The organism is Paenibacillus sp. fava2 (assembly GCF_058313675.1).
The window spans coordinates 3,627,654-3,742,996 of sequence record NZ_CM177755.1 but is presented as its reverse complement, the minus strand read 5'-3'; the positions used below and the strand labels follow the sequence as shown (position 1 = coordinate 3,742,996).

Sequence of the window (115,343 nt, the reverse complement as noted above, 5' to 3'; positions counted from 1 at the left end):
AGGCTGACATTGAGTCTGCGCAGCCCGGCAGCATATAAAGGCACCGCCTGGTGTCCGAGCAGCACTCCATTTGTCGTCAGCCCCATGTCCTCTACCCCGGCCATAGCACCTATACCTTCAATGAGTACGGGAAGCTCACGCCTCAGAAGCGGTTCTCCGCCGGTAAGACGAATTTTGCTTACTCCTAAGGAGACGAACAGCCGGGTAAGCCGGCGGATTTCATCAAAGGTCAGCAGCTCACTGCCGGGAAGAAACGCATAATCATCCCCGAACAGCTCTTTGGGCATGCAGTAGGAGCACCTGAAATTGCACCGGTCGGTTACGGATATCCGCAAATCGCGCATCGGACGATGCAATTGATCTTGTATAGGTAATGTTGTCATCTGTCTGGTCCTCCCTTTCTGCAGGCTTACAGCAGCCATTCATCCGTTCCTTCCTCGACGCCCAGAAGCAGTACATCTACAGCAGTACCTGCCGAATATCCCCTTGTTCCTCCCGGCAGCACAATCAGGGAATTCCCCCGTGCGATCGAGGATACGGCGTTGGATTTGTTAAATCCGGCCGGCCGCACCGAGAAACCGTCGTACACCGCCCGGATAAACCGGGTGAACGGATTGGCTTTGGAGAAATCCTCAGCAAGTACTGCCTTGGTGTAAGGCAGATACACCTTATCCGCTCCGGTCATTTGCAGGAGTGCCGGCCGGACAAACAGCTCGAAGCCGGTAAAGCAGGCTGATGGATTGCCGGAGAGTCCGAACAGGTATTTGTTACCCGAGACGGCAACCGTAGTTACGCTGCCAGGACGCATCGCGACCTTATTGAACAGCACCTCAGCCCCGATCCGGGCATAGATTTCAGGCAGATAATCATAATCACCGACGGATACCCCGCCGGTGGTAATCAGACAATCCGTTTCCGATAGTGCCTGCTGTGCAGTCAGAAGGCTTTCCTCCAGCTGATCTGCGGCTGTTTCGTACATTTTGAAAGCAATGCCCATCCGGGCTAACTGGGCAGCGATCATTGGACCGTTACTGTTGCGGATCTTGCCGGGTTCCAGCGGAGAAGCAACGTCAAGCAGCTCGGTTCCGGTAGACAGAATACCGACAACCGGCCGCCTTGCCACTTTGACCTGCGCATAACCAAACGTGGCCAACAGCGCTATCGTACCAGGCTGGATGAAGCTGCCTGCCGGGATAATCTGCTCCCCGGCCTGCATATCCTCCCCCTGCAGGGACAGATTCTCTCCGGACGCAAAGGCTTTACGGATCGTGAATCCCAGCGGACCGGCTTCAGCCGTTTGCTCGAACATCACCACCGCATCCGCACCTCCGGGAAGTGCTGCTCCCGTCATCAGCCGGACTGCTTCATATGCGCCGACCGTCACACCTGAGACCTGGCCTGCACCGATATGATCCACGACAGTAAATGTTACACGGTTGCCGCCGGATGCTTCAGCAGAATCAGCCGAACGGATTGCATAGCCGTCATAGGGTGAACGGGTGAAATGCGGGACATCATGAGTCGCAGTCAGCGGCTCCGCCAGAATGCGGCCATAGCTTTCGGCAAGCGGTACAGTTTCCGTGCCTGTGCGGACGGCTTTTGCAACAACTCTGGCCACTGCTTCTGCCACACTGACCGGATTTCTCGTCTTCTCCACCTTCATCTGCTCCTAACTTCACTATAATGGAACCCGGCACTTCCGCCGGCTAACTATTTATTCGTAATATCGCTGAATGTGCCTACATATCGTACATCCTCGCCGGTCTCATCCTTCACAGCGCTGATATTGAGCCATTGCAGATACTCCTGACCGTTTTTGCGCTTATTCCAGATTTCGCCCTGCCACATGCCTTTAGCTTTGATTTCACTCCACATGGAACCATAGAAGTCCTTGGATTGTCTACCAGATTTCAGGATGCTCGGCTGCTTGCCGAGGACTTCCTCCTCTGTATAGCCTGTAAGCTTGGAGAAGGCCGGATTCACCGACTTGATCAGTCCGGTTACATCTGTGACCATAATCCCTTGCCCGGTTGAATTGAATACTTCTGAAGTAAGAGCCAGCTTATCATTAAAGTACAGCCACACCACCAGCACCAGACTGGCCAGCGCAACCTGGGAGAGCAGCATGAAGCCGATCGAATACTGGCCGGTTGCCGCATGGATGATAGACAGCATAATTGGGGGAAAGAATCCGCCCAGGCCGCCCATCATCGACACGATCCCGTTGGCAATCCCCGCCTGCTTGTTGAAATACAGCGGAACTAATTTGAAAATGACCCCGTTGCCGATCCCCGCACTTACAGCAATAGCCAGGCAGCCGACGGTATAAAGCCCCATGGAAGGCATGAATGCAAGTATGATAGCTGCCACTGTATAAATGCTGAACGTGCCGATCAGCAGAAACAGCGGCTGGAATTTGTCGGCAAGCCATCCGCCTACCGGACGGAAAAAGGTTGCTACCGCGATGAAACCGGCGGTACGCATCCCTGCATCCACTTTTTCCAGTCCAAAGCTGGAAACCAGAAAGCCCGGCAAGTAGATCGTAAACGCCACAAAGGAACCGAAGGTAATGAAGTAGAACAGTGAAAACAGCCAGAGCTTCTCATTTTTTGCTACCCCTTTAATTTGTTCAATGATTGGCGTCTTCAGCTTAGGCTCATGCCGATCCCCGAAGAAGAAATTCAGGGCAATGAAGATAAGCAGCAGAATCAGATACAGCTTCACCGCAGGTCCCCAGCCGATCTGTGCTGCGATCATCGGAGCCGAAAAAGTGGTGACCGCTGTTCCGAGATTACCGATCCCGTATATCCCGTTCACCAGCCCGTGCTTATCCTTGGTGTAATATTTGGGCAGCGAAGTTACCCCTACCGAGAATACCGCTCCCCCTATTCCAAGGAACGTTCCGCCGATAATCAGGTGCGCCATTGTGGTTGCTTCACTGATGAAGTAGACCGGGAACAGGAGCAGAATGAAGCTGCACATAAAAATGATGCGTGCCCCTAAAATGTTGGCATAATAGCCAAGCGGTATCCGCAGGATCGAGCCGAGTACAACCGGTATGGCAGTGACCATAGCCAGTTTGCCTGACGGGATACTGATATCCTCGGAAATAAAAGGCATCAGTGAAGAGATAATCACCCATACCATAAATCCGGTAACCAGGTTTAGTGTTTGAAGCGGTAACTGCATTTTTTTGATCATTCAAATCTCACCTTTTTCGCCAATTATTCTCCTGATTGTCTATGTGAATATTTCCTGTTCTCATTGTATCTGCCGATCCCCCGGATCAGATATAGGGGAGTACCCTGTCCCTTACAGGGTAAACCCTGAAAATAAAGTAAGGCGGCATTTCTGTTGCCTTCTGACAGGAAAACAGCCCTGCTAGTTAAGGGATTCCACTATTTAGTACATTCTGAGCAAAAGCAAAGCAGCTGCTCCTAATGGAGCAGCTGCTCAGGCTGTCGAGAAAGTCTCGACAGCCTTCTTCATGTGATTTAGATTTCATACGACACCGCGTTAATGTTGTATAATATAGGTAACTAATTATAAAACGGATGGTGTGTCAAAGATGCTGCGTTCCAATCGAGAAAAACAACAAGCTTTCGAATTTGTTTCCATTGAAGATTTGGTTCCCCAAGACCACTTGCTTCGCAAGGTGGATAAATATATAGATTTTTCGTTTATTGATGAGAAGGTTAGACCCCTGTACTGCTCGGATAACGGGCGCCCTGCGATTGATCCAGTCGTGCTGTTCAAGATGATTTTCCTAGGGTACTTCTACGGCATTCGTTCCGAACGTCAGTTAGAACGTGAGGTCCAAACAAACTTAGCTTACCGTTGGTTTCTTGGACTGGGGTTAAGCGACAAGGTTCCAGACCACTCCACGATTAGTTGGAATCGGCGAACCCGATTTAAAGATACGAACATTTTTCAGGATATTTTCGATGAGATTGTGCTTCAGGCCATTTCGCACAGGATGGTGGGGGGACGGGTTCTTGTCTCAGATTCTACTCACGTTAAAGCGAATGCGAATAAACACCAGTACACGAAACAACAGGTACTGCAAAACACCAAGGATTATGTGGATGAGCTCAACGCTGCCGTAGAGGCAGACCGGAAGAACCATGGAAAAAAGCCTTAAAACCTAGAGAGGAAGTGAAAGAAGAAAAAGAAATTAAAGTGAGCAAGACCGACCCCGACAGCGGATACATGATCCGCGACGGTAAACCGGAAGGCTTTTTTTATCTGGACCACCGGACGGTAGATCTGAAATACAATCTCATTACGGATGTCCATGTCACGCCCGGAAATGTCCATGATTCCGTGCCGTATTTGTCGCGTCTGGACCGCCAGCAGGAACGTTTTGGATTTGAAGTGGAGGCCATTGCACTAGATTCAGGTTATTTAACAACGCCGATTTGCCGCGGTCTGCAAGACCGAAAGATCTTTGCCGTTATTGCTCACCGGAGATTTCATTCCAAGCAAGGGCTGTTTCCCAAATGGAAGTTTACTTTTGACGCTGAGCAAGAGATGTACATCTGTCCAACCGGCCAAGGACTGAAGTACCGCACAACGGACCGCAAAGGCTACCAGCAGTATGCGTCCGATCCGGAACAATGCAAAAGTTGTCCGTTTTTAAACCAGTGTACGCAGTCCAAAAACCACCGAAAAGTGGTAACCCGGCATGTCTGGGAGGACAGCAAGGATTGGGTCCGGAACAACCGGCTCAGCAAGTCAGGCAAGCAGTTGTATCGCAAACGAAAAGAAACCATTGAGCGAAGCTTCGCGGATGCTAAAGAGCTCCATGGGTTTCGCTATTGCCGGTTGCGCGGACTACCAAATGTCAGGGAACAAGCGCTGATGACGGCAGCTGTGCAGAACATGAAGAAGATGGCGATCCACCTGGATCGCCGGGAAAAACGGGGTTAATCCCCTCATTTTCCCGTTTGCAGGTCGTTATTGAAATACAAAAGAAACCCATGTCATTTAAAGACCTGGGTTTCTCGACAATCTGAGCAGCTGCTCCTAATGGAGCAGCTGCTTCAGGTGATCAGTGTATTCAGTTTACCGGACAGCCGCTCCCGGTCACGGGGGCTGAGCAGGGTCTCTGCCATCGGGAACACTACCGTCTCCTCTTTGACAAAATGCACAGTCAGTACCTCGAACGCCTCTCCGGCATCCCTCGCAGCGGCACGGAGATCGCCGACTGAGTTCAGCTGAGCACCCTCGGCGGTGTGATGAAGGAAGTGCCCGATATACCCGTCGATCTCGCGGTGCTCCTCCTGAATGCCGACGAGCGGCCCCTGCTCAAAGCCGATGTACTGGCCCAGCAGCGGGAAGAAATGCTCCTCTTCCTTCGCGGTATGCTTATTAAGCGGTATGATAAAATCCATGATTGCCCCGCGCAGCTCTTGAAGCCTGGCCCTGCCTTCATCCAGGCTGATGTTGTCCTGCTCGAACCAGAGCACAGCAGCATGCCATTGCCCCATCAGATAGGATAAATAGCGGTGCTCATTCTCAAGAATACGCATGGCAGGTGTTGAAAACTGCAGGCCTGTATCATTAGACACGGGCTCCCCCTCCATTCGCCGTTCAGAAATCCAGCATTTTTTTACGCAACGCATATTCAACCAGCTCGGGCCGGCTCTTCAGGTTCAGCTTCTCCATGATCTTGGCCTTATGCGCTTCGACAGTCTTTACGGAAATAAACAGCTTTTCGGCAATTTCCTTGTTTCCGTAGCCCTTCGCAATCAGCGGCAGAATCTCCAGCTCCCGCTTGGATAACAGCTCGAACAGATCCTCGGTTGTGACAGTCTTATCCTTCTTAATGAATTCACGGACAAGTGAGGTCGCCATCTTGGGATGAATATAGGTCCCGCCTTCATAGATCGTCCGGATCGCCAGCAGCAGCTCCTCATCCGGAGCGCTTTTGAGCACATAGCCGGATGCCCCGTTCTTCAGCACATGAAACAGGTATTCCTCGTCATCATGCATGGTCAGGATCAGGATTCTCGTATCGGGATAATCCTCCTTGATCTTCCCGGTCGCGATCAGCCCACTTTCCCCAGGAGGCATGCTCAGATCCATAATCAGAATATCCGGCCGGTGCTTGGCGACCAGGGCATACGCTTCCCTGCCGTCTGCCGCCGTTCCAATTACTTCAATGTCATCCTGAAAATTAAGGATCATCGCAAACCCGCTGCGTACGATGGCATGATCGTCTGCAATAACAATCTTCATTCAGCCGCTCATTCCTTCCCTTGTAACTTTTCTGCAGGAACCAGCAGCAGAATTCTTGTCCCTCTGCCCCGCTGTGATTCCACGCTGAACGTGCCGCCGACCAGCTCTGCGCGTTCCTGCATGCCAAAGAGGCCCAGCCCGGTTCCGCCGGGCTCGTCTCCGGGATGGAAGCCTACGCCTTCATCTTCGACCTGCAGGCGCAGGATACCGTCCTTTTCGGTCAGCGAAACTTTGACCGTATCTACATGGGCATATTTGAGCGCATTCAGCACAGCCTCCTGGCATACCCGGTAAACGACGGTTTCAATCTCGCTGCCATATCGCTTCTCGGACAAGCGGGAATCGAAATCAATCACAAGGCCATAGCTCTGCTCCATCCGCTTGAAGTGGGAACGAAAGGCTGCCTCCAGCCCGAAATCATCCAGCGCAGCCGGCCGCAGCTCCACCGAGAGATTGCGGATATCGCTGAGCAGCCGGGTCATGGATACCTCGGTCTGCTTCACCTTCCTCAGCAGCTTCTCGTCATCGGTCATATATTTGAGCACGCGCAGGTCAATGACCGCACTCATCAATTCCTGGGCTACGCTGTCATGCAGCTCACGGGATATCCGTTTGCGTTCCTTCTCCTGGGCTTCAATAACATGCTTCATCATTTTATTCTGATAGAATTTCTCCTGGGTCTTAAACTGTCTGGTCAAATCCCTCAGCATGAAAACACGGATTCCCTGCTCGGCATCAATCGTATGAAAGGTGGCTGCATAAGGGACGATTCCTTTATCCCTCGTCTCCAGATAAACCTGATAGGAGGTGAAGTCCTCCGTACCCGGTGTATTAAAATAGCAGTTCAGACAGGTCCGCAGCTCCGTCTCACTGGTATATCCCCGGCAGGTTCCGCATAGTGCCAGGGGATTCCCCTGATAGAGCTGCTTCAGAATATTCTGGTCAACAATATTTTCAGCAGCCGGATTCATCGCGAGTGCCTTGCCTTCCCGGTCAAAAAAGAACATGGCCTCGGTGCTGTTCTCGAACAGCCTGCTCATCAGAAGATTTGTCAGATCTTTTCCGGGTGTAATCAACTCAGCAACAATTCCTTCCCGTTCAAGTCTCCAATCCCGTTTCGCGCCGTGGCTTCCAGAGCCTGCACCATCTCAAGGGTAACCTGCCGTTCACCTCTGAATCCGCCCAGCAGCACACCGGCTACCCGGGCATCACTCCAGATAGGGACAGCGGCGATGCTGCGCAGATTCTCCATTTTGGTTATAGGATAAGTAAATAAGGAATCAGGCTGTACGTCTTTCTCTACAGAAGGCAGAAGTAACGGTTTTCCGGTCTTGAACACGATCCCGGCTATCCCTCTGCCTGATTGCAGAACGATCCGTTTGTAACGTTCATTCGTGTTCCCGGAGGCGTATTTCCAGCGGATCACATAATCATATTCCGCCGGCTCGGCAAGCGCCAGTGAAATAAAGTCATAACCCAGCGCCATGCGGATCGTATCGAGCTCCCCCTGGTAATTCACCTTCTTTTTCATCGTTCCCACTCCTAATTGAACAGGGAAAGAACCAGCGGCTTCTTTCCGTTAATTCGTTTTATTTCTTCTGTATAGAATATAACTTCTGCCTATATAATTCAACGGAACACTCCAGACATGAACAAGGCGCGTAAACGGCCAGAAGGCAAAGATCGCAAAGCCCGACAGGATATGCAGCTTGAACGAAAACGGCACATCCGCCATCAGCGCGGGATCGGGACGGAACATGAACAGTCCGCGGAACCAGACGGAAATCGTATCCCGGTAGTCGAACTCCGGCTGTACAGCATTCGTTACGATAGTGGAGTACATCCCCATGAACACTATAAATAGAAGCAAAGAATTGACAATCAGGTCAGATGCACTGCTGAGCCTGCGGACATTCTTGATCGTAAAGCGCCGCGAAGTGAGAATCAGCATACCGGCCAGTGTAGCAAAGCCGAAGATTCCGCCAATATACACGGCCCCGATATGGTACATGTGATCGCTCACACCAACGGCCTCCAGCCACGATTTGGGAACGGCAAGACCGCCGATATGGCCAAGAATAACCGGCATAATCCCGAGGTGGAACAGGATGCTGCCGAATTTCAGCTGCTTTTTCTCAATAAACTCACTGGATTTGGCCGTCCAGTTGAACTGGTCCTTGCGGTAACGGAAGATATGACCGAATATAAAGACCACCAGGCACATATAAGGGAAAATGACCCATAAAAACTGACCGTACATATTCATTGACTCAGGGCCTCCTGTTCAGCACAAGCTTTTAATGTTTCACGCAGCCCCTTCACCAGATGGAAATAGGGACTGTTGTTTTTCTCAAGCGCCTTGAGCAGATGGTACGTGCCATCCTCCAGGATCGCGATCAGCATCCGGAAATTCTCCGGCGCATCCGGATTATCCAGCCACTCTGCAGCATACAGAAATTCACACATCAGCGGCAAAAAATCAGGCAGCTCCCCTTCCGGCATTTCCAGCCCGAACATTTCATAGAGCAGCTTCAGCTTCGCCAGCATCTGTCCCCGTTCCTTGGCATCTTCAAACTTGAAGTAAGTCATATATAAGGCACAATCCTTCTGAAAATCAAAGGTGGCCGCATAGCTCTCCTGAATTTCCTCCAGACTGTAGTTCTGCATCTGTGTCCAGTAGGTGTGCACATGGCCGTAACCGGGATGATCCTTGCTGAACGCCTCCTCCAGAAAAGCCGGATGAAAATCCAGCTTCTCGGGATACATGAGCTGCAGGGCGAAATAACCGAAGGATTCCTTGTAGCTGTACAATCGGGTCAGATCAATCACGCCAAATCCCCCCGTAGAAATTCTCCTCGTACATGTCTTTACCGGTCTTGAGACTTTCGGCGATCGAGCTGGCGGCACCGCAGCCGTCACAGCCGGAGCCGGTACCCATATCGCCCATTCCATTGCCGTAGCCGGCCGAGCCTTGGGCGCGGTAAGGATTCATGTGCTGCTCTTTGTGTGAGGTCGGGATGACGAACCGGTCCTCGTATTTGGCGATCGCCAGCAGCCGGTACATCTGTTCCATCTGCTGGGCAGTCATTCCGACACGGTCCAGACGGCTCTGATCAAATTCCTGGCCTGAGGATTGGGCACGCATGTAAGAGCGCATCATCGCCATCCGCTGCAGGGCTTCTTTGACGGTCTGTGTATCACCGGCGGTCAGCATATTAGCCAGATATTGAATCGGAGTACGCATTTCTTCAATCGCCGGGAAAATCATATCCGGATTCTTCAGTGAATCCTTGCCCTCGAAATAGTTCATGATCGGGCTGAGCGGCGGTACATACCAGACCATCGGCAGCGTCCGGTATTCCGGATGCAGCGGGAACGCCAGCTTGTGCTCGATCGCGAGCTTGTATACCGGTGAGTTCTGGGCTGCTTCCAGCCAGTCTTCGGAAATACCGTCTTTTCTGGCCTGGGCAATGACGGCCGGATCATGCGGATTCATAAACAAATCGCATTGCGCCTTGTACAGATCCTGCACATCAGGTGTGGAAGCTGCTTCAAGCACCTTGTCGGCGTCGTACAGCAGAACCCCCAGATAGCGGATACGTCCGGTACAGGTCTCCGAGCAGACTGTCGGCAGTCCTGCCTCCACACGCGGGAAGCAGAAGGTGCATTTCTCTGCCTTGTTGGTCTGCCAGTTGAAGTAGACCTTCTTGTACGGACAGCCGGTCATGCAGTATCTCCAGCCGCGGCAGGCTTCCTGGTCAACCAGGACGATGCCGTCCTCTTCCCGTTTGTACATTGCTCCTGAAGGACAGGAAGCGACGCAGCTCGGGTTCAGACAGTGCTCACAGAGACGGGGCAGATAGACCATAAACGATTTCTCGAAGTTGAATTTAATTTCTTCCTCGATTTTCTGGATGTTCGGATCAAGCGGACCGGTGACATGCGCACCGGCCAGATCGTCTTCCCAGTTCGGACCCCATTCCAGATCCATCTTTTCACCGGTCACGGCCGAATGGGCCCGTGCTACCGGTGAATGCTTCTGTTCCCCTGCATTGGTCAGATGCTCGTAGTTGTACGTCCACGGCTCATAGTAATCTTTCATTTCCGGCATATCCGGGTTATAGAAGATTTTACCGAGCGCGATCTTGGACAGCTTGTTACCGGACTTCAGCTCAAGCTTGCCTTTGCGCAGCTGCCAGCCGCCTTTATAAAGCTCCTGGTCCTCCCAGCGCTTCGGATAGCCGATCCCCGGCTTCGTTTCAACATTGTTGAACCACATGTATTCCGCACCCTTGCGGTTCGTCCAGGTCGTCTTGCAGGTGACGCTGCAGGTATGACAGCCGATGCATTTATCCAGATTCATTACCATTGCAACTTGCGCTTTAATTTTCAAGCCAGTTAACCTCCTTCATTTTGCGTACGGCTACGTAGACATCACGCTGGTTGCCGATCGGGCCATAGTAGTTGAAACCGTAGCTGAGCTGTGCGTATCCGCCGACCATCTGGGTAGGCTTCAGATGAATCCGTGTAGGCGCATTATGGCTTCCGCCGCGGGTATCGGTAATCTCCGACCCCGGAACCTGAATATGTTTGTCCTGGGCATGGTACATGAACATTGTGCCTCTCGGCATCCGGTGGCTGACCACCGCCCGTGCGGTTACAACGCCGTTGCGGTTATATACTTCCAGCCAGGCGTTATCCTCAATGTCGTGGGCTGCCGCATCCTCGTTATTAATCCATACGGTCGGACCTCCGCGGAACAGGGTCAGCATGTGCTGGTTATCCTGATAGGTGGAGTGAATATTCCATTTACCGTGCGGTGTCAAATATCTCAGTACCAGTGAATCCTGGCCGCCCTTCACTGCCTTGTCGCGCTGTCCGAAAACCATCGGCGGCAAGGTCGGCTTAAATACCGGCAGGGATTCCCCGTACTGCAGGAAGATCTCATGGTCAATATAGAAATGCTGTCTTCCGGTCAGCGTGCGGAACGGCACAAGACGTTCGATATTCGTAGTGAACGGCGAATAGCGGCGGCCCTGCTTGTTCGAGCCGCTGAACACCGGTGTCGGAATGACCTCCCGCGGCTGTGCAGTGATGCTCTGGAACGTAATTTTCTCTGCTGCACGGTCTGCCGAAATGTCCTTCAGCGGAACCCCGTGATCCTTCTCGGCCGATTCATAGGCCTTCTGGGATACACGTCCGTTGGTCGCGGAGGACAGATGCAGAATCGTATCTGCCGCCTGGCGGGCGGTTTGCAGCTTTGGCAGGCCGTTCTTGATCGATTCGTCAAAGTAGACGCCGCTAAGCTTCTTTAATTCCTCGTATTCCTCGGCAACCGAGAAGCTGACGCCGTGTGCACCGGCTTTGCCGACTGCCAGATTTGGTCCAAGGGAAATGTATTTATCATGAATTTTGGTGTAGTCACGTTCCACAATGCTTAGGTTCGGCATCGTCTTACCCGGAATGGCCTCCACTTCACCCTTGGCCCAGTCTTTGACCAGACCCATCGGCTGGGAGATTTCGCTGATCGAGTCGTGACCGAGCGGTGAAGCAACGATGTCCTTGTATACGCCCGGCAGATGGGTTTTAGCCATCTCGGAGAATACCTCCGACAGCTGGCGGTAAATATCCCAGTCCGAACGCGATTCCCACAGCGGATTGACCGCCGGGTTGAACGGGTGAACGAACGGATGCATGTCGGTCGATGAAAGATCTGTTTTCTCGTACCATGTTGCCGCCGGCAGTACAATATCTGCATAGAGCGGAGTTGTGGTCATCCGGAAATCCATCGCAACCATCAGATCCAGCTTGCCTTCCACATCCTCGCGCCAGATGATTTCCTCCGGCTTCTGCTCCTCATTCGGCTCTGCAAGCAGGCCGTCCGAAGCGCCGAGCAGATGCTTCATGAAGTATTCCTGGCCTTTAGCCGAGCTTGAGATCAGATTGGAACGCCAGATAAAGAGCGAACGCGGGAAGTTCTCCGGTGCGCCCGGATCTTCCACCGCAAAGCGGGTTTTGCGCGATTTGATCTCCTCCAGCGCATGGCCGATGATCTCGCTGTTGGATTTCTTGCCTTCCCGGGCCGCTTCTTCCGCGAACAGCAGGCTGTTCTTGTTGAACTGCGGGAAGGACGGCAGCCAGCCGAGGCGTGCGGCCAGCACGTTGTAATCGGCCGGATGCTGGTAAGCGAGCTCGCCGCCGGTCGGAGATTTAAGCGAATCAGTGCCGCTCTCTTCATACCGCCACTGCTCGGTGGCGAAATAGAAGAACGAGGTCGCATTCTGCTGCCGCGCCGGACCCTGCCAGTCCTTGGCGAATGCCACGGTGGACCAGCCTTCGATCGGACGGCATTTCTCCTGGCCGACATAATGCGCCCAGCCGCCGCCGTTAACGCCTTGCGAAGCAGTCAGGACCACCAGATTCAGGATGGAACGGTAGATGGTATCGCTGTTGAACCAGTGGTTAATCCCGGCGCCCATAATAATCATCGAGCGGCCGCCCGTATCAATGGCATTCTGCGCGAACTCACGGGCGATCTGTACCACGACGCTGGCTTTCACTGTCGTAATCTTCTCCTGCCATGCCGGAGTGTAATGAGAAGCTTCGTCATAGTAGTCTTTGGCGTTAAGGGGGCTATTGGTACGGGCAATCCCGTACTGGCTAAGCATCAGATCGTAGACAGTAGCTACGTAGCGCTCCGTTCCGTCAGCCAGCTGCATTTTGCGGGCCGGAATCATCCGCCGGAATGTGCCGTTGCCGGAGTTGTCAAAGAACGGGAATACGATTTCCGTCCACTCTTCGCCATGGCCTTCAATGCTCAGTGCAGGCTCAACCCTGCTGCCGTCTTCATTATCAAGAATCAGGTTCCACTTCTTGCCTTCTTCCCAGCGCTGGCCCATCGTTCCGTTCGGGACAATCACTTTACCGGCTGCCTCATCATAGATAACCGGCTTCCAGTCGGAATGCGGCGTGCTGTCCCCGAGGTCGCTTGCCCGCAGGAAACGTCCGCCCTTCCAGGCATCCTCATGCGGATCAAGCAAAATCAGGAACGGCAGATCTGTATATTGCTTGGCATAGTTCAGGAACATCGGCTCCTGCCGCTCCTGGTAGAATTCATTCAGGATGACATGGGTCATGGCCTGGGCCACCGCAGCATCCGTTCCGGGATTCGGCGCCAGCCAGTTGTCGGCGAATTTCACATTCTCCGCAAGGTCAGGCGCAACAGAAACGACCTTGGTTCCTTTATAGCGGACTTCTGTCATAAAGTGTGCATCCGGTGTCCGTGTCAGAGGGACATTCGAGCCCCACATGATCAGGTAGCCGGAATTGTACCAGTCCGAGGACTCCGGTACATCCGTCTGCTCACCCCAGATCTGCGGGGAAGCAGGCGGCAGATCGGCATACCAGTCATAGAAGCTCAGCATCTGGCCGCCGAGCAGTGAGATGAAGCGGGCGCCGGAAGCATAGCTGACCATCGACATGGCCGGAATCGGCGTAAAGCCTGCAATCCGGTCCGGTCCGTACTTGCGGATCGTATAGATCAGCTGTGCCGAGATCAGATGCAGCGCATCATCCCAGTTAACGCGGATATGGCCGCCTTTGCCGCGCGCTTTTTTATACTGGCTGGCTTTCTCGGGATCTTCCACAATGCTGGCCCAGGCATCGACATAATTGCCGTGCTCCTGCAGGGCCGCCTGCCACAGCCGCCACAGCTTGCCGCGCACATATGGATATTTCACACGCAGAGGGCTGTACTCATACCACGAAAAGGTCGCTCCGCGCGGACAGCCGCGCGGTTCAAACTCGGGCATGTCCGGTCCGCAGGAAGGGTAGTCAATCTGCTGGTTTTCCCAGGTGATAATGCCGTTCTTCACGAATACCTTCCAGCTGCAGGAGCCGGTACAGTTAACGCCGTGAGTAGTGCGGACGACTTTATCGTGGGACCAGCGCTGGCGGTACATATTTTCCCAATCTCTATTTTTCTCTTCAAGAATGGACCATTTTCCGGAATAGCTCTCAATCGGTTTAAAAAAGTTAAGGCCGAATTTCTTCTTCATCGGTTACGAACACTCCTTTTCAGAATGAAGGACATGGTAGCGCAAATCTATTCAATCATTCAATTAATACCATTATGGATCTGGAGGCCGGCAGTTCCCATTAGGGAAACACCTATTGCGCCGCGGGAAATCCCTTGATCTGTGAAAACGGCAAATACGCCTTTCCCAAAACCGGGAAAAGCGCTGCTATAGCCCTCTTTCTCCACTGCAGGAAGCCCGCATAGGGAGTTCCCTCTTTGTTGTACGGGGAATACCTTACCGGGGATTTCACTACCAGCGGATATGCTATACTGATCAAAAATACGGAGAGGATGAACGACATGGGAGGACCTTCATTACGCCAGCTGCATGCCCATCATGCCATTCATGAGGGCGGTCTGTCCGGTGCAATCGGCAAAACCGAAGAAGTAGAGGAGCTGCTTGAGGCAAAGGAATTCGAGGTGGCCCGCCAGGCGGCCGAGCATCTGCTTGAATACTGGGAGACACGGATTCTAAGTCACGCCGATGCGGAGGAAGACGGCTTCTATCAGGAAATGGAAGAGAAGCAGCCGGACCTGCATAACGCAGTAATCCGGCTGACCCGTGATCATGAAATATTGAGGATTATTGTCAGGGACACCAAAGCCCGGCTGGCCCGGGAAGGGCTCACACCGGAAGTGCTTCATCAGTTTCACGCCCTGCTGGTTGTTAATGCGGTTCATAGCCGGGATGAGGAGCGTCTGCTGTTCGGGGAGGCATAGCCTGCTCCGGCTGCACCAGAAGAGCCCGCAAATCATCTTTGTTGATAAGCAAATCCTGTAGCGTATATTCATCCAGTACCTGCAAGTAAGCTTTGAGCGCCTTGCCCAGCACGCCTTTCAGCCCGCACACCGGAGAGATCGGACAATGGCCGCCTGAAGGATGGAAGCATTCGACGAGATACAGATCGTCTTCCATCCGCCGGACGACCTCCCCGATGTTAATGTCTCCGGGTGCCAGTGCGAGGCGGATCCCGCCTCCCCTTCCCCTAACCGTTTCGATGTAACCCGCCTTGCCCAGTTCATGGGAAACCTTCATCAGATGATTTTTGGAGATTTGATAAGCGTCCGAAATCCCTTGAATCGTTGACAGCTCAACCCGCTCCTTCGCTCCAAGATACAAAAGAATCCGCAAAGAGTAATCTGTATATAAAGTCAGCCTCATAACCAACCTCCAAACCACATGCGTAGTAAGTGATATTTATTACAAATAATATTAATAAAAATGTCTATTTTGTTAAAGTGGTATTTTAAATATATCTTTTAATTAAAATTAGGTATATATTAATTTTGGATTAATTGAGAGGGGATGAACATTATTTTATCACAACACACACGTGACATTGTTAAGTCGACAGCGCCGGTATTGGCAGAGCACGGAACAACCATAACAACCGCTTTTTACCGGAATTTGTTCGAAGCCCACCCGGAACTCTTGAATGTGTTTAACCATGCCAACCAGGCACAAGGCCGTCAGCAGGCCGCACTCGCGAACGCAGTGTATGCCGCAGCCGTACACATCGATAACCTGGAGAACATTCTGCCGGCGGTAGTTCAGATTGCCCACAAGCATGTCAGTCTTGGCATTAAGCCGGAGCATTATCCGATCGTCGGTGAATTTTTGCTAAAAGCAATCAAGGAAGTGCTTGGCGATGCCGCTACACCTGAGATTCTGCAGGCCTGGGAAGAAGCTTACGGCGTTATCGCTGATGCTTTCATCGGTGTTGAGGACAGCATGTATAAAGAAGCCCGCGAGCAGGAGAACGGCTGGAATTTCTTCAAACCGTTCACCGTTGCCCGTAAAGTACAGGAGAGCGGCAATATTACCTCCTTCTATCTGAAGCCTGCAGACGGCTCGAATGTTCCCGACTACAAGCCGGGCCAGTATATTTCGGTGCGCGTGTTAATTCCAGGCGAGCAATACACCATGATCCGTCAGTACAGTCTCTCCCAGGCTCCAAAAGCGGACGAATTCCGCATCTCCGTAAAACGCGAGGAAGCGAACGATCCGAATGGGGTTGTGTCCGTATATCTGCACAATCAGGTGAACGAAGGCGATACTGTTGAAGTCAGTGCTCCTGCTGGAGAATTCATGCTTGATGTCTCCAAAACCACACCTGTCGCGTTCATCTCCGGTGGTGTAGGCATTACCCCTATGATGAGCATGTTCGAAACGGTTGCTAATGAAACACCGGACCGGCCGGTAGTCTTCCTGCATTCTGCGCGCAATGAAGCCCTCGCCGCTTTCCGCCAGGATGTTGAGAAATACGCAGCCGCTATGAGCAATGCCAAGACCAAAACCTTCCTGTCCGGCGGACCTGACGGTGTGATTACAGGCGAAATTCTGAAAAGCTATGTGGATGTGGCCGGTGATGCCTATGTGTGCGGCCCCGTTCCTTTCATGGAAGCCATGATCCGCGAGCTGATTAAGCTTGGAATGAAGGAAGAGCAGATTCATTACGAGTTCTTTGGTCCGGCTCTGCAATTACAGAACAGCTAGACCTAGACCTGTGCGTCTGGTCACCCTTACTCTTTTCCGGCTTGCGCTATCCTTTGGTATAGAAGCCGCTTTGAGCGGTATACATATTCAGGAGGATTACTCAAATGGAAAAGGTAGCTGTTGATTATGAGAAAATGTACTACGGGTTCCCGGTTATCCTGGTCAGCTTTTATGATGCGGATGGTAAGCCGAACGTGACGCCTATCTCCTCTTCCTATTCACTGAAGGACATGATGATGCTGGGCTTCAGCAGCAAAGGCTATGCCGTTAACCAGATCAAGGCGGTGCGGGATTTCGTCATCAATATTCCCGGACGTTCGCTGATGGACGCGATTCTCTACTGCGGCGCACATTCCGGACAAGAGATCAGCAAATTTGACCACGTTGATCTGACGCATGAGCAGGCGCATACTGTCAATGCACCCGTTATCCGTGAATGCATGATTGCTATTGAATGCACTTTGATCCATGTGATTGAGCATGACCAGTTTAAGGGAATCACCAACATTCTGGCCAAGATCAAGGGCCGTTATGTTGCCGGAAATGTGCTGAATGAGGAAGGCGGGCTGCAGGCCTCAGAGCTCGACAACATACTCTATTTCGGAGACGGCCGGCAAAAGAGCTTCCGTTTTATGCAATAGGCTGCCCATAATCATGTACTTACAGCAGCAGTACCATGCTTTATTGTAATGCTCCAGCGCACAGCAGCGCTTCCCCGGATGACGGAGAAGCGCTGCTGTTTGTTATTTTTCAATTAAAAATAATCCGGTCCAGCCTCACTGTCCCTGACTTAACAGCAACTTTTAAGCGGGAACTGCCGGCAGCCGCCAAGCCTACCGCAGTAGTAGTCTGCTTGTGCTCCCCTGACTGAAGCGTTAATGAAGCGATTTCCCGGTCATCCTGAAAAAGAGCCACAGCCGCCGGCCCTTTACAACTATAGGTGAATGAGATACTGCTGTCCTCCCGTGTATCGTTGATCGTATAAGCAGCAAACTCTCCGCTCTCCAGCTCAAGCGCAAACCTGTCCCACAAAATGTCGAAGACAAAACGTTTAGTTAAGACTTCCCGCTGTACCTCCTCCACAATGTGCATTCCGGTGCCTGCCCGGTATTTAAACGGATTCCCTTGGCGGCGCAGCCCGCTGAACGACTGCCCTTTACCTGGCAGCTGATCAAAATCCGTGGCCCGGACGGTACAGCCCGGTGTTCTGAACACTGCTTTCGTTACTTCAGCATTATACCGGCAGTTTTCAACCCTGATGTTCTCCAAATACTGCTCCAGTATTGCACCAGCCTGCTCATAACCGGGATGGGCTCCCCCTCTGGTGTAATCCATGAGCAGATTCCAGCCTTCCGGCAGATTAACAGAATACGGAGAGTTGGTGTTGTCCATCTTTTTCCACGGCCACAGATTGTAGCCTATATTCAGTTCCGCAGCCAGCGGATAGATGGCGGTATACCATTCGTTCAGATTCTCGCCGCTTTCCCCCAGCCAAAGCGGCGCATTCAATCTCGCGGACACTTCAAGGAATTCCGTGAAAGAGCTGAGATCCGGGTAACAGGCATACCGGTGAAAATGAATAATCATATTGTCATCATACTTTTTGTGGAAAATACTTGTGTCCGTCGCCCAGTGATGCCCTTCGATAGACAGCATGTGCTTATCGTCCACAGCCCGGATGGCTGCAACCGCCTCCTCGTAGAACTGGACCAGCCTGGGAACCAGATAGTCAAAATCCTGTCCGGCAGAAGGAGTCTTGATCGGTTCGTTCAGCAGGTCATAGCCGCCGACAATCCAGCGGTCCTTGTACCGTTCAGCGAGCTGTCTCCACAGCGCAAGCCCCTTATTCCAACTGTCCTGATCCGTGAACAGCCGCGGCACATCATCTACAGAATCGTCGATATTTGCACCCGTCTGGCCACCCGGAGCTCCATGCAGATCCAGAAAGGCATACAGCTTAAACTCTTCACACCAGTCCAGGCAGCGGTCAATGAGCCGAAACCCGTCCTCCTTCCAGACCATTCCCGGCTCATCCTCCATTAGAATACGCCAGTTGAACGGAATACGCACAGAATTATAACCTTGCTCCGCCATCAGCCGGATATCATCTCTGGTAATGTAGGCGTTGCGGAATGCCGTCCAGAATTGCTCAGCGAACTTTGTTCCTGTTAATTCACGGATCACAGCCTCAATCCTTGACGGCCGGTCAAACCGGCCGTTTCCGTCCGTAGTCCACATATACCCTTCCGGAAGCAGCCAGTTGCCAAGTCCCCAGCCGCTAAGCAATACCTCTTCGCCCTTGCCGTTTACAACCGTTCTGCCCTCAGCCCTAAGAAATCCGCTAACCCTCGATTTGCTCATTTTTTCATTCATCTGTCCGGCTGACCTCCCGTAGCAAAATATGAAGCGGTTACAACAATCACATCCGGTGCTAATTTTCTATGTAATAGGCGAATACTGTCTCAACCGGCTTGAAGTACAAATAATCGTCGTCCTCCCAGGGCTGGAAATGCAGATCCATCCGCGAATCCTCCCACGGGACCGGGGTTCCTTTGGTGCTCAGCCGGCCCGGAACTACCGGCTCTTCCACAACGGACGGAAATTCCTGGTAGCCGAACAGCAGGTTCTCGTGCATGGCAATAATATCGTATTTATTGCCGTGGAACGCCCGTTCCTCCTGCAGCTGGTAATGATAATAAATATAGCTTGCTACCTTTTCGCGCTTCAGATGGGCCACTCTGCCCCCGCGCCGCTCCACTGCCGCCTTACGCAGCCAGTGCTCATACCCGGCCGGTTCATTAAAGTGAAAGACATCAATCATCTCTACCCACTTCCGCGGAGCTGCCTCGCCCTCCCAGTCAATCAGATATTGCCCGGCGGCACCGGCCACCATCGCCGGTTCAACCTGTTCGCTGATGCACTCGTAATAGAGAAAGACATTATTTTGCCAGGAAAAAGCTGCTGCCGTCATAAGCACCCCGTCCTGTACAAGCTGTTTAGCCCGGATGTCTTCCTGCAATGCCTGCAGGCCGGCTGCTGCCTGTCCCTCTTTCCAGATTCCCCTGTAAATCTTGCGTGAAATCATATCATGGTTTCCCCCTGTTATACTTGTCCTTGTTTTGGATAGAGCACTCCAATACCTACTATAACATAGGGCTTAACGGTCAGAAAGAAACGGCTGCATTATCCTGTATATAGGACAAATGCAGCCGTTTGTGCTATACCCTGACCTGCAGGATCGCCTGACGCATATCGCTGGTACTTACACTGATTACTCTCGAGGCTTCGTATACCTCTTTGATCTTCTCCAGCTGAAGATCGGTAAGCTCGCGGATCTGGCGCGTCTGCTCGGTAACCCCGCCGGCAATCATAGCCATGCTGCCAACAGTGGCGGCAACCTCCTCTGACCCTGCGGACAGCTCCTCAGCTGTCGCTGATACATCAACGATCTGTTCCGCCACTTCCCGGAACGCAGCTGCTGCAAGCACCAGCGCTTCCTCTGCCCCGGCGGACATTCGAACACCTTCTCCTACTTCTCTTGAAGCCTCCGTCATCTGCGTACTTATGCCGGAGGATACTGTTCCGATATGTATCAGCAAGTCTGCAACACGCTCCACTGCCGAAGCAGAGCCTTCCGCCAGCTTGCGCACCTCGCCGGCGACGACGGTGAACCCCCGTCCGTGTTCTCCTGCCCGGGCTGCTTCTATCGAAGCATTGAGAGCCAGAAGCTTCGTCTGGTCGGCGAACTGTCTGATTGCCGCCAGAGCGCCTTCAATTTCAGCAGTATAGCCCTGAAGAAGCATAGCCATATTCATCGTTTCGTCTGTTGATTCAGCAATGGATTCCATTTGCCGGCTCATCCGGGACATGGCGGTCTGGGAGGTATTTACCTTATCCAGCGCCTGTACGGCAGTCTCCGATACAGAAGCAGAAGCTGCGGAAATCCGCGCGATTCCCTGCGCCATCTCATCCATCGCCAGCGCACTGCTCTGCGCGCCTTCCGTCTGCGTGCTTGCTCCGGAGTAAATATCTCCGATCTTTACGTTCACGGTTTCACTCATCCGCAGCACATCATCCGCATTTCTGGCGAAGGTCTCTGAGGTGCCGTACAGGTAATCAGAAGCTGTTGATACATTCGAGACCATTCCTTTAACCCGGATATTCAATTCGCCTGACATTTTGAGCATAGCCTGATAGGCGGTTCCGATCTCATCCCGGGATTTGACCGGCCGTCCGTGCAGAATCCGGGAAGCTTCCGCCAGATCCCCGCCCGCCATCGCCCCCGCACCTGCAGTTATCGTATGCAGCGGACGCAAGGAACGGGTGATAAACCAGGCGATAACGCCAAGCGCAACCAGTGAGACCGCTAAAATAATACTGTAGAGCGGCAGGCTCTGGAGCAGCACATCCCGGGTCAGTGAACTGACCACTGTAACATCCGTATCGATTCCCAGCGCCCCGATAAGCGCACCCTGTTCATTTTTGACCGGAACAAAGGCGGAAATGTAATCACCGTATTCAGGATTCTTGATCAGCTCAGAGCTGGCATTTCCCCCTGCGAGAACGGACTTGACGGCAGTTTCCGGCATATCGGTCTCCTCATTGATCGGGGATGCCAGCGGGTCGCCAGGCGGTCTGCCGTCAATCATCAGCAGCGGCTGGCCGGCTTCATCGATTTTTACGAAATAGACATACCGGGCTCCGATGGATGTACGGAACTGGTCCAGTTCATCACGTAATGACCAGTAAAGTTCCGACTCCTGCGGGTCTGCCAGAAACTCACTGTACCGTCCGGCATCGAGCTGTGTTACATAATGGCTTGCGATGTTCATGTTGTAGCTGCTGATAGTTCCTTGAACGGCTGTTCCGGTATTCACCCATTGGATGGCGAGATTACCTGCCGTGATTCCCAGAATAACTGCAGTGGTCACACAGAGAATCCGGGCAATCAGACTCTTTCGGATAAAAGCAAACATAGAAGCCTTCCCTTTCGCGCATGTCAGTTGCGTTTGTAGTAGTGGGGATTTGCCGAGTTGGCAATGACAAAAGTCCCTCTACCGGAAATTTTCGACAACTTTTATGAAAATCCTTTTTTTCCATTCAGAATTTGCCGCATATACTCTGGAAAAAACGGAAAGCTGCCGCTATACTTAAAATAACCCGACTATTTGACTTGGAAATGGAGAATGAATACATATGATTACTCATTCAGCTCCTTCTATAAAAAAACAGGTATATGACCGGATTTTCGAGCATGGTACCGTTTCGAAGGCTGATTTATTACAGCATTTTGCTGTGGCCAGCAGCAGTCTGACCCGGCTGCTGGAAGACATGATTTCACAGGGGCTGATTATCGCCTCCGGCTTCGGCAGCTCTACTGGCGGACGGAAGCCGGTTCTGTTCCAGACCAACCCCGGCCACCGCTATCTGCTGGGGCTTGAAATATCCAGACTATATTCCAAGCTTGGACTGTATGATCTGCATCTCAAGACTTTATCTCTGGCACGCTGGGAGATGGATGCCGGGATGACGCCGGAACGTCTGGTGGATCTTGTCGGTAAAGCTGCGGATGCCTTTATGGCCAAGGAGGGGATTTCATCACAGCAGGTGCTTGGGATCGGCGTTGGCGCCGTTGGTCCGCTGGATCAGAAGAACGGGGTGATTCTGGAGCCGGAGCTCTTCCCCTCCCCTTTCTGGAAGAACGTACCGGTATGTGAGATGCTGACTGCGCGGCTGGGAATTCCGGCCAAGCTGGACAATGGCGCCAACACGGCGTTAATCGGCGAACACTGGGCCTTCCGCAGGGAAAATGTCGAGCATGCGCTTTATGTCCATGCCGGAGCCAATATCCGTTCCGGACTGATGTCCGGCGGCAAAATCATCCGCGGTGCCGTCGACACAGAAGGAGCGGTCGGACAGATGATTATCCGGACCGAGGGTCCCCGGCTGAGGGATAAGGGGAACTATGGCGCACTTGAAGCCTTTGTATCTGTACCCTCGCTTGAGGAGCGGGTCCGCAGCCAGCTAAGCAGCGGTCGAAGCAGCCTTCTGTCGGCGCTTGTCCCGGAGCGCGTCAATTTCACCGTACTTGTCGATGCCCTGTCACAGGGTGATCCGCTCGTCAAGGAGCAGTTTACCGAAACGGCCCGTTATCTGGGTATCGGACTAGCCAACCTGATCAATACCTTTCATCCCGAATATGTCATTCTCGGCGGTCCGCTGGTCAGTGCCGACCCGCTGGTTTTCCAGACCGCTGTAGAAGTTGCTAAGAAGAATACGTACCGCTACCCGGAGTACAGTCCCGTCTTCACGCAGGGTGCGCTTACGGATGAAGCAATGGCGACCGGAGCGGCAATTATGCTGCTTCACGAATGGGAACTGAATTAAAAGCTGTGGCGGCCTTCTCGACTACATCTTAAGTTTTGTGATTTTATTAGTCGGTGACACTACACAAAGAAACAGCCTGTACCGGATCAATAATCCGGTACAGGCTGTTCCGCGTTAATTACCGGCAATGACACCGGGTTATGGGTTATTTAGTGAGTCTTTGCCTGATCAGCACAGCCAGCTCATCTGCCGTATCCCAGACCAGCGGACGGATGTCGTGCAGCTGTACATCAAGCTGGCCGGCTCCGCTGCTGTGTACTGTCCAGATTACCGGAATGCCCAGTCCAAGCGCATAGCCTGCTGCGAAATAGACACCGGCTGAGCAGCCTGTTAAATCAGCAATAATCAACTTGCTCTCGGCAAGCTGCTCCAGGGGATACTGCCCGCTGACGTTCGCCGCCGGATGATTAAGCACTGACGGCAGATAACCGTATTGGCCGATTGTGGACAATAAATGTTCCTGCCACAAGGCAGTAAACTCATCATTAGCGGGAAGAAGCACAGAGCAGGGCTTTAATTTCTTGCCGCCCGCACTTGCGGCGGCTTCATTCCACCCCTGCTGCGTGAGCTGAAAATTCATCCCTTCCCGGATGAGCAGCTGCTCACTTCCAAGCTTGTCTATGATATATACCAATTCCTGCAGGTTAGGGGAATAGGTAAGGTTGAAGCTGGCAGACAGCGGATGAATCGTAACAGGATCCCCCGGAGATTCAGAATGCCGGTACAGGAACTGCAGCAGCCGGTTTCCTTTGTCCTCGATTGTTACCGGGGTTTTGGGACTGCCCGCTATGGATTCCAGATCACCGGATGAAAGATTGACACGCTCTCCAGAATCGGTCTTTTCCCTGATGAAGCCCGAAACAACATGCAGGAGATCCCGCTTGGCAGCGTGCGGGAGAGTATTAATCGCATCATAGCTGTCCTTATGGAGGAAATAGAACCCGCCCGGAGAGCAGGAGCAATCCAGATAACGGTCATATTCCCCTTCCCGTTCGATCGGAACAATAGCATCACAGAACAAACAGTGTTTCTTAGTCATACAACTTATCACCTCGTATCCATTGCTACCCTCTACCATAACACTATTTTGCCGGCAGAGGACTGGTAAATGGCACCAGGTCAATGAGAGCAGACTACAACACCTTTTCGTAACTGCATCTGAGGAAGCTGCAGACGCTTACCGAATAATCCGCTGCAGCTCGTCAATGGTTACCTCTGCCTCCGGATTAAATGACTCAGAGCGCATGTAGCCGGTAAGACTGGACAGGAATTGTCTGCCCTCGGGAGTCTCAGCAGCCTTATCTGCATCAAGCGGACAAATCAGCAGCCTGCTGTCACCAACACGGCATTCCAGCAGGAAGCCCAGCTTGTGATTACGCTCAAAATTATCGATGGTCTGGACTATCGGACTCCAGCTTTGATCCGTACCGTCCAGAATCAGAGATTTTGAATGTTCGATAATGTTCCACCAAGGATAAGTGGAGTGCTCTTCACTCGGGAAGCTGCGGAGCGCAGGATGAGTATTGTCAATCAGCAGTCCCATCGTACCGACCGGAACAGGACGGTTCATACTCTCGGAGATGGAACGGAACATCGGATAACACCAGAAATCGGTGCTGTAAAAGCCTTGGACCGCATTCTTCAGCGAATCCGGGTCCGGCATCAGCAGGATGTCTGCCCCCTGCTCCAGCAGCGCCTGCGCTTGTTCATCAAGCTCAAGGCATACATGCACATCTTCAAGTCCGGTGCTGCCTGATTCGGGATAGATCCAAAGATCATAGCTCTTGCGGATATCTGTGCCGGTAATCTGCAGACTCAGCTTAACGGAGGTCATTGCCTTTACAACCGGAAGGTCGAGCTTAAGCTGGTACAGGTCAAAATAATTAGCATCTGCCGGAAGCTCTGCTGCAGCAGTTCCTTCGCTTAGTGTTCCGCTTTCAGCGGTCAGAGACCAGCTGAGCTCAAGCGTATCCGGAGTACTGCTGCGGAACCAGCTGAGCTCAATGTCCGCCTGGAACGTTTCCCCGGAAACGTAGTTATATTTCGGGAAACGCGCAAGCAGCACTGCATCATTACAGAAACTGCGCCATTCCTCCGCTGTAATCATGCCTTTGGAGTCCATAAAAGCATCCAGAACACCAACCAGTGCCGTGCCCTGTCCGCTGAAATCCTGCAGATCCAGCAGCTGGAACCCGGCAAGCCGCTTGGTCCGGAAGGCAGCCTCCAGCTCTTCCTTGTAGCAGGCTGCCGCCAGCTTGCCGGAAGCTGCAAAGTATCTGGCAGCCAGATGGCCGAGGCCGTTCTTTTCCAGGCGTTCACGGAAGACCTCGAAATTTTTGGCCTTGAGCGGTCCGCTGTATTTGGCAATTTCCTCGAAATCGGGGTAGGTCGCGTATTGCCCGATCTCATGCGAGATGACCGGGATGTGCGGAATCCATTCTCCGGAAGCATCATCAGCCTGTACGGTTTTGGCTTCAGTGCCGTACTGGATCTGAATTTCACCTCCGGTTCCTGCTCCTCCGTCCGCACCTGACACCAATGCAGGGGGCACGAACTGGTCGTCGTAATCCTTCATCGTCCCCGGCACAGCGGTCTGCACATGACCCAGCGGCGCATCACACATTGCATAGGAGCCTCTGAACAGCCGGCTTCTGGAGAACCGCACTCCGCAGAAAAAGTCCTCGTGCTCCAGAATTTCCGGCACCCATTGGTGATTATTGGAGCCCTGTGTATAAAGCGGTCTGCTGTCAAATTCCTTGTATTCCTTTAGAATGGAATCTATTTTGGCTCTGCTGCCCCACAGCTCATTGCCGAGTGACATCATAACGAAGGACGGATGGTTGCCGAAAGCCTGCAGAATGGCATAGCCTTCGCTCACCAGATAATCCTGCTCCGCCTGATTATGGTTATCGTCGGACGGTTCAGTGACGGTTCCCCAGAAGGGCAGCTCCGGCTCCATATAGATGCCCAGCAAATCTGCCGCTGTAAAAGCCGCCTCCGGTGGACAGCAGGTGTGGAAGCGGTAATGGTTGATGCCGTAGGATTTGGAAATACCGAGAATTCTGACCCATTCTTCCACATCGGTCGGCGCATAGCCGGTAAGCGGAAAGATCAGTCCGTCATGCTTGCCGCGCAGAAAGGTCTTCTGTCCGTTAATGGCAAATTTATCGCCGTCCGCCTTGAACTCACGCAGACCAAAGACCAGCTCGTTGTGGTCCGCTGCAACGCCTTCCCCGGTACTGAGAGCAAGGCTCACATTGTACAGATGGGGTGCGAATTCACTCCACAGCAGCGCGTCAGAGCCAAGGCTGTATTCTACGTCAAAATCCCCCGGTGTGAGCACATACGTCTGTGCAGCCGCCACATGTCCGGCTGCATTCACAGCATCACCGTTGAAGCTTGCAGCGGATACTGTCAGCACCGCTTCTGCACTGCCTTCAAGCTTGGCTGCGACGCGGAGCGAACGGCTTGCCACATCCGGAGTAAGCCGGATTCCGCTCAAATACGATTCAGCGAAGAACTGCAGCTCCATCCGGCCGGTGATGCCATTCCAGTTAGTCTGGGTATCCGGGGAGGTCATATGTCCGCCTTTGGTAGGGTACCCGGTGTTGCTGACACAGACTGTAACGTTATGGCTGCCTGCCGGCAGGCGGCCCAAATCGTACACATGAGCAGTGTTCAGGCTGTCCCGGCTGCCGATTTCCTTCCCGTCCATATAAAGCGTTGTCATCCGCGTGCGCTCCAGATACAAGCGGCATGACAAACCGGCCAGCTCCTCCGGAATATCAATCTCTCTGGAATACCAGGCTTGTCCTTCGAACAGATATTCATCAGTCAGTGCGCTGATCAGAACCTCCTCGTTCTTGGGTCCTTTTCGGGCGTATGAGGTCGTTCCCGGTAATTGGATAGTATCAGTGTAAGGCAATACAAGCCCCTTTTTGTCTCCATCCAGCTGCAGCTTCCATTCACCTTCCAGCTTGATCATTGTCTGCAAGAATCCCACTCCCAATCGAATATTTCTGCTAATTTAATATAATTGATGAATAGTATAGGCCTGATATTAATTATAGTCCTATATTTACATGTTATCAATTTATATAATTTTTATAATAACAACAATAACAGATGTACAAAAATGCTAATAAGCCTTACGGTGACCCGTACGGCTTATTAGCATAAGTTTTTCATTTCGTTCACGCCTTAATACCACACTCATTTTACTCTAACTGCACTTCATACAACTATAACCGCTATTTTCTTCGTTCTGCTCCGTTACGCGCCACGCCGGTCGGCACCAAACACCAGCCCCGCTGACTGCTTCGCTTGTTCAACGATCTGCATAACCTTGCGGCTGTGCTCCAGCATCTCGCTCGCTGTACTCAGATCCCCTTCCCGGATGATCCGTTCAAACGCCTTAAATTCATCATGCATCCGGTGAGGATGATTCTTCCGGTCTATCGTCACGGGCGGCTCTTTGCCCTGTACATATTCAAAGCTGTCAATCCCGTTAGCAGGCCCGGACATATGGATATATCCCCGAGTCCCCTGAATATTCACTCCGCTCTGTCCGGTGCTGTCCTTGGCCCCGATACAGACGCATTTGAAATTACCGTAATCCAGCAGCAGAATGCCGGAGGTATCAATGCCGCGGTCCATATTGGCATGATACTGCACCTTATCGGGACTACCGAAACAGCCGACTGCAAAATGGATATTATAAATATTGATATCCATCAGCGCCCCTCCGGACAGCTCCGGATTAAAGGAAGGCAGCATCTCTCCGGCCAAAAAAGCATCGTACCTCGACGAATACTGGGAGTAATTGCATTCTACGATTTTAAGGGGGCCCAGCTTGGGCAGGTGCTCCTTCAGCAGCAGGTAATTGTTAAGATACTGGTTGGAAATGGCCTCGGCCAGAACCAGCCTGTTCTGAAGGGCTAATTGCTGCAGCTCCAGGAATTCTCCCAGATTCGAGGTGAACGGCTTCTCGCAGATCACGTGTTTGCCTCCCAGCAACGCCTCCTTGGCGTAGGTGAAGTGCAGATGATTCGGAAGTCCGATGTAGACTGTATCGACATCCGTATCCGCCAGCATCGCTTCATAGCTGTGGTAAATCTGCGGAATCCTGTGTTTCTTTTGCAGCAACAGCAGCTTCTCCTGATGTTCGGGCTTGGAACAGATCGCCTGTATAGCAATCCCTGGTATTTCCTGCACAAAGCTGAGCAGATCCAGCACAATGTTCCCCGCTCCGGCAATTCCTAGCTTCATCAGCTGCACCCCTCAATCCCGCGTTCTAATATCTCCATGACGGCAACCGTTTCATCATCCCTGATTGTTTTTTCCCGGCCGTTCACAATCGCCTCATAGATGTCGTCATAGACCCGGGCATAATCCCCTCTGGCGGAAACAACCTTTTCTTCATGGTAGTTGCCCTCATCATCCAGATAAGTCAGCGTCCCGTAATGTTCGGGCGTATCCGCCCCGAAATCGGCATGTCCCTGCGGCAGGTAAAATAATTTGAGGTGCTCTTCCTGGCGGTCAATCGAATGCTTGACGAAAACCCCTTTTTTACCGTAGACCACAAAGCTCGGACATGCCTTCAGACGGAAAAAGCTCGATTTGACCGATACCTTCAGCGTGGAATAATAAAAGTCCAGATCAAAATAATCGTTCATTCTGCCTGATCCTAGCAGCTGCCGCACATCATAATGCACCCGGTCCGGTGTCCCGAAATAAGAGATTACCTGATCAAGGGTATGAACGCCATGTCCGAACAGGTAGCTGCTATACCGTGAAAACTGCTCAACCGAATTCGGAGTCTCCGGCCGGTAATAGTCATAATTCATCTCAACCTCCAGCAGCTCGCCAAGCTTGCCCGATTCGATTACAGCTTTCGTGGTGAGGAAGTCTGAATCATAGCGTCTGTTCTGGTAACACTGGATAATCAGCTTCTTTTCCCGGGCATACTCGAAGATCGATTGTGCCTCTTCCGCGCTCATCATAAAAGGCTTCTCCACCAGCACATGTTTGCCGTGGTCAAGCGCCAGCTTGGCATACGAATAATGCGAGTCGATATGGGTGCATACAACGACCAGCTGGATCTCGGCATCGTTCATTACTGCTTGGATATCATCTGTATACAGAACACCTGGAAGCTTGTCCCATTCTGCTTTGTGCGGATTGCGGGCGTAAATGCTTTTTACCTTCAGATAGTCCCGGTTCAGGGCAAACGGCAGGTGATAGCGGTTGGTGCTTTTGCCGTTTCCGATATAAGCGATTGTCAGCATGTGCATTCCCCCTGTGGTCTTTTTCGTTTATTATAAAGGAACTTATACAGGCGTAAAGAATCTGGAGGCAAAACGGTACAAACGACCAAATCACTGTACCATCTGCCCTTCATGATTGAACAAAATGTTTATCGAGGTGAGAAGATTTGAAGCTGCTGCGGCAATTATCAGAAATGCCCCATTTTACAACTAACGAACAGAGCATCGCAGCCTATATCCTGCACCACAGGGAAAATATGCTGCAGCTTAACATACAGGAGCTTGCCAAAGCTACCTATACATCCCACTCGGCAATCAACCGGCTGACCCGCAAGCTCGGTTTATCCGGGTTTAAGGAGTTCACTCTCCAGCTTGCCCGCGAATTTCAGCAGCAAACCCAGCTCCCCTCCAGTGTCGATCCGAATTATCCGTTTGGCTATGGGGAAACCGCGCTCCAGGTAGCAGGCGAAATAGCCGGACTAATGAAAGAAACGGTCAGCAGGGCTTATGCCTATCTGGACGATGAAGTCCTTGCACAGACAGCGGGTATGCTGGATCAGGCAAAAAGAATCTTTATGTATGCCTTGGGGGATTCCCAGATCCGGGCCAGGAGCTTTCAGAACAAGCTGATCAAAATCAACAAATATGCCGTAATTGCAACAGAGCTGCATGAATGGGCATACCATACCGTTAATCTTACGCCGGAGGACTGCGCAGTCTTTGTTACATACCACGGGAATTCACCGGTATATTTAAAAGCAGCCCGCCACCTCAGACAGCAGGGGGTTCCTGTTATTACAATTACCGCCGCTGGTCAAAGTGAGCTGGCGCAGCTCAGTACGCATTGTATCTGTGTGCCTGATGACGAAGTCAAGCATGCCAAGATCGGAACCTTCTCCTCGCAGATGGCGTTTGAATATGTGCTGAACGTAATCTTTTCCTGCATCTATAAGATTTCCTACAAGCATAACAAAGAGTCTGCCGAGCAGTCGCTGAACAGCCGTTACATTAATGAGCTAATGGACGGACAGTAGCACGATTCACGGTGTCCCTATAAAGTAAAACAGCAGCTTAGCGGCTGCTGTTTCTGCTTAACTGAACGCTTAATCTAACATTAACCCCCAACCAGCACGGACAGGGAGACGCGGTAAAGCTTGTCATCCTCCTCCTGAGGACTCCCCCGCCCGTCGGTATTATTGCTGACAAAATAAAGCATGCCATCTGCAATCAGCACATCACGGACCCGGCCATAACCGGTTACAACTTCCCGTTCCTCGCCAGTTTCCAGATCAAATGCCAGTATGGCACTGCCCCGTAAAGCCGCTGAATACAGCCTGCCATCAGCATAAGCCATGCCGGACGGCGCCCAGGTCGTAGCACTGCCTGATGTGAATAACGGCGTCACCATACCTTCCCGTTGTTCCTCCCCTTCGATAACCGGCCAGCCGTAATTCAGACCCGCTTCAATTTCGTTGATCTCATCATGGCTGCGGCTGCCATGCTCACTTGCATACAATACACCGTCTTCCGTCCAGGCCAGCCCCTGGGCATTCCGGTGACCGTAGCTATAGACATAGGAATCTGCAAACGGATTATCCCCCGGCACTGACCCATCAAGGTTCAGCCGCAGAATTTTGCCGCCCAGACTTCCGCGTTCCTGGGCAATCTCCGCATCACCGGCATCACCTGCCGTGGCATACAGCTTGCCGTCAGGTCCGATCCCAAGCCTTCCGCCATGATGCACAGAGCCGGCGGGAAGCTTATCAAGCAGCAGGTCTTCTTCCTTCCAGGCATCCTTCTCCAGTCTGAGGGTGACGATGCGGTTAAACAGCTCTGAGCCGTCATTATAAGTGTAATAGGCATAAGCTAGTCCGGACTCCGCAAAATCCGGGGCAAGAACAAGCCCCAGGAGGCCGGCTTCGGAAACGTCCGCCAGCTCTTTCTTCAACTCAACCCGCTGCTTCGACGCAGTCCCGTTGTCAATTTTCACGATACTCCCGGTCCGCTCTGTTATATACAAGACATCGCCGGCTTGGGCGATTGACCAGGGCACTTCAAGATTAGCGGCAAGAACCTCCGGTTCCTGTACTGCGTCTGTTTCAGGTACTCCTGTCTGTGCAGGCAGCGCTGAAGTGGAAGGCTGTTCCTGAACCGGATTCTCCTGCGCTGCCGGCAGGGATAGCGGCGGCTCATCTGCTGCGGACGAGCAACCGGCGGTTATAAAGGCTGTCAGCAACGATAACATACAGATTTTTTTCAATACGATGCACCTCTGCTCTCCTGTTTGTGGGCTTCCTCCTGTCAGCTGTCTGTATATGTATTTATAAACGGTTGCAGGAGCCCTAACTCAGGAACCATTCCAGAGCTGCCGGCATTCTATTCTTCGGGCAGTAAATCGCGCTGGCTTCTGGGAAGCTTGGCGACAACCAGGCTATAGGAATGGTCGATCATGTCATAAATCTCAGCCAGGGATAAGGAACCGTCGACGATAACGGTATTCCAGTGCGTTTTGTTCATATGATACCCTGGTTTGACGGCCTCGAGCTGTTCACGCAGGTTCCCGGCAATGACAGGGTCGCATTTCAGGTTAATCCGGAATTCATCCCCGGTTCCCTTAAAGATCAGCGCAAACATTTTGCCTCCGACTTTAACAACTTCAGATTCGGGTCCAAAGGGTTGCTCCAACCCCGCCCCCCGCTTGCTCAGGCAGTAAGCCGTAATCTTCTGTTTCATCTCAGTACCTCTCTCTTTAGCAGCATGCTGCTTAATGCTTCTTATTATAAGAACTGGCGTTCTGCCAGGCAAGCCCGGGATTACGGGAAAAGGATAATTACCTGCGCGGCTATACATAATACCAATAAACCTACAATAAGGAGGCACGTATAATGCCACAGAACCGGCTTTGGATTGGAGCACTGGGCGGCGTAACGGAGATCGGCAAAAATATGTATTTCATTCAGTACGGTGATGATATTATCGTGGTTGACTGCGGCTCCAAGTTCCCCGATGAAAGTCTGCTGGGCATTGACCTGATCATACCGGATATTTCTTATCTGCTGGCTCATCCTGACAAAGTGAAGGCACTGATCATTACCCACGGCCACGAGGATCATATCGGAGGGATTCCCTATCTGCTGAAGCAGCTCAACCTCCCGCTGTATGCCTCCAGTCTTACACTCGGGCTAATTGAAAGCAAGCTTAAAGAACACGGGCTGCTCCGCCAGACCAGCCTGCACCGCATAGATTCGGAGTCCATTCTTGACTTTGGCAGTACAAAAGTGAGCTTTTTCAGAACCAACCACAGTATTCCGGATTGCCTTGGTGTTGTTTTCGATACACCGGAAGGCACCATTGTGCACACAGGCGACTTCAAGTTTGATATGACCCCTGTCAACAGACAGTATCCGGACATACATAAAATGGCCGACATCGGTAAAAAAGGCGTCCGTTTTCTGCTCTCCGAAAGCACCAATGCCGAACGGCCCGGGTTCACCCCGTCTGAGAGACTGGTGGGTACACACATTGAAGAAGCATTTCAAAAAGCGGACCGCAGAATCTTCATCTCCACCTTCGCCTCCAATGTCCACCGCCTGCAGCAGATCGTCGATGCCGCAAGCCTGACCGGGCGCAAGCTCGCCCTGCTTGGCCGGAGCATGGTGAACGTTGTAGGCGTATCACAGGAGCTGGGGTATTTGAATGTGCCGGAAGGGATGCTGGTCGAACCCGCCGATGCGGCCAAACTGCCGCCGCATGAGATTGCCGTCCTGTGCACAGGCAGCCAGGGGGAGCCGATGGCCGCTCTGTCCCGGCTGGCGAATTTCAGCAACCGGCAGATGGAGATCAGTGCCGGAGACACCGTGCTGCTCGCAGCCAATCCGATTCCCGGCAATGAACGCAATGTAGCCCGGATTATTGATAACCTGTACGTTCTGGGCGCCAAGGTCATTTATGGTTCACGAAGCGAGCTGCATGTATCCGGCCATGGCAGTCAGGAAGAGCTGAAGCTGATGCTGACACTGATGAAACCGGAATATTTCATCCCGATTCACGGGGAATACCGGATGCTCCATCATCACCGCCTGCTGGCTGAAGCTGTCGGGGTTGAAGGGGACAAAATCTTCCTGCTGAAGAACGGCGAGCTGGTTGAATCCGCCGGCGGCGTTGTCAGACAGTCAGGGCGCGTACCCGCCGGGCAAATCTATGTGGACGGGCTTGGCATCGGCGACATCGGCAACGTGGTCCTGCGGGACCGCCGCCAGTTATCTGCGGACGGCATTCTGATCACGGTGATCACTCTGAGCCAGTCAGACGGCCGGCTGCTGAATGAACCGGATACGATTTCCCGCGGCTTCATTTACGTCCGCAATTCGGACAAGCTGATCGAGGAGATTAACCAGCTGGTCGTAGCTACCCTCGAAAAATTAAATGTGGCTGACCTGGGCCAGTGGAATGTCATCAAACAGACCCTCAAAGAAGCTCTCGGGAAATTTCTGTATGAGAAAACCAAACGCCGTCCAATGATCCTGCCGATTATTATTGAAGTGTAATACACTGAAGGCCCGTGACATTTCACGGGCCTTCAAATCGGTTGTCCTACCTCCTCCTTGTTCTGAATAGGCTAGTACTGGCTAGTACCGTAAAAGGAGGAGAACAACATTCATTCTTTTGTCTCGTACATGCTTCTGGGTTTATCCCTTTCCGCACCCATCGGACCCATAAATGCGGCTCAGCTGGACAAGGGTCTGCGCGGCGGATTCCTTCACGCCTGGTCACTCGGGCTTGGTGCCGTCAGCGCTGACATTATCTATATGCTGCTCGTTTATTTCGGCATGATTCATTTACTGGATGCACCGTTTGTCAAAGCCTTTTTGTGGCTGTTCGGCTTTTTCGTCCTTGTCTATACGGGCATAGACGGAATAAGGAGCTCAAGGGAAATATCAACAGCCGGTTTTAGAGGCGGCGGTGAGACCTCCCTGTTCAGATCCTTTCTGTCCGGCTTTCTGATGTCCCTGTTCAACCCCTTGTCCATCTTGTTCTGGCTTGGAATTTACGGCTCTGTGCTTGCCAAAGCAGCCAGCGAATTCCCCATGCAGCAGCTGCTCATTTACAGCGGCGGGATTGTACTCGGCATCCTGCTGTGGGATTTCTCGATGGCTGCCGCTTCAAGCGTATTCCGCAGACTGCTGACCACCCGTGTACTGCAGGCTATTTCAGTCTTGTCAGGCCTGTCGCTTATCGGCTTCGGCCTGTATTTCGGGGTACAGGCTGCCCGGCTGCTGTTCCTTCACTAAACCTTGCTTTTACGCAGCCGGATGCCCTTGATTCTGATTTCAGAGCCCGGGATCGTCTGATGCCCGGCAATTTCAAGGTCCTGCTGTTCCTGCTCTCGCTCCCGATTCGCTGAGGCTGTCCCCTGCTTACGCTTCACACGCACGACTATAATATCACTTAGCGCGATTAGAGCAACAATCAGCAGGCTGATGAAGAATCCCGGACGGCTTACTTTATGAAAAAGCGTGCCTGCAACCGCAGCTCCAATCAGAATAAATCCGCTCCAGCGCTTCAGTCCGCTCAGCTTGCCGGATTTAAGCAGCTTGCCGGAGGACAGCAAAATCCAAGACCAGTTATACAGGATCATGAGGCCTGCAGCAGTCGTAATGTATTCGTATACCCTGTCCGGCAGCCAAAGCGACATCATAATGGCTCCGGTTAATCCGGCGGCAATCAGGCAGAGCGCCAGAAACGGATACTTGTCCTTCCATTTCTTCGCGAACATCCGGGGGGCATCCCCCTCCTGGGCCAGGGTAATCATCATGGAGGTAATCGCATACAGTGATGCGGTCATGGTTGAGAAGCCGGCAATAATCAGCACCCCGTTGAACAAATGCGGAACAAAAGCCAGCCGGTCACTGCTCAGTGCCAGCATAAACGGGCTTTCTTTCGGATTAAACGCACGGAGCGGAACCATAATGACGGCAAGACCGATGGATAGTACATAGACCGTTGCCAGAGACAGCAGCATGACCTTGCCGGCCTTGGGCGCTTCTTCCGGATTCTCCAGCCTGTTCGCCATAATGCCCAGCACTTCAATGCCGCCATAAGCATAGAAGGCAAAAATAAAAGCAGACCACAGGCCAATTCCTCCGGAAGGGAGCCAGCCCTTGAAGCCGTTAGGCAAGCCGGGCGTATACTTGGCGCCTCCAATCCATCCGGCCAGAAAAGCCGCCGCCAGTATCAGAAACATCAGGATTGCTGACACTTTGATTACCGCCAGCACATTTTCCACCCGGTCAAACCCCTTGTTGCCAAAAAAGACGATGATCAGACTCAATACGGCATAGCCCGCTGCAAAGGTCCACATCGGCACCGCCGGAAACCAGAACCGGGAGAAAATGGACAGTGCCGTAAGCTGGCTGCCCATAATCAGCAGCTCGGAGAACCAGTATACCCAGCCGCTGCCGAATCCGGCCCAGCTCCCGAATGCTTTTTTGGCATAGGACCGGAAGGAGCCCTGTTCAGGATGCTTGGCCGTCATTTGTGCCAAAGCATCAAAGACCACATATGTACCGGCAGCTGCCAGCAAATAAACGAGCAGCACAGCCGGGCCTCCAATGGAAATTGCCAGTCCTGAGCCGAGAAAATAACCTGTGCCGATTGTTCCGGCAACTCCAAGCAAACTTAACTGCCACCATTTCAGCTTCTTTTCCTGTGTTTTCTCTTTACCCGAAGCCTGATTCATGAATACCGTCCTTATACTCTTTAGAATTTGAGCGTCTACTCTATTCTAGAGTTCCCGTTCAGAGGCATAATCATCAAATCAATAATTATCCTGGTAAATACAAAACAATCCGATTCAGTCATAGCGACCAATCGGATTGTCGTATATCTCGTATGTATAATAGATCGCTTATGAGCGAAGGGTGTAACGAAGTGAAACAATCGGCTTATAGGCCGCTATCGTCTGTAGTTTCGTAACCATAGTCCAAAGTCTCAATAGTACCGTCGTCGTATTGAAGAGTTAACTGGTCAATAACGATCTTATCTAAAGTACTCTGATATGTAAATTCACTGAAAATAAGTATAGTATCATCGGGCTCAACCGGTCCTACATATTTAACAGAGAAGTTGCTCTTACCGTTCAACTGATCCATTGAAGGATCTCCTACCGGATTAAACGTGCTGATATGAGCTGTGTAATAATTAATTGTCTTTCCGGTTAAGTTCTCTGCTTCCCAGGTAAGTTTGATCGCATCGGCGGAGTTCATACTATACCTGAATTCAATTGGTGCCCCAACTCCTTGTCCAGAGATGGAATTCTCTCCGGTCAGAACTTCAGAGACATCATCATCAGAGTCATATTCATCAGACACATTATCTTCAGAGACATATTCATCAGAGACATTATCTTCAGAGATATCATTGGCCGCTTCCTGGATATTTGAGGAATCGGCTTCAACCGCAGAAGCCTCAGCGGAAGTTGGCGGTACTTCATCAATGACTGGGCTGCTACTTGCTACAGTACCACCGTTGGGGCGCGTTTCAAGACTAGGGGCCACATAAATCCCTAAGAGAAACGCTATCATGATGGATAAAACATAAATAAGAACCAGATTAAATCGTTTCAAATATACACTTCCTTATATGTATTTTATATTACAGACCTACTTATAATGACATGATTGTTTATATTTTGACAATATTATTTTTTCATAAGATATGGCATAGCTGGTTAAAACAAAAAAATGCCGCGCTATAGCGCGGCGTTTTTTTGATCTCCTGCGGCTCATTCATCCGTCTGTCCGGTGAAAAGCTTTGCTGAGATCATAATCCTCCAGCCCAAAATCCGGTGTCATGCCCATGGCGAGCTTCGCCAGCTGGCTTCCGATAAACGGGCCCATGGTTAAACCAGAAGCACCAAGGCCGTTAGCTGCCAGCAAGCCTTCCCAGCCCGGCACTGCACCGATCACCGGGAGAAATCCGGGGGTAAACGGACGGAAACCTACCCGTACCTCTTGAACTGTACTGTCTGCCAATCCGGGAGCGAGCTCCAGCCCTTTATGAAGAACCTCCTGTATCCCGCCGGCTGTTACGCTTGTATCATAGCCTTCAATATCGTTTTCGTGTGTTGCTCCAATCACGATCCTGCCCCCATCAAAGGACAGAAGGTACTGATCCGTAGGCGGGATTACTACGGGCCAAGAGCCCGTATCCGCTTGATCCGCTACCTTTAGATGCATGATCTGGCCCTTCTGATAGCTTACCTTAAGCCTAATACCGAGCGGCAGCAACAACACCCCTGCCCACGCACCCGCACAGACGATTACAGTATCTGCGGCGAAAATCTGCCCGTCAGCCACCGCTCCGGTAACACGGTTTCCGTTAAATTGCAGCGACGCATCCCCGTTCAGCAGCCGGGCTCCGCTGCGCCGGGCAGACCGCAGCAGCGCATCACGCAGCGCCCGGCCGTCCACCCGCGCAGCACCGCTGACCTGCAGGGAATGATAGCCTTCAGCCAGCAGCGGAACCTGTTCACGTGTCTGCTGCCCAGTCAGCATGTTTAATTCGCCAATCTCCGGCGCATCCTCCAGCCGCTTTCTTGCACGTTCCTCCTGCTGCTTGAGCTTGACCGTGTCTACATGGACACTGAGCGCACCAACCTGTGCGTACCCGGTCTCGGTCTCCCCCTCCTGCTCAAGCTCACTGATCAAACCGGGGTAAAAACGGGCTCCCGCTTTGGCCAGCCTGTACCAAGCCTGGTTACGCCGCTGAGACAGCCAGGGGCAGATGATCCCGGCAGCGGCATCTGTGGCCTGCCCCGGATCCTTACGGTCAATAATCAGCACCTCTGCCCCCAGCTTCGCCAGCTGATATGCCGTTGAAGCACCTAGAATTCCTGCTCCGATGACGATGACTTTTCTCATGATGACTTTCCTCTCTCTGGCAGGCATATCATACAACTGCCGGATTATTTCAGTTTGCGGATCAGCTGCTCCAGCTTGGGAAATACCCGCAGCGCATTTTTGTAGAAGACATCCTCCCAGTGTACTTCAGGAATGAGGTGCTTCACAAATGTAATATAGGCCTCCAGCGGAATAAGCGGCCAGTCGGTACCGAACACCAGCCGGTCATACTTCTCGGCAAAAACAATGGCACGGCGGAAATGATCGGTATACGTCTGCTCGCCCAGCAGCCTGTTTACCTTGGCAGCATCACCGACAATCCATCCGGACAGATCGCTGTACAGGTTCGGATTTTTCTCCAGCAGCGCTGCGGTATCCATTACCCAGGGATCTCCAAGATGGCAGAGCATAAAGGTGAGGTCCCGGTGCTTCAGGAAGGTCTCCTCCATCGACAGCGGGTGGGAATATTTCAGCAGCCCTTTATCTGCATAGGTAAGCCCTCCGTGAATGACGATAGGCATATTATATTGCGAAGCCAGCCTGTAGACAGGATCATAGATTTCGTCGCCGACATTGAAATGGTAGTAGCCTGCGTATAGCTTGATGCCAACAACATGCTCTTCACGCAGAGACCTCTCCAGTGCCTCCAGCTGTCCGTCCAGGTGCAGTGTAAGCGGATTAATGCCCACACAGGTATACAGATTGTCGGGCAGCGTCTCCGCCAGATCAAGCCGCATCGGGTTGAGGGCCTCAGAATCGGGAAAAGCTCCCGGCACTGTCTCCGTCACGCCCATTCCCACACCTGCTATGACACCGGATTGTCGGAATTCTTCGAGCAGCCCCTTTTCTGAATAATCAATATTTGCCAGCGTCTGCGCTGTTTCGTGAAAAGCTTCAATGTTGGAATAATGGACATGCGCATCAATGATTTTCATAGATAAGTCCTTTCCTGGAATCTATGTTGTAAATTTAAGGGTTAACAGATCGCGGAACGCTTCCTCCGGTATATTCAGGTCAGAGAACAAATAAAACTGCGGCGTGCTGAACCGGGCCTCTCCGTCCTTCAGGTACAGCTGCTCTGCCACATAAGATGAAATGACATGGGTATTAACCATCAGCTCAGGTGCTGCCTGATCCGGACTGCTGATTAGGCTCAGCCGCTGCTTCCGCTCACTCGAGTGATATTGAATGATCCCGCCTGCGCTGATTGTCTCATTCTGGACTCTGCCGGCCTTGTAAGTGATCTGCTCCCCGTTCGCGTTCTTCAATGTTCCTCTTCCATCCTTGAGCTGGCAGCCCGTCTTGTAAAAAGCAGAGGTGTGCAGCTTAAGCGGGTGCAGCGGTGCACCTGTATTCTGCATGATCTGGATTACAGAAGCAAGCACCGGCGCGCCCGGCAGCAGGAGGAAATAGTGATGCAGGGTAAGCCCGCGTAATTTGCGGTTACGGGTTATTTCAATGCTGAGCTTTAGGCCTGACCAGCGGTTACCCTGATTGTCATCCAGTTCGGCAAAAGACGCTTCCCGCGGCTCCTCCAGCAGACTGAGCAGCGAAATCTCTTCAGGACCTGCTATTACACCGCCGGTCCACGGATTCCACCAGGACTTGGGCTGCGGTAACGGATAGGACGAGTCTAGCCATTCCTGGCCCTGATATTGCAGGGAGAACAGAGCCGGTGCAAAGCTGCTGTCCGCTTTAATCTGCAGCACGCCATTATCGGCAGTAAGTACCTCACCCTGTTCTGTAGGGCTAACCTGCCGCTTCACTTCATCACCGGATACCGGGATTACCAGAAAGCTTTCAACCGAATGATAGGTTTCCATATCAAGCTGCAGCTGAAGCATATCGGCCTCCCCCTGACTGCCGACAACAAGCGGAAGACTGGTTTCTGCCAACTGCTCAGCGGCACGAATCACCCGGCTATGCGGCACAATACTGCCAGACGCTGAAGACAAGGAGATTTCCCCTTCCAGAAAGCTCATTTTCTGCTCCTGCAGCTGCAGCTCAGACGCCGCGCTGATAAACGGATTCCCGCCGTTCAAGCTAATCTTCAGCTGAGAGGATGTTTCCGGTTTCAGGGAACGGGGATGCCCTTGCTGTAGCGCAAAGGACCGGAAATCCTGCCAATTGCTCCAAGTGCCCAGCGCGATCCGCATTGCCCCTGTCACTACTGTGCTGCCAGACGCAATGTGTTCAAACGGATGCTCCACAGCATATAGCCAGTGATCCCTTATTAAGGTGCGGTCAGCCGGCCAGGCAATGCCCCGGGTCATTTTGCCGTTATCTGCATACAGCCAATTTTCGGTCAGATTCTGGACATCCCAGTAGTCTGGACTTGCAGCATCAGTGCCATATTTCAGATCAATATATTGTCCTCGGTAAGGAATAACTGCTCGTTCCAGGCTGAAGCCAAAGCTTTCTTTGAGGTGCAGCGGTTCTCTAAAATCTGTACCCGACTGGTTATAAAGCTGGTGATACCGTTCAATAATACCGTTTCTGTGCAGCTTGATCACCGTCGTTAAAAGCAGGCCTTCCCGTGTGGAATCCAGCTTATAACGGGCCTCCAGCACCATTGCTTCGCCATCCCGGTAAGTAGTCACCTGCTCCGCCGGCGACTTTTTGAATTCGTTCGTATAAGGAAGGCCGAACTTTGGAAACATCAGCCCCAGCGCTTTTTGCCGGTCTTCGTACAGCTCCAGTGTGTTACTGGATCTATCGAGGTAGGCAGAATAACGTCCGCTGCTGATAAGCCAGCCCTTGTCTGTCTTGCCGCCAAAGGCAGCCTCCGTTCCAGGAAACACCAGGCTGACCTCCTGCTCAATAACGGCAGCTTCCAGACTTCCGGTTTGGGCAGTAATGGCCAGCTTCTGATTCCAGATCCCGCACTCCTTAAGCTGCGCGGATACGGTCAGAGTCTTACGGGATTTTGCCGGAACCATGATCTGGACAGCAGGCTGATCAAATGCTAGTACGGCATCCTCCGGCAGGCTGAAGCTGAACAATGACTCCGTAGCATATTCATTCTCGGCTGTTATATCCAGCTCAAAGGATTCGCCTTTATACAGCATAGTGCGCTCAGGCAGCGTAACTCTGAGTTTAACCGGATATTTCGGCTCAATCCCAAGCTTGAACACTGCGGGCTGTCCATTAATGAGCAGTTCCGCTTCTACAACCGGGTGCGTCTGAAACGCATTCTGCTCTTCTTCCACCGGATGCACCCGGAATTGCCCCTCAACCCGCTCCGTTGCTACAACAGTCCTTGTCTCCTCCAGCTCAAAGCTGATATTCGGATTGCTGACACCCTTAATCTGCAGGGTAAGCGGCTTGCCGCTTTTGTTCACAGCCTCATAGATTACCGGATAGCTGCTTCCAAAGGGAAGCTGATGCTGCAGCGGAATGGAGGCCTGAATCAAATAATCATCCGTTTCAATCAGCCGTAACCCGCGTCCCGTGCGTTCATATTCCATTTTCAGCTTAAGCCCGTTTTTTTCCCAGGCATATGTAAAATAATCAAACCCGTCTACCTTACGGCCATCCGGCGAAACGGATATTTCCCGCACACTGTCTCTATACCAGTCCAGCTGTTCAAAGAACGGCTTCACCGCACCGGTCTGCAGAACAGACGGGATAAAGTTCATCAGATGCGTGGTATCATCGCGCTTTTCCCAGAAAAAACCGCTTTTCTTATAAGCCGGCACAGCCTTGGTATTACCCGGCCAGGTATACAGATCCAGGCGGGGCCAGCCCTGGTTAATCGTTTCCTCCAATGCACGGAGGATGAGCATCTTGCCGATCTTGCGGCCATGGTAATCGGGCCGGACATTCAGCAGCGGGATATATAAGGCCCCGGTATCTTCCTTGTAATGGGAAAAGCTGCAGTATCCGATAACCTCTCCGCCGGCAACAGCAAGAAACAGCTTGAGGTGGGTTCCGTTCTGATGCTCCTCGATTACACTCTGTTCCGTCTGATACGAATTGTCCCCTCCCCAGCTTTCATAACTTCTATTCCACATTTCAGCGATAGATTTGGCGTGCCTGCGGGGCTCGTATTCTTCGATCATAATTTCAGGGGCTTGCAGCATGTAGTAATGTACCTCCTTCAATGGCTGTATACTCCTTGCTTTCCGGCAAGGGAATGGATAATCTTGTATATTACTTTCCCAGTATATATCAGAGAGAACACCAGGCGAAAGCGCGAGTCTTTTTTATAATGATTATTTACCTTCTAAATACCTCATGACGAATCACCATATGTCATTTAATTTAACATTGACAAAGGCAAGTTCGATGATTTAGTATTATTTATATGATAAATGTCATATTAAATAACATTATCAATCTTGTATAAGCCCATTAATTGGAGTGGGCGTCTCGACCAGGCAACCGTAAATTGCCCCAGGCTACAAGAGGATGCATGAGCTGTTGCGGCTTGTATTTTGAACTCTCAAATACTGCCCTTCTTCCCTCTGCGCCTCTTTAACCTGGGGTTTATTGCATTCCCAAAACCCGCAACCAAAAGGAGAGAACCTACCATGACAAAAAACAATGCGCTTGCCGAATTTCAGATGCAGCTTCCCCGTGACTGTACTTTTACACCGGGTGACTGGCAGGTTCTATCCCAGTACTGGTATCCGGTTGCCATAGCTGAAGAAATCAAAGATAAACCGGTATCCGTCAAGCTGCTCGATGTTAAGCTGGTCTGCTACCGCAGTCACGGCAAGGTTGTGATCGCCCGGGATCTTTGCTTCCACCGCGGGGCCCCGCTCAGTCTCGGCTGGGTTGAAAATGAAGAAATCGTCTGTCCGTATCACGGTTTCCGTTACAACTGCGAAGGTGCCTGCACCTCTGTTCCGGCTCATCCCAGCGCCAAAATCTCCCCTAAGCTAAAGCTTATCATGTATCCTGCAGTGGAGCGCTACGGGTTAATCTGGACCTCGCTGGCAGGAACAGAAGAGCAGCTTCCGGAATTCAGCGGCTGGGATGATCCGGACTTTATTAATATTTTGCCGCCCAGCTTCGATATTGCCGGCTCTTCCGGGCGCCAGATGGAAGGCTTTCTCGATGTTTCCCATTTCGCCTACGTTCATGCCAATTCATTTGCCGATCCCGACAACACCGAGGTCCCGCAGTATAAAGTCAGACGGGAAGGCAATGAGCTGTTCGCCGATTACTGGAGCACGGTCAGCAACTATGGTAAAGGCCAGGAGAATCCGGCGCCGGAAGGCTTCATGTGGCTGCGGGCCTTCCGCGTATTCGCCCCCTTTGCGGCATCGCTCACGGTTCATTTTCCGGAGGACGGCAAGCTGATGATCTTAAACTGCGCTTCTCCGGTATCTGCCCGTTATACCCGGCTGTTCTGTCCGATCTCGCGGAATTTTGACAAATCCGTACCGGTGGAAGACACGATCAACTTCAATCTTCAGGTATTTTCGGAGGACAGGGAAATGGTTGAAGCCCAGACTCCGGAGGATCTGCCGCTGGATCTGACCGCGGAGGCTCATATTCCTGCAGACCGGACCTCTATCGCCTATAGACAGCTGTTGACTGAACTCGGTCTTGGCCGCGATTATACTTCATAAGACTCACATCCGCTTTTCTGAAACGATAAGGGCGGCTGCACATGTTCTTCTTTTACAGAACATGTACAGCCGCCCTTTAACTTCACTGCCGTTATATTAACTTTCCAGTATAAACCGGTTCCACTTTTGCTGCCAGGCAATATCGTCCCAGAACGGATGATGCGGCGCGCAGTTGGAGCACAGCGTCATCCCCCAGAAGCCGAGTGCCATTCCTTTGCGGATTGCATATTCGGCGATGAATTTGCCTACGGGTCCTTCCTCGAAGCCGGCCAGAAGCGGCGTGTAGCCGACATAACCTTCCCCGATAACAATAGGTAAACCGGCCTGGTCTGCCCATTCATGAATTTCTTCAAAGGATTTGTCGGCCTTCTGGAGCATCGCGATCTTATGTGCCCCGTATCTGTCATACAGGAACAGATCCCACTTGTCCGGGTCCGCCCAGTCGTGCAGGTAGATCAGCCGCATGCCTACCGGGTTCCCTTCCATCCGCCATTCCTGGCCCGGAGGCAGGCTCCATTCCTCAAAAGGCGGTGCATCCTCCCTGAGCAGGGACTGAACGAATTCTCCCGGGAAAGGTACATTATCATCATCAATTCCGGCATTACGCATCAGCTCATTCAGCACGCCTTTGATATACAGGTGATAATGGCCTACCTGCATATTGCGGGCGACATAGGCTTTCGGATATTCCTCATTCACGGTATAGCTTGCCGTCATCAGCGTATCCGGATGCTGTTCGCGCAGATAAGCAACCGCTTCTTCAATATACGGCTGCATAATTCTTACATTGGCAGGCACATTCTCAAACGCCACCCCCTGGGCTGCCCCAACCGCAGTCAGCTGACCGAACTCTACTTCGTTGTGCAGCTCCGCGTAAACAATCTGCTTGCCGTAGCCGGCATCTTTTACAAAACGGATCAGCTGGTTCATCGATTTGGCAAGCGCCATGAACCGGTCCTCAGGCGCAATGGCTGCCAGCTCATCGCGCAGCTGCGGATGTGCCAGAAAGCTCGGGCTCTGCTGATATTCCCAGGAGGACAGCATTATGTAGCAGTTATGCGCCTCAGCCTGTCTGAACAGCTCCAGCAGATGGGCCTGTCCGTCGAGCTCGGCACCGCCGATGCAATTGTACCATCTGGTCCGCTGGCCGACCTTGCCCAGGCTGCCGAACTTCAGCGGACCGGGCCGCGGGCCGTCAGCAGTAAACAGCAGGAACGGCATGGCGCAGATGCGGATCGTATTGTAGCCGCGCTCTACCGCTTCCGCGAACCGCGCGGCCAGATCATGATATGGCTCCCCGGGCAGAGTCATGGTATACCAGGAGAAATCCCACATGGTTATGGTCAGTTTAGCTGGAAGCTGATTATCCGGATTATAGGTCATATACGAATCCTTCCCTACTGCGAAATTGAATCACAGGGATGCCTTCCCGGTGATTATCCAGTAGAAGTCTACAGGATATCCGCCGGACTGGCAATTGAGGATAACCGGATTGTGATGGACAATATTCTTATTCTTAGCTCAGATTAAAGCTTATACCGGAGTTGGATTAGAAGCACACAGATCAACAATTACCAGGGCATAGATCTTGGCGGCAGTCAGCAAATCTTCAATTACGGCATATTCATCCGCCCCGTGGATTCCCGTCGGTGTTCCCGGCATGGCCGGACCGAAATTCACTCCGCCGGAGATCCCATGCACATAGCTCCAGCCTCCTGTAGAGATACATTCACCTTTCACACCGCTGTATTCTTCATAAGCAGATAATAAAAGCCGGATAAACGGTGATTCCTCAGGCACGTGATGAGCCGGGCTATAGCCTCCCAGGTTAAGTTCAAGCCCGAACTGCTGCATCCGTTCACGCAGCACACCCTGTGTATTCTCTTCCGTTGCACAGAGCGGCAGCCGGCAGTCAAGAACAGCAGTCAGCTTATCAGGTGTATAATTCAGGATTGCGAGATTGACTGTTAATTTCCCCGACACCGCATCTTCCATGGCGATGCCGGCAGCAAGCCCGTGAACATCGCCGTGCGGGAACAGCTGCCCGGCATGGCGGAGCGCATGCAGGCCGGGGCTGTCAGGTACGGGTAAAACAGATAACAGCGCGAGCAATGCTGTTACTGCATTGGAGCCATGCTGCGGCTCGGAAGCATGAGTGCTTTTGCCTAAGACAGCAATAAGCACATCGGCTCCGGAGCTGCTGACTCGGACTTCCACCCCCGGAATTGGTACAAGGTGCTCCAATGCTTCTATAATCTCTGACTTCATAAGGCCTCTTATTAAAGCTTCAGCTTCTCCAGGAACAACATTGGACCGGCTGCCGCCCCGGGCGTACATAATCTGCGGCTGCTCTTCAAGGAAAGCAGCTGCCGGGAATTCAGCCGAGAACGAGGTAAACAAACCGCCTTTTTCCGTGTTCAGCACCGGGAACTCCCCGTCTGCAGTGAACAGATAAGGCGGAACCGGATAACGGGCAAAGTAATACCGCAAATCCCGGCAGCCGCTTTCTTCATCTGTTCCAAGGATGAGGCGGGCATTGCTGTCCAGCTCAATTCCCAGCGCTTTCACAGCGGCCAGTGCATACATCGCTGCAACAGCAGGCCCTTTATCATCACTCGCCCCTCTTCCATACAGCTTTCCTTCCTGCAAAGTCCCTTCAAAGGGATCTGTCCTCCAATGCTCACCTTCGGGAACAACATCCAAATGAACCAGAATGCCCAGCTTGGTCTCTAGCCCATTCAGATCCGCAGTTCCTGCGTAGTTATCAGCATTATGTGTAGACAAGCCTAATCGTTCTGCCATCTGCAGCGCCAGCTGCAATGCTTCTGCAGGACCTTTGCCGTAAGGCAGACCCGGTTCCTCCGGTCCGTTCACGCTCCGCACGGCAATCAGCCGCCGGATGCTCTCCACAAATTCGCCGCGGTGCTCAGTAAAATAATGATCAAGCGCCTGAGTGAGTTCTACTTTGTCCATATCGCCCTCAATACGCTTCAACCAGATCAACAGGGCTCAGCAGCTCCCCGCCGGCTCTGAACAGCAGCAGATTCTTGATAAAATGCATCATCGACATGTGAACGTAATTGCGGGTAATTCCGGCACTGTGCGGTGTAATGATGACATTCTCCATTGCCCATAGCTCATTCTCGGCAGGCAACGGTTCCTGCTGAAACACATCAAGACCGGCACCGGCTATAACCCCTCCCTTCAGGGCGGAAATCAGAGCAGTCTCATCCACCGTCTCACCCCGTGACAAATTCAGAAAGACGGCCGTCGGCTTCATTGCCGCAAATTCCGAAGTCCCCATAAGCCCGGCAGTTTCAGCCGTAAGCGGAGTCAGGAGAATAACGTAGTCGGCCTGGCCGAGTCCTTCGTGCAGACAGGATAACGGATATACCCGGTCAAAGCCTGCTATCGGCTGTGCACGGCGGGTCACGCCCGTAATCCGCATGCCGAAGGCAGAAGCCAGCCTGGCGATTTCCTTGCCAATCCGGCCGGCTCCGACAATCAGCAGTGTTTTGCCGTTCAGCTCATCCAGAGAGCTGTGTCCGCCCCATAGGCGGCTGCTCTGATTACGGATGCTGAGGCCGATGTTCCGGCTGAAGGCAATCATGACTCCGAGAGCATGCTCGCTCATCTGCTGACCGTGAATACCGCTGGCATTGCACACTGTAATTCTCCGCGCAATCAGTTCGTTAAAGGGAAGGTTATCCACACCTGCACTCATAATGTACAGAAATTTAAGGCCGCTCAGCCTTTCCAGCAGCTCAGGCTTAAAGGTCTCGTTACGGGCGACCATAACATCCACCTGCGGCAATACCTCTGCAGGTAGAGCTGTAAGATCGGGACATACGGTAATTTGTTCTCCGGTACGCTCCAGCACCTGACGGATCACTTCTTCATTTAAAGGCACTGTTGAAATTATCATCTTAGTCCTCCTTAGTTCTTCACAAGGTTCAGGGCACCAGCCAGCTTCGTTACGCCCTCAACAATCTGCTCATCGCTTGGTGTAGAGAAATTAAGCCTGAACGAATCACGGCAGTCTTCCGGACTCAGGGCCAGCATATTGCCGGCTATGAAGCTTACCCCGGCTTCTGCCGCCCTGCGGGAGAAATCCTCCATGGACAGGCCATCCTTCAGTGTACACCAGATGAATAAGCCCCCCTCCGGTTCATTGAATGAGATGAAGTCCCCGAAGTTCTCCCGGAGGCATGTCAGCATAAGCGCACACTTGCGTCCATAAATCTGCTGCAACCGCGTAATATGGCTGTCATAGTCATAATTCCGCATAAAGGAATCAGCCAGCATCTGGGCAAACAAATTGGTATGCACATCGGCACTTTGCTTGGCGACCGTCATTTTTTGGGCAATGTCCAGCGGTGCCAGTACATAACCAACCCGGATACCCGCAGAGAGTACCTTCGAGAAGGAGCCGACGTAAATTACCTGTCCTTCTGTATCCAGCGACTTGATGTTGGGAAGCTCTTCACCGGTGAAACGTACTTCTCCGTAGGGGTTATCTTCGAGGATCAGAACATTGTAGCGGACTGCTAATTCATACAGGCGTTTGCGCTTCTCGAGCGACATCGTAACACCGGTAGGATTCTGGAAGTTCGGTATGGTGTAGATTAATTTGATATTGCTGTGGCTGGACAGCTGCTGCTCCAGCTGCTCCATGTTCATTCCATCAGGCTCAACATCAACGCCGAGCAGCTTAGTGTTGTATGACCGGAAGGCATTAAGCGACCCGATAAAGCTCGGATTCTCGCAGACGATTGCATCACCTTCATTGCAGAACAGCTTGCAGGCCAGCTCGATTCCCTGCTGGGCGCCCGAGACGATAATCAGCTCATCGAATTCCTTCCCGCAGCTGAAGCGCAGCCGCATTCGCTCGGTGAGCAGCTCGCGCAGCGGAGCATATCCCTCAGTCAATCCGTATTGCAGGAAGGAAGCTGGATTGTCCCTGAACAACTGTGCCGAGATTTCCTGCAGCACCTCATAAGGCAATGTTTCGGGTGAAGGATTGCCCTGGGCGAACGAGATCGCTCCCGGTTTACTCATGAGCTTCATTTTTTCACGGATTGCCGATGGTCTGAGCTGAGCTACTCTATTAGAAAATGTATACATTATAAAATCCTCCTTAGCGCTGCCGGCGCGGCTGTTTCAGCACGCTTCCCCCGGCTACTGTCGGGAAACGGCACTATGCTGCTTCCTGCTGATCAGGAACATATACACACCGGCCGAGACCGCTGCACAACCTGCGCAGATTAAATACACCGTGGTAAATCCGTACTTCTGCGATATGGCTCCCCATACAACCGAGCCAATCCCCATCCCCAAATCCATTGAGGCAGTAAAAAGCGCACTGGATGCACCTCTTCTCTCCGGCAAGACCCGCCGGACCGCAAGAGCATTCATAGCCGGCTGCACACTGCCAAAGCCGATACCGAACATAAACGCCGACAGCAAAGTCAGCGGCAAAGAACCGGCAAAGCCCAGAACGACAAACGATCCTGCGATGAGCACCAGTCCGGGAACCGTCACAGCACGGCTCCCCCGGCGGTCAGCCAGTCTGCCTGAGCACAGCCTGCTGAGCAGCAGTGCACAGGCATAGACAGTGAAATACAACCCGATTCCCTCTATCTTCCTGTCCGCTGCATATTGCGGCAGAAAAGTCATGATCCCGCCCAGCCCCAGCGTAACGAAAAACATCACCAGACCGGGGAATACAGCCGTCTGTTCAATTATTGATGATTTTTTATCGTTGTTATAAGATTTCTTGTTCTGTTCATAACGTATAGGCAGCGCCAGCAGCAGTCCAATGACAGCACAGGCTGCCGCGGCGCCAAACAACAGGTTATAGCTATGCTCCGCTATCAGATATAAGCCAAGAGGAGGTCCGAAGGCAGTCGGTAAAGTATTAGAAACTCCGTAATAGCCTATGCCTTCAGTCAGTCTCGAGGATGGAACCACATCTGCTATCACAGTCCCTGACGCAGTGGAATGTGCACTGAAGCCAATACCTTGAATGATGCGGACTCCCAGCAACAGCGGAACGGACACTGCCAGGGGCATAAAGAGAAAAGCGGTGATTAGCAGCAGGATTCCGCCGATCATGACCGGTCTTCTCCCGCGGATATCTGACAGCCTCCCCGCCAGCGGCCTGCACAGCAGGGCCGAAAATGCGTATACGCCAACAACCATCCCTGACATGACGCCGCTGCCGCCAAGCTCCCGCACATACAGCGGCAAGGTGCTCATAAGCATGCTTACGGCGGTCACAATGCACAGGTTAGCCCCTATCGCCAGCACATAGGGGCGGCTCCAAAGCGCACAAGGTTCAGAATTTGAACGGTTCATTTAAAAAATGCTTCAGCAGTGTAATCGTGTGCTCCACATCGGACATCTGCGCCAGTGTATTTGCACAGTGCGGATAACGGGTTACAACGGACAAACCTGCAGCTTTTACACCGAAGCCAGACCGGTTGATTGAACTCGCATCCGTACCGCCGACATAGATAACATCCAGCTGATACGGGAGGGCATGCTGAACGCTTAAGTCTTTTAATGTAGATACCAGATATTCATCACAGATCACAGAGGTGTCGGAGACCTTGATTGCCGGCCCTGCGCCGATGGTATTGCTGCCTGTCAGATCACCGGGGACATCATGTGCAGGAGTGATGTCAACAGCAAGGCCGATATCCGGCTTGATCCGTTCAGCCGCGGTAACCGCTCCCCTGCAGCCGACTTCCTCTTGAACGGTAAAGACGAAATAGACATCGTTATAGCATTCTTCCAGCGCTTTGAGCGCTTCAATCATCATGTAGCAGCCGACACGGTCATCAATGGCTTTGGATACAACATACCCGCCAGGAAGCTCGGTATAATGTCCCTCATAGACAGCATTGTCGCCTACATTTACAACTTTTTTGACATCAGTGTCGCTGGAAAATCCGATATCTACATACAGCTGTGTAAAATGCTTCAGTTCATCCACCGGCACACTGCTCCCGATGATGCCCACTGTCCCGTTAGTGAAAATGATTCTGGACATAAAGGCGCTTCTCACATGGGAATAACCGAGAAACTTGATCCGGATCAGTCCATTTTTCTCGATCTTGATGACCTGAAAGCCGACCTCATCCATATGGGCTGCAGCCATGATCTTCTTTTTATGCTCTCCGCTTCCGCGTTTGTAGACAATTAAGTTGCCTATAGCATCAGTGGTAACCTCGTCGGCATGCAATACAACCTGCTCCTCAATGAATTCCCTTACCTTTCCCTCATATCCGCTTAAACCGCTTATCTGTGTCAACTGCTGAAATAACATGGCAGATCAGCCCTCCGATTCATAGTTTCAATTCGTATATAAATGACAGGCCACCATATGCCCCGGTGCTGCCTCTACCGGCTGAGGCCTTGAAGTTTCACAGACCGGCATCGCCCGGGAGCAGCGGCTGCAGAAGGCGCAGCCGGAAATATCACTTGCCGGACTCGGTATCTCCCCTTTAAGGTACTCCTGTCCGGCCGGCCGGATATCCTTAGGATTCATGACAGGCACTGCTGACAGCAGACCCTGTGTATAAGGATGCAGCGGCCCCGCGTAAATATCTTCGCTGTCCGCAAGCTCAACGATCGAGCCCAGGTACATCACAGCTACACGGTCGCTGATATAGCGGACCATGTTGAGGTCATGGGCGATAAACAGATGCGTCAGGGAGAGCTCACGCTGCAGTGACTTCAGCAGATTGACAATCTGCGCCTGGATCGAGACATCCAGTGCAGAGATCGGTTCATCGCTGACAATGAATTCAGGTCCTAGTGATAATGCCCTGGCAATGCCGATCCGCTGCCGCTGTCCCCCGCTGAACTCGTGCGGATAACGGCCGGCCATTTCACGCCGCAGGCCCACCAGCTCCAGCAGCTCATAAATCCGCTCCAGCCGCTCACGGCCGCGGGACAGGCCATGGATATCCATGCCTTCCCCGATGATGGCCGCAACGGTCTTGCGGGGATTCAGCGACGCATAAGGATCCTGAAAAATCATTTGTGCCCGGCGGGAGAACGCAAGCCTGTCTTTCTTGCGCTTAACAAGGAACGGCTGTCCGGCATAATGGATGCTGCCTTCTGTAGGCGGATATACGCCCATAATGGCTTTGCCCAGCGTAGATTTGCCGCTGCCGCTTTCCCCGACCAGCGAAAGCGTCTCTCCTCTATAAATATCAAGATCTATGCCGTTCACTGCGCGCAGCAGCCGGCCGCCGCCGACAGCAAAGTATTTCCTGAACCCTTTGATGCTTAAGAGAACCTCGCGGTTAGACAATGGCATAAGCCTCCTTTACTTCCTTGGCCGCCTGAGGGGCCTGCGGATGAAGCAGCCAGCAGGAGCAGCTGTGTCCGGAAGCAACCTCGAATTCCTCCGGATCGACAGAACTGCATATCCTCATCGCATATTGGCATCTTGGAGCGAAGCTGCAGCCAGGGGCCGGATTAAGCAGCTTGGGCGGTGCCCCGCCGATAGTAATCAGCTCACTGTTCTTATCCTGATCCGGCCGGGGTACCGAATTCATCAGCCCCCATGTATACGGATGACGAGGATTGCTGAAGATTTGCTGTACCGTGCCCGTTTCCACAATCCGGCCCGCATACATCACCGCGATCCGCTGGGCGATGCTCGCGGCAACTGCAAGATCATGGGTGATCATCAGGATGGACATCCCGTTCTCACGCTGAATGCTCCGCAGCAGGTCGATAATCTGGGCCTGAATCGTTACATCCAGCGCCGTCGTCGGCTCATCGGCAATCAGCAGCTTCGGCTTGCAGGCGATGGCAGCAGCAATCAGCGCCCGCTGGCGCATCCCTCCGCTGAACGCCCCGGGATATTCCCTGGCCCGCGCCGCTGCACCGGGAATCCGCACGGCATCCAGCAGCTGGACGGCTTTTTGCCAGCGTGTGTTCCGCTTTAGCTTGTGATGAATTTCCAGCGTTTCACCAATCTGCCTGCCTACCGTCATAGTCGGATTCAGGGAGGTCATAGGGTCCTGAAAAATCATACCCGCAAGCGATCCTCTGATCTGCTGCATCTGCCTTTCATCTGCATGGACAATATCAATATCCTCCAGCATGATTTCTCCGCTTTTAATATGAACGGGGGGATCAGGATTCAGTCTCATCAGTGTCTGGGCTGTTACGCTTTTGCCGCAGCCGGATTCTCCGACCAGCACCAGCGCCTCGCCCTCTTTAATATGGAAGGAGACACCTCTCACAGCCTGCAGCTCACCGCTGCCGGTTGCGATTGAGATCCGAAGATCCTTGACGGTTAACACGGTTCGCCGGGCATCCTCCATCTGGCATCCCTCTATTCTTTGGATTTAGGATCAATGACATCCCGCAGGGTATCACCCAGGAGATTGAAGGTTAGCATGGTTACACATAAGAATACTGCCGGGATGATCAACAGGCCAGGATAGGTCTGGAAACTGGTAATTCCCTCAGAGGCTAAAGTTCCGAGACTGGCCAGCGGGATTTGAACACCCAGCCCGATATAGCTCAGAAAGGCTTCCGTAAAGATCGCAGACGGAATGGTTAACGTCAGATTGACAATGACCACTCCCAGAGAATTCGGGATAAGCCCGCGGAAAATAATTCTCCATGCCCCCGCCCCCAGAAGCCGTGAAGCAAGCACATATTCCTTCTCCTTCAGCTGCATCATTTGCCCGCGGACGAGCCGGGCCATCCCCGTCCAGCCGATTGCCCCGTAAGCGAGAATGATCGTGGTTACCCCGGGCTTCAGAACAATCATCAGCAGAATCACGATAATCATGTAAGGGATGGCAACAACGACCTCAAGCACACGCATCATGATCTCATCCGTTTTACCGCCGAAATATCCGGCTATCCCTCCGTAGACCATACCGACCACCAGGTCGATTAACACAGCTGAGAAAGCGATAATTAAGGAAATACGCGTTCCATACCAGACCCGGACGAATAAATCACGGCCAAGCTTGTCGGTTCCAAAAATATGCCCTCCGGTCATCCACCCCAGATTGGTGCTGCTCAGGTCCTGATCCGAAATACTGTAGCGGCTGAACAGCGGCACGAATACCGCTCCCGCTACCAGCAGCAGGAGGATGACGAGACAACTCAAAACGACTTTATTGCCGCGCAGACGTTGCCGGACATCCTTCCAGTATCCTGCTGCTCCGCCCCCGGGAAGCGACTGTTCCTCTTTGGCCGGTCCGGTCCATTCAAACATTTCCGCTTTATACTGCATATCCTCACACTTTCGCTTTGTAGAGTTTGATATTCGGATCAACAAGTTTATACGACAGGTCAACCAGCAGATTGGCACCGATTAGAAAAGCCCCAAGGAACAACGTTGTTCCGGCAATCATCGGGTAGTCGTTGGTCTGCACACTGCTGACGAAATATTTCCCCATGCCCGGTATATTAAAAATATTCTCTACTACAAAGGCTCCTGTCAGCACCGATGCCGTAAGCGGGCCAAGAATGGTTAATACCGGCAGAATCGCATTGCGCAGCATATGGCGGGTAACCAGCAGCGGCATGGACAGACCGCGCGCCTTTGCTGTTTTGACATACTCCTGGCCGGCAACCTCCAGCAGGCTGCTGCGCATCATCCGGGCAATAATCGCCAGTGAGCTGAGTCCCAGCACGAACGACGGCAGAATCTTATGCGTTTCAGAGGCCCACCCGCTGATCGGCAGCAGGCGGAATCCGAATTGTGCGTTTGTGAAGCCTGAGAGTTTAAGTGCCAGGAAGTACTGGAGCAGTGAGCCCAGGATGAAGCTGGGGACTGAGATGCCGATCGCCGCAATAATCATCGAGACCGTATCCCAGCCCTTTCCCTTCTTCAGTGCAGCGGTAATTCCCAGCAGCATTCCGGCGCAGACAGCAAATACGAGAGCACGTATTCCGAGGTCGAAAGAGAAAGGAAAGGCTTCCTCCAGAATCGTACTGACCGGTCTGCCGGTATAGATTAGCGAGTCGCCGAAGTCTCCCTGGACCGCGTTACCTAAGTATTTTAAATATTGAATATAGACCGGCTGATCAAGTCCATACTTGGCATAAAGAGCGTTCTTCACACTGTCTGTAAGCGCCCTGTCCCCGACGAACGGATCCCCAGGCAGGAGCTGCATCAGCACAAAGGTCAGCGTAATCAGCACCCAAAGTGTCAGTACTGCAAAGCCAAGGCGCTGCACGATATATCGGAGCAAATTTTCCACCTCATTTCATGCCTTTATGCCTTATTCAAAATAGGCCCAGTACAGGTTGATATCCTGGAACGCACTGCGGACAACGCCCTTCAGCCCCGGCTGCACCGCATAGGACTGGTTCATAAAATAGATGGGACCGATCGGTAAATCCTGCATCAGCTTGGTTTCAGCCTGTCTCAGCAGCCCGAACCGCTTGGCCGGATCCGTTTCTACGGCTGCCTGTGCAATGTACTGATCATATTCACTGTTACTGTAGGAGGAGCTGTTATTGCCCCCGCCGGTCACTAACATATCGAGAAAGGTCATCGGATCATTATAGTCAGGCCCCCAGCCGCCGATAGCAATCTGGAAGTCCTTACTGTCCACCTTGGCCCGCATCGCTTTATATGGCATCACTTCAATGTCAACTTCAAGCCCGAGATTCTTTTTCCAAAATTCCTGGTAAGCAGCAGCTTCCGTCTTCTTCGCCCCGCGGTCGTCAATTAGCAGTGTTAGTGCCGGGAGAGAGCTTAAACCCAGCTCTGTGAGCCCCGCATCCAGATATTTTTTGGCCTCTGCCGCATCATTGTCCTTCAGCAAGTCACCGACTTCATCCTTGAAGCTGCCGCTTTCGCCGCTGACATCCGGGTTAGTGAAGCTGAGTGCCGGCACCGAGCTGTCCTTCAGCACATTGTTGATCAGGGAGGTTCTGTCGATTGCGTAGGTGAGCGCGGTGCGGATATTATTATTGGAGAGAATGGCATCCTGCATATTGTATACGAAATAAGAGGTAGCCCCGTCGGACTTGGTCAGAACCTCATATCCGGCGTTCTTGGCCTGCTGGATCTGATCTCCGTCATGCAGCGTTACCGCATCCAGCTCGCCTGAGGCGAACATATTGTACGCAGTGCCGGCTTCGCTGACAATCTTCATATTGATGGTATCCAGCTTAACGCTGTCTGCATTGTAATAATCTTCGTTTTTTACCAGTGTAATCTGGCTGTTATGCTCCCAGCTGTCAATTTTCCATGGACCGTTATACAGCAGAGTTGCCGCTTCCGAGCCATAGCCATCTGCTGTTTGTTTGGAATAATTCGCTTCATTAATCGGGAGATAAGAGGCGGCTGCGGTCAAAAAAGGAAAATACGTGGTCGGCTGGTTCAACGTAACCTGAAGGGTCTTCTCATCCACAACCTTGATCCCAAGGGCATCTTCACTGCCGGTGCCGGCATTGTAATCCTGTGCACCCGCAATCGGGTACAGAAGATAAGCATACGGCGCACCATAATCCGGACTGAGAATCAGCTTCCAGGCAAAAGCGAAATCAGAGGCGGTAACACTGCTTCCGTCAGACCATTTCATATCCCGCAGATGGAATGTATACGTCAGTCCGTCTCCGGATACCTCCCAGTTCTCTGCCGCACCGGGAATGGGCTGATTATTCTGATCCAGCCTGGTCAGGCCTTCCTGAACATGCCGCAGGACATTCATCGATACGACATCCGTTGTGCGCAGGGAGCTCAGCTGAGGGGGTTCGGATTCGATATTGATTGTAGCGGCCGTCTTGACTACTGCTGTATTGCCGGAGCCTTGCGGATCAGCGGCTGACACAGAGCTGTTATCCGTTTTTGGACCGCAGCCGGCCAGAACCAGTGAACCCGTCAATATCATTGCCAATGTCCCAGTATAAACCCTTCTTTTCCTCATATTCCTACCCCCTTGAATAATGCGGGCTATGACATAATGTTATGTATTCTAACAATTAATATCTACCCGTCGTTTGGTGTAATTAATAGTAACATAACAATTTTAAATATATAATGTGATTAATGTATGGTTTAAACGATAAATAACTGTGCATATTGCACATATTATGGTTCACGCCTACCAAATATTTATAATCCTCATAAAAAATGCGTTAGATATCTTAACATCTTCAAATACAAAAAAGCAGCACAGCTCCGCTACCCGGAATTGCACTGCCATAGCCTATTAAATATTAAGATAAATGGATGCCCTATACACTCTTGCGGTTCAAGTAGTTACGAATGAGGATGCCTACCAGCAGGCCGTTCAGCGTTTCCGCATCCTTCAGGCTTTTACCGAGGATTTTTTCTACGCGTGCGATGCGCAGATTCATCGTGTTCCGGTGAATGTACAGCGCAGCCGCACTGTCGTTCAGGTTCATCCGCTGATTAAAAAAAACATCCATCGTCCGGATGAGCTCCGCCCCGCTCTTGCGGTCATAGGCCTCCAGCTCTCCGATCCAGCGCCTGCAGTAACGTTCCAGCTCCTCTTCCTTCATATGAAAAAACAGCTGATATACACCAAGGTCCTCATAAAGCGAGACACGTTTCTTAGTGGTGAGACGGCAGGTGAGCTCCAGGCTTCTTTCCGCCTCCAGGAAGCTGCTGCGGATGGTTGCATAGGAATAAATGCCGCCAAGACAGGCATACACATCAAGTCCTTTAAAATAGCCATTGATGCTTTCACAGATTCCATGGATCTTCTGCTGCATTTGGGACTGCTCCTGCTCGGAGCCGATTTTGCGGGCCAGATAAATCCTGTTGTCATTATGCATGGTCAGGAGTGAAGCATCATACCGTTTCACTATGCTGTCAGCAACCTGGCGGTAGAACGTAAGGAAGCTGGGGAGCGGATGATTATGCTCACTGCCCATCCGGCTTAAATATGCGTTCAAATTATCAATATAAATGACAGCAACCTGATACGGGACGCTAAGATCAATCCCGAGGTAGGCGGCATTATTTACAATTTCATTAATCGCTTCAGCGTTACCGAAGCATAGCCGTTCCAGCAGATGCTCGGCTAGCGGGGGTTTATTTTCCTCTTCAAAAATCTTGCCCGAAATCTCCTTTGTGATCTCCACCAGAATCGATTCACGCGGCAGCTCGAACACCGGCATCCCCAGCCGGTCGGCGGCCGGCTTCAGGGAGCGGATCAGCTCCGGAGTCATCTCTTCATTCGCCATAAAAATCACGCCGGCGGCATTTTTTTCCTCCGCCTCCTCCAGCAGCTGAATTAGGCTGTCATAATCGCTGCGCAGCCCCAAGCCGCCGAAGAACAGCAGTTCACCGCCGAAAATCCACATCCGTACAGAGTTAGTCTGTACAATATAGGGCCAGGTAACTACCCGGTCCAGCCCCGCTTCGCCTGCGACAAGCTTTAATTCCTTCAGTGTACGCAATGTCATAATGTCCCTGCACTTCAGCAGCATGCCGGCCAGCCCCCTTTTTAGATGTTATTGTATAGTTTTCAGCAAAAAGAGGCCAGCCGAAATTTTAGGCCAGCCTGTCTTTTATAAAGTAATTGTCTTGGTGGCAATATTCCGGCAGAATTCACGGTCGTGCTCCACAAACAGCAGTGCAGGTGCGGATTCCAGCAGCAGCTCCTCGATCTGCATACGGGAAAGGATATCAATGAAATTCAACGGCTCATCCCAGATATACAAATGGGCCTGCTCACTGAGACTCCGGGCGATCAGCACCTTTTTCTTCTGTCCTCCGCTGAAGGACGCCATATCCTTTTCAAACTGTATCCTGGAAAAATCAAGCTTGCGCAGAATCGCCTTAAACAGGCTTTCATCAACTTCATGCTCCCGGGCGTATTCAGTTAAGCTGCCTTGCAGGAATGAGGTGTCCTGTGATACATAGGATATTTTTAGCTGGCTTCCGGTCCGCAGCGTTCCAGTATAGCTGATGTCCTCACCAGTCAGCAGCTTGAGCAGACTGGACTTGCCGGAACCGTTTTTACCGGAGATGGCGATCCGCTCCCCCTGTCCGATAACAAAGCTAACGTCACTGCACACAGCCCGCTCCCCGTACTTGATAGAGATATGATCAAATTCAGCCAGCTGGTTTTTGTGATATGGAAGAGCGGTAATTTTCAGGCTGTCGGAGCTCTCTATATTCTTCAGCAGCTTCGATTTGTCTTCTATCGCACTTTGCTGCCGCTGCTCAATGGATTTGGAGCGCTTCATCATCTTGGCGGCCTTGTGTCCGACATATCCCTTGTCAAGCTTGGAGCCGGAGTTGCGTGTACCGTTTTTCGACTTTTCCACCTCATCCGACCAGCCCCCTGCACGCTTGGCAGCGTCTGACAACCGCCGGATGTCCGCTTTCAGCTTATCATTTTCCGCGAGCTCATAGGCATCCTGACGCTGTTTATTTTCCCACCAATCGGAGAAGCTGCCTTTTTGAATATCGATACCGGTTTTATTGATGGACAGGATATGATCGACACAGTTATCCAGAAATGCACGGTCGTGAGATACCAGGATGAAGCCCTTTTTAGTATTGAGGTACCCGCTGACGAGCTGCCTTGCCTCCATATCTAGATGATTGGTAGGTTCGTCGATCAGCAGAAAGCGGTCTTCCTTCAAAAATAAAGCTGCCAGCAGAACCTTTGTCTGCTCTCCGTTAGACAATGAGTCAAACGGCCGGTAGAGCACATCATCCGCTTCAACCTTCAGCAGGGATAATTCGCGCACGAACTGCCACTGCTCCGCACCCGGACAGACCTCCTCAAGGATATCCATGGTCAAATACTCAGGGTGCTCAACCCTGAACGGGAAGTATTCGAAGCCGACCTTTGCTGAAATGGTTCCGCTGTATTCATATTTGCCCAGCAGCAGATTCAGAAATGTTGTCTTGCCCCGGCCGTTTCTCCCTGTAAAGCCCAGCTTCCAGTCCGTATCGAGCTGAAAGCTTGCTTTCTCAAATATATTATCGTAGCTGCCGTCGTAGGCAAATGTAAGATTCGACACATTAATTAATGACATGCAAGTAACCCCCTGTACCAAATAAAATGAGCTGCAAGAAGGCAGGCCTCCGCAGCTCAAATAAATACAGCAGACCCGGCCCCTTGCATAAGGGGCGGATCCGGCTATTATTCTGAGTGAAAGGATGCAGAACCTTCTTGCACATAAAGCATAAAACACACAAAGCCAAGGCGGCCCTGCGGAAAGCTGTTTTATTGATTTATATAAGCGCAAGAAATCCTACATTATCCTGTCAGCTCCTGTCATTAGTATAGTCTTGTTTATTATACACATTACCTTCAGCGTTGACCACCCTCCCGAATCAGCGCCCGGGCACAGCCTCCTCCGCATCATAATCTGCCACGATCAGCATATCCATATGACGGGCCCTGCGCAGCAGAAAATGAACAAGGCTTTCCTTGAGCAGCATACGCCATATGGGCCTGCGTGACTGTCCAAGGATCAGCTGGGTTGTATTCACCTCGTTCATCCGGGCCAGCAGCTGCTCATGCATGTGTATGCCTCTGCCGGCTTCAGCGGTTTCCAGCCTGCCGCCCAGCCGCTCGGTCAGCCTGCGCAGCATATCCAGCCGCTTTTGTCCCGTCTCATCCAGCGGGGCGCCGCAGTGCACATAATGTACGTACCATTCAGCCTTGAGCCGGTGGGCAATCCGGAAGCCCCGGCGGATCAGACGCTCCGCCAGCTCTCCAAGGTCCACACATACAAAGATTACCTCCTGCCTGCTCCACGGTCCGCGCAGGGAGGTATCCCGGTCCCAGGCTTCCAGCCGCTCATCCACATCATCGGCAATCTCCCGCAGCGCCAGCTCGCGCAGGGCTATCAGATTCCCGATCCTGAAAAAAGATTCCAGCGCCTGTGTCACCTTCTCGGAGGCATAAATCTTGCCTTCCCGCATCCGCTGCTGAAGCATTTGCGGGGTGACATCAATCAGCTCAACCTCCCCTGCCATTCTTAGCAGGGCATCCGGTATAGTCTCCCGTACCCGCACCCCGGTCAGCTGGGCTACAGCATCATTTAAACTTTCAAGGTGCTGCACATTGACTGTAGTAATGACGGAAATCCCGTTCTCCAGCATCCGGATAACATCCTCATATCGTTTTGCCGTGCGGCTGCCGGGCACATTGGTATGAGCCAGCTCATCCACCAGCACCACCTCCGGGTGCCGTTCGATGATCGCAGCGGTATCCATTTCTTCCAGCCGGGTTGACTGATACAGGATTTGGGCTCTCGGAATCTGCGGCAGCCCCCCGGTTTGTGCCTGGGTGTCTTTTCTGCCGTGCGTTTCCAGCAGGCCGATAACCACATCAATTCCCCGGCTCAGCAGCAGGTTGCCCTCCTGCAGCATTTTGTAGGTTTTACCTACGCCGGGCGCGGCACCAATGTAGACCTTCAGCGTCCCGCGCTTTATGGTTTCAATTCTGCGTTCCAGCTCCGGCCCGCTAAGGCGGTGAAACGGTTCACCGGCCGGAACAGGCTGCGATTTCACCGGCAGTATCCGCTCGCCGTCCTGTTCCGCCCGGTCGGCCATCAGAAACACATCAATATTCCGTGTCCTGCGCAGCACGCGGTTGGCTATGGAGCCCTGCCAGCGTTCCTGCCAGCGGCTTTTGGCGGAGTGCCCCATGACAATACGGGTTACCTTGTTCTGTACCGCATACCTGACCAGCACCGACGGCAGCTGGCGGAGCTGCTTCAGCGGGAGCTCCTCAAAGCTGCCGTCCACCCGCTCAACCAGTTGAATGATGGAGCGCTTAAAGGCCTGCTGCTCCCGGCTCAGCTTACGGCCGGGCAGGACAAAGGTCACCACCTTCAGGTCACCGTTCAGGCGTTTGGCGATCTGCTGCCCGCGCCTGACATACAGGGAACCGTTCCAGTGGTACTGGCTGGAGACCAGAATCCGCTCACTGGCTCCAGAGGGACCGGTGAGCCCGTGGGCTTCACGGTGCTTTTCCAGCGTTTCATTGACCCCCTCCGCTACCAGGCGCAGTGACAACTCCCGGAGCACACCGAGATTCCCCCGGCGGGACATGGCCGGATGGGCGGCATCCCCCAGAATCCCCTCCTCCATCCGCTTCAGGATCGTTTCCGGAGATACATCGATCAGCCTGACTTCATCCGCAAGCTCCAAGGTATCCAGCGGAACCGTCTCCGCAGCACGGATACCCGTTTTTTCATAAACAATTTCTCCAACACCGCCAAGCTCATATACGTTGACGGTAGTAATTACACTGATTCCATTGTCCATGAGATAGCGGATGTCATCCAGCCTTGCCGGAAAAGCTGCCCCGCTGCGGTTGCGGTGCGCCAGTCCATCAACCAGCACCACCTCCGGATTTCGCTCAATCAGTGCCTCCAGCGGCAGATCCTTATACTCCCTGCCGTCCTGGTGCCAGTGAATACTCGGGATCCTTTCCAGATCCGCTATCTGCTGCATCGTTTCCGGCCGTCCCATCGTAGATACTGCACTTATAACCACATCGATACCCTGCTGCTTCAGCAGCTTGCCTTCCTCCAGCATATGATAGGTTTTCCCTGAGCCGCTTACAGAGCCGATGATGATCTTTAATCTGCCCCGGTGAAGCTTATAGATGGAATACAGAATCTCCTCCGGGGTTTTGCGTTTGTAAGGCGCCATTGCTGCGTCTCCTTTCGCCAAACCGGCAAATGCCCTGCCCGCAGCTTGCTCGGACAAGGCAATATATGCGGAATTATCTCTTTGTTAACTCAGATAAAGCAAGGTTGAGCTTCAATACATTGACCCGCTCTTCCCCGAACAGGCCGAGATCGCGCCCCTCGGTTGCCTCCGTGACTAGCTGTCCGAGCTGTTCTGCGGAAATGCCGGTCTGGCCGCTGATCCGCGGAATCTGGACACGTGCTGCCGCGGGTGAAATATGCGGGTCCAGGCCGGACCCGGAATTGGTAATCAGGTCCACCGGAAGTTCGCTTACAGGAACATCCGGATTATCCTTTTGCCACTGAACAATACTGTCTTTGGTCCGCTGCAGCATATCGGGGTTGGACGGGCCGTAGTTATTGGAACCGGAAGCCTCAGCCTTATAGTCAATGCTCGATATACGGCCATGGAACAACGCCGGATTGCTGAAAGACTGCCCGATCAGCTCAGAGCCGACGGTCTCACCGCTGCTGTTCTTCAGCAGGCTGCCGTTAGCCTGGGAAGGCAGAAGCACCTGGGCGAGTGCTGTCGAAGCCAGCGGATACAGAATCCCGCAGAGAATAATCATTATGACACTGAGCCGGAGTATGACGAAAAACGCAGAAGCTTGGTTTACAGCCGGTTCCCGGCTGGCGTAGTCTGTTGTTCGCTCCATTTTTACAATACATCCTTTCGTAAAATCTTATTCTTATGCATTAGATCCAGATGCTTACGATCAAATCAATCAGCTTAATACCGAGGAAAGGTACGATGACCCCGCCGAGCCCGTAGACCAGAATATTGCGGCGCAGCAGCCGGGTAGAGCTCATCGGCTTGTAGGATACACCTTTCATCGCCAGCGGGATCAAGAGCGGAATGATAATGGCATTAAAGATAAGGGCGGATATAATAGCCGAACCTGGAGAGCCCAGGCCCATGACATTCAGAACTTCCATTTCCGGGATCGCCAATGTAAACATTGCAGGAATAATGGCGAAATATTTGGCAATATCATTGGCGATGCTGAAGGTGGTCAGCGCACCGCGCGTCATCAGCAGCTGCTTGCCGATGGCTACGACCTCGATAATCTTGGACGGATCGGAATCCAGATCGACCATGTTGGCGGCTTCCTTGGCGGCAGACGTTCCGCTGTTCATTGCCAGACCTACATCTGCCTGGGCCAGTGCCGGCGCATCGTTGGTGCCGTCGCCGGTCATTGCTACCAGCTTGCCCTCCTGCTGTTCGCGGCGGATCACTTCGATTTTGTTCTCCGGTGTGCTTTCGGCAATAAAACCGTCTACTCCGGCTTCAGCCGCGATTGTAGCGGCGGTAAGCGGGTTGTCACCGGTGCACATAATCGTTTTGATGCCCATTTTGCGCAGCTCCTCGAACCGCTCCTTCATCCCCGGCTTCACCGTATCCTTCAGGTAGATAAGCCCGTAGATCCGGTCGTCCACGGCTACAGCAAGCGGCGTTCCGCCTTTGCCGGCAATGATGTTCGCACTCTGATCCAGATTATCAGGGAGTATGCCTCCCTGGGCGGCGACCCAGCGCTTGATGGAATCGACAGCACCCTTGCGCACCTTCCTGCCGTCCGGCAGATCCATGCCGCTCATCCGGGTCTCGGCCCGGAATTCAATAAACTCCGCATCAGCCGCCAGCGTGGCATCATAAGTATTGCCCAGCTTTTTGACGAGCTCAATAACTGACCGCCCTTCGGGCGTCTCATCCTTGAGGGAGCTGACTGCTGCCCACACAGCCAAGTCTCCGGCAGTTTCCTGGCCAACCGGAATAAACTCGCTCGCCATCCGGTTCCCGAAGGTAATGGTTCCGGTCTTGTCGAGAATCATCGTGTTAATATCACCTGCCGCCTCCACCGCTTTGCCGGACATAGCCAGTACATTAAACTGGGTTACACGGTCCATTCCGGCAATCCCGATGGCAGAGAGCAGCCCTCCGATTGTTGTCGGAATCAGGCAGACCAGCAGCGCAATCAGAACAGGAATTTCCAGGTCCACCTCAAGATAGGCGGCGATGGGACGCAGAGTCACTACGACAATCAGAAAGATAATCGTCAGGCTGATCAAAAGCGTGTTCAGCGCAATTTCATTCGGCGTTTTCTGCCGCTTCGCTCCTTCTACCAGCGAGATCATCCGGTCCAGAAAAGACTCTCCCGGATCGCTGGTTATCCGGACTTTAATTTCATCACTGACCACTCTCGTTCCGCCGGTAACGGAGTTGAAATCGCCGCCAGCTTCCTTGATGACCGGAGCGGACTCGCCTGTAATCGCCGATTCATCGACCGAGGCAAGCCCCTCAATGACTTCCCCGTCCCCGGGAATCAGCTCACCCTGACGGACAACTACGACGTCACCTTTACGCAGCTCAGAAGAAGCAATGACCTTTATACTGCTGCCGGATAGCTTGTTTGCAGCAATGTCCTGTTTGGTTTTTTTCAGCGTGTCCGCCTGGGCCTTACCCCGCCCCTCGGCCAGTGCTTCCGCAAAGTTGGCGAACAGTACGGTGACCAGCAGAATGAAGAAGACAGTGATATTGAAGCCGATGGCATCAGCTGCGTTAAAATATCCCGGAAGCAGAACCATTAACAGCACGATAAATGTCCCGATTTCGACGACGAACATTACCGGATTTTTGATCAGGGTGACCGGGTTCAGCTTCACCAGACTATCTATGGCTGCCGCCCGGACCATCGGTCCGGTCAGCAGCTTTTTTTTCTGTACAGTACTCATGTATGTTCTTCCTCTCCCCTAGCGTAGAGTCAAATACTCGGCGACCGGCCCAAGCACGATTACCGGCAGGAATGTCAAGGCACCGATAATCAGCACGGTGACAATCAGAATACCGGTAAACAGGCTGTTGTCGGTGCGGAATGTCCCGATGGTTTCCGGAACAGGCTGCTTCCTGAGCAGTGAGCCGGCCACCGCCAGCAGGGCAATAATCGAAACATATCGCCCGAGCAGCATGACAGCCCCTGTCATTACGTTCCAGAAGGTGCTGTTATCGGCAAGCCCTTCAAAGCCCGAGCCGTTATTCGCTGCCGAGGAGACATACTCATACAGCACCTGCGTCATTCCGTGGTAGCCGGGATTACTGATTGCCCCATGGCCGAGCTCCGTCAGGAATGAAGCACCTGTCGGAACCAGGATGATCAGCGGGTGAATCAGGATGGCAACGGCAATCAGCTTCATTTCCCTGGCTTCAATTTTGCGTCCAAGGAACTCCGGCGTCCGGCCGACCATCAGCCCGCAGAGGAAGACCGCCAGGATGGCATACATCAGCATATTGATCAGGCCGACCCCCTTGCCGCCGAACACATTGTTCAGCATCATCAGCGCCAGCGGTGTAATACTGCCGAGCGGAGTCTGTGTATCATGCATGTTGTTCACACTTCCTGTTGTCGCTGCAGTTGTAACTGTCGTGAACAAAGCGGACTGCGGGATTCCGAAACGGACCTCTTTTCCTTCCATGCTGCCTTGAGAAGCATCGACTCCCAGTGCATTAACCGCCGGATTCCCGCTGCTCTCCGCATAAAGATTAAGTGACAGCAGCAGCACAAACAACGTCATCATGGCGGCAAAGATGCCCCAGCCCTGCCGTTTATTTTTGGCAAACAGGCCGTACATATAAGGAAGTGCTGCGGGCGGCATCCACATGGACAGAATTTCAATCACATTGGTTAGCGGTGACGGGTTCTCAAACGGATGCGCCGAGTTGGCTCCGAAAAAGCCGCCGCCGTTCGTCCCCAGATGCTTGATCGATTCCAGCGACGCTACAGGTCCGATTGCTATTTGTTGTACCTGACCTTCCATCGTTGTTACCTGCAGTGTAGGATGAAGTGTCTGCGGGACTTGCAGAGCAACCAGAACCAGCGTCACCAGCAAAGCCAGTGGTAAAAACACCCGGACATGCGCTTTAACGAAGTCCTCAAAAAAATTCCCGAGCGTTGCTCTGCCGGTAATCCCTCTTACAAAAGCAACGGCAACCGAAAAGCCGCTGGCTGCGGAGGTGAACATCAGCATCGTTATTACCGCCATCTGCGAGAAGTAGGAAAGCCCAGTCTCCCCGCTGTAATGCTGCAGATTCGTATTGGTGATAAAGCTGATTACTGTATTGAACGTAAGCGATTGTTCCATTCCGACAATGCCGTTCGGGTTCAGCGGCAGTGCGGATTGCAGCCGCAGAATAAGATACCCGAAGGCAACCAGCACAACATTGGTAGTAAGAAAGCTTAACGCATAGGTTTTCCAGGACATGCCCGGACGTTTTTTCAATCCGCTTAATGCATAAATCCCCCGTTCTGCTCTGCCGAAAATCCGGTCCGTCCGGTTCGGTTCATTAGAAAACACATGGTATAAATAAGTGCCTGCCGGTTTAACCAGCAGCAGCAGAATCGCTATGACTACAATAATCTGCACAATGCCCACGCAAATGGCCCTCCTTCATATCGCACATCTGTAATTTAGAATTTCTCGGGATGAATCAAGGCGTACACCAGATAGAAGAACAACAAAAGGACTGCTATCAGCACCACAGTCATGACCGGGCCCCCTCCTTGTCCTCTGCAACATGGCCGCACCACTTCACAAAAGCGTAGAACACTCCAAAAATGACAGCCAGCGCCCCGGCCATATACACATCCATCATCGCCTCCGCTCCTCTCCATAACGTTTTCTCTTTCTTTTCTGCTTACAGCGTAACATTTCTGCCATTAGGCCTGGGTTAGGGTTTCATGCGGCACAATTAATATGGCATTAAGATTTACCTGAGGTGAAGGCCTGGACCGCTTCCTCGGCTTTCCGGACAGCCTCATCGTCCTCTGCTTCAGCCATATTCCGCAGATCACGCAGCTTGAACAACCGTTCGGCAGAAAAAAGCAGCACCAGGATCATCGCGGCTACACCCGTTGTTTGCAATACATTATTCATCATTTTTAGCTCCCCTTTAGTGTTAGTAACTTGAAGTAAACTTCATGCTTCCAGCGTACTACTCCTGCCGTTAGTTCTGGATTAGAGTAGCTGCCGGAAAATATAGATTCCATTAAAAATCAAACGGATTTCTCCCATTAGTCTGCCCCGCCTGTCCCGGACAATAACAAAAAAAACCATACTCATATGAGTATGGCCAGGCTGTCGAGAAAGTCTCGACAGCCTTCTTCATGTGATTTAGATTTCATACGACACCGCGTTAATGTTGTATAATATAGGTAACTAATTATAAAACGGATGGTGTGTCAAAGATGCTGCGTTCCAATCGAGAAAAACAACAAGCTTTCGAATTTGTTTCCATTGAAGATTTGGTTCCCCAAGACCACTTGCTTCGCAAGGTGGATAAATATATAGATTTTTCGTTTATTGATGAGAAGGTTAGACCCCTGTACTGCTCGGATAACGGGCGCCCTGCGATTGATCCAGTCGTGCTGTTCAAGATGATTTTCCTAGGGTACTTCTACGGCATTCGTTCCGAACGTCAGTTAGAACGTGAGGTCCAAACAAACTTAGCTTACCGTTGGTTTCTTGGACTGGGGTTAAGCGACAAGGTTCCAGACCACTCCACGATTAGTTGGAATCGGCGAACCCGATTTAAAGATACGAACATTTTTCAGGATATTTTCGATGAGATTGTGCTTCAGGCCATTTCGCACAGGATGGTGGGGGGACGGGTTCTTGTCTCAGATTCTACTCACGTTAAAGCGAATGCGAATAAACACCAGTACACGAAACAACAGGTACTGCAAAACACCAAGGATTATGTGGATGAGCTCAACGCTGCCGTAGAGGCAGACCGGAAGAACCATGGAAAAAAGCCTTAAAACCTAGAGAGGAAGTGAAAGAAGAAAAAGAAATTAAAGTGAGCAAGACCGACCCCGACAGCGGATACATGATCCGCGACGGTAAACCGGAAGGCTTTTTTTATCTGGACCACCGGACGGTAGATCTGAAATACAATCTCATTACGGATGTCCATGTCACGCCCGGAAATGTCCATGATTCCGTGCCGTATTTGTCGCGTCTGGACCGCCAGCAGGAACGTTTTGGATTTGAAGTGGAGGCCATTGCACTAGATTCAGGTTATTTAACAACGCCGATTTGCCGCGGTCTGCAAGACCGAAAGATCTTTGCCGTTATTGCTCACCGGAGATTTCATTCCAAGCAAGGGCTGTTTCCCAAATGGAAGTTTACTTTTGACGCTGAGCAAGAGATGTACATCTGTCCAACCGGCCAAGGACTGAAGTACCGCACAACGGACCGCAAAGGCTACCAGCAGTATGCGTCCGATCCGGAACAATGCAAAAGTTGTCCGTTTTTAAACCAGTGTACGCAGTCCAAAAACCACCGAAAAGTGGTAACCCGGCATGTCTGGGAGGACAGCAAGGATTGGGTCCGGAACAACCGGCTCAGCAAGTCAGGCAAGCAGTTGTATCGCAAACGAAAAGAAACCATTGAGCGAAGCTTCGCGGATGCTAAAGAGCTCCATGGGTTTCGCTATTGCCGGTTGCGCGGACTACCAAATGTCAGGGAACAAGCGCTGATGACGGCAGCTGTGCAGAACATGAAGAAGATGGCGATCCACCTGGATCGCCGGGAAAAACGGGGTTAATCCCCTCATTTTCCCGTTTGCAGGTCGTTATTGAAATACAAAAGAAACCCATGTCATTTAAAGACCTGGGTTTCTCGACAATCTGACCATACTCATATGAGTATGGCCTTGTTACCCTTCATCAGTGGAAATGATTAAGTTTGTTATATTCTCAGCCCGATTTGATGTCCTCACCGCTCTGCAGCATCCTATACCCTACTCCGATATGAGTCTGGATAATTTTGGACTGTGCTGACTGCGGCTTTTCGATCTTTTTGCGCAGGGTTGCCATAAACACACGCAGCGCCGGTACATCGTAGGTCAGACTGCCCCAGATTTCCCGCAAAATATAATTATGTGTGAGGACCTTCCCTGCATTCTTGGCGAGCAGGCAGAGCAGCTTGTATTCAATCGGTGTCAGATGAATTTCTTCCTGGCCCATCCAAACGCAGCCGGCGGCGTAATCGATCTTCAGGCTTCCATTGGTAAAAACGGACGCATCCTTCTGCAGCTTCTCGCTGTCATAGCGGATCCGGCGCAGGCTGACCCGCAGTCTGGCCAGCAGCTCCTCGACACTGAACGGCTTGGTCAGATAATCATCGGCTCCGGCATCCAGCGCATCGATCTTGTCTCTGTCCTCGCTGCGCGCGCTCACCACGATGATCGGCAGGTTGGACCATGACCGTACTTTGCGGATAATCTCCACACCGTCCATATCCGGCAACCCAAGATCCAGAATCATCAGATCAGGCTGATTCGAAACGGCCTCCAGGATAGAGGCCTCCCCGGTTTCCGCCGTGTGGTATTTGTAGCCCTGTGTTTCCAGTGTTGTTGTAATCAGCTTGCGGATTGGCTTGTCATCCTCAACGACAAGAATCAAAGGTTTATTCATGAACGTTCACCTCCTCAGCCTGCAGGGTAAAGCTGAAAACAGCCCCCTGCGGAATATTGTCCGTTACCTCCATCGTCCCTCCATGGGCATGCACGATGGATTTGCATAAAGATAATCCGAGACCCAAGCCCCGGCGTCCGTCACCGCGCAGATTATCGGCTGTATAGAACATATCGAACAGCTTGGTCTTTGCCTCCTCCGGTATGCCGGGGCCGTCGTCGGCTACAGTGACCCGTACCAAATCCCTTTCCCGCTTCGCCGATACTGTAATGGTGGAGCCGGCTTGTGTATACTTGATCGCATTGTCCACCAGGTTGATCAGCACCTGTATAATCAGCCGGGAATCCATCCGGGCCATCAGGAGCTCATCCTCGAGCTTTGTCAGGATATTATGCTCTGCGCTGCTGCGGTTTACATGCAGCAGGGCTTCAGCGATAACCTCCTCCAGCAGCTCGGCCTGAAAATACAGATTCAGGCTGCCGTTATCGATCCTTGTAATGGACAGCAGATTCTCTACCAGATTGATCAGCCACATCGAATCATCGTAAATATCGGTGTAGAGCCCGATCTTCTGTGCTTCACTGAGGACTCCCGGGTTCGCCAGCAGGATACCGGCATTACCGGAGATGCTGGTGAGCGGGGTCCGCAGATCATGAGAGATGCCGCGAAGCAGATTCGCGCGCAGCTGCTCCTGCCTGATCTGGATTGAGATTTCCTTTTGCCTGCTGCTGAGCAGCTCCTTCTCCAGTGCAATGGCACATTCGCCGAGCATGGCAATCATCAGGCTTTTCTCAAAGATGCCGAGCGGCTCTTCCCGGTCCATGACGATGCCGGCGACCGCGAACACCGTATCCCCTGCACGTACTGCATGGTACAGGCAGCTGGCTGCTGAGAAGGTATCCGTAGTTGCTCCGGCCCGCTTGTTATTTTTGTACACCCAGTCGGCGACAGCCCATTCATTCACTCCGGTATACTCTGACGCTGCTACTGCGGCCTCAGGCTTGGAGTAGATCAGCGGATCTTCAAGTCCTTCCGGACCGGCCGGATAAAAAATCACAGTCCGGTCCACCAGCTTGACCATCTGGACAGCGGTTTCCTTTATAATCGCCTCCGAGCCTTCTGCCTGCTGCAATTTGCGGCTTGTTTCCAGCAGAACTTCTGTCCGGTAGGCTTTTTGCGCAGACTGTCTGGCCTGTTCTTTGATCCGCATCGCCAGCGTACTGCTGATAAACGAAGCTGTAAGCATAACCAGAAACGTCACCGGATAGCCGGTGTCCGCTGCAACCAGCGAGTAGTAAGGTTCTGTGAACAGATAGTTGAAGACGAGTACGCTCAGGATAGAATTTGCCGCGCTGTACAGCCTTCCGCTTGTAACAATGGCATTTAGCAGAACTCCCAGAATATATACAGTGATAATATTCGCTTCACGAAATCCGAGATGCTTGAACCAGAGGCCGATCAGAGTACAGGCTGCCAGTATGACAAGTGATTTCAGGGCATCTTCCGTTGAGAAGCCCTTGGGTTTCAAATAGGAAGGAAACTTGTTATACCGTGCCGGCTGGGTATCCGGAATAATATGAACATCAATATTCGGTGCCAGCTCTGTCAGTTTATCCACGATATTGGTTTTGGCTATCCATCTTTTTTTGCCGCTTCGCGGACGGCCGATGACGATCTTGGTTACCCGGCTGGAGACGGCGTATTCGGCAATCTGTCCCGGTATATCGTCGCCGTAGACTGTCGCCGGCTGGGCGCCCAGCTGTTCGGCCAGACGCAGGTTTTCCCGGAGCTCTGCCTTGCTCTTGTGAGTCAGCTCTTTGCTTCTGGGCGTTTCCACGTATAATGCTGTAAAAGCCCCCCGGAAAGCCTCGGCCATTCTCGCGGCTGTGCGGATCACTTTTTTGCTGGAGGAAGCTGAAGAGATACAGACCAGAATATGGTCTTCTGTATGATAGGCCTCCTCAGCAGCTCTGTCACCGGATCGCCGGGTAATCCGCCCCAGCTGATCTGCGGTATAACGCAGGGCGATTTCCCGCAGGGCAATCAGCTTGCTTTTGACAAACACCTGTGCAAGGCTTTCGTGCTGCTCCTGCCCGTCTGTAACAAGCTTCCCCTTATACAGACGGTCCAGCAGATCATCCGGCGGAATATCAACCAGCTCAATCTGGTCGGCCCCTTCAAACACGCTGTCGGGAATCCGCTCCTGCACAGTCAGGCCGGTGATGGCTGCGACAATATCATGCAGACTTTCAAGGTGCTGCACATTAACCGTTGTATATACATTGATTCCTGCACGCAGCAGCTCCTCAATATCCTGATACCGTTTCTTGTGCCGGCAGCCCGCACCATTATGGTGGGCCAGCTCATCCACAAGGATCAGGCCTGGCCGCCTGTGCAGAGCTTTATCCAAGTCAAATTCCCGGGAAGGAAACGCAAGCCTCGGCAGCAGCTCCAATCCCTCCATCAGCGCCTCCGTCTCCGGACGCTGGTGCGTTTCAATATATCCCGCAACAACGTCCTTCCCGTCTCTTTGCTCATCATGCGCAGCATTCAGCATGGCGCATGTCTTGCCTACCCCTTCCGCGTATCCGAAAAAGATTTTCAGCGTGCCGCGTTTTTTCCTCTGAGAGCTGTCTAAACCCTGCTCTTGGATTGGAACAGCGCTGTTCCGGTGATGTGCCATATCGATTCCCTTTCCGGCATGTAGTTGCTGTTAGCTAGTATAGCATGTGCAAAATCAGCATAGTATTACAACTTCGGCCTCAGCATTAAGATTGCATTAAGACGGGGGCCACACATAAAAAAAGGATACCTCCAGCCAGCCCTTATTCGGCCCCGGGGTATCCCTTAATCTAATTCTTTTATTGAATAATAGAAGAAATAAATCTCGTCATTTCACCGCTGGTTTCGTTCAGCCGCTCAATGACTTCGCTGAACTGCGTGACCAGCTCAGCTTGCGCAGCAGAGGAAGCGGCGATGGCTTCAATCTCCTGCTCCATGTGGCGGATCGAGCGCTGCACCAGCGCAAGTGAATCCTCGATCGTTTTGGTCGCTTCTCTGGTATTGACAGACAGCTTGCGCACTTCGGTAGCCACTACGCCAAAGCCTGCCCCCTGCTCGCCGACCCGGGCGGCTTCAATGGCGGCATTTAATCCCAGCAGATTGGTCTGCTCAGAGATTTCCCGGATGAAGCCTGTGACCTTATTCACCTGCTTTGATTCCTCTACGGTCTGCCGTGAATTATCCAGAATCTGCGCCGTCGTGGCCGACAGCTCCTCAGACTGGGCTGCCACATTCTGGACCATGTCGACCAGCTGGCCGCTGATTCTGTTAATGTTCTCTGTCAGCTGCTCCATCTTATCTTCATTTTCCAGTGTGTACGCAATTGCAAATGCGCCGATGATCTCGCCTTCCGGCCCATAGACCGGTATAGCCGAGGAAATGACTGTCGCTCCGTATAGCTCGGCAGGCAGGCGGTTCGTTGTGGCACGTCCGGCAAGCGCGTTCCCGAGTGACGGATCATCCGGCGGAACGGGACTTCCTTTGGTCAGGCCGAAATCCAGCACCTTGCTTGGAGCGTAGTAATGAAAAATCTCTTTGTCTGTAACGCCAATCATAATATCCTGTGCATGAATCTGTTTGAACAGTGGTGCTGCCAATACTAATGCTGTAAGGTTATCCATGGCTCTCTCCTAATTGTGTATGATCTGTGTCTATCTATGTATCGTCACTTTTGCCGGGATACATAAATAGATTCGGCCAGGAAATCACCGCTGCCCTCAATCAGGCTGCTGCAGCCTGTGCTTTACGCGATACAGATTTCTGCTTTAGCCGGTAGCTGATTGCCGTAACCGCGAACGCTGCTACCGCAATACCTGCTGCAGTCCAGGATAAAGCGGCCAGCCCGCTTGTTCCCACAACCAGCCCGCCAAGTGCCGATCCGCCGGCGATGCCGGTATTGGCAGCAACCGGATTCAGCGAAGCGGCGAAATCCCTGGAGCCCGGAGAATGCTCTACCGCCAATTCGATCAGATACAGCTGGGCTGTTACGTTCAGTATATTGGATACACAGGCACTCAAAATCAGAAAGATAAGTCCCAGAACCGGTACTGGCGCAGCGAAGAAAAAGAAAACATAGATTGCTGCCTGAATCAGAAATACCACTCTCAGTCTGCCCAGCGCATTGCCGGAAGCGACAATCCCGCCCAGCCAGGTGCTGAAAATGGTGGCCAGTCCATAGGCGAGCAATACCCAGCTTACCGAAGCGGCAGGAATATTCATCACCTGATCCATTAGCGGTCTAATATAAGTGTAGATGCTGAATACAGCACCCGTTCCGAATACCGGTATCAGAAAAGCCAATATAATACGCCGGTTAGCGAGCAGGCTGAGCTGGTCCTGGAGTGAAGCCTTGGTATTCGTCAGGTTAGAGGGAATAACAATCAGGTTAAGCACGAAGGCTGCGGCTCCCATCACAGCTGTCAGGACGAAGGCGGCCTGCCACTCAAAATGCTGCCCTACAAATGTGCCGATCGGCACTCCCAGGACATTCGCGATACCAAACCCGCCCAGAATATAAGAGACAGATTTCCCCTGCCTGGCCGGAGTAACAACCTCACTGACCGCCGAAAGCGAAAGCGAAATAGCCAGTCCGCATAAGACAGCCGTTGCAATTCTCGTAAACAACATCAATCCGTACGTGCCTGACACGGCACTGAACAGGTTAAACACCACAATCAGGGCAATTGTACCCAGGATAGTCTGCTTTTTGGGTAGCCTGCTGACCAATGTCATCAATACCGGTGTCCCCAGCGCATAGGCTATTGCAAAACCGGAGACAAGACTACCCGCTACGGCAAGCGTAATCTGCAGGGAAGCTGCAATTTCCGACAGCAGTCCGACGATAATATACTCCGTAGTTCCTAGCAGAAAGGCCATAAAGGTAAAAGAAAATACCAGGCCGCGTTCATTTACTTTTTTCATAGTTCCCCCCGGCTGCTGTTCAGATCCAATCATTCAATCCTCACGCAAAAATGTTATATATATTGCTGGGCGCTTCCAACTCAGGCTCTGCCTCATTTGGTTCCGCTTTCAGCGCCTGCAAATCAGCTCGCCTTTTCATTCATTGTTTCACCCGGAGATATCCGGTCACCACCCTGCAAGACCCAGCATCTTCTGCCCCAGTAAAGTCAGATTTACCGGAGCAATCTACTGAGCTTCATTGTACAAATGAACCGGAAATGGAACAATAAAGGTTATTGTTGTTTTTCTCTAAAAGATGATATATCTTGTCATTAGAATAAATGAACGAAAGCAGGATAAGGAATGGATGATAACGCTGGTTTGCTGATGGACATGAACAACGGAGCCTTTAACGGTGAATTGATTTATGCCGGCAAAATGAGTGCCGACCCGGAATGGAAGTTTGCGCTTCACAAGCATGAGGATTTGCATGAGGTGATTTATATCGAGGACGGAGCGGGCTCTTATGTTATCGACGGTAAAGCCTATACCGCCCAAAAAGGCGATGTGCTTGTCTATAACCGGGGTACGCTGCATCAGGAACAGTCTGACCCGGATCAGCCGCTTTCTACCTACTATTTTAATTTCCGTTTTCTTTCACCTGTTGATAAGCAGCGCGACTGGGTGGTTCCTCCCGGATGGGAGCCGGTTATCCGTTCCAGCCATTACACAGGTGAACTGGCCATGCTGATTCAGGCCCTGGTCAATGAATTTTCACTGCGGGGCAGAGGCTATGAACGGATCTCACAGCATTTGCTGGAAGCGATTCTGCTGCTGCTAGAACGGATGATTCTTTTACAGAACAGGACTTCCAAGGAAGAAAAGGCTTCGCTCGCCAATCAGATCAAGGCTTATCTGGATACGAATTACCGGCGCAAGCTGACCCTTGCCGATCTGGCACAGCTGTTTCACATTGATTCCTATTACCTTGTTCATATGTACAAAAAAAATTTCGGCATTTCTCCGATCAACTATTTAATCCAGCGCCGGATGGGTGAAGCGATGCGCCTGATGGCGATTACGGACAAAAAGATCTGGGAAATCGCCAAAATGGTCGGATACGACAACGCCAACTACTTTTCCATCCTGTTCACCAGGGTTATCGGCATCTCGCCCCGTAAGTTCCGTGAAGGCAATCAGCGTGATTTGTATGAGGATTAAATACCTTCATAAGATAACTAAGTATGAGTTTATAATCCTATACTTATATAAAATACTCCTTCAGTTTCATCAAGATTATCCAGTGAAAGTTTTAAAAGTACACCAATATCCTCAGGGCGTTCAAGGTAAAGATTCATCGCATTTTCAATATCATCAAAAACTATGTTTTTCAATAAATCTGTTTTCTCATCATCAAGTTTGTAAAAGTCCTCCAGGTATTGCGGTAATACCAGGTCGAAAAAAAATAATTTACGACAATTATATTCCGAAAATTTTGCCTTATCAGTGTGTATTTTTTTATTCATTTTCTCTATCGTTTCTTTTCCAAAATATAAATAACTATCAAGTTTCATAGGTTTAGAGAAATCTACAACAAAGTTCAGTACTCCTTCATTAGTTGACATTATTAAGCTTACAACCTGAGTTTTGCTCAATTCACCTTGTGGTTCAGCAGTATTCCAAGTCGTTTCCATGTCATTTGTGCCTGCATCCTTTATCTCAAGAAAACCTTTTTGGAATCTAATATCCACATATTTGTTAGAGTATTTAGATTCTGCTCCGTCAGAAACATAATTATATATGAAGCGTTCAATGTCATTCCATTTTGGTCGTAAGCCTTTTTTTATATTTAAGAATATTGTGTGCTGTTCATGCCCAAGCTTTCCTGTAATCATACTAATTAACCGATTTGTGTCCGCCTGCTCTGCTCTGTTACCTAATACTATTCTCTTAGTTTCAATTGCCAATTCGGAAGACGGGCTTTTTAGCAACAGATCAACTTCTTTCCCCCTGTCAGTCATAGACAAGTAACGTTCTTCTTTATCCGGACATGTAAAACCAATATAATCTTCATTCAAAAATTCAGATACATAAGTTATGTAATCGCACTCTTTATGCTCACAAGTATTTTTATTTTCACACAAATCTGATTGTTTAGGAATTACCTCCAAAGTCAATACACTCACTCTCCTGATCTACTTTAAGTTTCATTTTTAACTTAAGTATTAATCCTATTAGATTAATATATTTAGACCTTCGCCTCTGTCATAATTCTCCTAGACATAACTGTTTAGCTTTTTGTCAAGAACAATTTGTTTAAAATTTTGTCATCATTTCTTAATAAAAGCCTGTAAAGCCTTGCGGGTACTGGCAAAACACTTTTGCTGGTAAATGGTGTAACTTTTATATGTGTTAGAGTGGGTTCAGAAGCTTACCAGACAACAACTCAGGAGGTAACTTATGAATACAGCTAACCGTAATAAACGTTTCCGCAGCATGGTCATTGGTGTAAGCCTGGGGACTGCCCTGCTTGCTGCCGGAACAGGCTTCATTGATACCAATAATAAGGCTTACGCCGCTACCGCTGACAGCACTATAAGTGCAACTGCGAATTCCAGTCTGGCCGATAAAATCATTGCTACCGGAATGAAATATAAAGGCGTCCGCTATGAGTACGGGGCCGAGGCCGGGAATACGAGCAGCTTTGACTGCTCCTCCTTCACCCAGTATATCTTTGGCCAGCATGATATTACCCTTTCACGCTCCTCCAAACAACAATCAACAGACGGAACTTATATAGCAAGAGATCAGCTGCAGCCGGGCGACTTGGTGTTCTTCTATTCCCCCATTCACCATGTTGCGGTCTATATCGGTGACGGTAAAATCCTCCACACCTACGGTGAAGGCGGAGTAACGGTTACTGATCTGGACAGCGGCTGGTGGGATGAACATTACACCACTGCCCGCCGTGTGCTGCCGGCAAATGGCCAAGACACCAGCAAAGCGGGGTCTGACTCAACGGCCGGCACTGACAGCGGATCTGCTGCAGGTACAGCAAGTGATGCGGCCGATACCGCAAAACCACAAACTACAAAAGACACCTCACCACAGACGTCAGCAGACACTTCATCTGACAAATCATCTGATATTGCTTCACCGGCTTCATCCGGCAATGCTTCTCAGGACCAGCCTTCAGGCTTTGACTGGAGCTGGTTCAGCAATTTCCGTTAAGCCGTCAGGCACGACTATTGGTGTTAATGTGAACAAGCCGATTCTGTAATGAACAGGATCGGCTTGTTTTTGGTTTGCTGTGATCAACTTTACTTTTGTACAGGAGTAAGATCCACTGATTGAGTATCTAACACCGGATTCCAGTAGCGTTCGATCTCTACAGTCAGCGGCTGCGGATAATCGATTGCCTGCAATCCGAAGTTGTAGTCGTATTGCTCATCAAATTCTGTAGCTCCCCGCGCTACCGATTGGGTAAAGACCCCTTCCCCTCCCGGTCTCGTATACACTTTCCCATCTGCATCTGTATAATTTTCTGACAGACGCATTATGAAGCTGTCTTGTGTCTCAATGTCTTTCCGCTCATTCCGGAAAGAAATTACACCCGGCTTTGCTGATTCACCCTGAGCTTTTATCGAAAAGCCGTCAGGTGCTTCAATAATCTGCCGTTTTTTCAGATCCACAACGATTTTCATCTGAGCCTTATTAACCGCCGCGATGCCGAAGGTTTTCAGAGACAAGGAGTCCAGATCCAGATAATCTTTACTGGTGTATACAAGGGTAAATTGGGAGCGGTCCTTCCAGAGCTCTGAATTGTCAGCTGTAATAACGGCTGGATAATAGGATTTTATAATCTTGTCCCCGCTTTTACCAATCAGCACAGGATTTATCAGTCCGTTAACCTGCTTGGAATTACGTTCAGCCGCTGCCAGATCTACATAAGTGCTTAGTGGAGTAAACAGCACCTGGTTCACTTTAAGCGTTTGACCGGCTACAACCAGATCCTGTCTGGCAGTCCATGTCCGGTTTTGGTCCTTAAGCATATCCGTATCCAGTTTAAATGCTACTCCGATACTCGTACGGTATTTATTGCTGCTGGAGCTTAGAGCTTCATCCGAAGTCTGAGTCAGGACGACGTTATATTGGACCTTCTCCGGATAATCCATATCAGGCGAGAGATTATTGGAATAGACAAAGTACAGGGTTTGTCCGGCCAGGATCTGGCTGTTTGTACCCAGCATCTCCAGCTTCGCACCGATGTCTGCCGCTTCAAACGTTCCGAACTCCAGCCCAAAATCAGCATGAATTACAGTCTGATCTGTGTTATTTTGCACACTGTATACAATAAACACCTGACGGCCGTCACTTACAGCGCTCTTGATTTCTACCTTAAACCCTGCTTTTTCCACTCCTTTATTTACCGGCCGGAGCAGATTCTGATTCAGTGCATTCAGCAGGGTCTTGTCCCTGATGAGTGAAGCATCGAACTGGCCGGAAGCCGTCCCGGTGTTAGCCGGACTTGCCGTCTGAACCGTGTATTCCACAGCTTTATCAGGAGTATTAAAAAAAGTAAACAACAGCAGGACTACAGCGGCGGCGGCAATTGTGACCTTCAGGCCCGACATCACCCGTTTTCTCCGGGATTGCTGCTTTCCTTTGCGGATACCGGTCTGCATCGCCTGAACAATCCTCATCTCCGGCATGGCCTCCGTCTGCTGCTTCATTTCACCCGCATTCTGGTGCAGCAGTTGCTCTTCTATATCTTTCATCGTTTCGCCTCCCTTATTTCTGCAGATAGGAACGCATTTGCTTCAGTCCGTCGCGGAGCCAGGTTTTGACTGTACCTTCCGGTTTCTTCAGCACCTCCGCGATTTGCACCACTGTCATGTCCTGGTAATATTTCAGTACAATGACATGTCGGTATTTCGGCTTCAGCCGGTGTATCGCCCGCTCCAGATCAATACGCTCGTTACTCTGCATCTCCTGTGCCGCTTCCTCCGCAGGCTTTTCGGCCGGGAAGACCCGCTTTTTGCGCCTGAGCTCATCCATACAGCAATTGATTGTGATCCGGATCAGCCAGGGCGTGAAGGCCTGTCCGTCTTTCAGCTTTTTGCGCTTGATCCATGCCCGGCACGACGCTTCCTGCACCATTTCCAGCGCATCTGCTTCATTCCGCATATAACTGAAGGCAATAGCATACAATTTGCGGTGCTCGACATACAGCCGTTTGAAAAAAACCTCTTCATCCAAAAGCTCAAGGTCTGCAGAACGGACCTCATTCATCGTATGCTCCATCATATCCCCCTCCCCCTCTCTTTTGGGAATACAGCTTCTATATAGGGGCCCCTATATTGCGTATCTATATGTAAGACGCCGTGCGCGCGAAAAACGATTGATTTCTGGCAACTTTTTCATGGTATCTATTTATGATAAGCTGACATTGACTAGTGAAGCCATCTTGTTAGATTTAAATTTTAGCAAACGGAGGACTTATGCATACAAAAAAAATAGTGTGGAGCACCGCAATGGGATTGATCACAGTGATGGCAATCGGATACTTCTTTCTCCGGCCGCAGATGTTGGCGCGGTCTATTAATCTCTCTGCAGAGTCGGTCGGAGGCGTGAAAATCGGGGAAAATATCGGCAGCAGCTCCTTCACCAGCAAGCATCAACAGCCCCTGAGCAAGCAAGATAATACAATGTACGACTACTATGAATGGGAAGGCGGATTGCGGACAGCTTCCGTCAACACGGGTCCAGAAAAGGGTACCCTTATGCGGCTGATCATCTCCGGTCCGGATAACCCGCTTACCACAGCTAAAGGCATACATATTGGTGATTCCAAAGAAAAGGTCGTGTCGTTCTACGGCAAAAAATATTACAAATCGGGGGAGCAGGGTGCTGATATTGTTGGCTACATCGACCGCGAACACAACCTGACGCTGGAATTCTGGTGTGTGAACAGCACCGGTGAAGTTACGGAAATCCGGCTGGATGATGCGGAAGTCAGGTGACTTAACCGGCTGAACCCTGATAGGTCTGCGCTTAAGCCATGGATTTGGCGATAAAAATAGCATTTTTGCCTCTCATTTTCGCGCATTAGGCCGCGTTAGCCGAAATCAAGGGCAGATTTGCCTTTCATTTCGCGAATCCAGCTGCTTTCGCCGAAATCAAGGGCATTTTTGCCTCTCATTTCGCGCATCCAGCCATTTTCGGCGAAATCAAAGGCACTTTTGCCTTTCATTTCGGGCATCGAGCCTTTTTCGGCGAAATCAAGGGCATTTTTGCCTTTCATTTCGCGCATCCCGCTGTTTTTGCCGAAATCAAGGGCAGATTTGCCTTTCATTTCGCGAATCGAGCCGTTTTCGGCGAAATCAAAGGCACTTTTGCCTCTCATTTCGCGCATCCAGCCATTTTCGGCGAAATCAAGGGCATTTTTGCCTCTCATTTTGCGCATCCCGCTGCTTTCGGCTAAATCAAGGGCACTTTTGCCTTTCATTTCGGGCATCGAGCCTTTTTCGGCGAAATCAAGGGCACTTTTGCCTCTCATTTCGCGCATCCCGCTGTTTTCGCCGAAATCAAGGGCACTTTTGCCTCTCATTTCGCGCATCCCGCTGTTTTCGCCGAAATCAAGGGCATTTTTGCCTCTCATTTCGCGAATCCAGCTATTTTCTACGAAATCAAGGGCACTTTTGCCGTTGATCCCCCCCTCCTTGAGTCTCAACAAATAAGACCAGCCCGGATTAGCGGGCTGGTCTTGTTTAGTTAATTGGCTAGTCGGCCTCACTACTTATCCTTCCATAATAACCCTGCTATCCGCAGCGCACTCCTCCCAGGCAAGCCGGGCAAGTGGAAACGGGGAGATCGCCCGTTCCAGTATCCCCTGGACATGGGCAATGGCTACACCATAATTGACAATCGGCACTCCGCCCGCTGCCGCCTGCTCCATCCGCCAGAGCATCTGCCGGCGGTTGATCATACAGCCGCCGCAATGGACAATGAGTGCATAGTCCTGCACATTGTCGGGAAAGCTCATTCCATTCGCATGATGGAACTCCAGCGACCGGCCGGTCGCCTGCCGGATCCAGCGGGGCAGCTTGACGCTGCCGATATCATCCGGCTGGGTATGGTGGGTGCAAGGCTCGGCAATCAGCACCTTGTCACCGTCCCGCAGCCGGTCAATCGCCCTGGCTCCGCGGACCAGCTCCTCCAGATCGCCCTTATGGCGGGCAAACAAAATGGAAAAGGAGGTGAGCGGAACATCCGGCGGCGTATCAGCGGCGGCCTTAAGGAACACCTGGGAGTCGGTTACAACCATACGCGGCTTACGTCCGAGGCATTCCAGTGTCAGCTTCAGCTCGTGCTCTTTAGTAACAATAGCTATGGCGTCGCTCTCCAGAATGTCCCGGATGGTCTGCTGCTGGGGAAGGATCAGCCGGCCTTTTGGTGCTGCCTTGTCAATGGGTGTAACCAGCACAACCAAATCTCCCGGCGAGAGCAGGTCGCCGATGATCCGGAATTTGTCCTCCTCAGCAGGCACTGCAGCAGACAGAGCCTGTCTGAGCAGATTAATTCCCTTCTGCGAAGCAGCAGATACAGGCAAGAACCGGAATCCGAATAGCTCACGGCATGTATCAGCCTGCACAGCAGCATCCCGGTCTGCATTGTCCACCGGCAGCAAATCCATTTTATTCAAAACTCCGATGACAGGGATATTCCGGCTCTTGAGCAAACCCGCAATCTGCTCGTCATATGCTGTAACGCTTTCAAGTGCGTCAATCACAAGCAAAGCCACATCGGTTTTATACAGCACTTCCATCGTCTTCTTCTTTCGCTGCTCGCCAAGCTCGCCTTCATCATCCAGCCCTGCGGTATCAATTAACACCACCGGTCCAAGCGGAAGCAGCTCCATTGATTTATAGACCGGATCCGTTGTGGTCCCCTGGACCGGCGAGACTACAGAGACCTCCTGTCTGGCAAGCGCGTTGATGAGGCTGGATTTGCCGGCGTTGCGCCTGCCGAATACGGCAATATGCAGGCGGCTTGCCCGCGGTGATTCGTTCAGGCTCACTTTATTCACTCCTTCTTCCGGGCACACCGGGCGTGGTGAGCTGTTCGGGGCGCAAAATTCCGTCAATTTGTTGCTCAGTGAGCAGCCCCCTGTCCAGCAGCACCTGCCGGATAGACTTCCCTTCCGCCCTGGCCTGAATGGCAGCCTCGGCACTGCGCTCATATCCGATAGGCCCCACAAAAGCGGCAGCGAGCCCCGTGGAATGCTCCAGCAGTTCCCTGCAGCGCTGTTCGCAGACCCGGATTCCTTTCACACAGCGCTCGTTGAACAAATGGACTGACTGCTCCAGGAGTTCAAGGGAATCCAGCAGTGCATCTGCTATCAGCGGCATGAAGGCATTCAGCTCCAGCTGTCCGCTGCTTGCAGCCAGTGTGACCGCGGTATCGTTGGCGATCACCCGCATCGCTGCTGTGCTCAGCATTTCAGCCATCACCGGATTGACCTTGCCGGGCATAATGGAAGATCCGGCCTGCACTGCAGGCAGCTCCAGCTCACCGAAGCCGCCTGCCGGCCCGCTCGCCAGCAGGCGCAGATCACCTGAGATTTTGAGCAGATTTACAGCCGCCGCCTTCAGCAGACCTGATACTTCAACGAATATATCCATGTTCTGCGTAGGGTCCATCGGATATTCACTGCGGGCCAGCCCGTAACCGGTCAGCTCCTGCAGCAGTCCTGTGATATAAAAGGTATACCGGAGCGGAGCATTGATCCCCGTGCCGATTGCCGTTCCTCCGATATTAATCTCCCTGAGCCTTTCCTCCGACTTGTACAGGCGCCAGCGGTCACGCTGGATCGCTTTGGCATACGCCCCGAAGCCCTGGCCGGCAGTCATTGGAACAGCGTCCATCAGCTCCGTCCGGCCCAGCTTCAGCACATCTGCGAACTCCAGCTCCTTACCCTGCAGCGATTCCTGCAGGGACGCAAAAGCATCGCTAAGCCTGCGGATCAGACCCACCGCAGCGATCCGCAGCGCTGTCGGGTAGACATCATTGGTGGACTGGCAGCAGTTTACGTGGTCCAGCGGGTGGACAACAGTATAATCCCCGCGCGTTCCGCCCAGCAGCTGGGTCGCCCGGTTCGCCAATACTTCATTGATGTTCATATTCGTTGACGTACCGGCGCCCCCCTGTAGTGCAGACACAGGGAACTGGTCCGCATACGCTCCAGCATGAATCTCGTCACAAGCCTGAACAATCGCCATCGCGATCTCTGGCGGATAGCTGTTCAGCTTCAGGTGGGCCAGTGCTGCCGCTTTTTTCACCGTTATCAGTGCCTTGATCAGATGAGGATTAACCCTCCGGCCGCCCAGCGCAAAATTCTCCATCGCCCGGACCGTATGAATGCCGTAGTAGGCAGACACCGGTACCTCCACTGTTCCAAGCGCATCCCGTTCAAGGCGGAATCCGCCGCCTGTCTCCACAAAGATCTCCCCTTATGATTTCACTTGCATGATCTCCAGCACACGCGGCAGGATGCCTTTAAAGTATGCAAAGGCAATACCATAATTCGTGATCGGCACACCTTGGGCACCGGAATCCGCCAGTCTTGTCATCAGCTGCTTACGGTTAAATATACAGCCGCCGCAGTGCACGACCAGCTTATACGTTGACAAGTCCGCCGGAAAATCCGGCCCGACACTGGATTCGATTTCAAGACCGCCGCAGGCTGTTTCCTGCAGCTTCTTTTTTACCAAATCGCGGTCAATTTCACCGTTATGCGGATGATGGATACAGGCTTCCGACAGCAGTACCTTGTCACCTGGCTTCAGTGTGGAAATCGCTTCTGCGCCTTTTACAAAGGTGGTCAGATCCCCCTTAAACCGGGCCATCAGGATCGCGAAGGTAGTCAGCGGAACATTGGCCGGCAGAATCTCGTTCACACTGTCATACACCTGGGAGTCCGTAATGACCAGATCCGGCATGCCCTTCAGATTCATTAGCAGTGTGGGCAGCTCCACCTCTGTAACCGATAGGGCCATCACATGATGATCGAGCAAATCCCGCAGAATCTGCTGCTGGGAAGCCACCAATCTGTATTTGGGTGCCGGAATCGTATCCGGCATAACCATTACGACGACTTCCCCCGGATGGACCAGATCGCCAAGGATGGTGGGACGTTCAAATTCGGCAGGGGCAAATTCGCGGATCGCATGGCGCAGACTGCCAAAGTTGATGTTTCTGCGGGAGCTGACCTTGACGAAGGGGATGTTCAGCTCGCTTTTCAACTGATCGAGATCCACATAATGATCATCCACCTTCGCAATTACGCCAATGACCGGAATGTGGCGCTTGGCAAGCTCCTGGTACCACTCCTTCTCCAGCTTGTAATCATCCTCCTCCCCGGAGAAAATCAGGAGGCTGAGATCAGTCAAATCCATAACCTCACGGGTCTTCTGGACCCGGAAAGCTCCTGTCTCTTTATCTTCATCTATACCAGCCGTATCAATAATGATGACGGAGCCGATCTTGGGCAGCTCATAAGCCTGAAAAACCGGTTCAGTCGTTGTGCCTGGCTGATCGCCAACCACCTGATAAGGGATGCCGGTAAGCGCATTGATCAGACTGGACTTCCCGGAGTTGCGCCGGCCGAAGACAGCAATGTGCATCTTGCCCGGCTGCGGTGTAGTTTGCATGGCCAATCTCTCCTTATGGGTCTATTAAAAGCGCAGATCCCGTTCCCCGTTCTCCAGCCGCTGCAGCCGTTCCCTGGTGATTTTGCGTGCAGCTTCCTTGGGAATGTCTTCAAGCCCTTTACGGATAATTTCTTCACCCAGGGCCCGTGTTTCAGCATCCGCATAATCAAGCAGATATTCCTTGAAGGTCAAAAGCGAATTCGGCTGGCATACGTTATGGATCTGCCCCGATTTGGCCAGCCGCATAAACCGGTCGCCGGTACGCCCTTCCCGGTAACAGGCCGTGCAATAGCTGGGAACATAGCCGTCCCGGCACAGCCCGCGGATAATTTCTTCCGGAGAACGGTGGTCGCCCACCTCGAATTGCGGTTTTTCTTTTGAAAAGCCTGCTGTTCCCTGCTTCGCTTCCATATACCCGCCGACTCCGGTGCTTGATCCGGCGCTGACCTGGGAAATGCCGAGCCGGATGACCTCATCCCGGAATGCCGGCTCCTCCCGTGTGGACAAAATCATGCCTGCATAGGGAACCGCCAGCCTCAGGACGGCAACCAGCTGCTTGAATTCTTCATCCTTTACCAGGTATGGATACGTTTCCAAACTTACATTTGCCGCTTCACGGAGCCGCGGGACAGAGACGGTGTGGGGACCTACCCCGAACCGCTCTTCCAAATGCTCGGCATGCATCAGCATCGCCACAGTATCGTATTTGTAGTCATATAATCCGTACAATACACCTACACCAACATCATCGATTCCGCCGAGCTGTGCCCGGTCCATCGCGGTAGTATGCCAGTCATAGTCATGTTTGGGCCCGTTCGGATGCAGCCCGGCATAAGTCGGCCGGTGATAGGTCTCCTGAAAAAGAATGTAAGTCCCGATTTCCGCATCCCTCAGCTTCCGGTAATCCTCGACTGAAGTTGCGGCAATGTTGATATTGACCCGGCGGATGCTGCCGTTATCCACTTTGACGGAATAGACCGTTCTAATGGCATCAACCACATAATCTATATCACAATGGACCGGATCCTCTCCCGCTTCTATCACCAGCCGTTTGTGACCCAGCTCCTGCAGCACCCGGACCTCATCCGCCAGTTCCTCTTTGCCCAGCTTCCGCCGTACAAAATCCTGATTGGAATGCTTATAGCCGCAATATTCGCAGTTATTGACACAATAGTTGCTGATATACAGCGGCGCAAACAGGACGATGCGGTTGCCGTAGATCTTTTCTTTAATGACTTTTGCTGACTTGTAAATATCCTGCAGAATATCCTCATCCCTGACCTCCAGCAGCACTGCCGCTTCCCGGTGGCTTAACCCCTTGCAGGCTCTCGCTTTATCTAAAATAGACTGGACTACGCTCCTGTTCCCGGCCATCCGCCTGGCTTCCTGCAGGCTGGCTGTAATCTCCGCGTCGTCGATGAAGTCCGCCGGTTCCCAATCCTTGCGCAAATGTGCCATCCTCCTTAGCATTTACAATTGTCGGGGTTGGAAGTGACTCCACTTTTCCCTTTAATTTGTATTTTTTATCAGTACTTCGTTCGCACCGAATAATGCGTGTGCAGCAGCTCATGGGCCAGATGGCTGTTCGGCTCGCCGAGGAATTCGGTGTAGAGCTGCTTGATGAACGGATTATGATGGGATTTGCGGACAGTCTGGGCTTCATCCTCAGAATAGATTGCTTTGGCGCGCAGCGCTTTGACATCCAGCCGGCTGCTGTCCACAGCGCTTAGAATCGGCTGTCCTCCGCCTGTAATACAGCCGCCGGCGCAGGCCATGACTTCCATGAAGTCATAACTCTTTTCTCCGCGCTGCATAGCTTCCATTAACTTGCGGGCATTGCCCAGCCCGTGGACAACAGCTGTCCGGATCTTGCGGCCGTCCGGCAGCTCGACCGTATTCTCCTTAATGCCATCCATCCCGCGTACAGCGGTATACTCAATAGAATCAAGCGGCTGGCCGGAAACCAGCTCAAAGACGGTACGCAGAGCCGCTTCGGAAACTCCGCCTGTTGCCCCGAAGATGGTACCTGCTCCGGAGCCTACACCGAGCGGATTATCAAATTCCTCATCCTTCAGATTAACAAAATCAATCCCCGCCTCCTTAATCATCGCGGCCAGCTCGCGGGTTGTGAGCACCCAGTCCACATCCTGCATATCTTTATTAGACAGCTCCTCACGTGCGCCTTCGAACTTCTTGGCCGTGCAGGGCATGATCGATACAACGGTTATCTTCTGCGGATCTATGCCAAGCTTGCCGGCAAAATAGGATTTAACCATCGCCCCTTCCATCTCATGCGGCGATTTGCAGGTGGACAGGTTATCCAGCATATCCGGGAAGTTGTGCTCCATAAATTTGACCCAGCCCGGGCAGCAGGAGGTCATCAGCGGGAGGTTCTGTCCGCTGGACAGCCGGGAGAGCAGCTCGGTGCCCTCCTCCATGATCGTCAGATCCGCGCCGAAGACAGTGTCAAATACTTTATTGAAGCCGAGCCGGCGCAGCGCGGCAACCATCTTGCCGGTTGTACGGGTACCGACCGGCAGGCCAAACTCTTCGCCAAGCGCCACTCTTACAGCCGGGGCCGTCTGCACAACGACATATTGCTCCGGGTCAGCGATGGCATCCCATACATCGCGGATATTCTCATGCTCGGTCAAAGCGCCGACCGGACAGGCCATAATACACTGGCCGCAGTTGACGCAGGTTGACTCCGCCAGCGGCCGGCCGAAAGCTGTAGAGATAACGGTGTCAAAGCCCCGCTTGGCGAAGCCGATCGCACCAACGGTCTGAACTGTGCCACAGGCGCCTACACAGCGGCCGCAGAGGATGCACTTGGAGGCATCGCGCACAATTGCGGGGGAAGAGTAATCCTTCTCCCGGCTGGAATGCTCACCGGTAAACGTCACTTTGCGGATGTTAAGCGAATTCGATACACTCTGCAGCTCACAATTGCCGCCGCGCGAGCAGCTGAGGCATTCCCGGTCGTGATCGGAGAGCAGCAGCTCCACTGAAGTCCTCCGGGCGTCGCGGACCTTCTTCGTATTCGTCTGGATCTTCATGCCTTCCTCGGCGATCAGCGTACAGGAGGCGATAAGCCGCGGTCCGACCTCGACCACACAGACACGGCAGCTGGAGGAATGATTAACTCCCTGCAGATAACAAAGGGAAGGAATATTTATACCTTGATCCCGGGCGGCTTCCAGCACCGTGGTGCCTTTGACGATTTCCGTCTCGATCCCGTCGATCATGATTTTGACCGTGTTCAAGCTGATCACTCCTATCGTCAGACTATCGCTACCGCCTTGAACTTGCATACATCGAAGCAGACGCCGCACTTGATGCAGGCCGCCTTATCAATCACATACGGCTCCTTCACCTTGCCGGATATGGCATCGCTCGGGCATTTGCGCGCACAGAGGCTGCAGCCTTTGCACAGCTCCGCATCAATCTCATAGGAGATCAGCGCTTTGCAGACACCTGCGGGGCATTTGCTGTCCGTTATGTGAGCGAGATATTCCTCACGGAAATATTTTAAAGTCGACAGCACCGGGTTCGGAGCCGTCTGCCCGAGTGCACAAAGGGATGCATTCTTGATCTGAAGGGACAGCTGCTCCATATTATCCAGATCCTCCAGCGTACCTTTGCCGGAAGTGACTTTATCCAGCATCTCCAGCAGCCGCTTCGTTCCGATCCGGCACGGGGTACATTTGCCGCACGATTCATCCCTGGTGAAATCCAGATAAAAACGAGCCACATCGACCATGCAAGTGTCCTCATCCATAATGATCATCCCGCCTGAACCCATCATCGAGCCAAGGCTGGTCAGCGTATCAAAATCAATCGTACAATCCAGATGCTCCTCGGTCAGGCAGCCGCCGGACGGGCCGCCGGTCTGGACAGCCTTGAATTTTTTGCCGCCGGGGATGCCGCCGCCGATCTCGAAGATAACCTCCCGCAGCGTAATGCCCATTGGGACCTCAACCAGACCGGTGTTCACCACCTTGCCTCCAAGCGCGAACACTTTGGTGCCCTTCGACTTCTCGGTACCTATTGCGGCATACCACTCTGCCCCGTTCAGAATAATCTGGCCGATGTTGGCGAGCGTCTCCACATTGTTGATAATGGTCGGCTGGCCCCACAGCCCTTCAACGGCCGGAAACGGCGGCTTCGGCGTCGGCATCCCCCGGTGTCCTTCAATCGAGTGAATCAGCGCAGTTTCTTCTCCGCAGACAAACGCACCTGCACCCAGTCGCACCTCAATGTTAAAAGCAAATCCCGTCCCGAAAATATCATCGCCCAGCAAGCCGTATTCCCTGGCCTGATCCAGCGCCTTCGAGAACCGCTGAACGGCAATTGGATATTCTGCCCGCACATAGATAAATCCCTGGTTCGCACCTATGGCATATCCGGCTATCGCCATTGCTTCAATAACAGAATGCGGATTGCCTTCAAGGATCGAACGGTCCATGAACGCCCCGGGATCACCTTCATCGGCATTACAGATGACATACTTCTGCGGTTTGTTCTGCCGCGCTGCAAACTCCCACTTTAGTCCGGTCAGGAAGCCGCCCCCGCCCCGGCCTCTAAGGCCGGATTTCTTCACCGTTTCAATGACCTGATCCCGGCTCATTGTGGTTAAGACCTGGGCCAACGCACGGTACCCGTCACTGGCAATATACTCATCTATCACTTCAGGGTCGATCACACCGCAATTGTGCAGCGCGATCCGTACCTGTTTTTTGTAGAAATCGGTTTCTTCAAAGCTCAGCAGTTCATCGCCTTGGCGGGTCTTCTCATAAATCTTCTTGTCATACGGCTTGCCGTTCACCAGATGCTGCTCGACGAGCGCCGGAATGTCCTTAACCTCCACCCGGCTGTAAAAAATCCCCTCAGGATAGACAATTACAACCGGACCCAGCTCACACAGCCCAAAACAGCCGGTGCGGACTACCTCCACCTGAGTCTGAATGCCGCGGCCGGCGACTTCCTGCTCCAGTGCAGCAATAATTTTATTGGAATCCGACGATGTGCAGCCAGTGCCCCCGCATACCATCACTGATCTGAACGTAACTGATTCTCCTGATGCCCCGCTAATCCTCCGGTTATCCAGCCGTCCCTGGGTAAGCGTGCGGATGGCATCAAGATCCGTTAACAGCTTCATGCCGATACCTCCCGTTAACTATTTGCGTGTACTGCCGGGAACTAATTATATTCCTTAAGCATTTTAGGCACGGCGTTCGGCGTCAGGCGTCCATGCACCTTTTCCCCGATGGTCAGTACAGGGGCCAGCCCGCACGCTCCGAGGCAGCGCGTAGCCTCCAGCGTAAACTTGTTGTCCTCCGTCGTTCCCTGAACCGGAACCTTCAGCTCTGTGCTAAGCCGGTCCAGTATGCCTTGAGCGCCTTTAATGTAACAGGCGGTGCCCATGCAGACATGGATAACATGCTCCCCTTTGGGAGTAAGCGAAAAGAAATGATAGAACGACGCAACGCCGTAAATTTCGCTCATGGGTAAATCAAGCTCTGCTGACACCACCTGAAGCACAGGCTCAGGCAAAAACCCGTAAACATCCTGAACCTCATGCAGTACAGGAATTAAAGCACCCTTCATCTGCTTAAACTGGTCAATGGCCAGCTTGATCTGCTCCAGCTTCCGGTCGGCTTCAGCAATGGTGCTATTGCTGCAAGGTTGATGATGTTCCATTCAGACGGCTCCCTTCCATCCCGATTTAGAGCAGCTCATGCTCATGTCTAAGCTTCAGGCGGCTCCAGCGGCGTTCAATTTCATTTTCAAAATCCTGCAGCAGCTCCGCATCCTTCACCAGATGCTTCGTTTTGCCCATGCGCTTCAGCCAGTCGACGGCAGGAATGCGTTTTCCTTTATCCTCAGGATTATAGGTAATGCGGGTAATACCCTGTTCAATCTCATATAGCGGGAAAAAGCAGGAATCCACCGCCGCCTTCACCAGCTCATTGCCCTGATCATCCGGCGTTTTCCAGTTGAGCGGACAGGCGCAGAGTATTTTTCCGTAGGCTGTTCCGACATTGTTGGCATACCACTGGGCCTTGGCCGCTTTTTGCAGCAGGTCCTGCGGATTGCTCTCCGCTCCTGTGAATACATAAGGAATGTTGCAGGCAGCCAGAATTTGTGCGGTATCCTTGTGATGGCCTTTTTTGCCTTTTTGGGCTACGCCGACGCCTGAAGTGCTGGTCATGTGACCCACCGGTGTGCTGTATGACAACTGTGAGCCGGTATTCATATAGCCTTCGTTGTCATATTCCAGAATGATCATTTTATGATTGCGCAGAGCCGCACCAACGGTGGCCCCCATTCCGATATCCATGCCGCCGTCCCCGGAGACCATGACAAAGGTGACATCATCCGCAACCTGGATCTCTCCGCGCCGCTTCAGTTCATAGAACGCATCCACCATGCCGGCCAGCGTAGCTGCCCCGTTCTGGAACAGATTGTGCACGAAGGTCTGCTTATGCGAGGAATACGGATAGCTTGCAGTAACTACATAAGCGCAGCCGGTCTGGAAGAGCACAACCATATCCCCTTCGATTCCTTTGAAAAAGAGCTCCAGCGCCGAAAGCGCACCACAGCCGGGACACGCGCCATGTCCGGGAGCGAGCCTGTGCGGCTTCACGGTCAATTGCCGCAGCGGTGGCAGCTTCACCTTGAGCAGTCCGGTTTCTTCACTCTGTGTGACCTGAATCAGCCCTGTTTTGTAGGCATTCCCGTGCAGCGGCTCCATTACCGGAGCAAGTGCATCCTTTTCTTCGCCCGGATAGTAGCCGTAGTAGTCAAAAGGCTTCTCTGCATAGCCCTTTGCGGCCGCGTCGATTGCCAGATGGAAAAAAGCTGCCGCATCGTCGGCATAAAAATCCTTGCCGCCCAGTCCAAAGATACGGGAGAGGACAATCGTGCTGTTATCAGGATCAGTCTGCAGCGCGGAACGGATCTCATGGGTGAGATTGCCGCCCTGGGCGCCGTAGGAATCGGCACGTTCGCCGACGAGCAATGCTTTGACGTTCTTAAGTGCGCCGCGCAGCTGTTCAGCCGGGAACGGCCGGATGATGTTCGGCCGGATCAGCCCGGCCTTAATACCTTGGGCACGCAGCTGGTCCACGGTATCTTTGGCCGTCTCACCGGCGGAGTTAAGCAAAAATAAAGCGTATTCAGCATCTTCCATCCGGTACAGATCGAGCACCTTATATTCCCGGCCGGACAGCAGCGCATAGTCTCTGGCAACCCCGCTGTACACCTCGCCCGCTTTCTCCAGGGCTTCAGAGAGCTGATAGTGATTGTTCAGCAGATCATCTCCGCCCATGTGGGCGCCGATTGTTACCGGACGGGACGGGTCGGACACATTCGGATAGCTGTGATTCGGGTTCGGCCCGACAAAGTCCTGAACGACGTTATTATCCTTGAAATATTTCACCTTGCGTTTCTGATGCGAGGTGAAAAATCCGTCATATGCCACAATAACCGGCAGCCGTACCTCTGAGTGCTCAGCGATTCGCAGCGCCATAATGTTCATGTCATAGACCGCCTGCGGTGTGCTTGCCGTCAGAATAACCCAGCCGGTGTTCAGGCCGTAGTACAGGTCTGAATGGTCGCCGCGGATATCCAGCGGACCGCTGACGGCACGGGTTACAAGGTTAAGCACCATTGGAAACCGGGTTCCCGACTGGGTGGGCAGCTGCTCCAGCATATAAAGGAAGCCTTGTGAGCTGGTGGCGTTAATCACTCGTGCGCCTGCCATTGCAGCCCCATAGCAGATTCCCGCCGAGCCATGCTCACCGTCTGCGGCAACGAGCTGAATATCATGCTGGCCGCGCGCTTTCATCTGGTCGAGGTATTGGGCAACCTCGGTCGAGGGGGTAATCGGAAAATAGCCCATCATATGATAGTTAATTTGGGCAGCAGCCGTTGCCGCCATTTCATTGCCGGATTCGAAGCAGGTAACCTGCTCAGCCGGCAATGCTCCGGATAATTGATTTTCACTAACAGCCATTTGTCGGTTCCTCCCTCTTCAATTAACAGAATACTTGGGCAACACGGTGCTTCTCGGCATATCCCGGCTCTTCACGCAGGCTGGTCAGTGCATCGGTGGGGCAAGCCTCTATACATTTCAGACAGCCCTTGCAGTACTGGTAATCAATCCCCTTCAATACCTGCTGCATCCGCCCGCGTTTATCGGCTTCCGCTTCCCACACGAAGCAGTAATCCGGACACACATTATCGCAGGCTGCACAGCTGATGCACTTCTCCGCATGAAACTCCGGCAGCAGTCCGGCACGGGACCCGCCCAGATCCTTCAATATACTATTGCCCTGTGCCGTAATTACGCCGCCGGGCAGCTGTGTTTTATATCCAAGCAGCGATTGCACCCGCTTAAAAGGCTTGATCTGTGAGCCCTCCGGCACTTCATAGGTCATAAACTGCACTTCATTGTAGCCCCGGTCGAAGGTGCGGAGGTTGGGCTCTACAAGCTGCGGGTACTTTTTCTCAAACGTCCGGCGGATAACGGTGCGCATCGCTTCAGGATCAAGAAAATCACAGATGCGGAACATCGCGCCGAGCATCGCGGTGTTAATCTTGGTCTTCTCCTCCACGGCTATGCCCATCGCATCAATCAGGGCCACGGTACCGGATTCAACGGCAAGACTGGCCCGCACCTCATCAAAGCCGCGGGTGGTATTGACCAGAATAACCCCGTCCGGCTGCAGGCCGCTGGCGACATTCACAATCTTGTACAGCGCTTCATGAAAAACGGCGATCAGATGCGGCTGCTCAATCGGGCTATGATCTCTGATCTCCATTTCCGGATCACAGAACCGGACAAAGGTTTTGACAGGCGAGCCCTTCTTCTCGGAACCGTAGGACGAGAAATTGGCGGCATTAAAGCCAAGCTCCAGCGCTCCAGTCTCGGCCAGCATTTTTCCGGCCAGATTGGCGCCAAGCCCCCCGATGGATTCCAGGCGGATCTCAAAGAAGCCGAGTGCATTTTTTTTGGTCAAGGTAGACAACGGATTTCCTCCTTCAGTGTGACGGTAAGCTCATATTTCAAATTTAGAATGAAATGGTCATATAATTTGGGATTGACCGTGACTCCAGAGAATGTTTGGACTTCCGGCCGCTGTTGTCTGCAGATTTCTTGATTTATACCGTTCTTAACGGTTGAAATCCGCAGACAGCATATGCTTCCGTAGCGAGCTTTTCTGCGAAAAGCTTTCAGACGGTCGCTACCGCTCCTCCAGTTCCAAAATTCCCCTCCGCCACTCTTCCCTTAATATAAGTTTTCAAATTCATTCTATATAGTGAAAATATTCACTTACTGTTTTATAGTTGTGCCTTATAGCTGCAATGATCCCCCCGGCTAAGCTCCATCCGGTAGCCGGAGACGGCAATCCGCATTTCAAGGCAGCTGCGGCATTGCTCCGGTTCATCGCCTATGCAGATTTTTTGCTCATACAGGGCGTATTTGCTGCGGATCTGCAGCGGTGACAGAATGGGCATGACGACATTTGCACCTGCCTGGAGCGCTTTTTCGCGGCCGGACGGGTCCAGCGTGCCCATTGCAGTAGTTGCAGGCATTAGAGCGTCCGGCACCATAAGTCTGGCCATCGCGATCATTACCAGTGTGTCTTCCACCGTCCCGCCGGCCGCTTGTTTAAGCGGTGTAGCGCTGTGCGGGATAAACGGGCCGATGCCGATCATCTCGGGCTGGAATGCTTTTAGAAACAGCAGATCTTCAGCAAGATGCCGGTGTGTCTGGCCGGGAAGCCCGACCATGAAGCCCGCCCCTACCTGATAGCCGATCTCCCGGAGGATGCGCAGGCAGTCCATGCGCTGATCGTAAAACATTCCGGGATGAAGAGATTCATAAAGGGCTCGCGATGCAGTTTCATGACGAAGCAGATAACGGTCAGCTCCGGCATTATACAGTGAACGGTAAAAGGCTTCACTCCGCTCTCCGACTGACAGGGTGATAGCAGCATCCGGAAAACGCAGCTTCAGCTTCCGGACAATAGAGGTCATTACCTGCTCAGAATAATGGATATCCTCCCCGCTCTGCAGCACGAACGACCGGTAGCCCAGCTCATAACCTTCGGCCGCACATTCACAAATCTCCTCCTCCGTGAGCCGGTAACGCTCTGCACTGGAATTGGAACGGCGCAGTCCGCAATACAGGCAGTCCTGCCTGCAGAAGCTGGAAAATTCAATCAGCCCGCGGGAGTAAACGCTTACACCATAATGCTGCTTACGGACCTCTGAAGCCCGGCTGTACAGTTGCTGCTTCAATTTGGGAGTCAGATGCCCGAGAAACCAGACGATTTCTTCCTTGGTCAATTCATGCTGTTCAGATAATTTGTCAAGCAATGCTTCCATTGTTCATTGGCCTCCGTCCTTGCGGCAGGCTTAAGCCATAGCGGAATACTGTGCCTCATGATCGGTTTCATAAAATAATTTACTCGCTAAGAATACTCTAGACTATGCCGCACCCGATGCTTAAATGCCGGGTTTTGTCTGCAGGTTATGATCTTTTTGGGAATTGTTGAAAAGTGTATGCATAACGGGTATGCCGACAGGGTTTGTCGGAGATGTGTCATTCTCAGTCCAATTGAGAATCGGGGCGGATTGCTTCTACTTAAATAGAATACAGCTAACGTAAAAAACTAGGTCTGCCCAATTAGCAAGCACCTTTTTCCGGACAGTTCAAATAAAGGTTGGGATCTCGGCAGAATCGAAGAAGGCTTGTGCCTTCGAGAAGCCGGGACTCGGAAGTAACCACAGAGTTAATGATATGGCCAGACGTAGATAAAAAGAGATCGACGACAATATGCATCCCTATGTGTAATATTACCTAACATATTTACCGGAAAACGCTTTAAAAAAAGAGTGAATATGAATATTTAAAAATTTATATGTCATCATTATTGACATTTTCGGTGTGACTATTTATATTGACATTATAAGATTTCAACGACACAACATTGTGTCAACGAAGGAAACAGCGGGTTCTCCCCACAATGTTGTGGCTGGACGGCTTGTTGTACCGGCATTCTTACATTTGTTTATAAAGTCAGCTACGATGACGTGGCTGCAATTGGCAACGGGGCCGATTAACACGATCCGCAGGTATGCGGGTTCTGTCAGTCGGCCCTTTTTTGTCAATTTACTTACTTGGGGTTTATTAAAAGGAGGATGTCAGCAATGGAAGCAAAAAGTTTTCGCAAGGCGGGTCATGCCCCGAGTCTGTTATCAGCTTTTTTGTACTTTGACGTAAGTTTTATGATTTGGGTGCTGTGCGGAGCGCTATCGCTCTACATTACCAAGGACTTCGGCTTGTCAGATACCCAAAAAGCAGCCATGGTCGCCATCCCTATCCTCGGCGGTTCGATCTTCCGGATTCCAATGGGGATCCTGGCAGACCGCATCGGGAGCAAAAAAGCGGGCCTGACCGGAATGTTTCTCACCATTATCCCCCTCCTGTGGGGCTGGCTTGGCGGAAGCAGCCTGCTGCAGATTCATATGATCGGATTCCTGCTCGGTTTCGCAGGTGCAAGCTTTGCCGTATCGCTGTCCCTTGCAAGCCGCTGGTACCCTCCGCAATATCAGGGGCTGGCGATGGGTATTGCCGGTGCAGGAAACAGCGGAACCGCGCTGGCCACCTTTTTCGGACCGCAAATCGCCCAGGCTTACGGATGGCACAGTGTGTTCGGATTCGCGCTGATTCCTCTGGGGATCGTAATGATTGTTTTTGCTGTATTGGCTAAAGATGCTCCAAATGCCCCTGCGCCCAAACCGCTCAAAGATTACCTCAGCGTCTTCAGACATGCGGATACCTGGTGGTTCTCAATGTTCTATGCCATTACCTTCGGCGGGTTTGTCGGGTTCGCCAACTACGCGAGCATTTTCTTCTATGATGTATACGGCGACGGCGCACACCCGGGAGGGCTGACCAAAATCCAGGTAGGATACCTGGTCACCATTACAGTCGTCGCGGGCAGCTTCTTCCGGCCTTTAGGCGGATGGATTGCGGACCGGATTGGCGGCATGCGCCTGCTGCTTGTTTTGTACAGTGTAATTTCGGTATGTGCGTTTGCGATTGCCTCAATGCCGGCTTCATTCCTGGTAATGCTGGTCTATACCAGCGTGATGATGGCCTGCCTCGGGATGGGAAACGGCTCGGTCTTTCAGATCATCCCTCAGCGCTTCTCCAGTGAGATCGGAGTCATTACCGGCATTGTCGGTGCTGCCGGAGGTCTTGGCGGATATCTGCTGCCGACTTACGTTCTGGGCCCGTTGAAGCAGTCCACTGGTTCACAAGTTACCGGCTTTCTAGTGGTTGGTTCCATTGTGTTACTCACCACGCTTATCTTCTACGCTGTAACAAGATCCTGGAGAAAATCCTGGGCGAAGGCGGAATCCGGGGTTAATTTCTAATCAGCTCGTACAAAAAAACTTCGGGGCGGTGAACTCACATGACAACTGGCAAAGTTAAAAGCGTCTGTCCTTACTGCGGGGTTGGCTGCGGGATCATACTCGAAGTATCCGATAACCGCGTAGTCAAAATCACCGGGGATAAGGAGCATCCGGCCAATTTCGGCCGGTTGTGCACCAAAGGCAGCACCGCTGCAGCTGCGATTACAGAATCCGGCCGGATGGAGTATGCCTACAGCCGGCCCTCCCGGGGGACTGAACCTGTAAAAATGGAAATCAGCGCAGCCATCTCCGAGACCGCGAAGCGGCTGCGCAGCATTCTGGAGGAACACGGACCGGATGCACTCTCCGTCTATGTATCGGGGCAAATGTCGCTGGAGGCCCAGTATCTGATTAACAAGCTGGCCAAAGGCTTCATCCGGACGTCGAATATTGAGTCCAATTCACGTCTGTGTATGGCTGGTGCCGGCAACGGCTACAAGCTCTCCCTGGGAGCGGATGGCCCTCCGGGTTCCTATCAGGATATGGATCAGACCGATTTATTCTTCGTTATCGGCGCCAATATGGCCGATTGTCATCCGATTCTGTTCCTGCGGATGATGGACCGGGTGAAGAACGGTGCCAAGCTGATTGTTGTTGACCCCCGGCGGACGGCAACGGCCGAGAAAGCCGACCTGTTCATGCAGATCCGACCCGGAACGGATCTGGCCCTGCTCAACGGACTGCTGCATCTGCTGGTTAAGAACGGCTATACGGACCCGGCCTTTATCTCCCGGTTCACCTTAGGCTTTGAGAGTATGGAGGAATTCCTGGAGGATTATCCGCCGGATAAAGTCTCCGAAATCACCGGCATCCCGGAAGCGGATATCCGTAAGGCAGCTGAGTGGATTGGTGGGGCTCCGGAGTGGATGTCCTGCTGGACCATGGGTCTCAACCAGAGCATTCACGGCACCTGGCACACGAATGCTATCTGTAATCTGCATCTGGCTACAGGAACGATCTGCCGTCCGGGGAGCGGCCCCTTCTCCCTCACCGGACAGCCCAATGCCATGGGCGGCCGGGAGATGGGCTACATGGGGCCGGGCTTGCCCGGACAGCGTTCTCTGGTGTCTGAGACTGACCGCAGCTTCATAGAGAAGCTGTGGGAAATTCCCCAAGGCACTCTTAGGACAGATGTCAGCGGCGGTACCATCTCCATGTTCGAAAGCATGATCACAGGCAAGATCAAAGCCTGCTGGATTATCTGCACCAATCCGGTGGCTACCGTTCCGAACCGCAAGAAGGTCATTGCTGCCCTGGAAGCAGCGGAGCTGGTCATTACCCAGGACAGCTTCCTGCATACCGAGACCAACCGGTATGCGGATATTCTGCTGCCCGGAGCCTTATGGGCTGAAGCTGAAGGCGTGATGATTAATTCGGAGCGCAACCTGACCCTGATGCAGCAGGCCGTGAAGCCGCCTGGAGAAGCTATGCCGGACTGGCAGCTTATTGCCCGGGTAGCCGCTGAGATGGGTTATGCTGAGGCTTTTTCCTACTCTTCTTCAGCCGAGGTCTACGCGGAAATCCAGCAAGCCTGGAATCCGAAAACAGGATATGACCTGCGCGGAGCCACCTATGAACGGCTAAGAGCAACGCCTGTTCAGTGGCCTAGTGCGCCGGATCAGCCGAATGACCGGAATCCCATCCGGTATCTGAACCGTCAAGGCGGCACAGCACAGATTGAACATTCAGATCACAGTTCTCCGGATCTCGTGTTCCCGACAGAAAGCGGAAAGGCTGTATTCTGGGCACGTCCGTATATGCCGCCTGCAGAGCTGCCGGACAGTGACTATCCCTTTGTGCTGAATTCCGGCCGCTTGCAGCATCAATGGCATACGCTGACCAAAACAGGCAAGGTCCAGAAGCTCAATAAACTAAATCCGGGCCCCTTTGTGGAAATCCACCCGGAAGATGCTGAAGTCCTGGGAATTAAGGACCGGGAGCCGGTGGAGCTCCGATCGCGGCGGGGGCTGGCTGTTCTTCCGGCGGTCCTCTCAGACCGCGTGCGCCCCGGCAACTGCTTTGCCCCTTTTCACTGGAATGATGTCTTTGGGTCACAGCTGGCTGTCAATGATGTTACCAATGATGCCGTCGACCCTATGTCCTTGCAGCCCGAGTTAAAATTCTGTTCGGTGTCTCTGGTCAAGGCTGCAGCTCAACCTGGCGGAGAACGGCATACTCCGGCCAAAGACCAGATTCCGGCTTCACAGCCAGCCAGCACAGAGACCATCCACCCTGAGGAGGCCTTAACGATGAAGCAGCTTAACACACTTGCAGGTCTGCTAGGGATTGAAGCCCCCGCAGCCCTGAATCTGGATAGCCACGAGCAGGCTTATCTCTCCGGCTTCCTCACCAGCCTGCGCACCGAGGCTGGCGGACCCGCTTCCGGCATCCCGGTTCTGCCGTCCAGCGCACCTTTTGAAGCACCTACCCGCTTCTTTGTAGATGGCCTGCTCGCTGGCATGTTCTCCCGCGTCCCGCTTACCGGAGCGGAAGCATACGCAAGAACAGAAACGCTAACAGACTCAGCCCATTCGAAGGCTGCTCCGCCGCCGGAGAGTACCGCTGCGGCCAAGCTTCCGGTAACTATTCTATGGGCTTCACAGACGGGAAATGCAGAGGGTGCAGCCATTGACTGCGCCAGGAAGTTACAGCAAGCCGGTTATGATGTACGGCTCGTAAATATGAACCAATACTCCGTGGGCGATCTGTCCAAGAACCGGTTTGCCCTGTTCATCGCCAGCACCTTCGGAGCCGGTGACCCTCCAGACAATGGCGAAAGCTTCTTCCAGTCCCTCCAGGCAGAGAATGCCCCGCAGCTTCAGGATCTGCGTTATGCCGTGCTCGCTTTCGGGGATTCCAATTACGATCTCTTTTGTGGCTTCGGGCGGAATCTGGATACCCGCCTCACGGAGCTTGGCGCGCAGCGGCTGCTTGACTGTGCCCATTGTAATACGGACTTTCAGGAGCAGGTGGATGCTTGGACGAATGATATCTCTGAATTGTTGAGCGGATTTACAGTCAGCCCGAAGCCCGGTGTACCTGCCGAAGCAAGCAGTAATTCATCCCCTCAGCTTGCCGTATCCGCTACGGTTGCCTCTAGTTCAGATCCGCGCGGATATCACCGGAACCACCCGGTATCGTCCAGGCTGCTGTTCAAGCAGAACCTGAACAAGGCCGGATCTGAAAAAGAAACCCGCCACTACGCCTTCGACCTTACGTCTGCCGGGGTCCGGTTCGAAGCCGGCGATGCTCTGGGCGTGTGGCCTGCCAACTGTCCGGATCTGGTCCGCGAGCTGCTGCATACACTGGGCATTGATCCCTCTACTCCGGTGCTTGTCAAAGGCCAGGGAGAGATGCGGGTGACCGAGGCGCTGCTCCGTCATTTCGAGATTGCCCGGGTGACACCGGATATGCTCCGGTTCATCCGTGACCGCGCTCAGGATGCCCGGTTAAGCAAGCTGCTTGACAATGAGAACCCGGCGGAGCTCAAGCAATGGCTGTGGGGCCGTCAGCTGATCGATGTGCTGCAGGAATTTCCGGTTCCCCTCAGCGCACAGGAGCTTATGGAGCAACTCAAGCCTTTGCAGCCCCGCCTCTATTCGATTTCTTCCAGCCCGAAAGCCAGTCCGAACGAGGTTCATATTACCGTTTCCACTGTCCGCTACGAGAGTAACGGCAGCACCCGCAAGGGAGTATGCTCAACCTTTCTCGCAGACCTTGCTACAGAGGATACGGACATTCCCGTTTTCATTCAAAAGAATGCCCATTTCCGCCCGCCGGCTAATCCCGATGCCCCGATGATAATGGTCGGCCCGGGTACTGGCATTGCACCGTTCCGGGGCTTCCTGCAAGAGCGCAAAGCATCCGGGGCCAAGGGAAGAAACTGGCTGATCTTCGGTGAACAGCGGGAGGAAAGTGATTTCTATTTCCGCGAAGAGCTTGCGGATCTTCAACTGGAAGGTTTCCTGCACCGGCTGGATACGGCCTTTTCCCGCGATCAGGCTGACAAGGTTTATGTACAGCACCGCATCCTTGAGCATGGGGCCGAGCTCTGGGCCTGGCTTCAGGAAGGCGCGCACTTTTACGTATGCGGAGATGCCCAGCAAATGGCCAAAGAGGTAGATGCCGCGCTGAAGATGGTTATCCAGCAGCACGGCGGCATGACAGCGGATGAAGCGAATCATTATGTAAAAGAAATGTCGTTATCCAAGCGGTATGCGCGGGATGTTTATTAAGCAGAAGACTATTTAAACGAGTTTTCTTCTGAAATCAGCAGCAAGGAACGTGGTCAAATCGAGGCAAAGAACGAACGACGCAAAAAAAGCATCAAAGGCTTCCGTGAGGAAGTTAAGGACGAAGCCTCACATTCCGAGGAGTAGACAGCTAATGGCGATGCCCCCCCGTTCTACCGGGGTGGCATCGCCATTTGTTTAATTCGGCCCAACGCTCATACGGGCTGTTTCTCTATGCAGCTCTACTTGTGCGGGTGATAGGCCACACCATCAATCTGTACCTTCAAGCATTATCGCTGGGATACCGCACTTCTCTGAAGTGCAGAGATCACGGTTTAGCTTGGTAAATAATTTAATGCGCCGTCATCGTATTGGTCAGACTGCCGAGCTTTTCAATCTTAACCGTTACAACATCGCCAGCCTGCAGATAAACCTGCTTTTCCGGCGGATACCCAAGAACCACACCTTCAGGCGTACCAGTAAGAATAATGTCTCCCGGCTCCAATGTCATATGCTGTGAGGCGTAGCTGATAACTTCATCGCAGTGGAAGATCATATCCGACGTGTTGGAGGATTGCCGCACCTCCCCGTTCACACTGCACGATATCCGGAGATTGTTCGGCTCTCGCACTTCATCGGCAGTAACCAGATATGGCCCCACAGGGGCAAACTTGTCACAGGTTTTGCCGAGCAGCCACTGCTGGGTCTTGAACTGCAGATCTCGGGCAGACAGGTCATTCGCGCAGCAATAGCCGAAGACGTAATCAAGCGCATTGTCCTTGCTCACATTGCTGGCTGTACGGCCAATGACAATTGCCAGCTCCGCCTCATAGTCTACTTGCTGTGATACCTCAGGTAAAGGAACGTCCTCAAGATGCCCAGCCAGCGCATTGTTAAATTTGCTGAACAGAATCGGGGTCTGCGGGATCGCTGATCCAGTCTCTTCGGCATGCTTTCGGTAGTTGAGACCGACACAGAGAATTTTTCCCGGAGCAGTCACTGCAGGCCCGAAAGTTAGTCCATTTTCATCCAGCAGCAAATAGCTGTTGTCCGGGTTACCGGTAACGAAACCGGCAAGGCTAAGCAGCTTATTGAGAACTTCATCTCCTCCTGAAATGGCCTGGTGGATATCCAGGTCCGCTAATTCCGCCTGACCGCCCGCTGCGGCAGCACCGGCAACGTCCACAATCCCCGAATCCGTATGTATACCAAGCCGGGAACCGCCTTCCTGCACATAATTGAGCAGCTTCATCGTAATCTCTCCTCTTTGCAAAGTGAAATCTCGCTTGCTTTTACAAGAATAGCACATCCTCTGACCTTTAACTGCAGCGGAAGCAACACCATTTTATCCATCAGCAGCTACTATGCCTTGCTGTTCAAAGCGGGTTTTCTGTTTGCCGGGCCTGCTGCACATAACCGTGTTGCTTGTCGCGTTACTATATTAATAGACCAGTAGATGATACCATGAACTAGAACTTATGCATGTCATAATTTATCTAAGTCCGGTTCGTATCCTACACAGCTACGATTAGGGTGGATAAATCTACCCGCTTTGCCTCATGCATTGACAGTGGCGAAAAAGGGTCGTTACACTGGTCTTACAGGTCAAAAATGCGGAGGACCACCGGTTATGAGGAAGCTGCTGCTTTTTATGCACAAAATCCGCTTTAAAATGTTCATCATCATTCTCGCCTGCATGCTGACAGTTGCGCTGTCCATCAGCCTGATCGCCTACAGGTATATTACCGATCTGCTAACCGAAAAACAGATGAGCCAGATGAAATCCTATTCGGACCGGCAGTCGGAACAGCTGGAGAGAATATTGTCGGATATAAAAGCCCCGCTCGGTCAGCTGGCCGGAAAGCTGTCGGAAACCGACCAGTCGCGTGAAGGCGTTACTAGTGTACTCCGCATGTACCAATATTCCGTGTACCCTTTTTCCAGAGGCATGTATTTCATTGCTCCGGACTACTCGATCTATGAAACTGCACAAACCACTGTGCTGCCGGAGCCGCTTATAGATAAGTTGTTCGCCTCTGCCCGAAACTCCTGGACCTCTCTGCAGACAGCCGGGCCTTACCAGTCGGAGAATAAAGGGCTTGTGCTGACGATTGCCGTAACCGTTTACAGAGGAATGGACATTCAGGGCATTCTCGCTGCCGACATCGATCTGCTGGCCCTGAACGAGCTGATTGCGGGCATGAACCCCTCTCCTACCACCTCCACCCTGTTGTTCAACCCTGATATCCAGCCGATCCTCAGCTCTGTTAAAGTACGGCAGGACGAATACAGCGGTCTTTTTCCCCAGATCAAAAGTTATCTTCAGCAGGCAGCCGGCGGCGTTCTCCCCTTGTATACTGAGGATGAAGAATTTGTCGCTCTGTTCGGCAGCCCTAACTCCCAGAACTGGCGCCTGGTCAGCTTTGTTGACAAGCAGGATATTCTCGCTCCGGTTACTCAGCTGCGGGCTTATGCTATCTATCTGGTGCTCTTTTTTATCCTGCTGTCGCTGATCATCTCATTCTTCCTTGCCCGTTACATCGACGGACCGATTTCCGGCCTGATTCTGCAAATGCGACGTATTCAAAAAGGCAACCTGGGGCTGCGGGTCCGCCTGAAGCGCAAGGATGAGTTCCGCACACTGGCGGACTCCTTTAACGTTATGCTGGATCATATCGGAGAGCTGATCGACGACAAGCTGAGAATTGAAAAGATGAAAAAGCAGTACGAATTCCGCGCGCTTCAGGCTCAGATTAACCCGCATTTTCTCTATAATACGCTCAATTCCATCAATGCCCTGGTGGATCTGAAGCGGACGGATGAAATCGCCAAGGTGCTGCACGCACTTGTTAATCTGCTGAATTATTCGATGGGCAAAGGGGAAGCACTGACCACGCTGAACAATGAGCTGCAGGGACTGAAGCATTACGTGTATCTGCAGCAGATCCGCTATCAGAACAAGTTTGATGTAGCCTTCAAGGTGGACGATGAGATCCTTGACTGCCAAATTTTGAAGCTGACCCTGCAGCCGATTGTGGAAAATGCCATTTTTCACGGAATTAAGGAAAAACGGCGTGGAGATGGGCAGATCACAGTAGGCGGAAGTTTGTACAAATCCAAAATTGTGCAGCTCTACGTTGAAGACAACGGCACCGGTATTGCACCCGGACGTCTTGCCGGACTATTGGAGCCTTCTGATACTGATGTTCATGCTGCTGAAGAGCTTCCCCGCTATTCATCAATGGGGCTTAGGAATGTTCATGAGCGGCTGCAGCTGCAGTTCGGTGAGGCTTACGGTCTGAACGTTGAAAGTACCGAAGGGCTGGGGACCAAAATTATCATTTCTTTCCCGGCCTTGAGAGGAGGACAGTCAGATGAGCATTAATCCGGTTGTACTGGACAAAATCCGTTGTATCGTTGTGGATGACGAGGCGCTGATCCGTGAGAGATTCCGGTATGCTTTTCCGCTGGAGGAGCATGGGTTTGAGATCGTAGGCGAAGCAGAGGATGGCGAAGAAGCGTTGGAGCTGTGCAGACAGCTTAGTCCTGACATTGTTATCACCGATGTCGTAATGCCCCGGATGAACGGACTGGAGCTGACAGAGGAGCTGAAACGGCTGATGCCGCGGGTTAAAGTGATTATCTTATCAAGCTTTCAGGAATTTGAATTTGCCCGTAAGGCCGTCATGCTCGGGGCGTTAGGTTATTTGCTGAAGGTGACCTCGGGTTATCAGGAGCTGCTTGAGATTCTCGACCAGGCACGTAATGAAATTGAAGCCGACCGGGAAAAGATGCTGCTGTCCATTGAGGAACGCAAGCATCTGCAGGACAGCCAGCCGCTGCTGCGTAAACAGGTTATCCTCGACATCCGCTCCGGCGCGGCGCAGTCCCTCTCCAAGCTAAACAGTACCTGTGATTTCGTGAATTGGCACCGGCCTGAGGCGACTTTTGTAATGGGCATGGTCAGCATTGACCGTTATAGTGCGTTGTCCAGGACATTTCATCCCAAGGACCTCTCCCTGTTCAAGTACGTAATGATGCGGATCATTGAGGAGCTTGCTGACAAAAATCTGTTATGCAATGTGTTTGACTGGGACCGGCAAAGCATCGGACTGTGGATTCAGCTGCCTGAAACTTGCATAGATCAGACGGAGCATCTGCTGTTCTATGAAAATATTTTACATCATGCGAGAAAATATTTGCCGTTCACTGTTTCTGTGCGCATAAGCACTGAACACCGCATGGATGCAGGTCCGCACGCCTGGCAGGCATCTTTCGGATCAGCCTTCGCCGAGTTAGAGGAGTTGGCAGCTGACTTGTTCTATCACGGGCATGGCGGGCTGCATGTTTACGGTGCCGGGTTAGCTGCGGGACAGGAGCCTTCACAAGGGGAAGAACAAGCTAATACAAGCCGTGCTTACAGCCCCGCTATGCCTGATCTTCCCGACCCTGTGGAACGGCTTGCCGGCTGGAGTGATCCGTCACTGCTTCAGAGGCTGGTGCATGACGAATACATACGGCCGGTTACCCGGATGCAGCTCCAGCCTGCTGTACTGCTGCGCTGGATGGAGGAGCTGGCTGTGCGCTGGACTACGATGGACGCTGATTCCCCCAGCCGTTTTCAATCTGAGCTTGGCGATATCGAAACCGTATTTGATGCTGAAGAATTTTTGGTCCGTCTGTTCATGTGGAAGCAGAGCGCCAGCCAGCTGTCCTTCGACCAGCCTGTGCAGCGCAGTGAAATCCAGAAGGCGCTGGATTACGTCGCCAAGCATTACCGGGAGCCTGTCAGTGTAGCGGATATAAGCGAATATACAGCCATTAGCCCGAACTATTTCAGTCATTTGTTCAAAGCTCAGACCGGTATCAACTTCTCCGATTACGTGACCCGCTACCGGATTGAGAAATCCAAACAGCTCCTGCGTGAAACGGATAAGCAGGTTGGCGAAATCGCCGAGCAGGTCGGCATTCCCGACTACAAATACTTCGCCCGGATCTTCCGCAGGCTGGTCGGCAAGACCCCCAGCCAGTACCGGGAGGAGGAAGGCTTCCATAAGGGCAAAGTCTAGTGACGCAGTTAAAAAGGAGTACACCCGCTATGTGTTCGGGAGTACTCCTTTTTGATGTTGCTGAGGTTTTTACCCGTGGACGCCTCATCCGGCCAAATCAAGGACATTTTTGCCTTTCATTTGACAGCGGTAGCCACATTGGGCCAAATCAAGGGCATTTTTGCCTTTCATTTGAGCGTGGATGTCCCATTTGGCCAGATCAAAGGCATTTTTGCCTTTCATTTGAGCGTAGACGCCTCATCCGGCCAAATCAAGGGCATTTTTGCCTTTCATTTGAGCGTGGACGCCCCATTCGGCCAAATCAAGAGCATTTTTGCCTTTCATTTGAGCGTAGATGCCCCATTCGGCCAAATCAAGGGCATTTTTGCCTTTCATTTGAGCGTGGACGCCCATTCGGCCAAATCAAAGGCATTTTTGCCTTTCATTTGAGCGTGGACGCCCCATTGGGCAAAATCAAGGGCATTTTTGCCTTTCATTTGAGCGTAGACGCCTCATCCGGCCAAATCAAGGGCATTTTTGCCTTTCATTTGAGCGTAGATGCCCCATCCGGCCAAATCAAGAGCATTTTTGCCCTTCATTTGACAGCGGTAGCCACATTGGGCAAAATCAAGGGCATTTTTCCCTTTCATTTGACAGCGGTAGCCACATTGGGCAAAATCAAGGGCATTTTTGCCTTTCATTTACCCACGGCTGCCCCTATATTCGACTAGAGTGCATCAGCCGCCACAATCAGTTCGAAGACAGAGCCGGCGGCGAACAGCGTACCGGACTTCGGCTTGAAGGTCACCGAGGTCACGGCTGCGTTGCTCTTCCAGCGGCCGCCGTACAAGGCAATCCGGCTGCCGCATGTGCCGGCGAGCGACAAGATATGCTTATGGCGGTCGTCCTCGGCATGCCGGATAATGGACAGGGTTCCGAAGCCAAATACGCCGGCTTCTGCTTCCGCGCCAGGGATGACTCCGATCTCATTGTCTGACAGCAGAGCCGTTTCATGCTCGCCCTTGTTTTCAATTTCCCCGTAAGCGGATGCCCGGCGGATCGCATAATTTCCAGCTGAGGTATCATTGTTTACCTCGAGCAGGAGGCCGTCTTCCTTGGCTCCGGAATTACTTCTTGCCACAACGACAGCACGCAGTCCGATAGCTCCCGCCGGAACCTGAAGTGTGACCGAAGCTTCACCGGTGCCGGAGACAACGTGCCGGGCTGCCGGAGCCTCTGCTTTATAGGCGCTTATGATGGAACCGGGCAGATAATATTCCCCGCCCATTCCGGGGAAATAATGCAGCCGGGTTAATGCTGCTGTATTTCTTCTGCGGCCGTTCTCCTGACTGACCGGATAAAAAACATCCTCATACGCAGCATGCTGGCTCATCCACGGCTTGTGGAAATCCGTGCTGCGGTATTCCGGATACATCACCACCAGATTTCCAAAAGAATCCGCCGGAGCTGTAGCCGCCGTTGACCAACCGACCCGCTTCTCTTTGTAGTACTCGTTAATAACCCTGGGATCTGCGATCCCTTCCCCTCCTAAACGATGAAGCGGATAATTAGCAGCCGTGGTATCGTTATTGAGCTCCTGATAGACCCGGTCGCCTTGACGGTTGGACTGATTATGGCTGGACCGGAGATACATCAGCAGGATCAGATGATTGGCATCCGCTGGCAGAGTGCCAAAGGTGAATTTCCGGGTTTGTGCATCCGGCAGCCGGTCTGCCGCCAGAAGCGTTTCATTAACTGCATACAAGGTGACGATTGAGCCCTCTGCCCACTGGTTGAGTCCGCCGGGTACATTTTGCCATGTCCGTAGAGTGATAGAGTCAATTGCAGCCGTGCTCTCCCACGCTCCGGCATGACGCTGCAGCCTGGTCTCCAGCGAAGAACCCATGCTCTGCCACAGCTTCAGATTGTCAGTGCGGAAGGCAAACGGAAACAGCAGATAACCGCCGCCAAACCCTGCAGTTGACGGGGGAATATCCACGCCTTGCGCTACATTCGTATTCGTTGTACTGGTTGTGGTAACCGAAGAACCTGTTGCCGCGAACTCTCTGCGGTTATAGTGAGCAGCAGTATCACCGTTCAGAATAACCTCACAGAATCTGCGCTCGGTGTATGTCTGGGCAGCGTTGACCTCAATAACCAGATGGCGTGTTCCAGCAGGTACCAGTGCAGCTAATGAGCTGAAGACTACCTCCTGCAGCGGTGTGCTATCTACCTTTATCTCAGCAATGCGCATTAGCGGCAATGAAGACAGAATACTCATGAATAATCGCTCCTTTAGACATGGAATAAATATTCTACGAACTTAAGTCTGCTAATTCAGCTAATCCGGCATTTCAGTTGCAGCAGAGGCCAGTCCCGCAGTAATCTGCCGGGTAATCCAGAAGGACTCTTCAGGTTCTGTTTCAGCTCCCGCCGCGTCTGACAGCCCTTCCGGCCATTGTTCATCCGCAATATAGGCAAGCGCAGCAGTAAAAGGAATCACTCCAAGATTCCGAAGCTTTTCTACAGCCGGAATCACAAGCAGCTCACCGGTATCTGCTGCTTCCATAGGCCAGCGGATATCCAGATAAGCCTCCTCCGGATAAAACCCTTCACGGAGCCGTAAAGACAGCCTGTTGCCGCCATGGTTCCATTCCATCCACCTGCAGTCTGCTCTCTCACCTAATGGCCCAGAGTGAAACAACACCGCAGTCAGTGTACCTGAAACGGCCTGCAGGTTTACCCCCGCCCAATCAGCCTGCCTAATAATTCTGCCGGCAGAAACCATCCCTCTGCCGTTCTTATAGGCAACCTCAATTAGACCCCGCCCTTCTGCCTTCTGCTCCTCCAGACAACGTGCCTCATACAGAACACGCACTCCAGCATCCTGCAGGAGACGGTCTGCCGCCAGCTGCACCAATACAGGCTCCAGCTGTTCCCCGTTCCACGCCCCTTCTTTTTGCAGCAGATCAATCAGCTCATTCGCAACATCACTTTCAGCATCAATTCCACTGAAAATGGTCACTCTGTACTTCGTAACCTCCGTCATCAAAGCACTTCCGTCAGCAATCAGCACCACCTTCCTGCCTTGACGGCCCAACGCTGCCGCACAGATAACCTCTGCGGTCCCGGCACCAATCACTGCAATATCAAACTCACCGAGCAGCGGGACAGCCCCTCCTTTTTCCGGCATACCCGCCTCGCTCCAGGGAAGCAGCCGCACTGCCGCATTGCGGACATACCCCCGCGGATCGGCCGCAGCAGCAGCAGCAGCCGCACTTCCAATGTCCCTCCCCTGCTCCCCGCTCAAGTCTGCCAGTAAGGCTGCTGCTCTCAGCTCAAGGCTCCAGCCGAGCGATTCCGGCCGGTCCCCGTGCATCCGGTAATCCATTCCAAGGTCACCGGATGATAACCACGCCTCAACAGCAACGGCAGCCTCAGCACGTTCCCCGGCGTTCAGCACCGGACAAACAGCAGACAAGTAGTCCAGCAAAAAGGTGCTGCGAACCGCGCCCGGCTGTTCTTTAAAAGCAGCCGCCGCCTGACTAACTCCAGCGGTGCTTTTCAGCATATGCAGAAGTACAAACGAGGCAATCCAGAACGGTACGCATTTGGGATGATTGCTAAGCTTAGTCATATCCCTGGCAGCAATGCGTTCCAGCAGGTATGGAACGGCTTCTTCCCTTCCAAGCATGGCGAGTGTGATAGCAGCACAGAATCTCGCCTCCGGTGTGCCTTCATAAAGCCTGCTTTCCAGCAAAGAGATGACTGGCCTATCCTGAGCTGCTTCAGCTGAACCGCCCAGCAGCCAGACTGCCTTCCACCGCTCGTCCGTCCCGAAATAATAAGCAAGCTGTTCCCCATGCGAAGCGGCGTTCTCCCTTCCCATCTCCACCACACCAGCCAACTCACCGTGCTTAAAGCACAGATTCCGGCCATGCGTCCGCTTCAGCTCCTCAGCCTCCAGTACTCCCCGTTCGACCAGCCGCTTCTGCAGCACCGAACGGTCCAGCTCACGCGGTGCAGCGCCGGAACGGATACTCATTGCAGCGGCAACGCCTGCTGCCTCACCAACCTTGTGCATATCCTTTTGCATCCGCACACCCATTCCAACATCCCGGTCTACAGACAGGGCGCGCCCGGCTACCAGCAGATTTCCGATGCCGGCAGGCAAAAGCGCTCCGTAAGGAATGTCGCACCACAAGCCCTTGACGAACAAGCCCATGACCGCAATCCAAAGCTGGCTGAATTCACTTTCGTTCCCGGTATCAAAGCCGTGGTTATCCAGATGGGAATAGCTGCGGCAGATGACCTCCGGCGAAGGACGGTCCTCGATGTAATCCTGCAAACGAATTGTTGCATCTCCCGTAATTAATCCGCCCTCCCGCACCCCCAGCATGGAAGATAAAGCAAAGTAACGAGCACCCTGTGCATACCCTTCCCTGACCCATTTACGGCCGCGGATAAAAGCCCGCGACACATCCCAGGGATCATACGGATCTACCCATCCGGCATCCAGATTGTCATACCCGATTTCACCGTCCAGCACTCTGCGCGGAATGAAGGAATAATTGTGATACACACCGTCCAGCCCGCGGCCGTACCTCAGTCTGCCTCCGGCCATACGGACGAGATGCGCATTCCCGGTGCTGTCGATCGTTACCCCGGCACGGATTTCCAGCCTGCCTGCCGGAGTCAGCAAACGTACGCCTACCACATTCTCATCCTCTTTTATAACCTTATACACCACAGAGTCCAGGTAAACCTCAATCCCCTTTTCCCGGCAAAGGGCGGCAAGCACCACCCGCTTGGCATCCGGATGAAAACCCTTGGTTTTGCCTCCGAATATTGCAGCTGCCTCTGCGGTCCGGCGGTCAATCTCCTCCTGTAGCCCTCCGGGAGAACCGTAATAATAACGGTGGATACCGCCGCGGGTAGCAACTCCGCCGAGTGCGGTATCATTTTCAACCAGGATGACCTTCGCGCCTTCCTCTGCGGCCGCAATGGCCGCCACACAGCCTGCAGTTCCGCCTCCAACAACGAGAACCTCTGTCCGGACGGATTTTGACTGGCCCATGCTTACACCTCCTGCCTGATTAGCCTTTGATGGAACCGGCCAGACCTTCGATGAAATACCGCTGCAGGAACAGGAATACGATGATGATCGGCACCACCGACATAACCGCCCCCGCCGCCAGCCCGGTCCAGTCCACGCTGTTCGTTCCAAAGAAGTTGTACATCCCGACCCCCAATGTCCGCAGCGACGGCTTGCTTAAAGTGAACGTCAGCGGAACAAAAAACGCATTCCATGCCCCGATAAAGCTGAAAATCGTTACCGTCCCCAGAATCGGCTTGGACAGCGGAAGCATAATGCTGAAGAACATCCGGAAATAACCGGCCCCGTCAATCGTTGCGGACTCCTCCATCTCTTTGGGCAGCGAGGAAAAATAACCGACGAACAGCAGAATGGATACGATTTTGGACGGACCCGATTCAGCCAGGATCACCCCCATCAGCGTATTATTGAAGCCCAGTCCGACGATCAGCTCGAACAGCGGAAGAATGGTGAAGCCTTTGGGCAGGAACATCGAGATGACCAGCATGGTCATGATCAGCTTTTTACCGGGCATGCTGCCTCTTCCCAGCGCATAACCCGCCATCGAGGTAATGACAAGCACGAGCAGGACAACCGAAGCGGTAACGATGACCGAATTGAAGAAATATTGATAAAAGTTAGCCAGATCCCACGCCCTTACAAAATTGTTCAACGTCGGCTCCTTGGGGATGATGTTGATGCCGCCCAGGAACATTTCACTTTGCGATTTGAAGGAAGAGGAGATAATCCAGATGAACGGATAACTCCAGATTAGCGTGAAGGCAAGCAGCAGGACCTGGGCCGGCAGCTGTCTAAGGAATCGGTTTAGGCGGTACATGGCTTAGGCTCCTTTCGTGCCGGATCTGCGGGCAGCTTTGCCGGTCAGCGCCTGAATGACGACGACAACTAGAACGGCCAGACTGAACAGGATGCCTGCCGCCGAGGCGAAGCCGTAACGGGAAGAGCCGCTTTCGGGCTCGAACGCATAACGGAAAATGTAAGTCTGCACCACATCGGTCGCTTTTACCGGCCCGCCTTCAGTCATCGTACGGACCAGGTCAAACGGATCCAGGTTGTTGATAAAAGTGAGTAGTGTTATTACAAGGCCAATCGGAGCCAGCATCGGAACGGTAATCCGGAAAAAGCTCTGCACCTTGCTTGCCCCGTCGATTTTGGCCGCCTCATACAGCTCTCCAGGAATGGTCTGCAGTCCGGCGAGCCAGTAGATCATCGGAGTGCCAAAGCTTTTCCAGACAGAAACGGCCAGCAGTGTCGGCAATGCGAGCGCTGTAGAACCGAGGAAGTTGATCGGCTCTTTGACCAGCCCTATGCCCAGCAGCATTTCGTTAATCGCACCGCCCAGCGGGTTCAGCAGAATCGAGAAAATTACACCGATAACCGCTGTAGTCGAGATAACCGGCACGAACAGCAGCAGCCTGTATACATTTCTCCCCGCAAGAAACTGGTTGTTGAGAATAACCGCAACGATCAGCGCCAGCGGCATCTGGATCAGCACATGTGTCAGGGCGAACAGGAACGTGTTCATAAAAGCGCTCCAGAAGCCCGGATCGGATGCGACCTCCCTGAAGTTGCCAAGCCCGATAAAGTCCGTCGGCCAGCCGATGCCGTCCCAGTTAAAGAATGAATAATACCAGCTTGCAATCATCGGCCATAAGGTAAAAGCGGCAAAGAACACCAGCATCGGCAGCACGAACAGGTAATGGTAGCGGTGCTTCTTGATCTGTTTGAACAGCTCCGCTCTTTTGGAGAGCGGAGCCTTGCCGGCGGAAGCAGGAATACTCTGCAGCGGTGTGCCGTAACCCATCGTGAATTCACTCCTGTCTGTTTCTGTATGGTTTCCGGGTTTAAGAAATAGCGTCTACTCGATAATATAATTCTCCATCGGATTCCAATCCGGATATTTCAGGTCTTCTCTGCTAAAATCAATGCCGCCGTCGTTCGCAATCTTGATCTGCTCATCGATGACCTTATTGGCCTTCGCATCATAATCCTCCGCCAGCGCTACAGGATCTTCATTGCTGACCACCGCCTTCAGGAATACCTCCTGAATCTTCGGCTTCGGCATGGCATCGCTGATGCTCTTCGAGAATTGGTCATAGTTCTGGTTATTCGTATTGACCGCCGGAGCCATCCGGATCGTCTCATCCATTACCTTCACAATCTGCTCCATGTCTGCGGACATCGCAATGCCTTCCATTGCTGCCGGCATCAGCACGAGTTCTTTGGCATATTCGTAATTCGCACGTTCAAACTCCACGGATCCGAGGAAGTCCAGTACCTTCCAGGCGCCTTCCTTCGACTTCGACTGTGAGCTCATCGCATAACGCGGCTCGGCAATCGTCGGAGTATCCCGGTATCCGCTCCGTCCGGCATCCGGTACAGGTGCAGCTGCAATGCCCATATCCATGCCCTCATTCAGCTTGCGGATTTCCTCAGCCTGCCACGCTGCCCCGATGAACATCGCCACACGTCCGGCTGCGAACTGCTGGTGCATCTGCGCGGTATCCCAGTTCTCCCAGCCCGGCGCCACAATCTTCTGCGCGTTCAGCTGCCGCAGGATTTCTACGACTGGTGTCGCCGATTTCGACGAGAACTGTCCGGTTTTCAGGTTAATGATCGTGTTGCCCTCGTACCCGATTACACCGCCTTCAAGCCCTGAGCCGAGGCCCGACA

General features: G+C 52.4%; 87 protein-coding genes, 2 pseudogenes and 1 riboswitch (2 of these 90 cut by a window edge). Of the genes and pseudogenes, 20 read left to right on the top strand and 69 right to left on the bottom strand.

Going from position 1 to position 115,343, the window contains the following annotated elements; genetic code table 11:
- The 3 genes in view from moaA to AC4G46_RS16105 are tightly spaced (at most 47 nt apart) and all read right to left on the bottom strand, a layout consistent with a single transcriptional unit that may run on beyond the window.
- A protein-coding gene (gene moaA / locus AC4G46_RS16115) for a GTP 3',8-cyclase MoaA (protein ID WP_491123612.1) crosses the window boundary here: on the bottom strand, window positions 1-383 show its start. Its footprint begins 634 nt before the window's first position; only the first 383 of its 1,017 coding nucleotides appear in the window; its start codon is at window positions 381-383; its stop codon lies beyond the left edge, outside the window.
- 26 nt (window positions 384-409) lie between these two features.
- On the bottom strand, window positions 410-1,663 hold the full coding sequence (locus tag AC4G46_RS16110) for a molybdopterin molybdotransferase MoeA (RefSeq protein ID WP_491123611.1): 1,254 nt from the start codon (window positions 1,661-1,663) through the stop codon (window positions 410-412).
- A 47-nt stretch (window positions 1,664-1,710) separates the two neighbouring features.
- Window positions 1,711-3,201: a nitrate/nitrite transporter gene (locus tag AC4G46_RS16105; protein WP_491123610.1), complete on the bottom strand. Its 1,491-nt coding sequence runs from the start codon at window positions 3,199-3,201 to the stop codon at window positions 1,711-1,713.
- Window positions 3,202-3,568: 367 nt separating this feature from the next.
- Between AC4G46_RS16105 and AC4G46_RS16100 the strand changes: the two genes are divergently transcribed.
- A protein-coding gene (locus tag AC4G46_RS16100; RefSeq protein ID WP_491123567.1) for an IS1182 family transposase occupies window positions 3,569-4,929 on the top strand; the annotation gives its coding sequence in 2 pieces (ribosomal slippage) (window positions 3,569-4,139 and window positions 4,139-4,929; 1,362 coding nt in all).
- Between the two features lie 113 nt (window positions 4,930-5,042).
- Here the strand turns inward: AC4G46_RS16100 and AC4G46_RS16095 are convergent.
- From AC4G46_RS16095 to AC4G46_RS16060, 8 genes are read right to left on the bottom strand one after another with little or no spacing between them, the layout of a single operon-like run.
- Entirely contained in the window at window positions 5,043-5,570 is a 528-nt protein-coding gene (locus AC4G46_RS16095) for a hemerythrin domain-containing protein (RefSeq protein ID WP_491123609.1), read from the bottom strand.
- Between the two features lie 22 nt (window positions 5,571-5,592).
- Window positions 5,593-6,240 (bottom strand): response regulator transcription factor, encoded by a 648-nt coding sequence (locus AC4G46_RS16090; RefSeq protein WP_090714029.1) that lies wholly within the window; start codon window positions 6,238-6,240, stop codon window positions 5,593-5,595.
- Between the two features lie 8 nt (window positions 6,241-6,248).
- The gene (locus tag AC4G46_RS16085; RefSeq protein WP_491128897.1) at window positions 6,249-7,280 is read right to left on the bottom strand and encodes a sensor histidine kinase; all 1,032 of its coding nucleotides are present in this window, start codon (window positions 7,278-7,280) and stop codon (window positions 6,249-6,251) included.
- A 32-nt stretch (window positions 7,281-7,312) separates the two neighbouring features.
- Window positions 7,313-7,771 (bottom strand): GAF domain-containing protein, encoded by a 459-nt coding sequence (locus AC4G46_RS16080; protein WP_491123608.1) that lies wholly within the window; start codon window positions 7,769-7,771, stop codon window positions 7,313-7,315.
- Between the two features lie 48 nt (window positions 7,772-7,819).
- On the bottom strand, window positions 7,820-8,506 hold the full coding sequence (gene narI, locus AC4G46_RS16075; protein WP_090714031.1) for a respiratory nitrate reductase subunit gamma: 687 nt from the start codon (window positions 8,504-8,506) through the stop codon (window positions 7,820-7,822).
- Window positions 8,503-9,069 (bottom strand): nitrate reductase molybdenum cofactor assembly chaperone, encoded by a 567-nt coding sequence (gene narJ, locus AC4G46_RS16070; RefSeq protein WP_491123607.1) that lies wholly within the window; start codon window positions 9,067-9,069, stop codon window positions 8,503-8,505. Before narJ ends, narI begins: the two co-directional genes overlap by 4 nt.
- The gene (gene narH / locus AC4G46_RS16065; RefSeq protein WP_491123606.1) at window positions 9,062-10,633 is read right to left on the bottom strand and encodes a nitrate reductase subunit beta; all 1,572 of its coding nucleotides are present in this window, start codon (window positions 10,631-10,633) and stop codon (window positions 9,062-9,064) included. The genes narJ and narH overlap by 8 nt, the downstream gene beginning before the upstream one ends.
- Window positions 10,623-14,297 (bottom strand): nitrate reductase subunit alpha, encoded by a 3,675-nt coding sequence (locus tag AC4G46_RS16060; RefSeq protein WP_491123605.1) that lies wholly within the window; start codon window positions 14,295-14,297, stop codon window positions 10,623-10,625. Before AC4G46_RS16060 ends, narH begins: the two co-directional genes overlap by 11 nt.
- 320 nt (window positions 14,298-14,617) lie before the next feature.
- Here AC4G46_RS16060 and AC4G46_RS16055 point away from each other — a divergent pair, with 320 nt between their 5' ends.
- Window positions 14,618-15,037, top strand: a complete 420-nt coding sequence (locus AC4G46_RS16055; RefSeq protein WP_090714144.1) for a hypothetical protein — start codon at window positions 14,618-14,620, stop codon at window positions 15,035-15,037.
- Here AC4G46_RS16055 and AC4G46_RS16050 read toward each other — a convergent pair.
- A complete protein-coding gene (locus tag AC4G46_RS16050; protein WP_491123604.1) occupies window positions 14,985-15,479 on the bottom strand; it encodes an RrF2 family transcriptional regulator in 495 nt (164 codons plus the stop codon). The two genes, AC4G46_RS16055 and AC4G46_RS16050, sit on opposite strands and share 53 nt — an antisense overlap.
- Before the next feature lie 153 nt (window positions 15,480-15,632).
- Between AC4G46_RS16050 and hmpA the strand changes: the two genes are divergently transcribed.
- Both hmpA and AC4G46_RS16040 read left to right on the top strand, forming a co-directional pair.
- On the top strand, window positions 15,633-16,814 hold the full coding sequence (gene hmpA / locus AC4G46_RS16045) for an NO-inducible flavohemoprotein (RefSeq protein WP_491128896.1): 1,182 nt from the start codon (window positions 15,633-15,635) through the stop codon (window positions 16,812-16,814).
- A 104-nt stretch (window positions 16,815-16,918) separates the two neighbouring features.
- Window positions 16,919-17,455, top strand: a complete 537-nt coding sequence (locus AC4G46_RS16040) for a flavin reductase family protein (RefSeq protein ID WP_491123603.1) — start codon at window positions 16,919-16,921, stop codon at window positions 17,453-17,455.
- Window positions 17,456-17,564: 109 nt separating this feature from the next.
- Here AC4G46_RS16040 and AC4G46_RS16035 read toward each other — a convergent pair whose 3' ends face one another.
- From AC4G46_RS16035 to AC4G46_RS16025, 3 genes are all read right to left on the bottom strand, one after another.
- A complete protein-coding gene (locus AC4G46_RS16035) occupies window positions 17,565-19,187 on the bottom strand; it encodes a glycoside hydrolase family 5 protein (RefSeq protein ID WP_491123602.1) in 1,623 nt (540 codons plus the stop codon).
- Between the two features lie 58 nt (window positions 19,188-19,245).
- The gene (locus AC4G46_RS16030; protein ID WP_491123601.1) at window positions 19,246-19,899 is read right to left on the bottom strand and encodes a hypothetical protein; all 654 of its coding nucleotides are present in this window, start codon (window positions 19,897-19,899) and stop codon (window positions 19,246-19,248) included.
- A gap of 133 nt (window positions 19,900-20,032) precedes the next feature.
- Window positions 20,033-21,790, bottom strand: a complete 1,758-nt coding sequence (locus AC4G46_RS16025; protein ID WP_491123600.1) for a methyl-accepting chemotaxis protein — start codon at window positions 21,788-21,790, stop codon at window positions 20,033-20,035.
- 220 nt (window positions 21,791-22,010) lie between these two features.
- Between AC4G46_RS16025 and AC4G46_RS16020 the strand changes: the two genes are divergently transcribed.
- Window positions 22,011-23,201: an ROK family protein gene (locus tag AC4G46_RS16020; protein WP_491123599.1), complete on the top strand. Its 1,191-nt coding sequence runs from the start codon at window positions 22,011-22,013 to the stop codon at window positions 23,199-23,201.
- Window positions 23,202-23,346: 145 nt separating this feature from the next.
- On the opposite strand, the gene AC4G46_RS16015 is transcribed toward AC4G46_RS16020, so the two are convergent.
- The 4 genes from AC4G46_RS16015 to AC4G46_RS16000 form a co-directional block, all read right to left on the bottom strand.
- Complete coding sequence (locus AC4G46_RS16015) at window positions 23,347-24,240, bottom strand: hypothetical protein (RefSeq protein ID WP_491123598.1); 894 nt, start codon at window positions 24,238-24,240, stop codon at window positions 23,347-23,349.
- Window positions 24,241-24,378: 138 nt separating this feature from the next.
- Window positions 24,379-27,186: a DUF8487 domain-containing protein gene (locus tag AC4G46_RS16010; protein WP_491128895.1), complete on the bottom strand. Its 2,808-nt coding sequence runs from the start codon at window positions 27,184-27,186 to the stop codon at window positions 24,379-24,381.
- A 287-nt stretch (window positions 27,187-27,473) separates the two neighbouring features.
- On the bottom strand, window positions 27,474-28,469 hold the full coding sequence (locus AC4G46_RS16005) for a Gfo/Idh/MocA family protein (RefSeq protein WP_491123597.1): 996 nt from the start codon (window positions 28,467-28,469) through the stop codon (window positions 27,474-27,476).
- Window positions 28,469-29,488, bottom strand: coding sequence for a Gfo/Idh/MocA family oxidoreductase (locus AC4G46_RS16000; protein WP_491123596.1), 1,020 nt, complete (start codon window positions 29,486-29,488; stop codon window positions 28,469-28,471). Before AC4G46_RS16000 ends, AC4G46_RS16005 begins: the two co-directional genes overlap by 1 nt.
- A 146-nt stretch (window positions 29,489-29,634) precedes the next feature.
- Between AC4G46_RS16000 and AC4G46_RS15995 the strand changes: the two genes are divergently transcribed.
- Window positions 29,635-30,501 carry a MurR/RpiR family transcriptional regulator gene (locus tag AC4G46_RS15995; protein ID WP_491123595.1) on the top strand — a complete coding sequence of 289 codons (867 nt, stop codon included), beginning with the start codon at window positions 29,635-29,637 and terminating at the stop codon, window positions 30,499-30,501.
- 80 nt (window positions 30,502-30,581) lie between these two features.
- On the opposite strand, the gene AC4G46_RS15990 is transcribed toward AC4G46_RS15995, so the two are convergent.
- Both AC4G46_RS15990 and AC4G46_RS15985 read right to left on the bottom strand, forming a co-directional pair.
- On the bottom strand, window positions 30,582-31,712 hold the full coding sequence (locus AC4G46_RS15990) for a PQQ-dependent sugar dehydrogenase (protein WP_491123594.1): 1,131 nt from the start codon (window positions 31,710-31,712) through the stop codon (window positions 30,582-30,584).
- Window positions 31,713-31,843: 131 nt separating this feature from the next.
- The gene (locus tag AC4G46_RS15985) at window positions 31,844-32,200 is read right to left on the bottom strand and encodes an MmcQ/YjbR family DNA-binding protein (RefSeq protein ID WP_491123593.1); all 357 of its coding nucleotides are present in this window, start codon (window positions 32,198-32,200) and stop codon (window positions 31,844-31,846) included.
- Between the two features lie 152 nt (window positions 32,201-32,352).
- Here AC4G46_RS15985 and AC4G46_RS15980 point away from each other — a divergent pair, with 152 nt between their 5' ends.
- Window positions 32,353-34,014, top strand: a complete 1,662-nt coding sequence (locus tag AC4G46_RS15980; RefSeq protein WP_491123592.1) for a ribonuclease J — start codon at window positions 32,353-32,355, stop codon at window positions 34,012-34,014.
- A 108-nt stretch (window positions 34,015-34,122) separates the two neighbouring features.
- On the top strand, window positions 34,123-34,758 hold the full coding sequence (locus tag AC4G46_RS15975; RefSeq protein ID WP_491128894.1) for a LysE family transporter: 636 nt from the start codon (window positions 34,123-34,125) through the stop codon (window positions 34,756-34,758).
- On the opposite strand, the gene AC4G46_RS15970 is transcribed toward AC4G46_RS15975, so the two are convergent.
- From AC4G46_RS15970 to AC4G46_RS15950, 5 genes are all read right to left on the bottom strand, one after another.
- Window positions 34,755-36,206, bottom strand: a complete 1,452-nt coding sequence (locus AC4G46_RS15970; protein ID WP_491123591.1) for an amino acid permease — start codon at window positions 36,204-36,206, stop codon at window positions 34,755-34,757. The genes AC4G46_RS15975 and AC4G46_RS15970 overlap by 4 nt on opposite strands.
- A gap of 205 nt (window positions 36,207-36,411) precedes the next feature.
- Window positions 36,412-37,092: a hypothetical protein gene (locus AC4G46_RS15965; RefSeq protein ID WP_491123590.1), complete on the bottom strand. Its 681-nt coding sequence runs from the start codon at window positions 37,090-37,092 to the stop codon at window positions 36,412-36,414.
- Between the two features lie 162 nt (window positions 37,093-37,254).
- Window positions 37,255-38,388, bottom strand: a complete 1,134-nt coding sequence (locus tag AC4G46_RS15960; protein WP_491123589.1) for an NAD(P)/FAD-dependent oxidoreductase — start codon at window positions 38,386-38,388, stop codon at window positions 37,255-37,257.
- A gap of 44 nt (window positions 38,389-38,432) precedes the next feature.
- Window positions 38,433-39,302 (bottom strand): amidohydrolase family protein, encoded by an 870-nt coding sequence (locus AC4G46_RS15955; RefSeq protein WP_491123588.1) that lies wholly within the window; start codon window positions 39,300-39,302, stop codon window positions 38,433-38,435.
- 21 nt (window positions 39,303-39,323) lie between these two features.
- A complete protein-coding gene (locus AC4G46_RS15950) occupies window positions 39,324-42,470 on the bottom strand; it encodes a GNAT family N-acetyltransferase (protein WP_491123587.1) in 3,147 nt (1,048 codons plus the stop codon).
- A gap of 217 nt (window positions 42,471-42,687) precedes the next feature.
- Window positions 42,688-42,790, top strand: a riboswitch (purine riboswitch).
- A gap of 109 nt (window positions 42,791-42,899) precedes the next feature.
- Here AC4G46_RS15950 and AC4G46_RS15945 point away from each other — a divergent pair.
- Complete coding sequence (locus tag AC4G46_RS15945; RefSeq protein ID WP_491123586.1) at window positions 42,900-43,946, top strand: Rieske 2Fe-2S domain-containing protein; 1,047 nt, start codon at window positions 42,900-42,902, stop codon at window positions 43,944-43,946.
- Window positions 43,947-44,042: 96 nt separating this feature from the next.
- Here AC4G46_RS15945 and AC4G46_RS15940 read toward each other — a convergent pair whose 3' ends face one another.
- The 19 genes from AC4G46_RS15940 to AC4G46_RS15850 form a co-directional block, all read right to left on the bottom strand.
- A complete protein-coding gene (locus AC4G46_RS15940) occupies window positions 44,043-45,329 on the bottom strand; it encodes a cellulase-like family protein (RefSeq protein WP_491123585.1) in 1,287 nt (428 codons plus the stop codon).
- 150 nt (window positions 45,330-45,479) lie between these two features.
- Window positions 45,480-46,940 carry a Sapep family Mn(2+)-dependent dipeptidase gene (locus AC4G46_RS15935; RefSeq protein WP_491123584.1) on the bottom strand — a complete coding sequence of 487 codons (1,461 nt, stop codon included), beginning with the start codon at window positions 46,938-46,940 and terminating at the stop codon, window positions 45,480-45,482.
- On the bottom strand, window positions 46,927-47,871 hold the full coding sequence (locus AC4G46_RS15930) for a D-2-hydroxyacid dehydrogenase (protein WP_491123583.1): 945 nt from the start codon (window positions 47,869-47,871) through the stop codon (window positions 46,927-46,929). The genes AC4G46_RS15935 and AC4G46_RS15930 overlap by 14 nt, the downstream gene beginning before the upstream one ends.
- Before the next feature lie 11 nt (window positions 47,872-47,882).
- Complete coding sequence (locus tag AC4G46_RS15925) at window positions 47,883-49,070, bottom strand: aminotransferase-like domain-containing protein (RefSeq protein WP_491123582.1); 1,188 nt, start codon at window positions 49,068-49,070, stop codon at window positions 47,883-47,885.
- Between the two features lie 54 nt (window positions 49,071-49,124).
- On the bottom strand, window positions 49,125-50,303 hold the full coding sequence (locus AC4G46_RS15920; protein WP_491123581.1) for an MFS transporter: 1,179 nt from the start codon (window positions 50,301-50,303) through the stop codon (window positions 49,125-49,127).
- A complete protein-coding gene (locus AC4G46_RS15915; protein WP_491123580.1) occupies window positions 50,284-51,276 on the bottom strand; it encodes a M42 family metallopeptidase in 993 nt (330 codons plus the stop codon). The genes AC4G46_RS15920 and AC4G46_RS15915 overlap by 20 nt, the downstream gene beginning before the upstream one ends.
- Before the next feature lie 27 nt (window positions 51,277-51,303).
- Entirely contained in the window at window positions 51,304-52,275 is a 972-nt protein-coding gene (locus AC4G46_RS15910) for an ABC transporter ATP-binding protein (protein WP_491123579.1), read from the bottom strand.
- Window positions 52,262-53,293 carry an ABC transporter ATP-binding protein gene (locus tag AC4G46_RS15905; RefSeq protein ID WP_491123578.1) on the bottom strand — a complete coding sequence of 344 codons (1,032 nt, stop codon included), beginning with the start codon at window positions 53,291-53,293 and terminating at the stop codon, window positions 52,262-52,264. Before AC4G46_RS15905 ends, AC4G46_RS15910 begins: the two co-directional genes overlap by 14 nt.
- Window positions 53,294-53,304: 11 nt before the next feature.
- Window positions 53,305-54,222 (bottom strand): ABC transporter permease, encoded by a 918-nt coding sequence (locus AC4G46_RS15900; RefSeq protein WP_491123577.1) that lies wholly within the window; start codon window positions 54,220-54,222, stop codon window positions 53,305-53,307.
- 4 nt (window positions 54,223-54,226) lie between these two features.
- Complete coding sequence (locus AC4G46_RS15895; protein WP_491123576.1) at window positions 54,227-55,195, bottom strand: ABC transporter permease; 969 nt, start codon at window positions 55,193-55,195, stop codon at window positions 54,227-54,229.
- A gap of 21 nt (window positions 55,196-55,216) precedes the next feature.
- Window positions 55,217-56,872 (bottom strand): peptide ABC transporter substrate-binding protein, encoded by a 1,656-nt coding sequence (locus AC4G46_RS15890; RefSeq protein WP_491123575.1) that lies wholly within the window; start codon window positions 56,870-56,872, stop codon window positions 55,217-55,219.
- Window positions 56,873-57,182: 310 nt separating this feature from the next.
- Window positions 57,183-58,379, bottom strand: coding sequence for a PucR family transcriptional regulator (locus AC4G46_RS15885; RefSeq protein ID WP_491123574.1), 1,197 nt, complete (start codon window positions 58,377-58,379; stop codon window positions 57,183-57,185).
- A gap of 105 nt (window positions 58,380-58,484) precedes the next feature.
- Window positions 58,485-59,966: an Lsa family ABC-F type ribosomal protection protein gene (locus AC4G46_RS15880; protein WP_491123573.1), complete on the bottom strand. Its 1,482-nt coding sequence runs from the start codon at window positions 59,964-59,966 to the stop codon at window positions 58,485-58,487.
- Between the two features lie 301 nt (window positions 59,967-60,267).
- Window positions 60,268-62,601 carry a histidine kinase gene (locus AC4G46_RS15875; protein ID WP_491123572.1) on the bottom strand — a complete coding sequence of 778 codons (2,334 nt, stop codon included), beginning with the start codon at window positions 62,599-62,601 and terminating at the stop codon, window positions 60,268-60,270.
- 73 nt (window positions 62,602-62,674) lie between these two features.
- Window positions 62,675-63,295 carry a potassium-transporting ATPase subunit KdpC gene (kdpC, locus tag AC4G46_RS15870; protein ID WP_491123571.1) on the bottom strand — a complete coding sequence of 207 codons (621 nt, stop codon included), beginning with the start codon at window positions 63,293-63,295 and terminating at the stop codon, window positions 62,675-62,677.
- Window positions 63,296-63,335: 40 nt separating this feature from the next.
- The gene (gene kdpB, locus AC4G46_RS15865; RefSeq protein ID WP_491123570.1) at window positions 63,336-65,369 is read right to left on the bottom strand and encodes a potassium-transporting ATPase subunit KdpB; all 2,034 of its coding nucleotides are present in this window, start codon (window positions 65,367-65,369) and stop codon (window positions 63,336-63,338) included.
- Between the two features lie 18 nt (window positions 65,370-65,387).
- On the bottom strand, window positions 65,388-67,064 hold the full coding sequence (gene kdpA / locus AC4G46_RS15860; RefSeq protein WP_491123569.1) for a potassium-transporting ATPase subunit KdpA: 1,677 nt from the start codon (window positions 67,062-67,064) through the stop codon (window positions 65,388-65,390).
- A gap of 35 nt (window positions 67,065-67,099) precedes the next feature.
- Window positions 67,100-67,177, bottom strand: coding sequence for a potassium-transporting ATPase subunit F (locus AC4G46_RS15855; protein WP_376744625.1), 78 nt, complete (start codon window positions 67,175-67,177; stop codon window positions 67,100-67,102).
- A gap of 214 nt (window positions 67,178-67,391) precedes the next feature.
- Window positions 67,392-67,568, bottom strand: coding sequence for a hypothetical protein (locus AC4G46_RS15850; RefSeq protein ID WP_491123568.1), 177 nt, complete (start codon window positions 67,566-67,568; stop codon window positions 67,392-67,394).
- A 308-nt stretch (window positions 67,569-67,876) separates the two neighbouring features.
- On the opposite strand from AC4G46_RS15850, the gene AC4G46_RS15845 reads away from it, so the two are divergent.
- Window positions 67,877-69,237, top strand: a protein-coding gene (locus AC4G46_RS15845; RefSeq protein ID WP_491123567.1) for an IS1182 family transposase whose coding sequence is annotated in 2 segments (ribosomal slippage) — window positions 67,877-68,447 and window positions 68,447-69,237 — 1,362 coding nt in all. Because the reading frame shifts where the segments join, the coding sequence is not laid out codon by codon here.
- 151 nt (window positions 69,238-69,388) lie between these two features.
- Here the strand turns inward: AC4G46_RS15845 and AC4G46_RS15840 are convergent.
- The 4 genes from AC4G46_RS15840 to AC4G46_RS15825 form a co-directional block, all read right to left on the bottom strand.
- Window positions 69,389-70,108: a response regulator gene (locus AC4G46_RS15840; protein WP_221801127.1), complete on the bottom strand. Its 720-nt coding sequence runs from the start codon at window positions 70,106-70,108 to the stop codon at window positions 69,389-69,391.
- A complete protein-coding gene (locus AC4G46_RS15835; protein ID WP_491123566.1) occupies window positions 70,101-72,791 on the bottom strand; it encodes an ATP-binding protein in 2,691 nt (896 codons plus the stop codon). The genes AC4G46_RS15840 and AC4G46_RS15835 overlap by 8 nt, the downstream gene beginning before the upstream one ends.
- Window positions 72,792-72,969: 178 nt before the next feature.
- Window positions 72,970-73,791 (bottom strand): methyl-accepting chemotaxis protein, encoded by an 822-nt coding sequence (locus tag AC4G46_RS15830; protein ID WP_491123565.1) that lies wholly within the window; start codon window positions 73,789-73,791, stop codon window positions 72,970-72,972.
- Window positions 73,792-73,891: 100 nt separating this feature from the next.
- Window positions 73,892-75,091, bottom strand: a complete 1,200-nt coding sequence (locus tag AC4G46_RS15825) for an MFS transporter (protein WP_491123564.1) — start codon at window positions 75,089-75,091, stop codon at window positions 73,892-73,894.
- Window positions 75,092-75,433: 342 nt separating this feature from the next.
- On the opposite strand from AC4G46_RS15825, the gene AC4G46_RS15820 reads away from it, so the two are divergent.
- The gene (locus AC4G46_RS15820) at window positions 75,434-76,291 is read left to right on the top strand and encodes a helix-turn-helix transcriptional regulator (protein ID WP_491123563.1); all 858 of its coding nucleotides are present in this window, start codon (window positions 75,434-75,436) and stop codon (window positions 76,289-76,291) included.
- Window positions 76,292-76,320: 29 nt separating this feature from the next.
- Here AC4G46_RS15820 and AC4G46_RS15815 read toward each other — a convergent pair whose 3' ends face one another.
- On the bottom strand, window positions 76,321-77,247 hold the full coding sequence (locus AC4G46_RS15815) for a hypothetical protein (protein ID WP_491123562.1): 927 nt from the start codon (window positions 77,245-77,247) through the stop codon (window positions 76,321-76,323).
- Window positions 77,248-77,530: 283 nt separating this feature from the next.
- Between AC4G46_RS15815 and AC4G46_RS15810 the strand changes: the two are divergent.
- A pseudogene (locus AC4G46_RS15810) lies at window positions 77,531-78,046 on the top strand (C40 family peptidase); the annotation flags it as partial.
- A 344-nt stretch (window positions 78,047-78,390) separates the two neighbouring features.
- Here the strand turns inward: AC4G46_RS15810 and AC4G46_RS15805 are convergent.
- Window positions 78,391-79,848, bottom strand: coding sequence for a DUF4179 domain-containing protein (locus tag AC4G46_RS15805; protein ID WP_491123561.1), 1,458 nt, complete (start codon window positions 79,846-79,848; stop codon window positions 78,391-78,393).
- Between the two features lie 13 nt (window positions 79,849-79,861).
- A complete protein-coding gene (locus AC4G46_RS15800) occupies window positions 79,862-80,377 on the bottom strand; it encodes a sigma-70 family RNA polymerase sigma factor (RefSeq protein ID WP_491123560.1) in 516 nt (171 codons plus the stop codon).
- 227 nt (window positions 80,378-80,604) lie between these two features.
- On the opposite strand from AC4G46_RS15800, the gene AC4G46_RS15795 reads away from it, so the two are divergent.
- Window positions 80,605-81,093, top strand: coding sequence for a hypothetical protein (locus tag AC4G46_RS15795; RefSeq protein ID WP_491123559.1), 489 nt, complete (start codon window positions 80,605-80,607; stop codon window positions 81,091-81,093).
- A gap of 95 nt (window positions 81,094-81,188) precedes the next feature.
- Here the strand turns inward: AC4G46_RS15795 and AC4G46_RS15790 are convergent, their stop codons facing one another.
- The 11 genes from AC4G46_RS15790 to hydE form a co-directional block, all read right to left on the bottom strand.
- Window positions 81,189-81,806, bottom strand: coding sequence for a hypothetical protein (locus tag AC4G46_RS15790; RefSeq protein WP_491123558.1), 618 nt, complete (start codon window positions 81,804-81,806; stop codon window positions 81,189-81,191).
- 63 nt (window positions 81,807-81,869) lie between these two features.
- A complete protein-coding gene (hydF, locus tag AC4G46_RS15785; protein ID WP_491123557.1) occupies window positions 81,870-83,150 on the bottom strand; it encodes a [FeFe] hydrogenase H-cluster maturation GTPase HydF in 1,281 nt (426 codons plus the stop codon).
- A gap of 1 nt (window position 83,151) precedes the next feature.
- Entirely contained in the window at window positions 83,152-84,570 is a 1,419-nt protein-coding gene (locus AC4G46_RS15780; protein WP_491123556.1) for an aspartate ammonia-lyase, read from the bottom strand.
- A gap of 12 nt (window positions 84,571-84,582) precedes the next feature.
- On the bottom strand, window positions 84,583-85,782 hold the full coding sequence (hydF, locus tag AC4G46_RS15775) for a [FeFe] hydrogenase H-cluster maturation GTPase HydF (protein ID WP_491123555.1): 1,200 nt from the start codon (window positions 85,780-85,782) through the stop codon (window positions 84,583-84,585).
- A gap of 24 nt (window positions 85,783-85,806) precedes the next feature.
- Window positions 85,807-87,240 (bottom strand): [FeFe] hydrogenase H-cluster radical SAM maturase HydG, encoded by a 1,434-nt coding sequence (gene hydG / locus AC4G46_RS15770; RefSeq protein WP_491123554.1) that lies wholly within the window; start codon window positions 87,238-87,240, stop codon window positions 85,807-85,809.
- A gap of 68 nt (window positions 87,241-87,308) precedes the next feature.
- Window positions 87,309-89,054 carry an NADH-dependent [FeFe] hydrogenase, group A6 gene (locus AC4G46_RS15765; protein ID WP_491128893.1) on the bottom strand — a complete coding sequence of 582 codons (1,746 nt, stop codon included), beginning with the start codon at window positions 89,052-89,054 and terminating at the stop codon, window positions 87,309-87,311.
- An 8-nt stretch (window positions 89,055-89,062) separates the two neighbouring features.
- Window positions 89,063-90,940 carry an NADH-quinone oxidoreductase subunit NuoF gene (nuoF, locus tag AC4G46_RS15760; RefSeq protein WP_491123553.1) on the bottom strand — a complete coding sequence of 626 codons (1,878 nt, stop codon included), beginning with the start codon at window positions 90,938-90,940 and terminating at the stop codon, window positions 89,063-89,065.
- Between the two features lie 41 nt (window positions 90,941-90,981).
- A complete protein-coding gene (nuoE, locus tag AC4G46_RS15755) occupies window positions 90,982-91,482 on the bottom strand; it encodes an NADH-quinone oxidoreductase subunit NuoE (RefSeq protein ID WP_491123552.1) in 501 nt (166 codons plus the stop codon).
- Between the two features lie 25 nt (window positions 91,483-91,507).
- Window positions 91,508-93,799, bottom strand: coding sequence for a thiamine pyrophosphate-dependent enzyme (locus AC4G46_RS15750; RefSeq protein WP_491123551.1), 2,292 nt, complete (start codon window positions 93,797-93,799; stop codon window positions 91,508-91,510).
- A 22-nt stretch (window positions 93,800-93,821) separates the two neighbouring features.
- Window positions 93,822-94,814, bottom strand: a complete 993-nt coding sequence (locus tag AC4G46_RS15745; RefSeq protein ID WP_491123550.1) for a 2-oxoacid:acceptor oxidoreductase family protein — start codon at window positions 94,812-94,814, stop codon at window positions 93,822-93,824.
- A 313-nt stretch (window positions 94,815-95,127) separates the two neighbouring features.
- Entirely contained in the window at window positions 95,128-96,177 is a 1,050-nt protein-coding gene (gene hydE, locus AC4G46_RS15740) for a [FeFe] hydrogenase H-cluster radical SAM maturase HydE (RefSeq protein WP_491123549.1), read from the bottom strand.
- 825 nt (window positions 96,178-97,002) lie between these two features.
- Between hydE and AC4G46_RS15735 the strand changes: the two genes are divergently transcribed.
- From AC4G46_RS15735 to AC4G46_RS15725, 3 genes and pseudogenes are all read left to right on the top strand, one after another.
- The gene (locus AC4G46_RS15735; protein WP_491123548.1) at window positions 97,003-98,235 is read left to right on the top strand and encodes an MFS transporter; all 1,233 of its coding nucleotides are present in this window, start codon (window positions 97,003-97,005) and stop codon (window positions 98,233-98,235) included.
- 38 nt (window positions 98,236-98,273) lie between these two features.
- The gene (locus AC4G46_RS15730; protein WP_491123547.1) at window positions 98,274-102,509 is read left to right on the top strand and encodes a sulfite reductase subunit alpha; all 4,236 of its coding nucleotides are present in this window, start codon (window positions 98,274-98,276) and stop codon (window positions 102,507-102,509) included.
- Window positions 102,510-102,653 (top strand): annotated as a pseudogene (locus AC4G46_RS15725) (small acid-soluble spore protein Tlp); the annotation flags it as partial. It abuts the gene before it with no gap.
- A gap of 205 nt (window positions 102,654-102,858) precedes the next feature.
- On the opposite strand, the gene AC4G46_RS15720 reads toward AC4G46_RS15725, so the two are convergent.
- Complete coding sequence (locus AC4G46_RS15720) at window positions 102,859-103,758, bottom strand: fumarylacetoacetate hydrolase family protein (protein ID WP_491123546.1); 900 nt, start codon at window positions 103,756-103,758, stop codon at window positions 102,859-102,861.
- 378 nt (window positions 103,759-104,136) lie between these two features.
- Here AC4G46_RS15720 and AC4G46_RS15715 point away from each other — a divergent pair, with 378 nt between their 5' ends.
- The 4 genes from AC4G46_RS15715 to AC4G46_RS15700 all read left to right on the top strand — a co-directional run bounded on the left by AC4G46_RS15715 (window position 104,137) and on the right by AC4G46_RS15700 (window position 108,285).
- Window positions 104,137-105,891: a cache domain-containing sensor histidine kinase gene (locus AC4G46_RS15715; protein ID WP_491128753.1), complete on the top strand. Its 1,755-nt coding sequence runs from the start codon at window positions 104,137-104,139 to the stop codon at window positions 105,889-105,891.
- Window positions 105,881-107,575 (top strand): response regulator transcription factor, encoded by a 1,695-nt coding sequence (locus AC4G46_RS15710; protein WP_491128752.1) that lies wholly within the window; start codon window positions 105,881-105,883, stop codon window positions 107,573-107,575. The genes AC4G46_RS15715 and AC4G46_RS15710 overlap by 11 nt, the downstream gene beginning before the upstream one ends.
- Before the next feature lie 75 nt (window positions 107,576-107,650).
- Window positions 107,651-108,004 (top strand): hypothetical protein, encoded by a 354-nt coding sequence (locus AC4G46_RS15705; protein WP_491128751.1) that lies wholly within the window; start codon window positions 107,651-107,653, stop codon window positions 108,002-108,004.
- Between the two features lie 2 nt (window positions 108,005-108,006).
- Window positions 108,007-108,285, top strand: a complete 279-nt coding sequence (locus AC4G46_RS15700) for a hypothetical protein (protein ID WP_491128750.1) — start codon at window positions 108,007-108,009, stop codon at window positions 108,283-108,285.
- Here the strand turns inward: AC4G46_RS15700 and AC4G46_RS15695 are convergent.
- The 5 genes in view from AC4G46_RS15695 to AC4G46_RS15675 are tightly spaced (at most 60 nt apart) and all read right to left on the bottom strand, a layout consistent with a single transcriptional unit that may run on beyond the window.
- On the bottom strand, window positions 108,282-109,835 hold the full coding sequence (locus tag AC4G46_RS15695; protein WP_491128749.1) for a hypothetical protein: 1,554 nt from the start codon (window positions 109,833-109,835) through the stop codon (window positions 108,282-108,284). The two genes, AC4G46_RS15700 and AC4G46_RS15695, sit on opposite strands and share 4 nt — an antisense overlap.
- Window positions 109,836-109,895: 60 nt before the next feature.
- Window positions 109,896-112,631, bottom strand: coding sequence for an FAD-dependent oxidoreductase (locus tag AC4G46_RS15690; RefSeq protein WP_491128748.1), 2,736 nt, complete (start codon window positions 112,629-112,631; stop codon window positions 109,896-109,898).
- A gap of 19 nt (window positions 112,632-112,650) precedes the next feature.
- A complete protein-coding gene (locus AC4G46_RS15685) occupies window positions 112,651-113,487 on the bottom strand; it encodes a carbohydrate ABC transporter permease (protein WP_491128747.1) in 837 nt (278 codons plus the stop codon).
- Window positions 113,488-113,490: 3 nt separating this feature from the next.
- A complete protein-coding gene (locus AC4G46_RS15680; RefSeq protein WP_491128746.1) occupies window positions 113,491-114,474 on the bottom strand; it encodes a carbohydrate ABC transporter permease in 984 nt (327 codons plus the stop codon).
- Between the two features lie 54 nt (window positions 114,475-114,528).
- On the bottom strand, window positions 114,529-115,343 hold the 3' portion of the coding sequence (locus AC4G46_RS15675) for an ABC transporter substrate-binding protein (RefSeq protein WP_491128745.1). It continues 706 nt past the right edge of the window; the window shows 815 of its 1,521 coding nt (coding positions 707-1,521); its start codon lies off the right edge, out of view — the gene reads right to left on this strand; its stop codon occupies window positions 114,529-114,531.

Bases quoted from the DNA above. Each gene is read 5' to 3' on its own strand.
- AC4G46_RS16110 (WP_491123611.1), bottom strand. From the start codon at position 1,663: ATGAAGGTGGAGAAGACGAGAAATCCGGTCAGTGTGGCAGAAGCAGTG.
- AC4G46_RS16105 (WP_491123610.1), bottom strand. From the start codon at position 3,201: ATGATCAAAAAAATGCAGTTACCGCTTCAAACACTAAACCTGGTTACC.
- AC4G46_RS16090 (WP_090714029.1), bottom strand. From the start codon at position 6,240: ATGAAGATTGTTATTGCAGACGATCATGCCATCGTACGCAGCGGGTTT.
- AC4G46_RS16085 (WP_491128897.1), bottom strand. From the start codon at position 7,280: ATGAGCAGGCTGTTCGAGAACAGCACCGAGGCCATGTTCTTTTTTGAC.
- AC4G46_RS16080 (WP_491123608.1), bottom strand. From the start codon at position 7,771: ATGAAAAAGAAGGTGAATTACCAGGGGGAGCTCGATACGATCCGCATG.
- narI (WP_090714031.1), bottom strand. From the start codon at position 8,506: ATGAATATGTACGGTCAGTTTTTATGGGTCATTTTCCCTTATATGTGC.
- AC4G46_RS16060 (WP_491123605.1), bottom strand. From the start codon at position 14,297: ATGAAGAAGAAATTCGGCCTTAACTTTTTTAAACCGATTGAGAGCTAT.
- AC4G46_RS16055 (WP_090714144.1), top strand. From the start codon at position 14,618: ATGGGAGGACCTTCATTACGCCAGCTGCATGCCCATCATGCCATTCAT.
- AC4G46_RS16050 (WP_491123604.1), bottom strand. From the start codon at position 15,479: ATGAGGCTGACTTTATATACAGATTACTCTTTGCGGATTCTTTTGTAT.
- AC4G46_RS16040 (WP_491123603.1), top strand. From the start codon at position 16,919: ATGGAAAAGGTAGCTGTTGATTATGAGAAAATGTACTACGGGTTCCCG.
- AC4G46_RS16035 (WP_491123602.1), bottom strand. From the start codon at position 19,187: ATGAATGAAAAAATGAGCAAATCGAGGGTTAGCGGATTTCTTAGGGCT.
- AC4G46_RS16030 (WP_491123601.1), bottom strand. From the start codon at position 19,899: ATGATTTCACGCAAGATTTACAGGGGAATCTGGAAAGAGGGACAGGCA.
- AC4G46_RS16025 (WP_491123600.1), bottom strand. From the start codon at position 21,790: ATGTTTGCTTTTATCCGAAAGAGTCTGATTGCCCGGATTCTCTGTGTG.
- AC4G46_RS16020 (WP_491123599.1), top strand. From the start codon at position 22,011: ATGATTACTCATTCAGCTCCTTCTATAAAAAAACAGGTATATGACCGG.
- AC4G46_RS16015 (WP_491123598.1), bottom strand. From the start codon at position 24,240: ATGACTAAGAAACACTGTTTGTTCTGTGATGCTATTGTTCCGATCGAA.
- AC4G46_RS16010 (WP_491128895.1), bottom strand. From the start codon at position 27,186: ATGATCAAGCTGGAAGGTGAATGGAAGCTGCAGCTGGATGGAGACAAA.
- AC4G46_RS16005 (WP_491123597.1), bottom strand. From the start codon at position 28,469: ATGAAGCTAGGAATTGCCGGAGCGGGGAACATTGTGCTGGATCTGCTC.
- AC4G46_RS16000 (WP_491123596.1), bottom strand. From the start codon at position 29,488: ATGCTGACAATCGCTTATATCGGAAACGGCAAAAGCACCAACCGCTAT.
- AC4G46_RS15990 (WP_491123594.1), bottom strand. From the start codon at position 31,712: ATGTTATCGTTGCTGACAGCCTTTATAACCGCCGGTTGCTCGTCCGCA.
- AC4G46_RS15985 (WP_491123593.1), bottom strand. From the start codon at position 32,200: ATGAAACAGAAGATTACGGCTTACTGCCTGAGCAAGCGGGGGGCGGGG.
- AC4G46_RS15980 (WP_491123592.1), top strand. From the start codon at position 32,353: ATGCCACAGAACCGGCTTTGGATTGGAGCACTGGGCGGCGTAACGGAG.
- AC4G46_RS15970 (WP_491123591.1), bottom strand. From the start codon at position 36,206: ATGAATCAGGCTTCGGGTAAAGAGAAAACACAGGAAAAGAAGCTGAAA.
- AC4G46_RS15960 (WP_491123589.1), bottom strand. From the start codon at position 38,388: ATGAGAAAAGTCATCGTCATCGGAGCAGGAATTCTAGGTGCTTCAACG.
- AC4G46_RS15955 (WP_491123588.1), bottom strand. From the start codon at position 39,302: ATGAAAATCATTGATGCGCATGTCCATTATTCCAACATTGAAGCTTTT.
- AC4G46_RS15945 (WP_491123586.1), top strand. From the start codon at position 42,900: ATGACAAAAAACAATGCGCTTGCCGAATTTCAGATGCAGCTTCCCCGT.
- AC4G46_RS15940 (WP_491123585.1), bottom strand. From the start codon at position 45,329: ATGACCTATAATCCGGATAATCAGCTTCCAGCTAAACTGACCATAACC.
- AC4G46_RS15930 (WP_491123583.1), bottom strand. From the start codon at position 47,871: ATGATAATTTCAACAGTGCCTTTAAATGAAGAAGTGATCCGTCAGGTG.
- AC4G46_RS15925 (WP_491123582.1), bottom strand. From the start codon at position 49,070: ATGTATACATTTTCTAATAGAGTAGCTCAGCTCAGACCATCGGCAATC.
- AC4G46_RS15920 (WP_491123581.1), bottom strand. From the start codon at position 50,303: ATGAACCGTTCAAATTCTGAACCTTGTGCGCTTTGGAGCCGCCCCTAT.
- AC4G46_RS15915 (WP_491123580.1), bottom strand. From the start codon at position 51,276: ATGTTATTTCAGCAGTTGACACAGATAAGCGGTTTAAGCGGATATGAG.
- AC4G46_RS15910 (WP_491123579.1), bottom strand. From the start codon at position 52,275: ATGCCATTGTCTAACCGCGAGGTTCTCTTAAGCATCAAAGGGTTCAGG.
- AC4G46_RS15905 (WP_491123578.1), bottom strand. From the start codon at position 53,293: ATGGAGGATGCCCGGCGAACCGTGTTAACCGTCAAGGATCTTCGGATC.
- AC4G46_RS15900 (WP_491123577.1), bottom strand. From the start codon at position 54,222: ATGCAGTATAAAGCGGAAATGTTTGAATGGACCGGACCGGCCAAAGAG.
- AC4G46_RS15890 (WP_491123575.1), bottom strand. From the start codon at position 56,872: ATGAGGAAAAGAAGGGTTTATACTGGGACATTGGCAATGATATTGACG.
- AC4G46_RS15885 (WP_491123574.1), bottom strand. From the start codon at position 58,379: ATGACATTGCGTACACTGAAGGAATTAAAGCTTGTCGCAGGCGAAGCG.
- AC4G46_RS15880 (WP_491123573.1), bottom strand. From the start codon at position 59,966: ATGTCATTAATTAATGTGTCGAATCTTACATTTGCCTACGACGGCAGC.
- AC4G46_RS15875 (WP_491123572.1), bottom strand. From the start codon at position 62,601: ATGGCGCCTTACAAACGCAAAACCCCGGAGGAGATTCTGTATTCCATC.
- kdpC (WP_491123571.1), bottom strand. From the start codon at position 63,295: ATGGAGCGAACAACAGACTACGCCAGCCGGGAACCGGCTGTAAACCAA.
- kdpB (WP_491123570.1), bottom strand. From the start codon at position 65,369: ATGAGTACTGTACAGAAAAAAAAGCTGCTGACCGGACCGATGGTCCGG.
- AC4G46_RS15855 (WP_376744625.1), bottom strand. From the start codon at position 67,177: ATGACTGTGGTGCTGATAGCAGTCCTTTTGTTGTTCTTCTATCTGGTG.
- AC4G46_RS15850 (WP_491123568.1), bottom strand. From the start codon at position 67,568: ATGATGAATAATGTATTGCAAACAACGGGTGTAGCCGCGATGATCCTG.
- AC4G46_RS15840 (WP_221801127.1), bottom strand. From the start codon at position 70,108: ATGAATAAACCTTTGATTCTTGTCGTTGAGGATGACAAGCCAATCCGC.
- AC4G46_RS15835 (WP_491123566.1), bottom strand. From the start codon at position 72,791: ATGGCACATCACCGGAACAGCGCTGTTCCAATCCAAGAGCAGGGTTTA.
- AC4G46_RS15830 (WP_491123565.1), bottom strand. From the start codon at position 73,791: ATGGATAACCTTACAGCATTAGTATTGGCAGCACCACTGTTCAAACAG.
- AC4G46_RS15825 (WP_491123564.1), bottom strand. From the start codon at position 75,091: ATGAAAAAAGTAAATGAACGCGGCCTGGTATTTTCTTTTACCTTTATG.
- AC4G46_RS15820 (WP_491123563.1), top strand. From the start codon at position 75,434: ATGGATGATAACGCTGGTTTGCTGATGGACATGAACAACGGAGCCTTT.
- AC4G46_RS15805 (WP_491123561.1), bottom strand. From the start codon at position 79,848: ATGAAAGATATAGAAGAGCAACTGCTGCACCAGAATGCGGGTGAAATG.
- AC4G46_RS15800 (WP_491123560.1), bottom strand. From the start codon at position 80,377: ATGATGGAGCATACGATGAATGAGGTCCGTTCTGCAGACCTTGAGCTT.
- AC4G46_RS15795 (WP_491123559.1), top strand. From the start codon at position 80,605: ATGGGATTGATCACAGTGATGGCAATCGGATACTTCTTTCTCCGGCCG.
- hydF (WP_491123555.1), bottom strand. From the start codon at position 85,782: ATGCAAACTACACCGCAGCCGGGCAAGATGCACATTGCTGTCTTCGGC.
- hydG (WP_491123554.1), bottom strand. From the start codon at position 87,240: ATGGCACATTTGCGCAAGGATTGGGAACCGGCGGACTTCATCGACGAC.
- nuoF (WP_491123553.1), bottom strand. From the start codon at position 90,940: ATGAAGCTGTTAACGGATCTTGATGCCATCCGCACGCTTACCCAGGGA.
- nuoE (WP_491123552.1), bottom strand. From the start codon at position 91,482: ATGGAACATCATCAACCTTGCAGCAATAGCACCATTGCTGAAGCCGAC.
- AC4G46_RS15750 (WP_491123551.1), bottom strand. From the start codon at position 93,799: ATGGCTGTTAGTGAAAATCAATTATCCGGAGCATTGCCGGCTGAGCAG.
- hydE (WP_491123549.1), bottom strand. From the start codon at position 96,177: ATGGAAGCATTGCTTGACAAATTATCTGAACAGCATGAATTGACCAAG.
- AC4G46_RS15735 (WP_491123548.1), top strand. From the start codon at position 97,003: ATGGAAGCAAAAAGTTTTCGCAAGGCGGGTCATGCCCCGAGTCTGTTA.
- AC4G46_RS15730 (WP_491123547.1), top strand. From the start codon at position 98,274: ATGACAACTGGCAAAGTTAAAAGCGTCTGTCCTTACTGCGGGGTTGGC.
- AC4G46_RS15720 (WP_491123546.1), bottom strand. From the start codon at position 103,758: ATGAAGCTGCTCAATTATGTGCAGGAAGGCGGTTCCCGGCTTGGTATA.
- AC4G46_RS15715 (WP_491128753.1), top strand. From the start codon at position 104,137: ATGAGGAAGCTGCTGCTTTTTATGCACAAAATCCGCTTTAAAATGTTC.
- AC4G46_RS15710 (WP_491128752.1), top strand. From the start codon at position 105,881: ATGAGCATTAATCCGGTTGTACTGGACAAAATCCGTTGTATCGTTGTG.
- AC4G46_RS15695 (WP_491128749.1), bottom strand. From the start codon at position 109,835: ATGAGTATTCTGTCTTCATTGCCGCTAATGCGCATTGCTGAGATAAAG.
- AC4G46_RS15690 (WP_491128748.1), bottom strand. From the start codon at position 112,631: ATGGGCCAGTCAAAATCCGTCCGGACAGAGGTTCTCGTTGTTGGAGGC.
- AC4G46_RS15685 (WP_491128747.1), bottom strand. From the start codon at position 113,487: ATGTACCGCCTAAACCGATTCCTTAGACAGCTGCCGGCCCAGGTCCTG.
- AC4G46_RS15680 (WP_491128746.1), bottom strand. From the start codon at position 114,474: ATGGGTTACGGCACACCGCTGCAGAGTATTCCTGCTTCCGCCGGCAAG.